We start from the raw sequence: 104,316 nt of genomic DNA, 5'->3' as shown, positions 1-104,316 counted from the left end.
CTAAGTACCCGGAGGAAAGGAAATCAACAGATACTCCCCTAGTAGCGGCGAGCGAACGGGGACCAGCCGAGCCATGAGAGTGACAAGAATATCCTGGAAAGGATAGCCAGAGTGGGTGACAGCCCCGTATTGGAAGCTCAATTGGACGTATTAAGTAGGGCGGGACACGTGAAATCCTGTCTGAACATCGGAGGACCACCTTCGAAGGCTAAGTACTCCTTACTGACCGATAGCGAACCAGTACCGTGAGGGAAAGGTGAAAAGCACCCCGACGAGGGGAGTGAAACAGTTCCTGAAACCGAACGCCTACAAGCAGTTGGAGGGTCCTTTATTGAGGCCTGACAGCGTACCTTTTGTATAATGGGTCATCGACTTGGTCTCACAAGCAAGCTTAAGCCGTTAGGTGTAGGCGCAGCGAAAGCGAGTCTTAATAGGGCGATTGAGTTTGTGGGATCAGACCCGAAACCGAGTGATCTAGGCATGTCCAGGATGAAGGTTAGGTAACACTAACTGGAGGTCCGAACCCACACCTGTTGAAAAAGGTCGGGATGAGGTGTGCCTAGGGGTGAAAGGCCAATCAAACTCGGAGATAGCTGGTTCTCTGCGAAATCTATTTAGGTAGAGCGTCGTCCGAATACCCTCGGGGGTAGAGCACTGGATGGGTAATGGGGCCTTACCGGCTTACTGATCCTAACCAAACTCCGAATACCGAGGAGTACTAGACGGCAGACACACATCGGGTGCTAACGTCCGGTGTGAAAAGGGAAACAACCCTGACCTACGACTAAGGCCCCTAATTCATGGCTAAGTGGGAAAGCAGGTGGGACGACCAAAACAACCAGGAGGTTGGCTTAGAAGCAGCCATCCTTTAAAGATAGCGTAACAGCTCACTGGTCTAAATAAGTTGTCCTGCGGCGAAGATGTAACGGGGCTCAAGCCATGAGCCGAAGTCTAGGGTGTATAGCAATATACGCGGTAGCAGAGCGTAGTGTGACATAGTTCCTTGTCTCTTTAGCAGTTTAGGCTGCTTTGGAGACGTGGAGCTTTCTGTGAAGCCCCCCTGTGAGGGATGGGGTGGAGAGATCACTAGTGAGAATGATGACATGAGTAGCGACAAAGGGAGTGAGAGACTCCCTCGCCGAAAGTCCAAGGGTTCCTGCTTAAAGCTAATCTGAGCAGGGTAAGCCGACCCCTAAGGCGAGGCCGAAAGGCGTAGTCGATGGGAACCAGGTTAATATTCCTGGGCCGTGGAGTGGTGACGGATCTGAGACGTAGTTCATCCTTATCGGATTGAATGGGCTGCTAACAGGTTCCTGGAAATAGCCCTCCTTTAAGATCGTACCCTAAACCGACACAGGTGGACTGGTAGAGAATACCAAGGCGCTTGAGAGAACCACATTTAAGGAACTCGGCAAAATACCTCCGTAAGTTCGCGAGAAGGAGGCCCGTTCAGAACGCAAGTTTTGGGCGGGGGCACAAACCAGGGGGTGGCGACTGTTTACTAAAAACACAGGGCTCTGCGAAGTCGTAAGACGACGTATAGGGTCTGACGCCTGCCCGGTGCCTGAAGGTTAAAAGGAGGAGTGCAAGCTCCGAATTGAAGCCCAGGTAAACGGCGGCCGTAACTATAACGGTCCTAAGGTAGCGAAATTCCTTGTCGGGTAAGTTCCGACCTGCACGAATGGCGTAACGACTTCCCCGCTGTCTCAAATGTGGACTCAGCGAAATTGAATTGCCTGTCAAGATGCAGGCTACCCGCGGTTAGACGGAAAGACCCCATGCACCTTTACTACAACTTTACATTGGCATCAGGTACAGCATGCGCAGGATAGGTGGTAGGCTTTGAAGCCGGGACTCTGGTCTCGGTGGAGCCTCCCTTGAGATACCACCCTTGCTCTGCTTGATGTCTAACCGCGGTCCGTTATCCGGATCCGGGACCCTGTATGGTGGGTAGTTTGACTGGGGCGGTCGCCTCCCAAATTGTAACGGAGGCGCGCGAAGGTTGGCTCAGAGCGGTCGGAAATCGCTCGTTGAGTGCAATGGCAGAAGCCAGCCTGACTGCAAGACTGACAAGTCGAGCAGAGACGAAAGTCGGCCATAGTGATCCGGTGGTCCCGAGTGGAAGGGCCATCGCTCAACGGATAAAAGGTACGCTGGGGATAACAGGCTGATGGTGCCCAAGAGTCCATATCGACGGCACCGTTTGGCACCTCGATGTCGGCTCATCTCATCCTGGGGCTGGAGCAGGTCCCAAGGGTACGGCTGTTCGCCGTTTAAAGAGGTACGTGAGCTGGGTTTAGAACGTCGTGAGACAGTTCGGTCCCTATCTTCCGTGGGTGTAGGATACTTGAGAGGAGTTGCCCCTAGTACGAGAGGACCGGGGTGAACGATCCACTGGTGGACCTGTTGTCGTGCCAACGGCAGTGCAGGGTAGCTATGATCGGACAGGATAACCGCTGAAGGCATCTAAGCGGGAAGCCCCCCTCAAAACAAGGTATCCCTGAGGACCGAGGTAGACCACCTCGTCGATAGGCCAGAGATGTAAGCGCAGCAATGTGTTCAGTTGACTGGTACTAATGGTCCAATAGGCTTGATTTGATCCAGTAGAAGCAAGACTTCCACTGACCAAATCAAAATACATACACACCACAACATCAGTTGTGCTGACTTGAACGACGGTTTGCGTGAAAACGCAGGCCGCTGATGTGAAAACGCGGGGGATAAAATCCCCCGCGGTCTGTGTTTTTTTGGTGTGGTGATCATAGCGTGAGCAAAACACCCGATCCCATCCCGAACTCGGCAGTTAAGTGCCACCGCGCTGATGGTACTGCGTCTTAAGACGTGGGAGAGTAAGTCATTGCCACACCTAATAAACACAGACACGTATCTCTCAACGATATAAAACAAACAAATACAGCGACATATGGACAAAAATAACGTCCAATAATGGCGCGGGATGGAGCAGCCCGGTAGCTCGTCAGGCTCATAACCTGAAGGTCGTAGGTTCAAATCCTACTCCCGCAACCACTGAGATCTTACTCAATCGCAAAATGGCCTCCCTCGGGAGGCCTTTTGCGTTTGGCACACCCCCTGCATGCAGAAAGCACTGGCTCGCTGAGCTGCGGATCTCCACCCGCAGCCCGTCCGGTGCGTCTTCGTCTGGCCAAACCGCGATTGTGTCCAGCATTGCCCGCAGCACTTCGTTAGCCTCAATCACGGCACCGGAGCCTGACAGCAGCGTCTCGAGATGCGCGACGTGTGCGTCGTAGCCTGCGATGAGGTCAGACGCAGTTGGAAGATCTTCTACCGGCAGCTCTTGTTCTGCTTCTGTAAGTGCCTGCTGCAAGCGGAGGCGATCTGCTTCCCGGCCCTTGAGGCGAGCCAAGAGCGAGGCGCTATCACTGGCGTCCTCGAGGAGATCCAAGAGCCGCCCGATGGCCTGATCGACTTTGGCGAGCTTGGTCTCCAAGTCGCTGCGGCTGGGGCCGCGTTCTGCCGCAGCACTCATCATCTGCCGCAGCACCTCTTGTGCGAAATGCGCCGCCAGATCCGGGTGGATTAGTCCCTTGCGCAAGCTGGCAAGAACGCGTGCCTCAAGCTTGTCGCGCTTGATTGTCTTCGTGTTTGCGCAGACGGCAAGTCCTTTGGACTTACGGTTGAAGCAACCGTAGCGATCACTGGCGACGAGCGTATAACCACCGCCGCAGCAGTCGCAAGTTAGCAAGCGCGACAGCAGATATTTGGCGCGGTGGCTGTCATTCAGCGGTGACGTCTTGCCAGCAAAGCTTGCGTGGGTCGCTTCGAGGCGTTCCTGCACTGTGTTCCATACGTCGTCGTCAAGGATCTGAAGAGAGGGAGCGGACGCGTCGATGATCTTATGGGCCTCAGCGGGCCGCGAGATGCGGTTCCCGGTATCTGGGTCGCGTCGAAAGGTGTTGCGGCCGTAGATGATCGTGCCGACGTAGGCTTCATTGCGCAGCAAGCCATCACGCTTCTTAGCATTGCCGCGGAGCGTGCTGTCACTCCATTTGGCTCCGGAGGGGGAGGGGACGCCTTCCTTATTCAGCTGCGCTGCAATCGCGCGCGGCGACACGCCTGCCGCATAGTCGGCGAAAATTCTACGCACGATGACGGCCTTTTCCTGATCGACCTCGCGGTTCAATCCCTGCGTATCGGACACGATGCGGTAGCCATATCCCAGACCCGCTGCGACACGTGACCGCTTCGTCGTGCCAATTTGGCCCCGGCGCGTTTTGTCCGCGATCTCACGTGATTGGAACTCGGCGATGGCACCGTAAAACGGGATCAGCTTCCAGTCCATTTTGCCGCCGTTTGCAGCGATAAGATCGACATCGCGGGCCTCGAACCATTCCGAGATGCCGGTGATGTCAGTTGCCCGGCGACCGATACGATCAACACCTTCGACAATCAGGCAAGTGATGTCGCCCTGCGCAACTCGCTCCTTCATCGCCATGACGCCAGGGCGTGTGTTCATGAGCGTGCGCCCTGAGATTGCCTCATCGCGAAACTCGCCGGCGACAATAAGGCCAAGCCGCTCCGCAGCTTCGCGTGCCTGCGCCAGCTGGTCTTCGCAGGACATGTCGCTTTGCATGTCGGAGCTATAGCGCGCGTAGATCACCGCCTTGGGTGGCTTGAACGAGGTGCCGACGGCGGGGGTTGCGGCTGCTGCGGCGCGGCGGGTCTTGACGGGCGTATCGCTCATTGCTGGCGCTCCTTCTTTGTCAGGGCAATTGCGTGGGCTTTCGCCATCACGGTCACGAACTGGATCAGCAGCGGATCGAGAGTCTGTGCGCCCCCTGGGTTATCGTTGGCAGCGGTCAGTTTGGATTGAGAGGCGGTCGCCATGGGTCGTGTCCTTGTTCAAGCCACCGATAGTGGTGGCAAAAAGAAGGTCGGTTCATGGCGAGGACAGCGGAAAAACTTTCTGATGGGGTTCAGATGAAAGCGGCGCGCCGACTGGAGCAGCAGAGAATGGATGTCGACGCGCCAGCTGCCGGGTGATCCGGCCCAGCAGCAGGGGCAATAAGCCCTCAAGAACGACGCGCGCAGGGCGCGCCGTTGGTTGTCATTGGTTCATGCCGTCCGGTGCAATCATCTGCATGCTCACACGCAACGCCTCCGTCAGATCGAGCGCTTGGCGCACGGCAGAGTGGAAGGCCACGATCTGGGGCAGGGCGGTGATAAGTGCTTCTGCCGCCTCACTGCGGACATGCTGGGTGTCGTATGCGAGTTTGCACCCGATCAGGCGTTCCGGTGGAATCTGAACCCGCTCCTGCCGCGTCCCTTCGATGATGGCAGCGCGGATCGTGTCGATCACCACACCGAGCTGTTCAGTCAGCTCCGAGTGCAGACCATCTTCGGTGTCGAGATATGTCGCAAGCTCCTGCACACACGTCAGGCCGTCGGTGCTGATGTGAGGGGCAACATAGCACAACAGGTGCTCCGGCATGCCGCGACGTAGGCCGATGGCAAATCGGACCAGACTAACCAGCTCTGTTCGCGGGGTGTTTTGCGAGTCGACGCTCATCCCTGGACCTCCGCTCCAATGGTGCGCTGCTCCGGACTGCAATGTTCGGCGCTGAAGTCTGTGCCGCGCACCGCAGAATGCGGGGGCGATGTGCTGAGGCTCCGACGGTCGCGACGCCGTTCGGCTGCGATATCGCGTTCGGCATGGATGCGGCCGCGCACCGCATTCAGCCGCTTCAAAGGCGCGCCGTCGAGGCTGCCTAGAACAGGGGTGCCGATGGCAGTGCAGATCACGAACCCACGGTGGGTCAGTGGCACAAGCACACGCCGACGGCCGACAAACTTCGTCGGCTCGTTGAGGCCCGCCGAGAGATACTCAGCGCGCTTACGGGCGTGCACCTCGTAGCCGACATTCGATGGACGGCGTGAGCTGGTGCCATACGCCAACAAGGCGTAGCGGCGATCGCCAATCTGCTGGATGTCGAGCACCAAGCACGGCCGTGCTTTAGGCCGATCTTCAGCACCTACTTCCGCAAGCGGAAAACGGAACGATACGATGTCGCCGTGCGCAATGTGGTCCCGCCATGCGGCGGTCATCTTCGGGTTAGTCTGGGTGAAATCGAGCATGTTAGCTCCTCGGTTTGTTGCGTGAACCGACCCGCCCGATCTCCTTCCCCTCTCTCAGCCGGGGTCTGTTCTCGTGCGCGTCAAAAAGCGCGTGCACGAGAACAGGCTACCGGCCTGCTCACCCCACTAACGTTCCTGCCTGCATCATTCGGGAGAGCGTCGAGAGGGTGCCCCTCTCGACTTCGCGCAAAAGGCGCGAACTGTTGTAAAGAAGATGGAGCGATGGGATATGAGGGCCACACGGCCTGCACTGGCTCGAAGAATTTAATTGGATACAACGATTGTCCGCGACGCAGTTAATGTAAGGACAACCTCGCGGCGAAAATGAGCCTTAGCCGTCGCTCAATTTACAGCAAATGCTGCAATCGATCATCCTAACTCAATTAATCGATGTGTCCTGGATTAGATAATTCAGCTTAACATCTGCGTTTGCCCTAAATTTGGCAGCAATTAATAGCTATGGAACGTATCTGGCAGTCTTTCCGAAACTTGCTGCTATTGTTTCCTCTGTCATGTCAGCAATTTTGTGAGATATCCACTCAGAGCCTTTGCAGTCCGGCATACAAAGAGCCTTAATCAGTTTCCTATCATATTTTCCGTTGAGAAGAAGATATCCTTCAAGCGCCAAGACATCCCTTGTTCCTAACGTTCCTTTTGACTTGTCTGATCTGATCCTGCGTGTGAAGTCAGATTGCCTCGCCGCGCCGTTGGCAATCTTTCGGTCTATGGGTGTATCCGTAACTTGCCTGAATAGTTCGGCGACTCGAGCATTGCCATTTTGAAGGGAGAAGATGAAGTCAACAGTGTGCTTCGGTATTACGGTCCAAAGGTTTCTCTGGTATGGCTCGCCTTGGAATATCCAAAGGATGTTCGAAAAGCCTTTTGGCGAAGACAACGTGCCTTTTCCGTCTTTGTTCTTCCCTTGTGTGAGGTTACCTGAATGCGCGAAGATCAGACCTACAAAGAATAGTGCTCTATTTTCATCTGCTGCAACGACAAGACAAGAGTGGCCGATTGCTTCGCTTGGTATCATCCAGTTGCTTGCAGTGGTGTTTTTAACATCGATATCCATACCGAGGATTTCGAGATCAAGTGTTAGTCCTCGTTGCAAGTCTAGAAAGTTACGTAGTTCGAGTTCCACGCGGGTTCCGAGATAAGTCTTCTCCGTATTCTCCAACTCGTCAATGAAGATCCTGCCGGTTGTTGGCGTGTCGATAATGCCATCAATATTTTCGCGAAGCATCGGACCAAACCATTCCCGGAGTTTTTTCATCCCGCCCGCTCGTCTAACAATCTCGTCTCTTAAGCGCGTCAGAAGGTTAAAGTCGAAATGCCCTTCTTGAAGCTTGCTTCTAGGTATTTTGACCTTCATCCAACTGCGTAAAGCCTCCGACGTTGCAGAAGTTCGGCAATCTTGGAGCTAACCGCCTTTGCGACAGGGGGCGGGAAGGCATTTCCAACCTGTTTGTAAGCGTGTGTCTTAGGACCGAAGAAGGACCAGTCATCTGGAAAGCCTTGGATCCTCGCCACCATACGGACAGTAAGGCGTGGCATTCCATTGTGAAATGGGTCGGGCGCTTCCACTGCGATGGTCCGACCCTCGACACCGAGTGAAGCCCATGCGCTTCTCGCTCTAGTCGGCCCCAAGTCGGGACCTCCATGTTTTTTTGATCCACCAACTATAGTCGGTGCAACCTCGTTTGCCTGATCCCTCCAAGCTTCGGCACCGCGCCATCCACGCTCGGACATGAGGTCGTACAAAAGCTCTCCGACACTTGGAGGATTCTTAGGATTTGGCGTCGGCCAATCGAAAAACTCCGCATCTTTATGTTGGACTGCGACGATCATCACGCGTGGTCGAAGCTGAGATACTCCATAATCCGATGCGTTGACCGGCCGTATCATGGTTTCGTAGCCAAGCTTTGTAAGCCTTGCCTTGATTGTCTCACGATACTCACGGAACGCGGGATGCATAAAACCCTTCACGTTTTCGAAAAGAACTGCCCTGGGCCGCATTGCATCAATTATATCGATGCCATCGTTGAAGAGGTTCCTTTCGTCCTTTTCTCCGAGCTTTTTCCCTGCCACAGAAAAAGGTGGGCAAGGCAAACCACCTGCAAGTAGGTCAATTCCACGATACTTGTGTGCGTCTTCTTTGAATTTGACGACGCACTGCTCTAGTACGTTCCATTCTGGCCGGTTGTTGCGGAGCGTCTGGCAGCAGTGCTTGTCGATCTCTACAAGCGCTTGGTGATCGAATTTCGCTTGCTCGAGCCCAAGTGCTTGGCCGCCGGCTCCGGCGCAAAGTTCAACTGACGTCAACATGTATGGTCTCCTGCTCTCAAGGCAGTCTGCATGTTGAATCTCAATATTCAATGCGATTCCGACTATCGGAAGTACATATAGTGAACATCAACGCAGCTAGTATCGAGGTGCACTACCTTCTAAAGCCGAAGATCTCAAGCGGCTTCGAAGGTGGAGTGTCTTTTGACCTGTCCGGCAACCGCATCCTGATTTCCTACATAGAAATTGCGAATAAGACCGCGCTTGGTTGGGTGGATCTAATGTGCGCTGGGTATTTGGCCGATTGCCATCAGGGGACCGATAGGCCCGGTGAAGATGTGTTTCAGCCCAATCGAACTAGCAACCGGTCGGGCCGGTATCTAAAAGTTACCTTACCTTAGTATTTGCTAGCCGCTATGTGAGCGACGCGCCCAATAGAGTTCCTGCTATACCCGAAGCTGCGCCTATGAAAGCTGTCAAAACGGGTAGCCACCAACGCCGATCTCTCGCTTGTTCCATAGCCCTAGAGTGGAGCTCAACTGCCGTTTGGATCAACGAGGCAATTTCACCTTGAGACAATGGGCTCCTAGAAATGCGCGCCTTCTGTGAGTCTTCCATTGCAAGAAATACAGTATTTTCGATCTGAATTCTTGCGTCAACATCGTAGTTCTTTGGATGCTGACGTCTCGCCACTAGTGATGCCTTTTCCCTAGCCGCATCCAATCGAAAGAACTCAGGATGGTCTACAAAGACCTGCCTCCAATGTTCGCCCTCCCCCGAGTGGCCAGAAATGCGGTCAGACCATCCAGCAAAGTCTAGCTTATAGAACTTATAGATACTCATAGCCTGAATTGCGGCGATAACTTCAGCCAAACGCGCATCATTTTTTAGATATGGGGAATTTGCCATTGGGCCACCTTAAACGTTAGTCTATTGAAATCTTGAAGTACCGAGTTTTCTTCGCGCCTTGCGAGAATATATCGGGATCGAACTTGTCAGGCCTTACGTACCAAACTTTGTTAACTGGATAACGAGAGCAAAAGGCGGCACTCGCAACTGTATCGAGCTTTCCACCTGTCAGCCCGATCTCAAAGTTCATACCGCTATCAAGGTACTTTTGGGAGTAAGATTGCTGGATTATTTTAAGAATATTTTGAGGATCCATGAGGTCGACCTCTATAATATCGCTCGATTCTGCTTCTCTCGCCGCCGCTTTAGCTAGCATCGCAGCGATTTTGGCGTGGGAACTATCAGCGGTACTAGTTATCAAGTCGGCATGATTGTAGCTGCTCTCCGAAACTAAATGGACTAGCCTTTCATGGGATGAACTTGAAAAAGCCAACAGTGCGCGACTGCGGGTAGCGTCTGACTCCATGCTGTCAACTTCGATCGAATGATACGGTGGAAACTCGCTGCCGACGATTTGACGCAGACTGTCGACAACTGAATCATGCTGTTCTTGAGCTTTCAGTATCTTGGCTAGCTCTTCGTCTTTAGGAGAGGTCACTTCTGGTTCAGTGAATGCCAAATATACGAACCCTTCCAACTGCAGGGCTTGTTTGACACTTCGGTAGATTATCGGTTTTGCTAGTCCGGAAATGTCGATCAGTCTTCGTATTTTCATGTCCCCTTTCTCAAAAAAAGACTGCGCCTCTGCTTTCTGGATTTTCACGTCATCCACTTTACCTAGCACGATGTCTTTGATGGCATCCGCTCGGCCTGAAAGACTATATTCAATTAACTTAGCTGTTTTCGGGCTCAGTTTTTCGAAACAATTAATTGCCGATTTCTCGCATGACTCTTCGAAGCCCAAGCCTAGCAAAATTTCATCCACTTGAAGCATTTCGACTTCTCTGTCTGACATCTCGTAAATTTTCGGGATATCAAGGTAATGTTTCTGTGCGGCTGCCTGCGACTTAATCGCTGGAACCGGAAGGTCGAACTCGGCTTGCTCCTTCTCAGGAGTTTTTGGATCTACAACATTTGCTTCACTTTCGTCCGCTTCATATTCTTCATCAATCTCGGAACCAAGATTTCTGTTTAGGAGATCTGACCCCTTTTGAGGATCTGAAAGCCACTCAGATAAGTCTTTACCTGTCAATTCAAACCGGTCTCTATCAGCCAAGGGGATGAAGTCTGCGAGGCCATAGATCTTTCGGAAGACAAGTTTGAATTGCTGCACTGGATCCGAGTGTTCAGTTTTGCTCCTAGGTGTTCCGCCATGAAAGACAAAAACACCTGCGTCAACCAATTCACGCAGCTTCTCATTCTGGTTACCTGCTTCCTCGGCCGAGGCGTTCACATAGATAGACGTGTACTGCCGAAGGCCTCTAGATTCGTCCTTTCGATAGGAATTTACCAGTGCGCGATGCGATGCAGCTGCAAAGGACTTTGCAGTATTTTTAAGATCGCTGCCTCTTCGGTCCAAAACATAGAGATGACGGGAGCAGTGATCCTGAAAAACCTGTGACTGGACTTCTGCTGATACGGGGTAGACAGTTTGGCCTTTATGCAAAATACTTTCGTAAATGGAAATGACGCTACCGATGTCGCCTACACAAACTGCCTTTAATGCAGATATCCCGGCATAGACCGACTTCCTACGGCCAGAGGCTGCAGAATTTGCGGCGATCTCATAAGCGAGTTCTTTTAACTTTTTATCGCCTAAAACAACTGAAGGGTGAGTCTTTGGGTGACTTGAAAAGTACTGGGACCTCTGCGAAAGAATTTCGCCAATGAATGCCTTTCCTCCCCTTCCTTTCAGTCGTGTGTATACTTCCGCTCCCAGATCGAACGTCTCAAAATCTCGCCAATGTGCTGCGTATTCAACTCCGCCTAATGACTTCAAAGATAAAAAAATGGTCTGAGTTTCCGACGTAAGTTTAAACGCACAATCTGCACCTTGGTCAGTGTTTTGGAAAAGTATTGCAGAAAATATTTCTTCAATTTTCTCAGGCTTGAGATATCTTGTGGATACATCATCAAGTAAAAATAGAATCCGAGCATCTGCCCAAATATTCGAGCATTGTGCGATCGCTTTGGCAAGCGCTGGGAAAGACTTTGACGGGTGGATATCCAAGGTGCATGAGTTGTCAGGCTTGCTTACCTCCAAAAGTTTCCGAACTAGAGCATGTTCAAAACGCTCGATGGAATTTCCTGGGACCTCGATTTGGAAGTCTGAAAGTAGGTCGGAAAGTACGTCAGATATGAGTTTGGGCGCTTGCGGAGATACGAGATCTGCTTTGATATCCTTGAGATGGGCAAGAGCTCTCGAAGCCTCAAGAGCATACGCAAGTAGTAACCTTGCAAATAGTTTGTTGTTGGGTGTTTCACCTGAGCTGCCGCGGTCCACTAAAATTTGGGCTGAGACAAACAAACCAACAAAGCGATCACTTTTCAATCTAGCGATCACCTGCTCTTCAGTTTCATCTCGCTTTTGCATGGCTCGAGCGTGAAACTGCAGCGATCTCAGCAACATAGTTTTTCCGCATCCCCGCATGCCGGTGACAATAAGAGGTCCCTTTGAGCTTGCACGCCTCTGCCAATCACCTTCTGGGTCCACCAATAACTGCGGAATGTGCCATGGTGCCAAGGTCTGGGCGTTGTAGGACTCGCCAAAGTTCTTGAATATCAGAGGAGCGCGCCATGGTCTCCAAGGCTCTCCTGATCGGTAATAAGCTTGCTCAATGGTTCTGACCATTTCCTCAGCAGGTGGCGTTCTTTGGGTTTCGACGGGTGCAGAAATCGATGCAACAACGTCTCTCAATGACAGCGCGACTCTTGCATCGAGATCGTCTATCTGACCGTCCGCAGTCTGAAGCAAATTATTTGAGAGGATATCGATGTGTTCTGCAACCCAATGCAGGTCACTCTTGTATCCATCTCCTGAACGGCGGTCCCCAGAAGTCGAGCCAAGATCAATTGCTACTGCACGGACTGAGGGCTCAAGAGCGGCGTCTCGGTATCGCTCACGAGTGAGTTCTTCGATCAATATGTTACCAGCATGAAAGTCGTTATGATTTTGACTTCTAGCTCGAAGCTCATGAACCACCTTGACCAGATCACATGCTATTTGAGCCACAAGGCCTGCGCTCAGTTGCGATTTCCCATCTAGATAACTCTGAAGTGGCTCGCCGTCCAAATATTCCAAGACCGCAACATGTACCTCAAGCTTGCAATCGCCGAATACCGCTTGGCCATCAAAAGCATCGACGATGTCCACAATGAAGTCTGCTCCATTGGCAGTTCTTGCGTGAGTTTCACACTCTTCCGAAAAGTCTTTTCCGAATTTTACGTAATTTTCTTTCGGGATTACTTTGAGGACGTACTTACGCGGAATAAGTCCCATACGCTCAGCAACAAATGTCGCTCCGTAAAATCCGCGGCCAAGGGCACGAACAATTCTGTAATTGCCAATTTTTTCAGGGGGGTTCTTAAGCTCAAAGTTGTAAGGCTGTCCGCAATCAGGGCATAATTCATCGATGGACTTGACACTAAAATCGGGCTTAGGACACCGGAAGCAGCAGAATTTTCCCTTACTAGACAATTAACGATCCTTTTCAATAAATAGATTTTTCGGCAGCGATTTTTCAGTTTAAGGCCGTTCAGTTTTAGAATCATCAGCTCGTTAGTCCAACCGCGACACTTAGTAGCTAGCTTGGCAGAGTTTGACTTGACTGCAACCGTGGCGGGTCAGAAACTTTAGATAGGTAGCAAACGATGCGGCTTTATCTGGCCTCTTTTTGCGACCATCATTTTGAAGGTGCAACTTTATTTCGATTCTGGTTCTTCGAGATCTGACGTAAATGCTGTGTCACCGTAGCGATAGTCCGCTTTCCAGCCTTGCGAGTAGTGCTGTGGAGAGCATTAAGAGGACCTTCCTTTCAACTCCACGTGGGAACGTGAGCAGCAGGGGGTTTGGGGGAAGAGTGCGGAACGACTTCTCCCGGGAGTAGGGGGTCTTGGGGGAGTGCGGAACGATGACCTAAGCCGTCGGAGACGCCAGGGGGTGCAGGGGGAGTGGCGAACGATGAACCTGCGAGCAGGGGATGCAAGGGGAGTGCGGAACGATGACCTTGCTGCTCACCGCCAAGGTGCTCCCGGCGGGCGGGGTTTGGGGCAGAGCCCCGACGAACGACAGCCTGTGCGACCGCCGTAGGCGATTGCGCGGGCTGTCTAGTGAGTAGAGGGCCCTGCGCAGCTATCGCTGCCGCCAAATATCAAGGACTTCACCGCTGGAGTCAGGAACGGCCGCTTCGTCGATCAGAGTTATTAATTATCCGTCGACCCAGCAGAGACGTCTAGAGTCGTTTGCTTCAATCCCTAGGGTTCGGAGCATCGCTTTCCAGTTGCTATGCCTGACGTAGTAAAGGGCGGAAAGGCGAAGTTTGCTGCAAGTGCAAAGCTACAACTGGCCTTAGTCGAAGGCCAAATCTCGACGGCCACGTTTAGGAAGCGTCCGCTCGATGGTTGACCTCGAAAAAGTCAGTGGTGCTGCCATCATATGTGGTTCTAAATCGGAGCGTCGTACAGGTTGCTACCTTGTTTCATATCTGACCTCAGTTCACGCATCTTAAGTTGTACACCTTCAGCTCCGAAGGTGAGCACGCAATACGTATTCCTCTCCTCACCAGGTCGCCGGTTCGAAGAAACACCCGCGCTTCCATTAGAAACTACAGTAATCGCCGGCATCACTTCGCCACCCATGAGAGGGACGCCTTGGTAACGCGCGAGGTGAGGCATATGTTGATGGCCATGAATGGCGATCTGAACCCCTGCCTTTTGAGCGGTTTCCAAGATTTTGGAGGCATCCAATGAGAGTGTTACACCCTTCTTGCTAGGGGCCTGAACATCATTGATCGGAAGTAGATGATGGTGGATAGCGATCATGCGATAGGTTTTCCTATCGCTGTGGTCTTCAGCAAGCCGTTCGATCACAGAAAACCCAAGCGGCCCTACATAGCCATACTCAGTCCACTCCGTTGCCAAGATCCGGCATGAGTTCAAGACGCCAATGCGCAAGTCGGCATGCTTAAATGGGACTATTTCGACGCTATCCAGCGGAGCTTTTACGTCCCGGTTCATTAATTCAGCTAAGAAAAAACGGAATCCTCTTTCGTGTTCGAAAGCGACTTGCTTTTCAACGGCCATCTTGGCGACATCGACAGCCTGCCCTTCTGGGTATCTTACCACGTCGTGGTTACCTGGAAGGGCAATCAAAGAGCTGATCTCTACCTCAAGCGTCTCGCTCATAGCTTTCATTTCAGCGACAATATTCCCCATGACCGCATCGCTCCAGACCCCATTTGAGGTAAAGTCACCAGTTACCAATATAGCACCTATGTCGTCTTCCAGCCCCAGCCTTTTCAAGTCCTCAAAGACGCAGTCGGTCAGGGTATTTTTCTCTCCACCAACCTGCGGAACTTCGCTTTGAAGCAAAAATTCGTAATCGGGTCCAAAATGAAGATCAGACAGAACTAAAAGGCTCGATTTCTGGGATCCAGTTCTCGCTTCGACATTGTCGACTGGTGGCAATCCTTGAGCAGCAACATCAAGCACAACTATGGTGCCGTCTCCAAAACTGTTACCAATGCCGACGTCATAGGGCGCTTCGTCAATCGATGAAATAAGGAACCAGCCAAAAACATTCTTTGCAGAATGTTGATAATATTCAGGCACCAACGCCAGATCAGGCATGTCATCGGATGCAATTATCCGTTGCGAAGAGTTGGCTCGGAACATTCGCGATGTGGATCGATCAACAATATATATCTCAATATTGGTCTCAGCGCCCTTCAAAAAATCAAGCGGAGCATCCTCAAAATCTTTTTTCCACCATCCCCACCAAACCGCACCAGCGTCATCAATTATTTTCTGATGTGCAGATATTGTATCTATACCTGCTGTGGTATCTCTGAATCGAAGCGCTATTGCGGGTGTGCCCATTCGGAAACCCTCCTATATGGTGGTCGCGGTATTTTCCAGTTGGCCAACAATGGAACGGCTGACAATGCCGTATCAAATGCTGCTTGGTCCTCGGCTAACGCAACTTGTCTTAGAATATCTGCCACCTTTGCTGAGCCGTTTACAACGGCCACTTCGTTTCGAGAGCTCCAGATATCAATGAGGTCGCGCCCGGGAGCACGACGGCTTACGTATGGCCACTTGCAGTTTTCTATTCCAGGTAATGGTACGATCGCCGGGCCAGTTGGATTGTCTTGGCGAAGCCGCAAAGCTAGTTGGTAATCGTCAAATACAAATCGGAGCCATTTTTCCTTTTTGTTTTTTAACGGCGGTACCTCAGGGAGGCTTTGGACATTTATTTTCAGTAAGCGACCAATCCTTGGACTGATTGAAAGATCTTGCTTCAGGCCTGCCTCTATTGACCCTCTCTCAAACAACGGGAGATCGTAACGTGGATGTTGATTATGAAGTGATACCGTCGACCAACCTTTCAACCAATCGATAACTTCTTCAAATTCGCTTTCTCCAGTAGGTCGGGTGTCAGGCGGCCAGATAGAAGCATAAATTTGTCCACCTACTCCAACACACCTTGCGGACCACGCAATCCAAGTCATTACGTGCTCTTGATACCAAGGAGGATCAACAACGGCTGTGCAAAAACCAGATATTTCTGGGGTATTCGAGTCAATTTCGATTTGTGAATGGTTACACACCAAATGAAAAGGTTGGCGATCTACGAGCACAACTTCGCGACCCAATTGACAAAAACGCCTTGCAATGGATGGAGTGCCAACAGCCAGCAGGCCCCTCTCTTTACCAATCAACGCAACAAATTCTTCGACAGTCTCTGGAGTGAAGCGCCAGTCAAAATCCAGTGGGTGAGGCTCGGGAAGTGAATTCAATGGATGTCCGTTCGTTAATGTGGAAACCGTCAAGTTTTTAAAGAAACGAATCAATTGCAGAAATATAGGAAGTCGCCTTTTTGACGATGACCTCCCGACTTGACCTTAAATACAATAGATGTCGTGATCAACACAAGCAACAGCCCTTTCCTGTTTACTGAGAACATTACGCCAAAATACTCTCTTTAAGAAAAACCTATCTTCAAGAGAGTATTTCGGGTCGCTCAATCTGTATACCAGTCATCGAAGGCAGAAAAGCGCTGCAAGGCTGGCCAATGTCTGCTTTGGGTGAGCTGCGCTTCAGCGTGGAGACCTTGATTAAATGTCCGCTATGGGCCGAAACTTCTTTTTTCAGGTGGCGACCGGTGTAAAAACTCGCCTGTTTCAGGAGGCTCGTTTCCGCCCTGTTGACGATGAACCGATGTCCCGACCTCCAGAGACGGAGGTTGGGAAATGTCGGAAGTCGGGCAGGAATATCCCGTGGTCATGCGGATGGCCGGGATGTGGCCGGGGAACATCGGCGGATACGAAAAGCATCGCGCACGCGCGGGAGGAGATGTTGGTCAAGTCGATCCGACGCGATCTCATCTGAACCAACGTTTGCTTGGCAAGGCGAACTGGGCGCAGGACGTTCACGATGAAATCTCTGAAATGCGGATGGAGAACTTTGCCGACGAGCTTGAGAAGCTTGGTAAGCGTCGGCGGCGCGGTGAGGCCGCGCGACGTCTTGCCGAGGGCCCCCGTGATCCTTGGCGCGCTACCCGCCACGGTCCACTTCGTGAGATCATTCTTACCGCGAATAAAAAATGGTTCGAGGATGACCTTACCGGGTTTCTGGGCGAAGGCGGCCCGAACCGCGAAGATCAGTTCCAAGCCCTCGCGGTGCAGTGGCTCGTTAATGAGTTCGGCGACGACTGCGTTCACGCACGAGCTGACCGAGATGAAGAAGCATACCACATTCATGCTGTGGTCGTGCCTCGGACCAAGCTGAAGGACGGTCGCCGAATGCTGCAACCTTCAAAGCATGACGTGATCCGGCAATACGAGGACGGGCAGGACAGCGTTGGAGCATGGTTCGCGGCGGCACAGATTGGGCTGACCCGGGGCGAACGGGGCAAACAGAAAATTCGTGATGCATTGGATCACAATGAAAAGGTGCGCGAAACTCAGAGGGCAACTGGTGAGGACTTGTTGGAGAACCTCGTGCCGGTTCCCAAACACCGGCGTCATGCGAGCCCGCGGAAGTGGCGCATGGCGCAGGAAAAGCTGCTGGCAGATTGGGACATCGCGTTAACAGAACGCGAGGCGGCCTTGGCGCTAGGCGAAGCCGGGCTCATCGATCGCACGAAGGTTGTCGACGAGAAAGAAGCAGAGGCGGACACAGTCCTCCAAGTGGCGCGTGATGTTGCGGAGGGGCGGTTCGACGTTCCGGTGCAGGACGAGGACGGTGCAGAAGATGCGCCCAGCAAAAAAACCAGTTCGCCAGACCGACTTCATCTTGCCCGCCGCCTATTTGGACGGGCCCTGCAAGTCTTGGGAAAGCGGGCGCAGGATGAGGCTAAGGCCGAGTTCTCTGAGGCGTTTGATCAAATTCGTGCTGCGGATGCTGAGATCGTAGCCGTCGCCCAGTTGCTACCAGAAAGTGCGCGGATGAGGGTCGCCAAAGCCCGAAGATCTCTGACTGCAAAGATTATGGCTCTCACTCGCACGGCGACGGGCTGGTGGGGGGCAGATCGGAACGACGAGCCGGAGAATTGAGAAAAAATGGAAATCATAACTTTTCTCTTCCGGCCCCGACAAACGGTCCAACCTACTGATTAGCCGTTGCGACTAACAATTTGGACCACCGCACGCGGCTGAAAATCGCAACTATTATTAGGGGACCAGATGATGGCCAAACCCAAGAAGGTGCCGCAGGGCCCAATTAACTTCAACCGTCTGACGGATGGTCAGCAGACGCAAATCCAGCGTATCGCCCAGACAGGCGCGCGCATTGGTATCGCGCAGCAACGCACACACCGGGCCATCCTTGATGCAATGCGGGATGAAATCGATGCATTGCTCGAGGCAAGCAATCCCGCGTTCGTGCAGTCTTTGTTCGAAGGCTTTGCCCAATCGGCAAAGGTTTCGAACTTGAAGCGCATCGCCAAGCACCCACTCTGTCCGCAAGAAGTGGTAACCGCAGTCAATCTTCACATCGAAGCGATGCGAGATCCGGCAAATGACGATATGTCGCCGAAGGTGTCGTCCGCAAAAATTGCGGGGCCCGATAACAAGGGGTGACACGTAATTGGATTTAGGCGAGGGGGCGTGACCGAAGGGTCGCGCCCTTTCTGCGTGCCAATACACCGCATGTATGGGCACCCTACTTCTCAAAAGCAAAGCATATACGATCAGGCCCACTTGCCCATGGGCAGGAGCTGGGATTGTATGGCGATAGCTTTCGGAAGGTCAGGATTTCTTATGCCAATCTATGAGTTTGCCTCCCATGAAATCCGTCCTTTGCTCAAGACGACGTTCAGTCTGATGCAGATGCAGGAACGGCGTGATCTTCAGCGGCTTCTACGTGCGAATGTCTCGGTAATCTCACCTGATACGCTGGTTATCGCGGAAGAGTTCGGAGACTGGGACGCATCGAAGCGGCGCATCGACCTTCTTTGCATTGACCGGAAGGCAAATCTTGTCGTCATTGAGCTCAAGCGAACGGAGGATGGCGGCCACATGGAGCTGCAAGCTATCCGTTACGCTGCGATGGTGTCGACCATGACCTTCGATCAGGCTGCGGACGTTTATGGTCGGTATCTGGTCCAAGTCGGCGACGCCGACACGGATGCGCGTGCCGAGTTGCTCGACTTCCTCGGGTGGGAGGAGCCCGATGAAGATGCGTTCGCGCAGGACGTTCGGATCGTCTTGGCGTCTGCCGAGTTCGCGCGCGAGGTGACAACGTCGGTTCTTTGGCTCATTGAGCGCGGGATCGACATCCGTTGTGTGCGTCTCCAGCCTTATGATCACGACGGCAAGGTCTTCGTGGATGTTCAGCAGATCATTCCGCTGCCGGAGATGGCAGAATACCAAGTCCGGGTCACCGAGAAGAAGCGCAAGGAGCGTGAGGCGCGTTCGGACACCCGAGACTGGACCAGCTTTGATGTCAGTCTCAATGGGCGCAAACAGTTTGGGCTGCGAAAGCGGCACGCCATTTATCAGACGTTTCGACATCTCGTGGAGCAGGGCGTCTCCCCTGAGAAAGCCGCTGAACACTGCGGACCGCGGGCCAACCGTGCTCTCGTATCAGTCGAGGGCAAAGTTGATGCCGAAAACTTCTATCGTCTCGCGAACGAGGCGCGGGCGAAAGAAGGCCGCAGCTTCGACCCCACCCGATACTTCTGTGCTGACGAAGAGCTCCTCCACTTCGGTGGCCGGACATACGCATTTTTGAACCAGTGGGGCGGAGCGGACTGGAAGCAGGCCATGGACAATTTGATCGAGGCGTTTCCGGACAATGGAATCGAGTTCGCGCCCGCCGAATAGCATCAGACCTCAACTTGCTATCGAAGTTGGCAAAAATGTGATTGTGGGTGCGATATGGGAAGACGCTATGTCCAAGACGGACATTCTTGCGCCCGCGGCGTTCACTTTGGCGGAGGATCGATGGTGACCTTTAGCGTATTGCCGCGCTCGGGGGCATCGTTTTGAATGCAACGCCGGGGTCGTAGAATGCGGCCATGTCGGAACACATAACCTTTGACGAAGTATGTAACGATTTAAAAATATTTAGTATTTTCGAAGTTTGAGCTAAAGCGGCCAATGTGAGTTTTGTTTTTAGCGACCAATAAGATTTCGGTGGATTCATGCTCCCGCAACCAACACTAATTCTCTAACAATATCAGACGCTTGAGAATCCGCTTCGGCGGATTTTTGCGTTCTGCAATATCCGTCGGCCCGCAGCGCCAGGATCATGAGGCCCGACAGGTCCCCTTCAAGTTCGACGCTCAAGCGACCTGTCTCTTTGTTCGGACGCAGCACGATGCGCTCGATCAGGCTACGCAAGGCGTCCTTGGCTTCATCCATGCCGTCAGGTTCAGATAAGCCCTTGATCAGCGTCGGGATACGCTCCCGGTAGTTAATAGCCATCTTCGGGTGGATGCGGATCAAATCTGGCGCAGGGGACGTCTGCAGTTTTGATTCAATTTCCGTACGACGTTTATCCAAGGCATTCATCCGGTCCTTGACCTGCTTGGGCGAGATGCCACCCAGGATGGCATCGATGAGCGTGCCGTGATCTTTCGTTACTTTTGCCAGCTCCCTCTCCAGTACGTCGCGACCCGCCGTGGACTCTGTGCGCAACCGGTTCAGCTCCTTAACGTATTCCTCACAGAAGATCTTGAGCGCTGCCTCGTCCATCAGCGTGTGCTGCATCGCATCCAGCACGAGATCCTCCAGTTCGCGCTGATGGATCGTCTGGGTGTTGCCGCAGATCGCATCGCCTTTGGCCCGGTTGGCTGTGCAGCCGAAGTGGTCACGCGAGATTTTGGAGTATCCGCCACCACAGCAGCCGCAGGCCATCATTCCTGAAAACAATGTCCGTGGTCTGCGGCGATCCCAGATTGGCACATCTGTGTTCTTCGTCTTCATCGCCCCCTGCCGGGCACGAACAGCGTCCCACAAATCTTGGTCGATGATCCGCAGATCCGGCACCTCGGTGATGACCCACGCGCTCTCAGGATTGAGGCGAGACACCTTCTTTCCGGTGTCCGGATTCTTCACGTAGGTCAAACGGTTCCAGATCTGGCGCCCGATGTAGAGCTCGTTGTTCAGAATGCCGGTGCCGCGTTCGCGGTTGCCGTGAAGTGTGGAAGCGCCCCAGCCCTTGCCGGAGGGGCCAGACCGGCCCTCGGCGTTCAGCATCCCGGCGATCTTCTTCGGCGAGACCCCGTTGGCATAGTCTGTGAAAATCCGCGTGACGACAGCAGCCTCGGCCTTGTCGATGTTGCGATCGCCGCGGATCAGTTCGCCGTCGGCATCGAACTTCCGCTCGGGCTTATAGCCGTAGGCCTTGCCGCCTGCGTTCTTGCCTGCGAGCGCGCGGCCTTTGAGGCCGCGGTGCGTCTTCGTTGCAAGATCCTTTAGGAAAAGAGCATTCATCGTGCCTTTGAGGCCGATGTGCATCTCGGAAATGCTTCCTTCCGACACGGTCTCGATCATGCGACCTTGGAACTGAAGTCGCTGGTATAGACCAGCAATATCGGCCTGATTGCGTGACAGCCTATCCAGCGCTTCCGCCAGGACCAGATCGAACGAACCCGAACTTGCATCGCGGAGCAGACTCTGGATGCCGCTGCGCATCAGGCTGGCACCCGAAGTGGCGCGGTCCGTATACGTGGCGACAATCTCGATGCCCTGACGCGATGCGTACTCCTCGCAGAGCCGGATCTGGTCGTCGATCGAAGCGTCGCGCTGCATGTCAGTCGAAAAACGTGCGTAGATGGCTGCCTTGAGTTTGATCATGGTGCTTCCCCCGGTTCCGTCAATCCGCGTCTCTGGCGTGGTCCTGACGGGCCAGTTCGCGAGCAAGCGCACGGATCAGATTATGGAATTGATCCCGAGATTGGGAACGTGCGGGGGATTTGGCAAGGGGTGTCGTGGAAGAAGTTGCCACACGCACGTCAGGAGCGCCCCCATCAGGGGCCTTATTCAGTGCGGCAACCTTCTTCCGTTCACGCGCCATGACGTGTTGCTCCGGTCGCCGCCGAAATCAAATCCGGGGCGCTCATTCATTCTGTTTCTAACGAAAGGCATCCAAGTGCCGCTTGACATGACCATAGAGAATTAGCCCGAAATAATCTGGTTGATTCGAATTGTGACATCAACGTTCTTGGGGATAAATCGTGCGTGAATTGTAAGGTTGAGTGCTTGCCTGAGGGTTGGTGAGCGATAATGCACAATACATCGTTTTATTGGTCGCCAGGATAGCGAGACTGGCCTGCCACCGGCGTTGGTCGGTCAGGGTCACATGGCGGTGGCAGGGACTTCCAGCGTTGGTTTTAACTTCCGTCCACGTGTTCCGATCCACCGCGTGCGCCGCCAGAGAGCCGGTGCGGTGCCGCGCCGTGATAGCTGGCGGCACGTGGAATGCCCATCTCCTCCAGCAGTGGAAGGGCACGGCCTTGGGCGTCATGGCGAGGTGTGTCCGTATCGACGCGGATCATCTTTGCGATCCCGTCACCCGCCGGCCAGATGGGATTAAGGCTGGCAGAGGTATCCTCAAAAAATCATGGCGGCTGCGCGCCCTCGCATTCGGCGCAGGACAGGGGGGGGCATCTTCAGCAAGTTCTTACCTAACACGGTGATCCGGCCCGCGACCTGAGTTCCGGATCAGCGCGGTCTCATTCCGACACCCTTTGCGGGTCGAAGGCGCGGCGCCACCCCTCACCCAGACAGTTGGAGACTATAACGGCGGCGACGATGGAAAGGCCGGGAAGGCCCGCAACCCACGTAGCGAGCGTTAGTACTTTGCGTCCGTTCGACAGCATCCTCTCCAGCGAAGGGGCGACGGCTATGTGCTGAGGCTGAGACAGCTGAGGCTTGCCTCGAGATGCTGTGCGAAAGCCGCAAGGAGCTATGCCTGCACGATGACCTAGCCAAGGGCAACCGGGGCCTCATGGATCAGGATCGTGCGCCAGCCACATGCTTGTTGCACGTCACCAACAGTGCCGCGGCGCGCATCACGCGGGCTGGGATCGGCAGGTAGATAATCGCGATCGCCAGTGTTGCCACGATCGACCTGGGCCCCAAGATGACGAGCAGCATGGACGGCAGCAGCATAGCCGGCATGACCAGCGCCATGTCGAGTGCGCACGAGCTGGTGCTGTCAGTCAAGCCGCCAACGTACCCGGCGGACAGGTCAAGCGGCACAACGATGACCCTCAATTTTGCAGGCGTCTGCGGCGGCACCGACCTTATGAGAGATGCTGAACAGCCACGCAGTGCCATGGTCGAAGACGCCTCCCCGGCGAGGGTGCAGCGACCGGAGGTGCCCAGCGGTGAGCGGCAGGGGGTCTGGGGGGCATCGTCAACTTATCGGCTCTTGCCTAAAAGGAGCCCCACACCCCTGGTTAAGCAGCCTTCAACTCACACGTGATGTCGTCCCAAATGCTGTGAGCGTCTGAGCGAGATTGTCGATAGGCAGGGGCGGATAGTTTGTGGCGGCGAGGACGAAATACGGTTTGGACTTGATCGTGAACAGACAAAAAGAGCTGTGCTTGGCCGGGTGATTTGAACCGGGCCATGATCTTTTCTCGGCGCCGCGTCGGTCGATGTGAGCCTTCAGATCTGTTGTTTAAGCCCTTATGCCTGCGGTGGTCGATGCTGGGCGCGAGGCTTTTCAAAGCTGCATTATAGCTGCCGAGCTTATCCGTGATCACAACGCGCGGCCGCCCGTATTGGCTGAATAGCTTGCGGAAAAAGCGTTTCGCTGCGCGAGTGTTGCGCTGAGATTGAACTAGAACATCAAGAACGTCACCATTGCTGTCGATCGCGCGCCAAAGCCAGAATTTGCGCCCGCGGATAGGAATGGCCACTTCATCAAGGTGCCATTTATCAGACGGCGCAGGTCGATCTCGCCGGATGGAAGCGGCATACTTTGTGCCAAATTTGCCAACCCACTTCCGGATCGTCTCATAGCTCACGATGATGCCGCGCGTCGCAAGTAGATCCTCGACATCGCGCAAGCTCAAGGAAAACCGAAAATAACACCAGACCGCATATGCAATAATCTCAGGCGGGAAACGGTGGCCATTGAAGGCGCCGGAATGTTTGGCTTTTGTCATGTCGGTTGGTACGATTTCCGATCAGGCCCCGCAAGTTGACGATGCCGTTAACACAGGGATATCTTGTGCGACGGAAACCACTTTAGGCGAAGTTCTAAATGGCTAAATGCGATCTGGAAGATAGGGAAGTACCAAATTTCGATACGCTCATCGCGCAAGCAGAGCGCCAATGATATCGGCGCGCATGACCGTATCGTTGCAGCGTTCTGGATTGGCCAGCGCGCGACATTCAGTATAGACGCCGCGCAGAGTGGCGGGCGTTGCCATACCATTCAGGTCCCCGTCGTAGAGGCCACTATCGCGCATGTTCTGCTGCAGGACGAAGAACGAGAAATTCGGATTGGCCGCGTAGATTTCCTCACCGAAAGCAACCGATTTCAGGTCGGGTTGGCTGTTGTAAGTCTGAGCCAAGGCTGCGAAATTTGAAACGACCTTTGTGGACGATGCGTCGATCGTGAAACTCAGTTGGCGGACCTCCGGCGGCGTCAATAACTTGGAAAACCTCTCTAAGTAGGCTCGAGCGGCATCCGGATTTTTACGGATGTTGAGGCTGTTTCCGTCACGCACAAGGCTGATCAGATAGTGAGCGGCGACGTCGTTGCCAGCATCCGCCGCGGCATCGAGGCCGGCAAGCGTTTTTGGGCCGCTGGCCCTCATGCTGATTCCCCACATCTGCCGCTGGGCGTCAAGGACGGCGATCTGCTTTTCTCCGGCCGCCGTCCCGCGTTCAGCGAAATCATCGTACTTCGATCGCGAGTTGCGCCCGAGATATCCATACATGGCCCCCGTCGCCAAAGTGGTCCAGGCAGACCCCACGCCCATCTCTCCGGCACGCCGTAAGTAGGCCTCGGCATCGGCAGGTCCTGCCTGGCTCCACATTAGTGCAGAGCCGTAGTCTGCCAGCCCCTTGACATCGCCGAAATCCGCGGCCCGTTCAAAGTAATCCAGAGCAAGGCGGGGGTCAGTAGAGGCGCGCGACCGGTTCAGATAGTAGTTCCCCAAGGAAACGAGCGCTTCCGGGTCACCTGCGTCGCCCGCTATATTTAGCAAAGCCATCCCGCGTTCGACATCTTGTTCGAATACCCAGCCGCCCAGAAGGTTCTGCCCCAATACGCGGACAGCGAGCAGATCGCCCCCTTTCGCGGCTTCTTCGAGGAGAGCATTAGCGCGGACGGGATCTTTTTCACGGTTCACGCCCCACAAAAGGGCCAGACCCAGAGTCGTTTGGGCTTCTACATTGCCGGCCTCGATGGCGTCGGCCAGAAGCTGCGTGCCGCGATCCGGGTCTGCGGGAACCAGGTAGCCTTCGAGCAGAAGTTTTCCGAGGCTCGCCTTGGCATCGATGTCGCCTGTATTCGATGTGGCTTCGAGCATCGCGAGGCCTTCTTCTGTGTTTTGCGGTGCGCCGTCTTTGCCGGATACCAATGCCTCACCGAGGGTGCGTTGTGCATTCAGATCCCCCGTTGCGGCGGCGGTGCGTAGATCTTCGTAGCTCTGTGACTGAGCGTAAAGCGCGCCAGAATTTCCCCAAAGCGCGAGGACCATACCGAATAGAGTTTTACGCATAGACCCCGAAATACTCATGTTCCATCCCCGTCGAAATCATCTACTCAAGCAGAATCAAGAATGTGGAAAAGCCTGAGGATTTTTATTAACTTCAAATTTAAAGGCTTGAATGAATGAAAAGTCAAGACGTTTGATGCAGAGTGGTGCTCGGCATGAAAGGGTGTAGCCATGGTGATTATTAGCCCTGCCTGAATTATTACATACGTTTTTAACGGCGCGTGCTTTTCCGGTTTGGCACACCAAATCCTTCAAGCGTTACCACTTTATGCCGCGCCCGGCGCGTGATTGGGGCAACTCTCAGGTCGCCGGTCGCGTCGATTCGCAATAAACCATATTTGCGATACCAACTTGCGGAGAGGCTTCTTATTTCGCAATTTCGAGCATAAAAACCCTGACGCAATATCAGTTGCATGATCGAAAGGCCTCTTAACGCAATCTCTCTTTGAAGCGGGAAGACAGGTCGGTCTTAGACTGAAGTAGCATTTGATCAACGCTGTCGGCTGCGCCCCAGTTACCGCCTAAGCGCTGCGGGGGCGGTCTCGGGAGGCAAAACGGCCAAGTCATGCGTTTTTCACCGCTGTTGCGGCCTGTCACCTGTTTTCGGAGGTCTCGTCCTCAGGCCATCATTTCGTCCTGCCGATTCGAAATATGTTGAACCCTGACAGCAGTTTCGGCAGTCAATGAACCGATTGGCAATTATTTTACACGCTAAGGATGTTCAGTCTGTGCAATTACCTTCTCTAGGTGGTTTTTCGTGGAGAGAATGTGTTCTAAATAAGGAAAAAGATTGACTTAATTTAGTTAATGCTGTGACGTAATTATTGTTAATAATAAATTTTCTAAAACTCGTATGAGCGTTTAAAAAGAGTAGTTTTGGAAGGTTAAACTTCCAGACATGCAGAAGGTGTTCTGTTTTTCTTTAGGATGCACCTCCGAATGCCGAGCAGGGCATGACTGACTTCGCTTTCCAGATGGGAGAAAAGAGTTGCGTAAAGTCGCGAAAGTAAATCGGCCGCGCGGATTAAGTTCTGCCGCTCAACATGCAGAATTGAAGCCGGGCCAGAAATCAATTCTGATTGCCGGGGGCGCGGGATTTCTTGGATCCCGACTCTGCGCGATTTATCTACAAAAAGGCTTTCAAGTTACCTGTATCGACAATCTTTCGACCGGACGCGTGAAGAATATTGAATCGTTTCTTGAACACCCGTGTTTCACATTTGCGGCGTATGACATCTGCGATCCGCTGACGCTGAATGGAAAGTTCGATTACATTTACAATATGGCCTGCCCGGCTTCGCCACCGAAGTATCAGGCTGACCCAATCCAGACCCTGAAAACCAACCTTTACGGCGCGTTCAACCTTTTGGACCTTGCAAGGCAGTCGAAGGCCCGGATCCTGCAATCTTCGACGTCGGAAGTATACGGTGATCCAAGCATCTCGCCGCAGCCAGAGAGCTACTGGGGCAATGTGAACACCGTCGGCCCGCGGTCCTGCTACGACGAAGGAAAACGCGCGGCAGAGACGATTTTCATGGAATACGCGCAGGTTCATCATGTCGACGTTCGGATCGCCCGGATCTTCAACGCCTATGGGCCGGACATGGACCCCAATGATGGCCGAGTTGTTTCAAACTTCATCACGCAAGCCTTGGAAGGGCGGCCGATTACAATATACGGCGACGGCAGTCAGACCCGCTCTTTCTGCTATCGGGATGACATGGTCGACGGGTTGATGGCGTTGATGCACGTGGACACCGTCGATCATGCGCCTGTCAACGTCGGCAATCCGACGGAATTCACGATGAAAGAGGTTGCAGAGCTAGTTTTGAGCAAAATCGATACGCGATCTGTCATTACTTTTGAACCGCTGCCGCGGGATGATCCCAGGCAACGCTGTCCTGACATTACGCGAGCCCGGACGCTGCTGGGCTGGTTGCCCAAGGTTGCTCTAAAAGATGGTCTCGATAACACCATCAGCTACTTTGCGGCTGAGCTCGCGGGCGCAGGCTCGCGGGTCGTGGCGGCTCAGTGATGGCGCTGCGGACTGTTATCGTAACGGGCGGCGCCGGGTTCATCGGCAGTCACGCCTGCCTGCAGCTATCGGCGGCCGGGTATCACCCTGTGACCGTTGACAACCTACGGACCGGCCACGCGGACGCCGTGAAATGGGGCCCGCTGGAGCAGGTGGATGTCTGCGATACCGATGCGTTTGCATCGGTCATTAAACGCCACGAGGCCGAAGCGGTGATGCATTTCGCCGCCGCCGCCTACGTAGGCGAAAGCGTGGAAAAGCCGGGCTTCTACTATGCGCAGAATGTGGGCGGCATGATCTCTGTCCTTGCCGCGATGGAACGGACCGGGCTGAAAAAACTCGTATTCTCGTCCAGCTGCGCGACTTACGGAGATCCGGATACCTCGCCGATCCGCGAAGACACGCCGCAACGCCCGATCAATCCTTATGGCCGGACCAAGCTGATCTGCGAGCAGATGATTCAGGACAATGCGAGGGCATGGGGCCTGCACTATGTGATGTTGCGCTATTTCAATGCCTCCGGCGCGGATCCCGCGGGCCAGCTTTCCGAACGGCATGATCCTGAAACCCATCTGCTGCCGCTGGCGCTGAAGGCCACGGCAGGGACACGGGCCGCCCTCAAGGTGTTCGGGACCGATTACGACACGTCCGACGGTACCTGTGTCCGGGACTATGTACATGTCTCGGACCTTGCCCGGGCGCATCAGCTGGCGATGCGCTATCTAGACGACGGGAAAGAGAGTGTGGCGCTGAACCTGGGCACCGGGCGCGGACATTCGATCCTTGAAATCATAACCGCGATCGAAGCGGTCACAGGGCAGCGCACCCCATGGGAGGCTGCCGATCGCAGGCCGGGCGATCCGCTGCGACTGGTTGCTGATACCGAAGCGGCAAGCCGTCTTCTGGGTTTCAAGGCGCGCTACACGGACCTCACGGACATCATGCGCCATGCGGCCCCTACATTCGGATTGAAGGTGCAGGATGTTCGCTGCGCTTGATCTGACGAACAGGGCAGGGCGGGCTAGCCCTTATCTTGCGCCGCTCTTCACCGGGTGGACCGCGCGTCGCTATGACCTGCTCATCGCCGTCTGGGCTATGACTGCGGTCTGGTTCTGGACTTGGTGGTTCCTGCCTGAACACATGACGACCGGTCCGCAATACTTGATTGCGTCGCTTGCCTTGGGGTGGCTGGCCTATCTTCAGGTATTCTTTATCGTCATTTTCCGGCAGGCCAAGATCCCAGCGGGAGAGGCACCGCATCCGGGTTCTGTCCGCGTGGCGATAATAGTGACGAAAACTCCGTCAGAGCCGTTTTCGGTCCTAAAAGTGACGTTGGAAGCGATGCTGGCCCAAACCTATCCCTGTGACGTCTGGCTTGCGGATGAAGACCCGCAGCCTGCCACGATTGCATGGTGCGAGGCCCGTGCCGTGCGCATCTCGACCCGTCACGGCTGCGCGGCCTATCATCAGGCTGTGTGGCCGCGACGGACCCGTTGCAAAGAGGGAAACCTTGCTTATTTTTACGACCACTTCGGTTATGATGAGTATGATTTCGTGTCGCAGCTCGATTCCGATCATGTGCCGGAGCCTGCCTATCTGGCTCATATTATGCGCGGCTTTGCGGATCCGAAGGTCGGCTATGTCAGCGCACCCAGCATTTGCTCGAGCAACGCCAAGCAGAGTTGGGCTGCCCGGACACGTCTGCATACGGAAGCGGCCTTTCATGGCATCTTTCAGGCGGGCTATACCTCTGCCTTGGCTCCGATGTGCATCGGGTCCCATTACGCAGTGCGGACGAAGGCGCTGAGGGCGGTTGGAGGGCTGGGCCCGGAACTGGCCGAAGATCACTCGACCACGATGGTCATGAATGCCGGCGGGTGGCGCGGAGTGCATGCCCTTGATGCGATTGCCGTGGGCGACGGACCTGCCAACGTATCGGACCTTTGCATTCAGGAATTCCAGTGGTCCCGCAGCCTTTTCACCTTGCTGCTTCAATACACCCACAGGTATTACCGCGACCTTCCTGCGCGCCTGAAGTTTCAGTTTCTGTTTTGCCAGATGCTTTATCCGCTCATGGCGTTTTTCATGCTGCTGCTCTATGCCCTGCCGATCGCAGCACTTCTGTTCGATGTGCGTTATGCTGAAGTGACCTATGCCGGTTTCGTCATTCACGCGGCACCGCAAATCATCGTTTTGACGCTGATTGCTTGGTTCATTCGCCGCGACGGGCATTTCCGCCCTTACGATGGCAAGATCATCAGCTGGGAAAGGATTCTCTTCGTCGGCATTCAATGGCCCTGGGTGGCCTGGGGCTGTATGATGGCCCTACGGGATCGTATCACGGGTGAGTTCGTCGATTTTCGCATCACGCCCAAAGGTGAAGCGGCTGAAGCCAGACTGCCGATGCGGCTTGTCCTTGTTTATGCGGCGCTGGCGATGGGATGTTTTCTTCCGATCCTGATCGTAAATCACGTCGAGAATGCGCAGGGATTCTATCTTTTGTCTGCGATCAATGGTATCTTTTATACAATGATCGTCGCCGTCATCGTGACGCAGCATTTCCGGGGCACCGGATTAATTCGGTCAGGACTTTCCGTGACGGATGTCATGAAGGTCTCTGTGCCGCTGATCCTCGTGGGGGCCGGGATGACGTCGGTCTCTGCGCGAGGTCTTGAGAGTATTGCATCACTTTCCGATGGGCTTCAGCCGTACCGCGTCGTCCGCGAAGTCTATTCAGTTTCAGGCGCGGGCATGGGGGGAGCAGACAATGTCGTATTTATCTTCGATCCGGGGTGGATTGTGGCCGAACGCAAAAACCCGAAGGATTAGGACCATGACACAGCAAGAAAACAAATTCAGCGCATTCGTCAAAGTCTGCGTGACGGCGGTGCCGCTGTTGGGCGCATCGGCTGCCTTCGCGGCACCGCCGGGTGATCTGCCGTTCGGTGTCTACGATCCCGAAGGTCGCTTTTCCGTAGATAAGGACGTGCAGATCGAACATTTGTTCCTGCCGTGGGAAGACCTCTTTCTGGAAAGCCTTCTGGAGGCCGATGATTATGCGGTCGAACGCGGACGTTCGGTGCTTGTCACGATTGAACCCTGGACATGGACGCGAGACGAACGGAATTCGCCGGAAACCCTGATCGCCGGCATTACAAGCGGCCGCTACGATGAAAACATGACCGCGATCTGCAACGTGCTAAGCCAGTTCAAGAGTCCGGTCACCATCCGCTGGGCTCAAGAGATGGAAGATTCATCTGGCCAGTTCATCTGGGCAAATTGGGAGCCTGAAACCTATGTCGATGCCTACAAGCATGTCGTTGATGTCTGTCGTGCGGTTACCGACGAGGTCGATGGCGTCGATTTCGATTACATGTGGTCGCCGCTTGGCTATGAAGACATGGGAGAGTATTTCCCTGGCGAAGACTATGTCGATGTCATCGGCCTCTCTGTATTCGGTTTGCAGGCTTGGGAACGCGACATCCTTGGGGAGGAGCAGTCGTTTCGCAGCATCCTGACCCCACGCTACGAACGTGCGCTGAAGTATGACCTGCCCATCGTCGTGGCCGAGCTGGGCTATGTCGGTGACGCGGCCTATGTGGAAAAATGGGATAATGACGTACGTCAGGACCTTGACGGGTTCCCTGAACTGAAGGCTGTGATCTACTTCAACCAGAAAGAGGTCTACCCGTGGCCGGATGGTTACGATCGCCCCGATTGGCGCATTCCGGAGAACATCCTCCCGATCCAATCCGCACAGGCGAATTAACGTCGCAAGGATCGGTGGGTTTCCGCTGACGGTGATCCGGTCCGATGCGCCGATCGACCTGAAATATAGATACTGATGAATATCAATATGTTAACGGGCCGCGATCCCTATCGCGGCCCGTTTTTTCATTGATCGAGAGCGTCTAATGCCCGCTAAATGGGCCACATCTCTGCCCAGATCACGCTAACACTATCTAAAGATTTTGCGATTATCATCTGTTTTTGCTAGTTCCGGAAGCACGAGCCGTGCTTCGAACCCATCCAATTGGGACGATACGGCGGGACACAGAGGCAGGACTTGATATGAACCTTTCGACAGCGACTGCGCATCTGCGCGGCAAAGTTTCCCTGTATGCATTCGCCATATTGATTGCGGCATCAGCCTGTTCGGCCGACACTCGGCCCTTGGCGCAGCAAGGCGACCAGCAGTCAGCCAGCAAAAACCAAGCCACACAGGTCGCGGCCAATGACCTGAACCTGCTGCGCGCCGCGACACCGCGCGCCGCAACAGCGCGACCGGTGCAGTCGCGGGTCGGATCCGGCAGCTATATGTGCAGCCCGGCCGGCTCCGGGAGGCTGTCGCGCTGCTATTCAAACTAGGTGCAGCGGTCCGTCGAAAGATAGCTAGCTCCCTGCAGCATTCCATCGCTTGAGGACGCCTTTGGACGTGCCCCGGTGATGACACATTTGGGCCATATCGGCACCAAAGTAGTCGTGGACAAAAGCCTCTCATGTTGGAGGTGGCGATGTTTAGAGCACTGATCTTTCTGATGGGACTTCTGGCCATGACCCAATCTGCATGGGCCCAACGTGCCGGTGTCGGCGCATGGGAAAACTCCGACAACACCATGCTCGAATGGATAGAAGGTCAGGACGGGCTGAAGTGGTACTACAACTGGCGTCCGGATCAGATGTGGCATCCCGGCGGACAGCGGCGCACTGTCGAATTCGTTCCCATGATCCACAGCGCCAAGGATGTGAACAAGCCGATCCAGTCCAGTCTGCGCCCCAAAGCCCTTTTGGCATTCAACGAGCCCGATGGAAGCACGGGCGAGCATCAGGCGAGCATCAGCGTCGCACAGGCCATTTCGCTTTGGCCAGCGCTCGAGGCGCGCGGTCTGCGGCTGAGCAGCCCAGTGACAACCCAGGGCGGGACCCTTGGCGCGAATTCCTGGCAAAGACAGTTCATGAATGAAGTGCAGGCCCGTGGCCTTCGCGTCGATTTCATGGCCGTTCATTACTATTCCACCAACGGGAATGTGAACGAGTTCCGAAATTGGCTCATTTCGGTCTATAACGAATATCGCCGCCCAATTTGGGTCACCGAATTTGCATACGTCGACTGGCGTCGCCCCCAGCACGTGACCTTCAAAGAAAACGCAGCCTTCGCGCGCGAGGCGATTGCTATGATTAACAGTCTCCAGTTCGTCGAACGACACGCGTGGTTCGCTGCAAATCCGTATCCATGGGGCGGTCAGTCACCTCAGATGAATCTCGTTGATGAAAATTTGCGCCCGACGCCAGTTGGCATCGCCTTCGATCAGACCTTGCGTGGTATTGGACCTCAACAGGTGGCCAGCCTCCAGTAAGTACGGCTTCGGCCATCGACACAATGCGGACCAAGTTGGGCTCAGTACTTCGGTAAAGGTGACCTTTCAGTCAAGCGATTTTTAACATGCGTATCCGGCCGCCTGTTTGCGGATTTGACAAGGGTTCTTTCACTGCCGTCCTTCTGCAACTGCAACTGCAACTGCAACTGCAACTGCAACTGCAACTCAGATCACCCGGGTACATGCTTCGGTCCGTGGTCAGCGCGAGGCTGCCAACATAATGCTGGTTCAATGCAGTTCCGATGTGCCCTTCTCACTGGCGTGCTCAATGTGGATCGGCAACAGTCCTGAGCACGGCATCATCGGAACCACGTCGTAACGGTGACTATTGTCAGGCAACAGTACCAATTGAATATGCAGGCTCATAACCTGAAGGTCGTAGGTTCAAATTCTACTCCGGCAACCAAATTTACTACATTATTACAACGCGCTACCAGCTACTCTCGAGTGGTTTTTTGGTGTGCCCCCATCGGGTGGTCCGGTTTGAATGTTAGTGCATAGTCGGTCTCTGGTCTATCGGGACGATGCTTTTGGGCACCGGCGGCCGGTAACCCAAAGCGCTGTGTGGCCTGACCGTATTGTAGTGACGCCGCCAGCGTTCGATCAGGATCTGGGCCTCGCGTAACGTGGTGAAGACCTCGCCGTTGAGCAGCTCATCCCGGAAACGAGCGTTGAAGCTCTCGCAGTAGCCGTTCTCCCACGGTGAGCCTGGGGTGATGAATGCGGTTTTCGCGCCCACGGCACCGATCCAGGCACGCACCTTCTTGGCAATAAATTCTGCGCCATTATCCGACCTGATGTATTCCGGCGGGCCGCGTAGGATGAACAAATCCGTCAAAGCATCGACCACATCCGTTGAATTGAGCCTGCGTTTGACCCGGATCACCAGCGCCTCCTTCGTGAACTCATCAATGATATTCAGCGTGCGGAAGATCCGCCCGTCGTGGGTCCGGTCCTGGACAAAGTCATAGGACCAGACATGGTTCGGGCGCTCCGGCCGCAGCCTCACGCATGACCCGTCATTGAGCCAGAGTCGGCCCTTCTTCGGCTGTTTTTGCGGGACTTTCAGCCCTTCCTGCCGCCAGATCCGTTCGACCCTTTTATGGTTCACATGCCAGCCGCTGTTGTTCAGCAGCCCGGTGATCATGCGATACCCATAGCGGCCGAACTCTTCGGCCAACGCGGTGATGTCCTCGGTCAGCCGGGCTTCGTCCGGCAGACCACAGGGCACCTTGCGCTGCGTCGAGCGATGCTGGCCCAATGTGCGGCAAACCCGGCGCTCCGATACGCTGAGGGTTTGCCGCACATGGTCGATGCACTGCCTGCGGCGGGAAGGGCTCAGTAGTTTCCCCGTGCAGCCTCGGCCAGGATCATCTTGTCCAACGTCAGATCCGACACGGCACGTCTGAGCCGGGTATTCTCAGCCTCCAGCTCTTTCAGCCGCTTGAGCTGATCGCGGCTCATGCCGCCATACTCCTTGCGCCACCGATAGTACGTCTGAACCGTGACACCGATCTGCCGCACGGCCTCCTGAACTGATTTGCCTTGCCCTTGTAGCACTTCAACTTGTCGCAGCTTCAGCACGATATCCTCGGGCTTCTCTCGCTTGCCAGCCATCTCGTCGTCCTCCTGAAAACGGGATAATTCTATCCCAAAAGGTGGACCACTTCAGTGGGGGCATTCCAAGTTTTATTGCTTTGATCGTTGATTGCCAGCATCAGCGCTTCGCAAATGGAAAGTACGGCCATACCGCAATATTTTCCCTGGCCTCTTCCAATATTGAACGAACGACAGGAAAAAATTGGTGCCCTGCCTTTGACTTCCAATGTCATGAACCGGTGTCGGTTGAACTGATCTGAATCAGTGTCGTTGACTTATCAGGTTGGAACTTCTGATGAGTGCCGGGGCAACACGTTCACGCCCGCGAAAACACCTCCATCAGGTTCAGGCGCTGTGAGGTGAAATGTCTCTACCTTGACGGACTGGTAAAACTGGCGGATTTTGATCCGGACCACCTTAATTAGACCAGCCCGCTGGGCCCCTGAAAGGCCTAAGCCAGCCATTGGAACCCGTGTAGGGAAATAGCGCTATGTTCGCACTGCCGCCATTCCGAGAACCAATTTGGAGCGCTGAGCACGCCGCTATTATGTCAGTTCGTCGGGACGCTGCGCTGTTCTGGGCGAGCGGCGACCGGCACCATGAGATGAACATAGGGCGTGCCAGTCCACATCACGTATGGGCCGTCCGTCTCGATAACTGTCGGCAGACCTGCAAATGCGGCTGGATCGGGTGTGATGACCATCATGTGCGGCCCTTCGACGACCCATTCATTATCGGTAGCCGGTTGGATGGCTGCGGGGTCGATGTTGCTGGCACCGCCATCTGGCCCGTCGCCCGCCAGCATGTAGGCAATGGCCACACGCTCAGCCGTAAACGGCTTGCCGCCCATCCACGCCGCCATCCAGCGCCGCCATTCGGCATCCATGCACATCGGTCCCGCAAGCCCATTTGGTGCGGGAAAGCAGGTGTAGTCGCTTGTTCCTTCGCGCAGGATATTGCCTTCCAGATCGGAAACGGTCGCCGTTGCAAGAATACCTGCCGGAGCCGCGCTGAGGGCTTCGGCAGTCATCGCAGTGGCTTCGGGAGATGATTGGGCGGCGGCAGCAGTAGCCAGTGCTGTGCAAGCAATAGCCATGCCCGCTACGCTGCGCAAATTTCTTATCATGCAGGAAGCAGAGCTGGCCTCATCAGGGCCATGAGAGCGGCGAGTTAAAATCATGTGAGAAAGCATATCGAAGCTCCTTTCAAGAGAGGTTCGCCTATCCTCGTCGGATGACGAAACTCCCCTGAGGGTGAGGCCGCGGGCCTTGGTCCGATAGTCCAAAAACTGGACCGGTTGGGCCTGCGGTGGTGCGGCGTCAGTGCACCAACTTCGACTGCGCCGCGAATGGGCTGAGACCAAGCCACGTCTGCATCGTTCGGGCAATCGCCGGATCGCCGTCGAGCTGGATTTTATCACTTACGTCCGAGACACTGTTCAGTCCCATCCAGATCGCGGTCATCGTGCGCAGGTCGGTCGTGACCCAAAGATCGACGTCGAAACCCGGATCGGTAGAGCAGATGTCGACCTCTGCCTCTGGGTCCACAACCAGCCACCAGTTGCGTCGGGCTTCGACCAGCTCAGGATACCTGAAATTGACCACAATCCGGCGCGCAGGCATTGGCGAAGGATCGAGATTGCGGCGCATGTCCCACATAAGCAGTGAGGGGTCCAAATTCTTCAGCGTGGCCTGCGTCTCTATCCACTTTTGCCCCCAAATTCCGAAGGCCTCGACAACAGTTTGCAGGTCTCGACCAGCTTCTGTGAGACGGTACTCCTGCACGGCTGGTTCGTCGGCGGCAGGCGTGCGGATGACGACACCGGCGGCCTCAAGCTCTTTTAACCGCTGCGAGAGCAGGCTTGGCGACATGCGCGGCACGCCACGCCGCAGGTCGTTGAATCGGGTCGAACCGGCCACCATTTCGCGCACCAGAACCATCGTCCAGCGCGTGCAGAGCATCTCGGCCGCCATCGCGACCGGACAGAATTGTCCGTAACTCCCAAGGGTCATTGTACTAATCCTTCGCGGCAATTTCGTCTTTGCCTGACGGTATCTTATCACATTCGGCCCAGATTCCTGCAGATAAAGGCCCGGTCCAGTTTCAGGACTGGCCGGGTTGCGCGTTAGGGCGCAGCCTTTGAGTGTACCGAAACTCAATTGGAGCAACCGCAATGGGCCAGATCCTGAAGACACTGAACGGCGATACCGGCGATGTCCCGAATGCCAAATTGACGAGACTTAAGGCCTCTCTTCGTGGCAGTCTGATCGACAAAAACGATACCGGATACGACGATGCCCGGGCGCTATGGAACGGCATGATCGATCGTCACCCCGGCCTGATTGTCTGTGCGATGGATACCAACGACGTCCAGATCACTGTGAACTTTGCGCGTGAAAACAGCCTTTTGCTGGCCGTCAAAAGTGGCGGGCACCAGATCGCGGGGCATGCAGTGGCCGACGGTGCCCTTTTGCTGAACCTCTCGCAGATGAAAGGCGTCCATGTGGATGTCGATAAGGCGACTGCAACAGTAGGGCCGGGCTGCATTTTGTCCGATGTGGATCAAGAAACCCAACTTTATGGCCTTGCAGTGCCGCTGGGAATTAATTCCACTACGGGCGTTGCCGGTCTGACGCTTGGCGGCGGTTTCGGCTGGATTACGGGCAAGCATGGCCTGACTATCGACAACCTGCTGTCTGCCGAAGTTGTATGTGCCGACGGTGATGTGCGCATTGCAAGCGCCACGCAAAACGCCGATCTGTTCTGGGCCATTCGTGGCGGTGGCGGTAATTTCGGCGTCATCACATCATTCGAATTTGCGCTGCATCCGGTCGGCCCGGAGGTGCTGTCCGGTCTGATCGTGCATCCTTTGTCCGACGCACGCAGTCTGTTGCAAAGCTACCGCGATATCTGCGCTCGCGCGCCCGACGAACTGACCATATGGGCCGTCATGCGGCAGGCACCGCCACTGCCCTTTATCCCTGAGGACTGGCACAGCAAGGAGGTTCTGATCTTCGCCGCCTGTTATGCGGGTGATATGAAAGAGGGGGAAAAGGCGCTGGAGGAGCTGCGTGATCTTGGCACGCCGATTGCCGATGTTATCGGCCCGCATCCCTACGCGGGGTGGCAGCAGGCCTTCGATCCGCTTCTGACGCCCGGCGCACGTAATTATTGGAAAAGTAATGACTTTCTGAAGCTCAACGATGAGGTAGTTGATAGCGCTCTCGCCGCCGTCGCAGCACTTCCTGACCCACAATCCGAGATTTTCATCGCTTATTTGGGTGGAGCCATGACCCGTGTCGACCCCGCAGCGACCCCCTTTCCTCAGCGCAAGCGGCACTTCGTGATGAACGTCCATACGCGGTGGTCGGAGGCTGCAAAGGACAAATGCTGTATTGGCTGGGCCCGGGACCTGTTTAACTGCACGGCACAGCACGCGGCCGGTAGTGTCTATGTCAACTTCATGCCATCAGACGATGATGGCCGGATGTCGGAAGCTTACGGCTCCAACATCGACAAGCTGCGCAGGATCAAGGCCAAATATGACCCGAGCAACCTGTTCCGCCTGAACCACAATATTGATGTCTCAGAAGGCGTGAGATTGACGTCCTGACGCCTTCGTTCAAGTCGATTGCGGCACATGCGCTGGTGGTGTCATTCGGAGCGCGATACCGGTTTTGCTTCGAAAATGGAGCGCAGATTCGGTATCGGGGGCTGCAATTTGGTCGCTGATACTTGCGCAGTATCAGAAAAGGGGACATTCGGCATGCTGGGGCGGACGGCAGAAAATTTCGCACAGCCGACCTCGACCTCCAGCCTCGGTACAGATCCTCTGCGCGGGCGCGTCGAAGGGCTGCTTCGAGCCCAAAGCGGGCCCATTGACGATGGAGCAGCTGGACCAATCACGTTTTAGATCAACTAACTAAGATAGAAGAGAAAGCCCCGCATTAGGCGGGGCCATCTGATTTTCTTGCTCTTGATTTTTAACCGCTAGCGAAGGTGGAGCCACGATGGACGCTTGACATTTTCATTGGAAGTTCTTGTGTGGCTTGACTGCGAATTTCATCGATGCGTGCTTGGGCAGCCTCTCCCGCTGCTGCGTCCGGATACTTCGATACCACAAGGAAACTTACATCGCCCGTTCTTACCATATCGACGCTCTCGGCCCCTAATCCTTTGATCATTGGCACATACTTGTCGCGAGCAATAGCTTCCATTTCATCGGTCCAGTCGGTCGTATCCCAATGTGAGACAGAATAGTAAGACATCAATCAATCCTCCCATTTCAGAAGTACCCTTTTTGGAAACTTCAGATGTCCAGTGTCGCACAGATCCATTTTTTCCCCTAGGTAAACCTCCGCGCTCATGCAAGGGTCAGCTTCGACCCGCTCTGCCGACCTTCACCCTTCGAAAATGCTGCGCCATGGATAAATGGCCGGTTTGCTGAAGCTGCACAGCAGCGCTCGGCCGTGAAGCGAACGGCAGGTGAGGGCCGGCACGCGCCATTCACATACTGTTCCGTCTAAATTGCCGCAATCTACCTGGCTTAGGTTCAATTTCAGACTTTAATCTTTTCGATGTCCTTCAAAACCGCATGCACGGCGAGGCCCGTCTCGGTCAGACCGTAAGTGACCTTTGGCGGTATGGAGTTCTCTTGTTCGCGCCAAACCAGCCCATCGGCTTCCAACTCGCGCAAGCGGGTTGTCAGCACCTTGGGGGAGATACCGGTGATCCTGCGGCGCAACACGCCGAAGCGACAAGCCTGCTGTTCGCCCAGCACGTAGATCACATGGGTTTTCCATTGGCCCCATAGCTTGCGCAGCAGCGTATCGGCCGCGCAGGGGATTTCAGGTTCGCCCCCGTCAGAGGAAACGAACGTTTTTTCTTGGGTGGTTTCCATTTGGTAACGACTTTCACTTGGTAACTTTTACCTTACAAAAGCCTCCAACCGATAGACACAATACACCGAGGGGCCCTGCGCGCCTTTTGGCATCGAAAGGAGAGCATCATGTCTCAAGGCACATCCCCGGCCATTCCCGGCCTGCACCACGTTACCGCGATCTCCGGCCCGCCCCAGGGCAACCTCGACTTCTGGGTGCGCATTCTCGGCCAGCGTCTGGTCAAGCGCACCGTGAACTTTGACGATCCCGGCACCTATCACCTCTACTATGGGGACCAGAATGCGGCGCCTGGGTCGATCATGACGTTCTTTCCTTTCGTGGATGCGGGCCCGGGCCGTGCGGGGGCCGGCATGGCGTCGGCGGTGGCCTATGCGATCCCCGATCTGGATCTGCGCATGGGAGACTTGGCAGAGGCTGCCATCGACTTCGAAGGGCCCTTTGAGCGCTTCGGCGAGCCCGCGATAGCTATGCGGGACCCCGACGGCCTGCGGGTCGAACTGATCGAAGGCGGGGCGCGGGATGGGGGGTTTCATAGCGTGACCCTCTGGCTCGAGGATGTCACTTCCACCGCCGCCGTGCTCGAAGCGATGGGATATGAGCGCGAAGCCGAGGAAGCCACCGCGACCGGCGGGACGGGCGGGACGGAAACCCACATCCGGTATCTCTCGACCGATCCCGAGCGTGGCTCGGCAGTTGACCTGATGACCTCGGATGCCCGCTCCATCGGGCGCTCAGGTGCCGGCACCATTCACCACGTTGCGTTCCGGGCACGTGACCGAGAGGAGCAACTGGAATGGCGCGCGCGGCTCTCGGCCGTCGGACAGCAAGTCACCCCGGTCATCGACCGGCAGTATTTCGATGCAATCTACTTCCGCACCCCCGGCGGGGTGCTGTTTGAGATTGCCACCGATACACCGGGATTTGCCGTGGACGAAGATCCGGCACATTTGGGCGAGGCGCTGAAGCTGCCCGAGAAATACGAGGCACATCGTAACCGTATCGAGCAGGTGCTGCCGCAGATCCGGGTGCCGTCGTGAGCGGTTTGGCGGCGACGACCCGCGGCACCGGTCCGCACGCGGGGCAACGGCTGGTCATTGCTGGCGCACCGCTGGAGCGCGCGCGCCTTGTGTTGGTGATGATCCACGGCCGGGGCGGCGCGCCCGAGGATATGATCGGCCTTGCCGACCACCTCTCGCTGCCTGACCTCGCCGTTCTTGCACCGCAGGCGGCCGGGCACTCATGGTGGCCGGACAGTTTTCTGGCACCGCTGGAGGCCAATGAACCGGGGCTCAGCAGCGGGTTGAGCGTCATCTCGACCCTGCTTGAGGACGTGTCGGAACAGGGCTTTGATCCGGAGCGGGTGGGTCTTGTGGGTTTCTCGCAAGGGGCTTGTCTTGCGGTGGAAGCGGCTGCGCGGCTTGCCCGTCCGTTCCGCGCGGTGGTCGCGCTCTCTGGCGGGCTGGTCGGCACGGGCGATGCGGACGGCGCACCGCGCGCCGATCTCTACGACCGCCCCGCCAAGACTTTTGCCTATGAGGGGCGGCTCCCAGATGTGCCGGTGCTGCTGGGCTGCCATGAGCGAGACCCCCACATCCCGCTGGCGCGGGTGTATGAAAGCGCTGAAATCATGCGGGGAATGGGTGCCAAGGTCGATACGCTGATCATTCCCGGCGCCGGACATAGTGTCGTCGAGCAAGAGGCCACGTGGCTGCGCGGGCAACTGAACATCGAGGGTTGAGAAGAGCTTCTATGGAAACTGACATCGAAATCACCCGCGAAGAGGGCGAAAGCAAGGGTCGCTACGTGGCAGTGGTCGAGGGCCATGAGGCCGAGACGACCTACTCCCGTCTCGGCGCAAGCACGATCATCATCGACCACACCGGCATGCCGGATGCCCTGCGGGACCGCGGGGTCGGTGTAGCTCTTGTGCGCCGCGGCGTAGGTGTTCGACGACCTATTGAAGTTTACCCGTGTGCTCCATGGCATAGCCCCCTTCTTCGTTGAGCTCACTTAATTTAAGCACAGCACCTAATGGCGCAAGAGGCCAATGAGCTATTTGGTGACGTGGTCAAAACGGTGTTTTGGACAGCAGTGTGTTGATTTCCAGGTCGAATTGGCCCATTTTTCATTTCGCGCTGACCCCTCTGGCTTATGATAACCTCATGGAAAGTCAGCGAAATTAATTCCAGTAAGTGGGTCACGTCGTTTCAGAAAACTGGGTCAATTTCTCGCACAATTCTACACCCTGACGATCCATCTGGCTGGCGGGAACTCAGTGCTTTTCGCAACTGTGTACTGGAACCGCTGTGTTGGGCTGGGTTACTTGTCGAAATCGAAGCAGAGCAGCAACGGCTGGGTGAGAGCCAGTACTTCAAGACACCACTTTGGAGCTCAGCTTTGAAACTGGACACCAACGATATGCTTGAGCATGCGCAACGGCACTGACCTCTGCCTTTATTCTGCTTAATGCAGACAGCGCTGGTGGTGGCCTACGCCTCTAAGCAGCCCGGCACAGCGAAGCAGTAATTCAGACATATTAGACAACTGAGGAATGCTACGAATACTAAAGGCGACGCACTAGGGAGGTAGTGCGCCGCCTGAACTCTGCGCTGATCCAAGGGAGGAGGTTTGGACCCGCGCTGGAGATAAACGTTGATCCAAGGGAGGAGGTTTGGACCTTCATTACATCCTAATTGAGCACGGTCACCAAGTTTTTCAACTGCCAACGCCGCATTGCAGCAATGCATTTTCTGCAAGGCAGCATTTGCCAGTTTTTTAAGCATAAATATTAGGCTTTGTATTCTATGAGAGCTCTTGTTAACCAAAACACCTGCAGTGTTTGACTTTAACATTGCCAGGCTCCGCAGTCTCCGTGATCTGGGAGGAGACCGTTGCAGACCGCGGAGCCATTTCCAACTTTGCGTTTGCTGTGCTATCGCCGCTGCGTTCATCTTTTACGGCATGTGCGTGGTAGGCCCGGCAGGACTTGAACCCGCAACCAAAGCGTTATGAGCGCTCTGCTCTAACCAATTGAGCTACAGGCCCACGCTGGATGGATTTAAAACCCTCAGGCAACCTTGTCGATGCTGAACTGACGTTCAGCGTTGACGATCCAATTTTTGACAGCGGGTTTCGCTCCAAAGCCCAAGCCAGCAATACTAAGGAAACACACTTCAAATAGGACGTCGTGTTCGTGATCTGGCCACGCTCCACCAGATTCCAAAACCAATCGACGCATCTCTGCAACGCGATCTGTAGCGGAGCGTAGGTGTTCGACGACCTGTTGAAGTTCACCCGTGTGCTCCATGGCATAGCCCCCTTCTTCGTTGAGCTCACTTGATTTAAGCACAGCACCTAATGGCGCAAGAGGCCAATGAGCTATTGGGCGACGTGGTCAAAACAGTGTTTTGGACAGCAGTGTGTTGATTTCCAGGTCGAATTGGCCCATTTCTCATTTCGCGTTGACCCCTCTGGCTTATGATAACCTGATGGAAAGTCAGCGGAATTAATGACAGCTTGTGGGTCACAACGTTTCGGAAAACTGGGTCAATTTCTCGCACAATTCAACACCCAGGCGGAAGGGTCTATCTTCCAATAGATCAATGGGTTCTACAATCCAAGACGGCGGCACTCATCCCTAGGCGGCAAAAGCCCCTCGGCCTTCGAACGAAAGGTTGCATAATTGAGTTGAGAGATCGGTACGTAAGCGTGACAAGACCACGGTCAATTTAGTCGTAGTTGGTTCCTAGTTTTTCACCACGATTTTGCGAGGGTTCTTGTCAGGCTTCGAACTTTGGTTCTTGTAAATCCAAACGGAAATAGCAGAAGAACTGGCCCTTGCTACATCGGTTATCACAACGCCTTGTTCCCGCGATATACGCTCGGCGAATGACAATTGCGCCGGACTTGGTGGCCGGGTTTCAGAACCGCTACCTTTATCCTCTCCAGCGCCTTCAGCTGTTTTGGAAGCGTGTTGCTCGAGGAACGTACGGCAGACCGATGCTGATTTGGTGTAGCCAGTTGGAGGCTTTATGCCCTTCTGACGCGCTATACTGTCGGCGAAACGCTTCATCTCAGGAGTTGGTGGCCGTCCACCGCCCCCGCCATCCAGTACAAAACCGGGCAAAGGCGACACACCGGCTGGCGAACCTTCGACGAGCTTTCCGATGATACGCTGGGCGACATCACAAACAGCATCGATGGCTCCAACCATTTCCTGTTTGCCGACAACAACATCGTCGAGCAGGCATTCGAGTTGCGCTGTCACACCCGGATCGACCAATGCTGGATCAGCTTGTAGGAGTACACCAAACAAACTCAATCCGGTATCGGTCGGTACAATGTTCTTCCCTTGAACAACCAGAAAACCCTGCCGTTTCAATCCCCCGATAATCTCGGCGCGGGTCGCGGGCGTACCGATGCCCTTAGCTTCCTTCAGCCTGTCGCGCAAAACCTCATCATCGATAAAGCGCCAAGCCTGCTGCATCGCTTCGATCAAAGTACCTTCATTATAGCGCGGCGGTGGCCGGGTTTCCTTGTCTTCGATGGCAGGGTTCCGCAATCGCGCGGCTTCGCCGTTTTGCATCTGAGGAAGCAGCTGCGCATCGTCACCTTTTTCATCGGCGGGTTGCCATTCCGGGAATGCCGCACGCCATCCAATATCAACGTGTTGGCGGCCTGTGGCCTTGAACGGAAATCCGCCCGGATCAAGCGTTGCGGTTGTCTGGCGGTAGCGGAAATCCGGCATGACGGTGGCCAAATATGCCCGTGCGATCACGTCAAACAGTTTTTTCTCGTCACTCGAAAGCCGCGGCCAGACGTCTCGCAATTTCTCAATCGTATTGACGTTGGGAATGACCGCGTGGTGGCTGGCCCCTTCCAGTCCCTTGTCATAAAAACTGCCGCTCTTGCCCTTTCGAATGACAGGCACCGCTGGCACAGGGATCGTGCTGAACGATCTTCCCGCTTGCAGTCCGGCTACGATCTTGGGCACGTCCCCGATCAAGGTCTCGGGCAGGTAACGCACTTCGGCACGCGGATAGGTAATAATCTTCTTACCCTGTCCGTCATAGAGTTCCTGAGCGATTTCCAGAGTCTTTGCCGCGGCCCAGCCGAAGCGCGAGGCACAGAGCTTCTGGAGTGACGGCAGATCATGCGGTTTCGGCGGTCCTTGACGCTTGCCCTCGACACGCACGCCGAGCGGCCCCTCAAAGTCGCGGATGGCCGCAACCACGGACTCAACAATCTCACGTTTTAGAATTCGTTCCCGTGGTGCATATCGCATCTTGAACTCACCGCCCTCAACCATGGCGGTGGCGACAACCTCGAAATAGGTCACGGGAACGAAATTGCGGATTTCCAATTCGCGTCTGCAGACGATCGCAAGGGTCGGCGTTTTCACACGCCCTACGCCGATGACACCTCGCGCGCCTCTGCCAAGGATGACAGTCGCTGTGCGGGTCAGTGACAAATTATATATCTGATCAGCTTGGCGGCGCGCAACAGCGGCGGCATAGAGCCGGGCGTAATCTGAGTTGGGTTTTGCCCGATCAAATGACTGACGGATGGTCTGAGTATCCTGGGCTGTAAACAGCACACGCATGACCTCGCCACGATACTTATAGTGTTCGAGGATCTCCTGGCCGATGAGCTGCCCCTCTCGGTCACAATCGGTGGCAAGCCAGACCCGCTTGGCTGTGCGCAGCGCCTCACGAATGGCTTTGAGCTTGGCTGCCTTGTTCCCGCCTTTTGCCGGTCGCGTGCCGTAAAGCTCTTGAGGACGCAGCAGGATTGGGGTCCAGCGCTTCCATCCGGGCACGACGTCCTGTGGTTCGAGCAAGTCGAACAAGTGCCCCTCGGCCGGTAAAACCACACCATACCGGGACCCAATGGCGGCGCGGACATCTTTCGCCTGGCTAGTTTTTTCGGTTATGACGATCTGATCAGCCATGACGAGCTCATTTGAAATAGTGCACAAAAAAGAACATAAGGTGAATTCGCAAAGCTGGCAAATGGGATTTTTAAGGAGCCACACAATTAGGCAACGCTTCCGAACTCATGTCTCGCTGCAATTCTTGCATTTTTGTCCGATCAAAGCTTGTAGAAGCATGGCGCTCTCCCTCGCAAACCACTTGATAACCCTTTCGAAGGTCAGGTTTGGGCCGACCGACGCAAAAGGCGCCGTTCGGCACGATAACTGTTGACCGATCAGCCGGGATGGCACGGTTTAGAAGAATTTGCGCAGCAGGAAGCCGCCCAATAATGTGACGCGCACCGTGATCTCTTCATAGTCGGTGGTCCGCCGGGCGGGCAAAGGCTTGAGGCTGGTGCGCTCAACGTCAATGCGCTTGGCATTGCGCGCATTGATCCGCCCCAAGACCTAATCGATGAAGCGGCGATAGGCAGTCAGGTCCGAGAAGCCGCGCGACCCACGCATGATCAGCGCATCAGTAATAGCCCGCTTCAGGTGTCGGTTTCGTCGAGGATGAGCTGAATGGTTTCCTCCGGCTGATCCCACATCGGGAAATGACCGCATTTCTCAAACCAGTGCAACCTGGCGGATGGAAATGCCTCCATTGCCCTGGCGGACTGCCGTGGCAGACACAGACGATCCTGGCGACCCCATCCGATGACGACGGGCCGGGACGTCTCCGCCGCAGGTCCCTCCTGTTCCGGCGCAGTGGCGAGGTCGCGCACAAGCGCATCGAAGGTCTCCGTCGCAGCAAAACTCTTCAGCTCGGTCGCGACGATCACGCCGTCCAGCTTCCACGGACGTGCGGAGAGCTGCGCCAAGAGCATGCTTCGAGACACGGCTAGCCCGGAGAGTGTTGGCAATGCCGACTCGAGACCGCGAACAAGCCGGATCGAAGCAAGAAGGGTGGAGCGGAAGTAAGTTCTCTCCCAGCCTTGCCAAAAGCCGCCGGGATCCAGAGCAATTGTCGCGCCGACTTTCCCACGCCGTGCCATCTCGAGTACGATCCTTGCACCGACCGAGCTGCCAACGATATCGATCCCATCAAAGCCTTGATCAACGATAAAGGCCTCGACGCTGTCAGCGAGCCCCTTGAACGTGTCACTGTCGGTAGCTGCTGGTGTTTTGCCGTGCCCGGGTAGGTCAACGGCCACGACATCGCGGGACTCAGAAAGCGCGGGAAGGATCGTGGTCCATGACCGCCACGACCCACCGAGGCCGTGCACGAGGAGAAGCGGCGGGCCCGCTCCTTGACGAATGAAATTCAGCATCCTTGCCCCTTCAGTAAGCGTTCGAAATCGAAAGGCGTGCCTTCAGCCAGCTCTTGCCTCACGGGGTCAACGCACGGAGTGGCTGAATGATCCTCACATCGTTCAGTTCACGCAGCCCGCGCCCTCTGGATCACGTACAGCATCGATCGCTTCCTGGGCGGGGTTCTTCCATTAAGGCGCCAGACAATGACGGCCAATCCGTATTCGTGCCGTCGATTTGCGGCGGCGCGACTGATGCAATGCTCCCAGCAGATACGCTGACGGCCAGATCCATGGCGTTCGCGGCCGCACCACCCGACACTAAGGGCGGATTGCGGACTTTCGCTGCACTTGCAAACTAAATTGGGCAAGCCGAAGAAAGCGGACGCTCAAGGCTGACATCCGCAGCGAAAGTCTGCAGTGAGCTCAATGCGTCGGCTTTCTGCAATGCAGCTAATGTCCGCTTCGATGTTTTGACAAAGCACCGGCCGTAAATTTTCTACGCCCGGAACTGATAATCTAGCGTCACTAACAATGTCATGGCCCAAAATAAAGTTTTAGATTTCCAGTACAGTACAGCCTGTTGTCTTGCGCGCCTCCAGCGCTTCATGAGCTTTTGCCACATCACTCAAGGCGAACCGCTGGCCAATGTTGATCTTCACATCTCCTCTCAGCACTTTTGCGGCAAGATTCTGCGCCATGGTCTGACAGGTTTCGTGATCGCCAATATGCGTGAACAGCGTTGGACGCGTTATTTTCAGCGACCCCTTTTTTCCCAAAATACCTACATCAAAAGGGGGGACCGGCCCCGAAGCATTTCCGAAAGATATCATCATGCCCAGCGGTTTCAGCGAATCGAGCGATCCGTCGAAGGTGTCTTTGCCCACAGCGTCCATCACCACGTCGACGCCTTTGCCGCCTGTCAGGCTGCGTACTTGCGCGACCCAATCACCACTGCGGTAGTTCAGGCAATGGGTTGCTCCATGATCCTGCGCGAGCTGGCATTTCTCATCTGTTCCTGCGGTTCCGATCAATGTGATCCCTTCCGAGCGCGCCCATTGGCAGGCCAAAAGGCCCACACCGCCTGCTGCCGCGTGAAACAGCACGGTATCACCCGACTTCAGAGGTGAGGTGCGGTGAAACAGATACTCCACCGTCATACCCTTGAGCATCATCGCGGCACCTTCCTCGAAGGAGATGCCATCAGGCAGTGGACAGACCTGAGCGGCAGACATTACACGTGCCTCGGAATAAGCGCCGGGCGGGTTCGAGGCATAGGCGGCACGATCACCGACTTTAAGATGCGTAACACCTTCGCCCACGGCCTCGATCACTCCTGCGGCTTCCATGCCCATCGCATGGGGCAATTGCATCGGGTAAAGTCCGGTGCGCTGGTACACATCAATGAAATTCAGGCCTACAGCTTTATGAGCAATGCGGACCTCGCCATTTCCCGGTTCACCGACATTCCGGTCAACCAATTTGAACTGCTCTGGTCCGCCATGCGCTTCGATTATTGCTGTTAGTGCCATTCCCAATCCTCCCATTTCGCCTTCACCAAGAGGGCATTTCTACCAAGATGTCCAATGCTTACTCGTAGCTGTTGTACAGCACATTCTTGATATGGTCGCTGGCTATGTTGATGATCCCTTTGTGTCTTTGGCTTTGGTATCGCCATCGCTGATAAACGGCCGACAGGAAATATTCGAACTTCTCGCAGCGAATTCTCGGTTTGTCCGCAGACCGACGTTTAAGCCGACAAAATGCTGCACGATGCACGAGTGGCCGCAAAGCGAGAGCTGCGGGGCAGCATCAAATCGACCGATATTCGGCCGCTAAGGGCCGTCCATATCGAACGGCCCAAACGCCTAGATTTCGATAGCTTCCGATATTGCCAGTGCATCTTCAAGTTCGACACCCAGGTATCTGACGGTGCTGTCCATTTTTGTATGCCCTAACAGAAGCTGAACAGCACGCAGGTTCCCTGTCTTCTTGTAGATCTGGGTGACCTTCGTGCGTCGCATTGAATGAGTGCCGTAGGCAGTGACTTCCAGCCCAATCGACGAAACCCAGTTCCGCACGATCCGTGCATACTGGCGCGTTGATATGTGGAGCCGCTCGTGGAAGCGGCCAGGCCACAGGTATTCGGACCCAACCATCAGTGGATCTTCCATCCACTTCATGACGGAAGTGCGGGTGCCTTCCGAAATCTCAAACCGGACTGGTTTTTGCGTTTTGCTTTGAAGGACGGACGCTCGTTCCTTGATCTGACCGGACGCCATGACATTGACGACCTTCATGCGGACAAGATCACAGCCGCGCAATTTGCTGTCGATCGCCATGTTGAACAGTGCGAGGTCGCGTTGGTTTTGGGCCAACTCAAGCCGCACGCGGATCGCCCAGACGTGTTTGGGTTTCAACGGTCGCTTCTGACCGACGATGCGGCCCTTGTTCCAAGCGGGCCGAAGCGCTCGAATGGCAGGTAAGTTTTGTGTTTGCATGAGAAATCCTCCGATCCACCATACCCTCCCACAGCGACAACCCGACGTTGACACAGCATCATATCATGAGATGCTGCGGTGAATCCGATGTCTGGTTCGAGCCCGTATTGTCAAATCTCGGCTGTGCAGCGAAGGCCTCCTCTGTAGTCTAATACATCTGGCCGGACGGTAGGAAATTGTCCTCCGCAGCATTCACCAGACCAAAGTCGGATAATCTCTCAGACGTATTGCACTAATCGTAGGACCATATGCCGATCCAGAGCGTCTTCAATGCGCATAAATTGGCCACATCATGCCCAGCAAGGGGGCCGCAACAGGAGAACGCACATGAAACTTTCCCACCTTCTTATAACCACCTCGCTTTGCGCTGTCGTCGCGATGCCAGCTGCAGCACAAGCGCGAACTTTTAGTGAAGTTGACAGTAGTGGTGATGGCCAGTTGTCGCAAAGCGAGCTTGAAGCCGCGTTCGGAGCGGCTGGCGCTAGCAGCTTCTTGAAGCAAAACGACCGTGATGGCAGTGGCACTGTCAGTGTCGCTGAAATTCAGATTTCGCAAAACGATGAGTCAGATGACGAAGAAGACGATGATCGTGATAGCGATGGGTCAGATGATGACAATGATCGTGACAGCAATGAATCAGATGATGACGATGATCGTGACAGCGATGAATCAGACGATGACGATGATCGTGACAGCGATGAATCAGACGATGACGATGATCGTGACAGCGATGAATCAGACGATGACGATGATCGTGACAGCGATGAATCAGATGATGACGATGACCGTGACAGCGATGAATCCGACGATGACTGATCTGTAGCGTTGTTCTAAACTGATATCTTTATAGTAGGCAGCTGAGAATCAAAGCAACTGCCTGCTAGACCCTAAGTCCAGAGAGTGTCCGGTTGGAGTGTCCCCATCCGGTGATCCTGTTTGAATGTTTGTGCATGTCGGTCTTAGGTTTATCGGGACGATGCTTTTTTGCGCTGGCAGCCGGTATCCCAAAGCGCTGTGTGGCCAGCCCAGATCCGCCCATGCCTGGAGAATTGATCCTGTTCCCAGCCTAACTTTTACATTGGGTGTATCCCTACGAAACATCACAGGACCGGGTTACGATTGCCTTTAATTCAACGTTCAAGAAGGCGCGGCAGAAGTCGAAGGATCAAGCTTAGACGTTTCCCCGCTTTATGGAACCGCGACAAATGGGAACCAGATGGAGCGCGTCATTCCGCGCGGCCCCAAAACTCATGCGCGATCAACGCGGCTTCAACTCGGTTGCGGGCGTGTAGTTTGCCCATAATCACCGTCATATAGTGCTTTACCGTCTTTTCCTGAAGGTCGAGCGCGATTGCGACTTCCTTGTTGCTTTGGCCTTTGGAAACCAGTCTCAAGATATCTTCTTCGCGCTTGGTCAAATCTTCGAGTGGAGAGGCGGGCGTGCTGGGATCTTCTCGTGACATGTAGGTCAACACCTTAGCTGCCAAGTTGGGCGACACATGCGCTTCGCCTTCCGCCACGCCCTTCAAAACCTTTCGTAGTTCGCTGGCTGAAACACCTTTCAAGATGTAGGCGATCGCCCCGAACTTAAGCGCATCGGAAACGTGCCCGTCTTCTTCAGAGACGGTTAGCATGGCAACGTATTTGGCGCTGCCTGCTGCTGAGATTGCCTTGACGGCCGTCAACCCACCACCGGGCATAGAAAGGTCGAGCAGGGCGATGTCGGGGTGTTTGACTTCGGCAAGGCGCGCGGCCTCTTGTGCTGAACTGGCCGTGCCAACGACACGAAATTCACCTGTTTCTTCCAAGCTTTTCACGACACCGTCGCGATAAATGGGGTGGTCGTCTGCGACGATGATGCGAATGGTCACGCGTTGTCCTCCCAAATTGGCAAACGGAGTCGGGCTTGGGTCCCATTTCCAGGATGAGACGCAATTACAAACGCGCCTCCTAATGTGGCGGCACGATCAGATAGACCAAGCAACCCTTGACCACCGTCGTCGCGAACGCCTAGCAGTTCGTCCGGCGCGAAACCGCGCCCGTTGTCTGAGACTAAGACGTCGATCCAATCATCCTCAACATTCAGTTCTACGGTGATACTTGATGCGATCGCATGACGTGCGGCGTTAGAAAGTGACTCTTGCAAGAACCGATAGACGCAAAGTTTTGTTGCGTCGTTGACGTGAACTGAACCGACCGATTGATCAACGAACTGCGCATTTGATTCATGAGCTTTGTTGTGTTCCGTCACCGCTTGCGCGGCACATTCACGTAAATCGAGTGTGGCGAGGTCCGGCAGCGACAATCCGCGTGAAATTTCACGCAACTCCTTCATTGCATTTTTTAAAGACTGCATGATGGTTTCTGCATCCTTAGAAGGGCCAAGCCCTGCGCCTTCTAAACGCAGACTGACTAATGATAAGTGCTGTGCCACTCCATCGTGTAAATCTTGGCCAATTCGCTGCATGATCTTTTCCGATTGCGCCGTTGACCTTTGCGCCGCCTGAGACACCCGCTTGCGCAGTGCGTCATTGTTCTTTGAAAGTTCATGGCTCTCGAGGAGTTGTGATCTTAGTTGTTCGCGTTGCCGCTCGATCAGACGGCTACCGGCATGGACGATCACGAATAGGAATGCGCCGCTCAGACCAAAAATGCGCGCGACCAACGTCCAGCTTTCGCGTCGGGCTTTGGCCAATTCTTCGGCCAATGGTTCTGCACGTTGATAAAACTCAACGACGGCCAAGACTTCTCCCGTATTGGCATCTCTGATCGGCACGTAAACTTCCAGCAAAGGGACGCCCACCGTTGCTTCCGGATGGTCAGCCTGCGCTTGCAAGGTTTGAAATCGGGACGCGACATCACCGGCCCAAGCCTGCAATAGCGCCTCTGAGGGCTCATATTGCAGCCCCCTTTGGTCTGGTCTGAAAGAGTCCAAAACCTCGCCGGTTTCGCTCCAGATAGTATAGGTGACGACCCGCTCGCTCAGGATGCCTTCTTGAAACGCTTGCCGCAGGACAAGCTGTGCGTCTTCAGAAACTGATGCACTGCCCTCTGCACCTCGCGTCTGGTTTGGCAGAAGGCTTTCGATATAGAGCGCTGCAGACGCCCCCGAATTCTGAACAACGCCGCGCTCGATGCGGTCCGTCACCCATGTGCCAACGGCATAAGCGCCGACCAAAAGGACGACCCCACCAGCCAAAAGAAACTGGACCGATAAGGAGCGCAAAATGCGCCCAATTCTGTGCGATTTTGCTGTCATCATAAGTTGATGCACCGACGCTGACGAAATTCCTATAGACTTAAGTCCGAATACCGTAATGTGTTCAGCTTACAACAATGGTCGTCAACGAAGCCGTCATTTGAAGAAGCCGAAGCGAATGGTAGCTTCGTCCGCAGACCTATCTTATAGCCGAGAAAATGCTGCGCGATGCACGAGTGTTTGCAATGACGGGCTGCGCTGCAGCATCTCGAAGAGGCGGTGAATGGCCGGTTTGGGCCGTCCCTGTTCAGGCTGGCAAGGTGTGCAATCACCGAGCCAGCCCTAACCGACACCTGAGCAGCATACCCAGGAATGGCTATGGCCCCGCTAACATGCAGTGTGCGGTTCGTGCAACTGCGCGTAGAGATCCGCTTGTCGATGGAAAATTAGAACACCAGTTAATGAACGCTTTCGGGAAGATACATCGCAGCGTCCCAAGTGCCGCCCAAGGTCCGCAATGGGGCCGGAAGTGACAGGGGGGGGCGGACTCCGCACTGCGCCCCAGCGATCGCGACCCGTCAGGGCGCATCGGCACGGGCCATGGGGACCGGGAGGATGGGCCGGGACGTTGCGGGCGAAAGCCAGTGTTCCGGCTAAAGGCTGAGAAGCGCGGTGACACGCCCAAAGGGCGAGGCAGGGGCCCTGACTAGTTGCTCCCGCCTTACCCCTGGCGGTTCATATATCCGCAAAATATCCGTGCGAGACCTTCACTAATTTTTAGGTGCCCCCGGCGCGATATTATTTCAAAGTAACGTATGTTCCAGGATCAAGCTGGGCACAACGAAATGCAACTTTGGAGCCCGTTGCCTCGTTGAGCATGCCTTGGATCGCCGCGCCTAAAGCCTCAAGGCTTTTCTGTGTGCGTTTTCCACCGGGCATAACGTGCATTTCTACATTTAATGCCGGCTCATCCTCAAGGCCCACAATTGACACAATTGCCAACTGACAGGCTGATTTTGGAACGTCTAGATGACCGATGATCATCTCACGAAGCGGTTCAAGCGCCGCGATCAGTTCTGGTTTGCGCACTGTGAGGACAGACTCATTTACGTAGATCTTGATGTTCGGCAATTTGCTTAGTCCTTAACCGGCGACCAGAGCGCTGAGGAATTGTTTCGGGTGACAGCCATGCCGTCAGGGTAACTTAAAAGTTCAAGCTGCATGCCCCACGGAGCACGGAAATAGACCCAACCCAAACCTTCGGAAGGTCCCTCAGTTATATGGGTCGGGTCGCCCTGTACCGTGACCCCATGCGCCTTGAGATGCGCCACGGCCAAGTCTATGTCAGCGACGACAAACCCAAGGTGGGCTGCGCCGACATCGCTGTTGGACGGCGCATCTTTTAGCGAACCTTTAACATCATATTCAAAGAGCTCGAAGGCTGGACCGTTTTTGCACCTGAGCATGCGCAGGTTTTTGATGACAGCGCGTGGATCAACTCCCAAATGCACAGCCATCCAGTCATCATCCGCAATGAATGGGCCGATTTCAAACGCCACTTCACAGCCTATGACATCGACAAAGAATGTTGTGGCCGCGTCAATATCGGGAACAGTAAAACCGACATGATCGCACCCGGCCAAGCCTGGTAGTCCACTGCTCATCGTGTGGACGCCGCATCGCTCACCATGGTCATCAAACGCAACTTCTGTAACTCAAACACCTTGCCTGCTACTTCGGCAAAGGTTTTCAGGTGCGGCATTTCCATATGCTTGTCCCATTCGGCTCGGTTAGTCCAGTTTTCGTAAAAGGTGAATTCTGCCGGATCTTCGTCGTCCTGATGCAGCCAGTATTCAATGCAGCCTAGCTCTTGGCGAGTTGGGTCTATCAGGCTGGTCAGAAACTCTTTTGTTTCTTCAATCTGACCGTCAAGGGCGCGTAGATGTGCGATCACCGTTAGTTGCGGGGTCATGATTTAGGTCTTCCTTTTTTAAGCGATAGTCCTGCATCGTTCAGTGCGGACAACGTGCGGTTGTCATTGACCTGATGACATTTCACGCAAGATTAGATTTTCTGCATCTCGAACAGCCTGACGTGGCGATTTCCCATTGAAAACAGCATCATGTATTTCTTGCCCAAGCGTGCGTTCAATCAGGTTGAAGGCTGGAACGGGTGGCCTGGACCACGTCACCAGTTCATTGCGGCGCGCCATCTGATCCACCATCCGCACGATGGGAGAGGAGGCCAACGCCTCCGGATCGGCGCAAACTGAGAACCTTGGGGCAACGGGAAAGCCATTCTTGACGTGGGCCTTCATAGCTTCTGGCGAAACCATCCAAGCGATCGCGTTTATAATCTGTCGCTGTCTGACGGCAGATACATTGGCTGGTATGGTCATCAGGAAGCCGCCAATCGGGGCTGCGATGCGGCCCAAGCGCCGAGCGGGTGGCGAAAGGTAAGCAACCCGCCGGGCGACGCGCGAACTGAGCTCGTGCTCGAAGCGTGCCGCGCGCATCGTCCAGCAATAGGCCATTCCGGCCTGACCCGACATGAAACAGGAAATGCGCTTTTCCCAATCCATGTTCGCGATGTCCGGCGGCGACACCTCCACCAGTTGCTTCATGTAATCGATGACCTCGAGAGAGGCATCGCTGTCGATCTGCAGCTTCAGCTTTTCAAACCGGTCGAACCGCCAAGTGTCTTGATTGTGCAATGGCATGTCGATTACGGTCTTCTGGCAGGCCGCCAGAAAGAACATGAAGGAATTGGCGATTGGCATACCGCGCTGGCCATTCCATGCAATCCCGTAGAATTCGTTGGCGGGGCGATGCAGGGCGCGCGCCGCGCGAATCGTCTCTTCGAAGGTCTTCGGATATGACAGGCCCTCCTCCTCGAACAGGTCGCGGCGGGCAGCAAGGATCTCTATCGTGCAATAGAGCGGGATGCCATATTGTGTGCCGTTCCAGTTGCCCGTGCCCCAGACCGAGGGGTGGAAATCCAGCGCATTGATCGCCGCGTCCGTCAACAGGTCGTCCAGCGGGGCGAGGCAGCCTTTTTCCGCAAATTCCCCCAGCCACGGCATGTTCAGCGACACAACGTCGTACTCAGGTACCGCGCTGCCGCCGGTGGCCAGGGCGGTCAAGTAAAGATCAGGCAGACGTTTAAGGTCGAAACTGCTTTTGCGGCCCAGATCATTACGAAAATCCGACCACATGTTGCGCATCGACGCGAAGTAGTTGTCGTCGTTCAGCAGGAAACGCATGTCGCTCGGCACCGTCCCGCCAATGTCTCCGGTCTGAATCGGAGAGATGATCTGTGACGCGAAATAGCTACCGCCGAAGTAGTATTCGTTCGCCTCTGCACCTTTACGCAGGCCGAAGGTCTTGGCTAGATGCGCCTTCACATGATTGGCGTAGTCCATAAACGCCGTTAGCAATTTCTCTGAGGGTTCTAAGAAATGGGTCTTCAACCCGCCACCGCGCGGGACCTGCCGGATCAGGTTATCGGCAACCATCTTTGTCACCATGCGGTTGCCAGTGCTGTAAGGAACGCGCGCCAAGGCAATCAGGCCGGATTTGTCGATCGGGCGTTCGCGCAGATGCGCGTCGACCAGTTCCAGCACGACATTCCAGAACACGTCGGGCTTAGCGTCCGGCAGGCCTTCGTCGAAGGGCGCGCGAAGTTTGCGCAGGAAATCGACGATCCGCGACAGTTCATGACTTGTCAGTTCGGCCTTCGGAGCCGGTTTGGCAGCCTGCAATTCCATGTCGTTCCTCTTAGACGTCGGATAGGCCCCCGCGCCATTTCACCAAAGCGAAGAAATCCTGGTCATTCAACCCTGCAGCGGCTGCGCCACGGTATTGCTCTAAAATCACTGCGGTGATGTGCTGTGGCACACCATGGGCGCGTGCGGCATCGTTGATCAGGCTGAAATCCTTAATCATCTGGTCCACCGAAAACGCTGGACTGTAATCGTCTGCGACGATGGTCTCGGTTTTGTATTTCAGCAAGGGGGACGCAACGGCGCTTTCGCCGACGACCTCCATGATCGCGGACCGGCTCAGCCCACCACTTTCGCCAAGGGCTAGGGCCTCGGCCATGATAGCGGCGGTTGCCCCTACAAGGGTGTTCAGGACAAGTTTCATGTAGCGCGCCTCCTCGCCCTCTCCCAGGTAGAATTGGCGGACCGACAGATGAGCGAGGTAAGGCTCAACAGTGTCCCAAGCAGTTTTCTCACCAGACGCCAGAATCGTCAGCGCCGCCTTTTCCGCCAACGCGGTGCTTCCCGACAAAGGTGCGCGAAGATATTTTATACCGTTATTTGAAAGAACTGTCGCAATCTCGGCCGAACATTCCGGCGAAACAGTGCTCATCTCGACAAAGATCGCACCGGGGCGCAAACTGGTCGCAAGGCCGGGCGTTGTTTCAGTCCCCACCACCACACTCCTAAGGACCGCGTCATTCGGCAGTGTCGAAAATACGATGCTTCTGTCGGCATGCGCAGCGGCATCTATGCCAAGCGTCGCCCCTTCCCGGACAAGTGCCTCCGTTACACCAGCGTCCGGGTCAGTCACGGTGATACCGATGCCCTGCGCCAGCAAGTTGCGGATCATCGGTGCGCCCATTTTGCCCGCCCCGATCCATCCCACAGATAGATGGTCTTGCGTGCCCTCGACGGTGTTCAGTTTGATCGCCACGTTTTTTCCTCCGGACCGGCCTCTACCGAAAGATATGCCGGAGGCAGTCATTAGTGGTGATGCAATTTCTCCGCTTAGGATAAATCAAAAAAATAATCTCCGAACCGGAGAGTTAAGATGTTTGTGTAGACAGCGGTGGGAGCAGTGCTGTCCTGCAGAGGATAGTGGATGTTGGTGGCCCCTGCAGAGTGGGGGCAGAGCGGCAAGCAGGAGGAACGACCCGATGAAAGCAGTGCGATTTCATGGCGCGAAGGACATTCGTGTCGAAGATGTGGCCGAGCCGTCGGGCGATCTGGCACACGACGATGTGCTGATTGCGCCCATTGTGACGGGCATCTGCGGCACGGATCTGCACGAGTATATCGCGGGACCGATCGTTACCCCGCAAGAGCCTCACATCTTTACTGGCGCGACAAACCCGCAGATTCTTGGTCACGAATTTTCCGCGAAGGTGCTGGCCGTAGGCTCTGGCGTCAGCCACGTCGAGGCAGGTGACCGAATTTCGGTTCAACCACTGCTTTCGCCGCGCAATGATTACTACGGCAAGCGGGGGCTGTTCCACCTGTCACCTTCGATGGGATGTGTCGGCCTCAGCTGGGCCTGGGGTGGCATGGCCGAGAAGGCTGTCATCAAGGATTACAATGCGCAGCCGGTGCCGGCCAATCTGTCCGACGAACAGGCAGCCATGATCGAACCCGCAGCGGTGGCGCTTTACGGTGTCGATCGGGGCGGCGTGACGGGTGGCAGCACGGTACTGGTATCCGGCGCGGGCCCGATCGGCGCGCTGACGGTGCTGGCCGCTCATGCGGCCGGGGCCGCGACGATCATCGTATCCGAACCCAACCCGAACCGCCGCCGCATCATCAAGGACATCGCGCCCTATGCCCATGTCATCGATCCGCGCAGCAGCGATTTGGCTGCGATTGTTGCTGACCTGACCGAAGAAGGCGTCGGCGTTGATGTCGCTCTTGAATGTGTCGGCATGGAAGCCTCGCTCAATGCATGTGTCCACGCCGTCCGCCGCCAAGGTAAGGTAGTTCAGGTTGGCCTGCACATGAAGCCCGCCAGTATCGACGCAATGCTCTGGGCGCTTAAGGATATATCGGTCGAGGCAACCTGGTGTTACCCGACGCAAATCTGGCCGCGCATCGCCCGGATGATCGCGGCAGGCACCTTCCCGGTCGAGAAAGTCATCACCGCCCGCATCGCCGCCGAAGATGTCGTCGCCAAGGGGTTCGAAGCCCTGCTTGATCCGGCAGGTGAGCACCTGAAGATCCTTGTGACGACCTGAAAACACTTTTGACCAAACCCAAGAAAGACCCAAGTCCATGACCGCAAACAACATTGCATTGATCGTCGGTGCCACCGGCCTGTCCGGCTCCTACATTGGACGCCACCTGAAGTCCGAAGGCTGGACGGTTGTGACCATGTCGCGCAGCGCCGTGGACCTTGATTGGTCCGACCGGCACATAGCGGCCGATCTGGAGGACGGAGCAGGGGCCAAGGCTGCCCTGACCGCGGCGCAGGATGTGACCCATGTGTTTTACTGCACATGGTCCCGGCAATCGTCCGAAGATGAAAACGTGCGCGTCAATGCGGCCATGATCCGCAACCTGTTCGACGGTATTGCAGAGGCACCCGTTCAGCACGCGGCACTGGTGACGGGATTGAAGCACTACCTTGGGTCGTTTGACGACTACGCCAAGGTTACGCCCTATACCCCGTTTCTGGAAAGCAGCCCGCGCCTGCCGGGGGCGAATTTCTATTACGCGCAAGAAGACGTGCTGTTCGAGAAGGCCAAGGAACAGGGGTTCACGTGGTCGGTGCACCGTCCGCACACCATGATTGGTTTTGTCGTCGGCAATGCCATGAATATGGCCGTGACGTTGGCGGTCTATGCGACGATCTGCAAGCAGACCGGGCGGCCCTTCGTCTATCCCGGCTCGCCAGAGCAATATAATGCCGTCACCGATGTTACCGACGCGCGCATTCTAGCCAAGCAGCTTCACTGGGCTGCGACAACGACAGAGGCCGCTGATACGCCATTCAACATCGTCAACGGCGACGTCTTCCGTTGGACATGGCTGTGGAAGCAGATCGCGGATTATTTCGACGTCCCAGTTGCGGCCTATCCTGGTCAAGTCACCCCGCTTGAAGAGACGATGTCCGATGCCGCCGAGGTTTGGGCCGACATCGTCGCCAAGCACGACCTGCAGGATATCCCGGTCGGCAAGCTGGCGTCCTGGTGGCACTCGGACGCTGATCTCAGCCGGACACTCGAATGTTTTACTGACATGACCAACAGCCGTGTGCTGGGCTTTGACGCCTATCAACCGACGCCTGCTAGCTTCTTTGACGTGTTTGATACGCTGCGCGCACAGCGCATCATCCCCTCCTGAAGGACGATACCGATGCATTATGTGATCCATTGCCTCGACCATGACGGTGCCGTTGAAAAGCGGCTGGCACATTACGAGGCGCACAAGGCTTATCTTGCTGCTGCACCCGTAAAGACATTGGTTTCTGGCCCATTGTTGGCTGATGACGAGGAAACGATGATCGGAAGTTGCTTCTTGCTAGAGGCGGACACCTTGGCCGAAGTCGAGGCGTTCAACAAGAACGATCCGTTCAACCATGCCGGTCTGTGGAAAACGATTTCGATCCGGCCCTTCGCCAAGCGTGTGGATAATCGCTGATGGCGGGCCCGGTTGGAATTGCACTGGTCGGTATGGGCTGGTGGGGGCAGAAAATGCTCAATGTGCTCCAAGCGGCACCAGGCGACATCCGCGTCGTGCGCGCCGTAGAGCCTAATGTCGAAAGCGTGCGCGATCTGTGCGCAGGTCAAGGCATCGCGCTGTCTGCTGATTACGCCGACGCGCTGAACGATCCGGCAGTCGAGGCGGTGGTGCTCGCGACGCCGCATTCCCTGCATACCGATCAGATCGCGCAGGCCGTTGCTGCTGGCAAGCACATCTTTTGCGAAAAGCCGCTGGCCCTGACCAAGGCCGAAGCCGAAGCCTCTGTCGCGCTGTGTGCGGGCGCTGGCCTTGTGCTGGGCATGGGCCACGAACGGCGGTGGGAGCCGCCCGTGGCTGAGATGTTGGCCAAGGCGGATGCCGGCGAATTGGGCCGCATACATCAGATCGAATCCAACTTCAGCCACGACAAGTTCCTGTCGCTAGATCGCGACAACTGGCGGCTCAAGGCTGACCAAGCCCCAGCTGGCGGCATGACGGCCACGGGCATCCACCTGCTGGATCTGTCCGTGCGGCTGCTGGGCCGCGCCGAAAGCGTACTGTGCATTTGCGAGCAGCTCTCGTCCGACCTGCCCCAAGGCGACACGGTCGCGGCCTATGTGAAATTCGCAGGCGGCGGCACGTCCTATGTCTCAGCTTCGCTCGCCAACCCGTTCATGTCCCGCTTCACGGTTTACGGATCAAAAGGCTGGATCGACATCCGCGACAAGGCGCACGTCGAAAGCCCTGATGGCTGGATCGTGACCTCTTCCATGGTTGGCGACCCGATCGAAACGGTGGAAGTCGGCAAGGCCGAACCGGTCAAGGATAACCTTGTCGCCTTTGCCCGCGCAGTGCGCGGCACAGCGACCTATCCGATTACCGCCGAACATCTGGTGAATAACATCGCCCTGCTGGAGGCCGTCTTTGCCTCTGCCATCAGCGGCAAGATCGAACGCGTGGCCTAAGCGCCGCCTAAGCGAGGAGACGACGATGAAGGCCCTGATATTCGACAAACCCAATGCGCCCGTGGTCATGGACGTGCAGTCGCCCAGCATTACCGAAAACGAGGTGATGATCCGCACATCCCGCGTTGGTATCTGCCATTCGGATTATGAACTGCTGTCCGGCAACTACATTATCCCGATTTCCTATCCTGTCACCCCCGGCCATGAATGGGTCGGAGAGGTTGTCGAGGTTGGACGCAACGTCCAGGGCCTGAAGGCCGGCGACCGGGTCGTTGGCGAATGCGTCATCAATACGCCAGAGCGTATTCACCACTTCGGCTTTTCCATGGACGGGGCGGATCGCGAATACTTTGCCGCCCGGCCCGAATGGCTGCACAAGCTGCCCGACGGCGTCGACGACGCAAAGGGTGCACTGATCGAACCCTTTACCTGCGGCTATTACGCCGTGCTGCGTCATGGCGGCGTCGACGCATCGCAAACCGTCGTCGTGTCCGGTGGCGGCACCATCGGTCTTGTGTCCGCAGCCGCCGCCATCGGCATGGGAGCGCGCGTCATCGTGGTTGATCCCGTGCCGCTGCGACGAGCGATTGCATTGAGTTTGGGGGCCGACGCCGTCGTTGACCCCACCGACGGCGATCCCGTCGCGGCGATTACGGAAATGACCAAGGGCGGTGCCGATTTGGTGGTCGAATGCGCCGGACATGCGGCGTCACTGGCCAATGTCTTTGACTACGCCCGACCCGAAGGTTTCGTGTCTATGGTAGGGATCAACATTGGTCAGAAATTCCCGGTCGAGTTGGGCAAGATTCAGATCAAGGACCTAACCGTGCGCGGTTGCATCGGCTCGCCCGGTGTCTGGCCAGGTGCGATCCGGTTCCTGGAACGCACCGGGATCGACCTGTCGCCGATCCAGACGCACAGCTTCGGTCTCGACGATGCGCTGGCCGCCTTCGAGCTGGGTAAGGACCCACAAAAGGCGGTTAAGGTCACATTGATCATAGGCTGACCAACGACGGCGCAACAGGGGAGGGATTTACAGACCATGGGACAGGCAGGCAACATGACCGCACCGATCGCAAAGGCTGGAAAGCTGACACAGATCCCGCTTGCCCGTGGTTTTGTTACTGTGGTCGCCTCCACCTTGGTCTTGCTGGTACTGTGCTTGATCTTTGCGCCCTCTGCCGTGTCTTACGGCGGCTTAGCGGGCAGCCTGCCTTTCGCGGCGGTGATTGCGATTGTCGGTCTGGGACAAATGCTCGTGGTCCAACAAGGAGGCTTTGATCTGTCGCTTTCGGGCGGCGTTTCACTGGCAGTCGTGTTGGTGACGCATTTGCCGTCTGGCGATAACGCGCAATTGCTGCCCGCCGTGATGATCGCGCTTGGCTGTGCAGTTGCGGCGGGCCTTGCCAATGGGTTTCTTGTCGGCGTCATGCGGCTGAACGCAATTGTCGCCACCATCGGAATGAACGCACTCTTGTATGGCGTTGTCTTCGCGGTATCGGGCGGAGTGCCGCGTACAACGACGCCGCTACTGGCAAAGATCGCTGGGGGCAAGACGCTTGGCATTCCTCATTCAGTGCTGTTTGTGTTGGCCATTCTGGCCGTCATCACCATCGTTATGAAAAAAACCGCGCAGGGGCGCCGCTTCGAGGTAATCGGGGCAAACCCGCTTGCCGCCCATGCAGCAGGCCTGCGGGTTCGGCTTTATCAGGCGATGGCCTATGTCATGGCGCAGCTGCACTATTGCATTGCCGGCATCATGATTGCCGGGATTACTCGTGAACCGACGGCGTTCCAGGGCGATGCGCTGCTGTTGCCTTCCGTAGCGGTGGTTGTGCTGGCCGGCACCTCGCTACTGGGGGGGCGTGGCTTTCCTGTGACCACGGTGATTGCCGCCTTCTTTCTTAATTTGCTCAGCCAGTTCGCGCTGTCGGTCGGTGTGCCTTTTTCGGCCCAGACCATCATTCAGGCTTTGGCGCTTATTTTCGGTATCGGAGTCTATTCGATCCAATGGCGCCGTCAAAAGACGACCACAGAACCGTCCAAAATGGGAGATACGGACAATGCTGAATAAAAAGATGACGATCGCAGTCTCGGCGCTTGCGCTGACACTGGGTGCGACCGGCGCGATGGCACAGGACACACCGTCCTGGTGCGGCCCGAACGAAGCGTCGCTGGCGCTAGTTGACGGCTTTGGCGGTAACAGCTGGAGGCTGGTGACGACGGCCTCCGGTGCAGAAGAAGTGGCGAAGTGCCCCAGCATCACTCAATTCGAATATGCGGACGGCCAAGGCGACACGCAAAAGGCGATCTCCGACATTAACTCGATGGTGGCGCGTGGTATCAAGGCGCTGGTGGTCTTCGGCGATGCAGGTCCCGCTGTGCTACCGGCGCTGACCAACGCCTACCGCGCTGGTGCGATCGTCGTACCATACCGCGTCAATGTCGGCGGCGAGGCGGGCACGAACTACACTAAGTTCATTGGCTCGTCCTTCAAGGAAGATGGCATCAGCTGGGGGAACTGGATCAAAGAGCAGTTGCCCGAAGGCGGTAACGTGCTGTTCATCAGCGGTCCTGCCGGCAACAGCCAGGGCGTTGACGAGCTGGAGGGGATGAAGTCGGTGTTGGATGACAAGTATGTCTTTATCAACCCCGAGCCCTTTGCCGTGACCAACTGGGACCCATCCCTGACGCAGCAGGTTCTGTCGGCTGAAATCGCCAAGAACGACAAGATCGACATGATCGTATCTGACTTCGGCCCGTCCTTGGTTGGTGCGCTGCCGGTTTTTGGCGAATTCAATCGCTCGATCCCGGCTATTGCCACATCGGACGGCAATTCTCTGTCTTGTTTCTGGGCCGACAACCAAGAAGCCAACCCTGACTTCAAACTGTTCACGGTTGCTACGGGCAACGACAACGTCCGTCTGGCCGTGCAGTGGGCCGTCGCAGAGGCGACGGGCGGCACGCCACCAACAGATGAAATCTTCAAGGCACCTGTCTTTGAAAACTCCGTCACCAGCGAGCCAAACGCCGTGGATTGCCGGCCGGAACTGCCGGGGTCGATCTATCTGTCGGCAGAAATGTCGGGCGAGGATCAGGCCAAGGCCGTCGGCCAGTAATCGCGCTAAAGAGTCCGGGCGCGCTCTGCGCCCGGACCCCCCGAACGTTCCGCCAGAGCAGGACAGGATATGACCATCGTCGAAGCGATCCCAAGAAGTAAAATGTCTCACCACTCCGCCGCTGCGCCGGCGTTGCGACTGACCGGCGTGACCAAGTATTTCGGCAACATTGCCGCTCTGGTCGATGTTTCAGTCGATATTTTCCCTGGCGAGGTTCATGCTGTTCTGGGTGAGAACGGTGCCGGTAAATCGACTTTGATGAATATCATCTCGGGCGTGTTGCAGCCGACAGCTGGTACGATCCACGTCGAGGGGAATGCTGTCTCTCCCATGACACCGGCAAAGTCGAAGGCGCTCGGCGTCTCGATTGCCTATCAACATCCAGCCGTCTTAAATGACTTGAACGTGCTTGAAAATTTGCGCGTGGCGCTGCCTGATCATGTCTTTGATGGTGGAAATACGGATAAAACTGCCCGAGCAATGCTGGATGCGGTTGGTCTGCATGTCCCACTGAAGGCGCGGGCCGCCGATCTGACAGTGCCGCAACGCCATCTGTTGGAAATCGCAAAAGCGCTGGCTGTCCAGCCGCGTATCCTGATCATGGATGAGCCTACAGCAGCTCTTGACCAGGATGCGACCGAGATGCTGTTCACACGCATCCGGGCTCTGGCCGCAGCTGGTACCGCCGTCATTTACATCACCCACCGCATGGCCGAACTGCGCCAGATCGCCGACCGGGTCACCGTGCTTCGCGACGGTCGTATGCGTGGCACAGCGTTGGCGCAGGATGTCAGTGATCAGGATTTGCTGGACATGATCGTGGGTCGATCACTGGTGTCAGCTTTTCCGCCCAAAGCCAGCGATACCGCCCCCGCGATTAACTTTGCGATCAACGGTTTGACGGGGCAGAATTTCACCGACGTCAGTTTTGAAGTGGGCCGGGGGCAAATTATTGGGATTGCCGGCGTCGACGGCAATGGGCAGGCAGAGCTGATGCGTGCCCTGGCTGGTTTAATGCCATTTTCGGGGCAGGTCATTCTGGATGGCGTGCGACTTAAAGCTGATACGCTGAGCCGCACTGCCGCCTACATGCCTGCAGACCGCCACAAAGAAGGCCTCGCCACTGATCTGACAGTGCGTGAAAATGCAACCTTCACCGCGCTCGACCGGTTTACCAGTAGTGGTGTCATGAACCGGAGCCGCGAACTGGCCGAGGTGGAGCACATATTTGGCCAACTGGCCGTCAAAACGCCAGGGCTGGACGCGAAGGTTCTGTCGCTGTCGGGTGGTAACCAGCAAAAGATCGTGATGGCACGGGCGCTGCTGTCTCAGCCCGGCTATATTATCTCCGACCAACCTACGCAGGGCGTCGACGTTGGTGCAAGGTTCGAGATTTACCGCATTCTGCGGGAGGTATCTGCTGCGGGCACGCCGGTCATCGTAAATTCGTCCGACGCAGCGGAACTCGAAGGTCTATGCGACACCGTCGTCGTCATGTCGCGCGGACGCGTGGCAGAAGTACTCGAGGGCGAAGCTATCACCGAGGAGCGGATCGTCAGCGCAGCAGTGCAGGCGGGGACTCATGCACCAAACGTCGGTGAGCCGACAGCAAAAGTTCATAAGACACACGGTGGCTGGCGGCACCTGGTGCAAAGCGACAACGCCACGGCAATCCCGCTTTCTGCTGTCATCTTGCTGCTAGGGCTTTATGTTTATGGTCAGAACGCAAACTATCTGTCTTTCTTTAACATCTCGAACATTTTGCTGTTAGCGACGGCCCTTGGGTTCATCGCCATGGGGCAAACCATTGCCCTGCTCATGGGCGGGATCGACTTGTCTGTCGGGCCACTGGCGGGATTTCTTGTTGTTGTCGGCTCGTTTTTCATTAACGACGGCCAGTCGGACGCTATGATTGCGCTGGGATTTGCTGCCATGTTCCTCTGTGCCGCCGTGGTTGGCACAATCAACGGCAGCCTGATGCGATATGCCAACTTCACGCCTATCGCGGCAACGCTGGCTATGTATATCGGCCTGCAGGGTATGAGCTTTGTACTGCGCGATGGGCCGGGCGGTTACATCAACTTTGGCGTCATGGACTGGCTGACGTGGAAGCTGGGGCCGATCCCGGTCGCATTTATCGCCCTGATCGCCTTTGCGCTGGTTGGCGAAGTTTTGCTACGCCGTGTGCGTGGTGGTTGGCAACTTCGCGCCGTCGGGTCAGAGGAGGGTGCCGCACGCCGACTTGGCGTGCGCGTGGACCGAGTTTTCATCCTTGGGTATGTCGGCGTGTCCTTACTTACCGCCTGCGGCGCGATCATGCTAATGGCGCAGATCGGTGTCGGCGATCCAGCGCAGGGGATCACTTATACCCTGTCCAGTATCACGGCGGTCGTGCTGGGCGGCACCAGCCTGCGCGGCGGGCGAGGGACGTTCATCGGGACGATCCTCGGTGCAGTGCTGCTGACGGAGGTGCTGAACGCAGTGTCGTTCCTCGGGTTGTCGCAAGCCTATCAATATTTCTTTCAAGGTGCGCTGATCGTCGTGGCTGCGCTGATCTATGCCACTGCCCGTAGCCGCGCCGAGGTGCCCGCGTGACCAATGATTTCATCTATCAATCTACGTCATCACGCGTGATTTTCGGGGACGGCACCCTGGCGCAGGTCGGCGCAGAGATTGAAAGGCTGGGTTGCAAACGCGCCTTTCTGCTGTCGACCTCGTTTCAAGCGGCGGACCTTGCCGCGCTGGCCGACCGTTTGGGGTCACTGGCGGCCGGCAACTTCACTGACGCCGCCATGCATACGCCAGTTGCGGTGACGCAAGCGGCAATGGCTGCCTATGACGCCTGCGGGGCGGACTGCATCGTGGCGATGGGCGGTGGGTCCACCATCGGCCTGGGCAAGGCGATCGCTTATCGCAACGACGCACCCCAACTTGTCATCGCCACAACCTATGCCGGGTCAGAAGTGACGGACATCCTTGGCCAGACCGAGAACGGGACCAAGATCACAATCCGCGATCCGAAGATCCGGCCAGAGGTCGTGATATACGACCCCGCGCTGACCACCGGCCTGCCTACCGCGATGAGCGTGGCGAGTGGGCTGAACGCCATGGCTCACGCAGTCGAGGGGCTGTATGCGCCGGACGCCAACCCGATCACGTCACTGTTGGCGGTCGAAGGCATCAGGGCGCTGAAGAACGCGTTGCAGCTGATCGTCAGTGATCCAGAGAACATAACAGCGCGCAGCCAAGCGCTTTATGGATCTTGGCTGTGTGGTGTGGTGCTTGGATCTGTGGCAATGTCGTTGCATCACAAGTTGTGTCACACCCTAGGTGGCACCTGCGATCTGCCACACGCGGAAACTCATGCAATCCTGTTGCCGCATACCGCCGCCTATAACGCGCCTGCCGCGGCGAAGGCGCTTGAGCCCGCTGCCGCCTTGTTCGGTGGCGATCTTGGCGGGGGACTTTACGATCTGGCGATGGACTTAGATGCGCCGTTGGCACTGAAGGACCTTGGCCTTGACCGTGGCATGCTCGATCATGTCGCCGATTTGGCGGTGAAAAACCCCTACAGCAACCCGCGCGACGTGACCCGCGACGGGGTTATGGGCCTGCTGACGCAGGCCTACGATGGCATCCGTCCGACCCCGTCCTGACCTGAAAGGTTCATTTTCCAATGACAGAAACGATTGCCTATTTTACTGAAGGTAAATCCGTCGGTGCCGTGACCGCACGTGTAAGCGAGGACACCGACCCGCGGCTGGCACACGTGATGAACGCGCTTGTCACGCATCTACATGCGTTCATCAAGGACGTGGAACTGACGCAGGCCGAATGGGCGATGGCAGTAGAGTTTCTTACGAAGACCGGCCAGATGTGCGACGACAACCGTCAGGAGTTCATTCTGCTGTCAGACGTGCTGGGCGTGTCGATGCTGGTCGATGCAATCAACAACCGCCGACCAGAGAAAGCAACCGAGAATACCGTCCTTGGCCCGTTCCACGTCGATGGCGTGCCTGAGTATGAGATGGGCACAAACATCAGCAAGGATGGCGGGACCGAGACCTGTTTGTTTCAGGGCGTCGTCACGGATCTGGACGGCAAGCCCTTAGAGGGTGCCCGCATTGATGTCTGGTCCGATAATGAAGACGGATTCTATGACGTCCAGCAACCCGACACCCAACCACACAACAACAACCGCGGCGTCTTTGTCACTGGGCCGGACGGACTGTACTGGTTTAAAGGGATCAAGCCCGTGTCCTATCCGATCCCCGACGATGGACCTGTGGGCCAACTTCTGGGAAATTTAGGCCGTCATCCTTACCGTCCCGCGCATATGCACTTCATCGTAAGCGCAACGGGGTTTGAGACAGTCATCACCCACACCTTCGTGGCCGGTGATGATTACCTAAAATCCGATGCGGTCTTTGGCGTCAAGAAGACGCTGATAGCGGAATATACTAAGACGCCAGACGGGAACACCCGCTGGCAGTCTACCTTCGATTTCATCATGACTCCCGATGCATAGGATATCGCTATGAAAGCCAATCCCCGTATCGCATTCCTGGGCACAGGGGCACAGGGTGCCTCCATAGCGGCGGACTTCGCGCTGGCCGGGCTTGACGTGACTTTCATTGACCAATGGCCTGCGCACGTCGAGGCGATGCGCGCCGAGGGCATAACCGTAAACATGCCGACCCGCACGATCCACACGCCCGTCAAGGCGCTGCATCTGTGCGAAATTGCCGAAATTAAGACACCATTCGATCTCGTGTTCCTCGTCGTGAAAGCCTACGATACCCGCTGGGCCTGCGAGATGATCAAGCCCGTGCTTGCATCCGACGGATTTGTCGTTGGTCTGCAGAACGGGATGACCCATGAGGATATCGCCCAGATCTTGGGACGCGAACGCACCATTGGTGCGGTGATCCAGATTGCATCGAATATGTGGACCCCGGGTGTCACGACGCGGCAGAATGATCACGATGAATCCTGGTTTGCCCTTGGTGCTCTCGATCCGGCCATGCAGCCGCAAGTCGAGGTCGTGGCTGACATTTTGCGCCATTCTGGGAGGGTTGAGGTGAACGATGATATCCGGTCAGCAAAATGGATGAAGCTGATTGTTAACGCTGCAGAACTGATCCCGTCCGCGATTATTGACTCTGCCCTAAACGATGCTTCGCGATTGCCAGGCATGCTCGATCTGATGCGCAAGGCTGGCTACGAGGCGATGGAGGCCGCCCTCGCCGACGGCGCCACCATTATGCCCATCATCGGGATGCCCCCGGTGATGAGCAATCATCCCGAGCGCTACGTGGACGAGATCTTTGAGGAGGTTCTGAAGACGTTCTCTCGCGAGGATACGCTGACCACATCGTTGCAGGATTGGCGCAAAGGTCGGCGTGCGGAAGTCGAAGAAGTGAACGGTTGGGTGGTCGATACGCTCGCCAAGCATGGCAAATCTGCACCGGTCAATAAGCGGGTCGTCGAGATCGCACTGGAGATCGAAGCAGGCGACTTACCGCTGACCAAAAACAACATTGACCTGTTGTTGCAGACAAGTTGATGGTCGCATTACCAAGCTGATGTGGCGGGCAGCAAAGATTTTCACCGCAGCAGGTCTAAACCAAGACCATCCGCAGAATCATGTCGCCGACGTGCTGGCGCAGGGTCGCCTGTCCGGCTTCATCGAACAATTCCCCGCCGAAAATGTGCGAAAACGTCGCCCGGTTCGACACGTTGAAATAGCTGAGCGCTGAAATGTGCCAGTGCAATTCGACCGCTGTCAGGCCGGGGCGAAAAATGCCCTGCGCCACACCGTTCGCATAGATGACGTCCAGCATGCTGATCGCAGAGGAGTTTTCGCCGGATATCTTCTCCGAATCGGGCATGTGGTGGGCTTCATGGATATTCTCGATCATCACGAGCCGGATGAAGTCCTGCGATCGACGGTGATTTTCAAAGGTGAACTCTGCCAGCTTGCGTAGGGCCATTTCGGGCGGAAGCCCCGTGAGCTCCAAGGCATCCTCAGCCTCGCGCGTCTGGCGGTATGCGTCGGCCAGCACTTCGCGGTACAGGCCCTCCTTGTCGACAAAATAGTAATAAATCATTCGCTTTGACGTCGAGGTGCGAGAGGCGATCTCGTCTATGCGGGTCCCGGACAGACCTTTTTGCGCAAAAATTTCCCGGGCGACCTGCAAGATGTTGCTGCGCACGCCGTCGGGGTCCTGCTTCCACTTACGACGCGGCAAATCAGTGTCTTCGTCAGAGTCTGTCGTCTGCGCCATTCCAGCCGTCTCCCTCGCAGGTCACGCGGTCTAAATAGTAAGGTTTTTGCCGGAAGTCCCGCCTTTCTTAGAATTCAGCATTCAAAATGTAACCTTTTGAACATTTCCTTGACATAATTAACCAAAATGAACAATGTTGCGAATATCCGGTTGAGGGCTGGATTGAAGGAGGATCGTTATCTTGACCGAAATATGGATGCCCCACCTGGACAGTCGCCCGCCATGTGGCGATCGTCGTGTGCTTGTCGGCTTGTTAGGGCACGGGATCAGTGCATCCCGCACGCCGCGTATGCATATGGCGGAAGGTGCCGCGAAGGGGATAGATTACGATTATCGTCTGATTGATCTTGCGGATTGCGATCCGGCCCCCACGATGGAAGCTATCCTAGCGCAGGTCGAGGCTGCGGGCTTCGGCGGATTGAACGTCACGTTCCCCTACAAGCAGGCAATTATCCCGCATCTGTCCGAGCTTTCCGAAAATGCTCGCAACGTGGGCGCGGTGAACACGGTCGTTTTGCGTGATGGGCAACGACTGGGGCACAACACAGATTACTGGGGATTCGCCGAAAGCTTTCGCCTTGGGTTGCCCGATGCAAAGCGAGATGCCGTGCTGATGATCGGTGCCGGCGGGGCAGGTAGCGCTGTGTCCGCAGCCCTTCTGGGCAGCGGTGTGGGCCGCATTATGATCAACGACACGCATGCGGATGCCGCCGCCCGGCTTGTGCAGACGCTATGCAAACGCTTTGGCAAAGATTGTGCTGTTGTCGTGACCGATCTGGACGCGGCTGCTCAGCAGGTTGATGGTATCGTTAACGCCTCTCCCGTCGGCATGGTCAAACTGCCGGGCCTGCCACTGGCCGAGGCGCTGATCACCCCGCGCCATTGGGTTGCCGATATTGTCTATTTTCCGTTAGAAACCGCTCTGCTTTCTACTGCTCGCGCTAAGGGCTGCGCGGTTCTGTCGGGTGGCGGCATGGCCTTATTTCAAGCCGTGCGCGCGTTCGAATTGTTCACAGGTCAGCCCGCAGACGCTGCGAGGATGCAGGCGACCTTTGATGCCTTTTCCAGCGGGGCCCTGACATGAAGACATCCATCGCCACAGTTTGCCTTGCGGGCGATCTGCGCGAAAAACTGGCCGCAATCGCTGCCGCTGGGTTCGACGGGATCGAAATCTTCGAGCAGGATTTCATTGCTTTTGACGGTGGTCCGCGCGAAGTGGGTGCCATGGTGCGCGACCACGGGCTGGAGATCACGCTGTTCCAGCCTTTTCGCGACTTTGAAGGCCTACCAGAGCCTCTGCGTGCCCGCGCCTTTGACCGGATTGAGCGTAAATTTGATTTAATGCAGGAACTTGGGACCGATCTGGTTCTGGTGTGTTCATCGGTACATCCGGAGGCGCTAGGCGGCATCGACCGGATGGCCGCTGACTTCGCGGAACTGGGTGAGCGGGCAGCATCCCGCGATCTGCGTGTGGGGTTCGAGGCGCTGGCCTGGGGCCGGCACGTTTGTGATCATCGTGACGCGTGGGAAGTTGTTCGCCGCGCGGATCATAAGAATGTCGGTCTGATCCTCGACAGCTTTCACACGCTGGCGCGCAAGATCGCGCCTGACACGATACGGAGCATTCCCGGCGACAAGATATTCTTCGTCCAGTTGGCCGACGCGCCGCAGATCGAGATGGACCTGCTATATTGGTCGCGCCACTTCCGCAACATGCCCGGCGAAGGCGATCTGGACGTACAGGGCTTCATGCGGGCTGTGGCCGCGACGGGCTATGACGGACCGCTGAGCCTTGAGGTGTTCAACGACCAGTTCCGCGGTGGCAGTCCGCGTACGATCGCCGTGGACGGGCACCGTTCGCTGGTGTTCCTAATGGATCAGGTGGCGCGGCACGAGCCGGGGATCAGGCTGACTTCGCTACCGATGCCGGACCGGATCCACAGTGATGGGGTTGCCTTCGTCGAATTCGCAGCAAGCGAAAGTGAAGCGACGGCCGTTGCCCGCGTGTTGCACAGTATGGGATTTAGCCGCGTGGGTCGGCATATTTCCAAGGCGGTGGAGTTGTGGCAACAGGGCGATATCCGCATCGTCATCAATACCGAAGCTGAAGGTTTTGCCCAGTCCGCCCATATCGCCCACGGGCTGAATATCTGCGACGTGGGGCTATCGGTGGACGACGCGGACGCAACTGTGGCGCGGGCTAAGGCTCTAGGGGCCAGCACCTTTTCGCAGCCTGTCGGACCGGGAGAACACGACATCCCGGCAATCCGCGGCGTGGGTGGCGGTATTTTGCATTTCATCGACCGCAAAAGCGCGCTGTCCGACCTGTGGCAGACGGAGTTCTTGCCAATTGCTGACGACGCCGCACCGAGCCCGGCGGGCCTGAGCCGGATTGACCATATCGCCCAGACGATGAACTACGAAGAGATGCTAACATGGTCGCTGTTCTATGTGTCCCTGTTCGACGTCGAAAAGCAGCCGGTGGTGGATGTTGTGGACCCGCACGGACTGGTGCGGTCGCAAGCCATCGAGGGGCCTGACGGTGCGTTGCGCCTGACGTTGAACGGGGCGGAAACGCACCGGACCTTTGCCGGGCGATTCATCGCGGACAGCTTTGGGTCGTCGGTGCAGCACGTCGCCTTCGAGACGCACGATATCGTGGCTGCGGCCCATGCGCTGGCGGCAAACGGCTTTGCCGCGCTGCAAATCCCCGGCAACTACTATGACGACGTTGCCGCCCGTTTCGGTCTGGGTGCCGACGAGGTCTCAGAACTGCGGGCGCTGAACCTGTTGTATGACCGGGTCGGCGACACCAGCTTTTTACAGCTATATTCCAAGCCCTTCGGCGACGGTATCTTTTTCGAGATCGTCGAGCGCCGGGACGGCTACACCGGCTATGGCGGCCCCAATGCCCCCTACCGCGTCGCGGCGCAGGCGCGGCTGATGCGGTCGGCGGATATGCCGCGCACCTGAATTTACGGATCATCAAGGAGGAGACAATGATGAAGACGACACGCAGAACCGCCCTCGGGCTTTTAACGGCAAGCGCCGTGGCGCTGACCGCAGGACTGCCCGCATGGGCGCAAGACAAGCCGAAGCTGCGCTTTTCGGCGGTGTTTTCCGAGCAAGACATCCGCGCAGAAATGATGCAGCAGTTTCAGACCGCCGTCGGCGACATCGCTGAAGTCGAGATGTTTTACGGTGGCAACCTGTTCAAGCAAGGGACTGAGATCATCTCGATTCAGCGCGGCAACCTAGAGATGGGTAATGTCGCCCCGCAGGATATTGCCAACCAGATTCCGGCATTCTCGATCCTGACTTCGGCCTACCTGTTCCGTGACGCCGCTCACCTTCAGACGTTCTTCGAGAGCGACGCAGGTGCCGAAATGAAGAAGCTGGCAGAAGATCAGTTGGGCATCCATATCCTTGGGCCAACTTATTTTGGCACACGTCAGGTCGGTCTGCGCATCGACAAAGAGATCAACACCCCCGCGGACATGGACGGCATCAAATTACGGATGCCCGGGGGCGATTCCTGGCAATTCTTAGGCGAGGCGCTGGGGGCGAACCCGACGCCGATGGCCTATGCAGAAGTCTATACCGGTTTGCAGACAGGTGCCATCGACGGGCAGGACAATCCCTATCCGAACATCGAGAACATGAAGTTCTATGAAGTAATGACCCAGATTGTGCGCACGTCGCATCTGGTTGGCTACGATCTACTGGTGATCTCGAAGGCAGCCTATGACGCGATGACCGAAGAGCAGCGCACCGCTTTCGACGCAGCCGCAGACGAGGCGATCGCCTGGAGCACAGAACAGCATCTTGCCCGCGAGGAGGAGCTTGGTGCGTTTTTTGAAGAACAAGGGCTGAAGATCTCAACACCTGACGTCGACGCCTTCCGGGCCAATGCGCAGCAGTTGTATCTTGACTCTGACATTTCGAACGACTGGCCAGCAGGTATGCTTGAACGCATCAATGCGCTGTAAAAGCACGCTGTAAAAACGTTCTGCCATGTCCGGTCAAACAGCACTGGGCATGGCGCACATTAAGACGGGGGAATGCGGGCATGGAACGGCTGAGGACGGTTGGTGGCTGGTTGCACCGGCGCGCTGACGATATTGCATCCATAATGTTGGCGGTGATGTTCATCGCATTTATCTGTCAGGTGGTGTTCCGTTATCTGCTGAACTGGCCCGTCGGTTGGGCATCGGAACTGTCTATCGTCATGTGGTTGTGGGTTGTCTTGTGGGGCGCCGCATTCGTGGTGACAGAGAAGGACGAAATCCGGTTTGACATCCTGTATTCCTCTGTTCGCCCCGGCGTGCGGCGGATCATGGTAATCGTTTCATCATTGGCCCTGTTATTGCTTTACGGATATTCGCTGCCCGCGACGTGGGATTTTGTTACCTTTATGAAAGTGACGAAAACGTCATACCTCGACATCCGCTATGACCATTTGTTTGCCATCTTCGTGGTGTTCGTCGTCGCCGTCCTGGTCCGCTACACCTATTTGCTGGTGCAAGCGATCCGGGGTCGTGTTCCGGACACTGCAGTCCACTTGGAAGAAAACTGATGTTCGATCCTTTTACACTTTGCGTCGTATCCATCGTCATGCTGGCCCTACTGGGATTGCCCATCGGGCACGCGATGATCGCATCGTCCATCCTGTATCTGCTGCTGGCAGGGCAGGACATGGGCATCGCGGCAGAGCAGATCCTGAACGGTTTATACACCAGTTACATCCTGCTGGCGGTGCCGCTGTTCATTCTGGCGGCAGAGCTTATGAACTCCGGTTCCATGACGCTGCGGCTGCTGGCTTTCTGCAACGCCTTTGTCGGGCGGTTCCGAGGTGGGCTGGCGCTGGTCAACGTCGTGCAGTCAGTGATCTTTGCCGGCATGTCCGGTTCCGCCATCGCTGATGCCGCAGGCACCGGCAAGATGATGCAGAAGATGATGACCGAAGGCGGCAAATACCCGCCCGCCTTTGCGGCCGCCCTGACCGCCAGTTCCGCTGTCATCGGGCCGATCATTCCGCCGTCGATTCCGGTCGTCGTTTATGCGCTTGTTTCGGACGCCTCTATAGGGTTTTTGTTCCTTGCCGGTGTGGTGCCCGGCTTGCTGATGGGGCTGGCACAGGCCGGCATAATTGTTGGCACGGCGCGCAGGCGGAATTTCCCGGTCGAGCCCCCAGTGCCGCTGCGCGACCTGCCTGGCGTTACGTTCCGCGCCTTGCCCGCGCTGATGATGCCGGTCGTCCTGCTCGGCGGTATCTATGGCGGTGCAACCACGCCGACCGAGGCGGCCGCGGTTGCGGCCCTTTACGCACTGCTGGTGTCGGCTTTTCTGTATCGCAGCGTGACGTTTGCATCGCTGCGGGAATCGCTGTCGGGGTCCGCCCGCACCACCGCCTCTATCGGTATGCTGATCGCGGGCGCGCTGGTTTTCAACTACGTCGTTACGGTCGAAAATATACCCGCCAGCCTCAGCACCTTCCTCGCAGGGTTTAACATGACTCCCGTGCAGTTTTTGTTGATGGTCAACGTGATCCTGCTGACCCTTGGCTGCCTGCTTGAAGGTACGACCATCCTACTAGTGGTTGTGCCGGTGTTCATCCCGACGGCCAATGCGCTGGGGATTGACCTTGTGCATTTTGGGATCGTCTGCGTCGTCAACATCATGCTGGGCCTGATTACGCCGCCCTACGGGTTGTTGCTGTTCGTGATGACGACGATTTCGGGCCAGCCATTGGGTCGCATCGTGCGCGAGGTGATGCCGTTCCTGTTGGTGCTGATCGCGGCGCTTGCGCTGATTACACTGGTGCCGGGCATATCGCTTTGGCTGCCGCGCCTCTTTGGTTACACCGGATGACCGCTATGAAACCGATCTATGTCCTGAACGGACCGAACCTGAACCGCCTCGGCCAACGCGAGCCTGAGATATACGGCCATACGACACTGGCCGAGGTCGAGGCGATCTGCCGCGCGGCCGCGGGCGACTGGCCTCTGGAATTCCGGCAAAGCAATTCGGAATCAGAGTTGATCGACTGGATTCACGAGGCGACGGACAATGGTGCGGGGATCATCATTAACCCGGCCGCCTTCACCTTCTATTCGATGGCGATCATGGATGCGCTCAAGATGTTTCCCGGCCCGCTGATCGAGTTTCATATCTCTAATATTCACAAGCGGGAAGAAATGTACCACCACTCGCTCATTTCTGGCGTCGCCACCGCCGTCATGGCCGGACTGGGTGCACAAGGCTATCGCGTAGCGGTGCAGGAACTGATCCGGTTAATTGAGACCAAAACGTAGAGCTGTCGTTTCGTTGCGACAGGCATGAGGAAACCCCCGCGAGGTGTCGACGTCGCGGGGGGCATTTTAATGAAGGCAATCAGCTGCGTTCCAGCGCGATGGCGATGCCTTGCCCCACGCCGATACACATCGTCGCAAGGGCACGCTTGCCACCATTGAGTGCAAGCTCCATTGCCGCTGTGCCAGTGATCCGGGCACCTGACATGCCCAGCGGATGACCCAGCGCAATCGCGCCGCCATTGGGATTCACGCGAAGGTCGTCGTCGGCGATGCCAAGGCCGCGCAGAACGGCGAGGCCCTGGGACGCGAAGGCTTCGTTTAGTTCGAACACGTCAAAGTCGGCCTCGGTTAGTCCAAGGCGCGCCATCAACTTTTGCGACGCAGGCAGGGGGCCCATGCCCATGATGCGCGGCGGCACGCCCGCGGTTGCACCGCCCATGATGCGGGCGATCGGGGTTAGGCCGTGCTGTTTGACGGCATCGGCAGAGGCGATCAGAAGCGCCGCCGCCCCATCGTTCACGCCGCTGGCGTTACCAGCAGTGACGGTGCCATCCTTGCGGAAGGGGGTCGGTAGCTTGGCCAGTTGTTCGGCTGTCGTTGTGGGGCGCGGGTGTTCGTCGGTGTCCACGACGATGGGATCGCCCTTGCGCTGCGGGATGCTGACCGGCGTGATTTCACGGGCCAGGCGCCCGCTTTCCATCGCCGCACCTGCCTTGGCTTGCGAGCGCGCGGCAAAGGCGTCCTGATCAGCGCGGCTGATGCTGTAATCTTCAGCGACGTTCTCACCTGTTTCAGGCATGGACTCGACTTCGTATTGAGATTTCATCAGTGGATTGACGAAGCGCCATCCGATGGTGGTGTCAAAGATTTCGGCGCTGCGGGAAAAGGCGCTCGTGGCTTTGGGCATCACGAAGGGCGCGCGGGACATAGATTCCACGCCGCCTGCGATGACCAAATCCATCTCTCCGGCCATAATGGCGCGGGCGGCGGTAATGATGGCGTCCATGCCCGATCCGCAAAGGCGGTTCATCGTTGTGCCGGGCACAGTTTCGGGCAGGCCCGCCAGCAGGGCGGACATGCGGGCAACGTTGCGGTTGTCTTCGCCCGCTTGGTTCGCGCAGCCAAAGATAACCTCGTCTACGGCTGCCCAATCCAGATCGTGCGCACCGATCAAGGCGCGGATTGGGACAGCGCCCAGATCGTCGGCGCGGACAGAGCTGAGTGCGCCGCCAAAGCGGCCAATAGGGGTGCGGGTGTAGGCGCAGATATAAGCGTCGGTCATGTCAAATCCTTTGGGCAGATCAGGTCGGCCACGGGGCCGTCGGTGTGCAGGGGTGCTCCGGTGACGGCTTGGAGGGCGTCGAACGACAGGCCCGGTACCTTTTCGCGCAACACGAAGTGGCCGTCCACAATGTCGACGACGGCAAGTGAGGTATAGACGCGGGTCACACAGGCGAGCCCGGTCAGGGGCAGGGTGCAGGCCTCGACTAGTTTTGGCGCGCCTTTCTTGGTCACATGGTCCGTTACAACTGCGACGCGTTTGGCGCTTTGGACCAGATCCATCGCGCCGCCCACGGCCGGTACGCCGCCGCGCCCTGTGGACCAGTTCGCCAAATCGCCGTTCTGCGCGACCTCGTAGGCCCCCAGAATGGCGACGTCCAGATGACCGCCGCGCACCATGGCAAAGCTGTCTGCATGGTCGAAGAAGGCTGTGCCGGGCTTAATCGTGATCGCCTTTTTACCGGCGTTGATGCAGTCCCAGTCCTCTGCGCCGAGGGCAGGGGCTTTGCCAAAGTCCAACACGCCGTTTTCGGTGTGAAAGATCGCCTGCCGTCCCTCGGGCTGGAAACGAGCGACCATTTCGGGAAAGCCGATGCCAAGGTTCACATAGGCCCCGTCGGTGATGTCCTGCGCAGCGCGCCACGCGATTTGGGCGTTGGTCAGGCTGTGGGTGTCGATGTCGATCATGGGTAAACGGCCTCCGCCCGGTTCAGCATTTCTTCTTGTGCAGGGTCAGCCACGGCGACGATGCGGTCGACAAAGATACCAGGTGTGATGACGTGTTCGGGGTCGATGCCGCCCAGCGGTACAATTTTGCTGGCCTGCGCGATGGTCACCGTCGCGGCCATCGCCATGACCGGGTTGAAGTTCCGCGCCGCCATCCGGTAGGTCAGATTGCCGTGCGGGTCGGCCAGTTCCGCTTTGATCAGCGCGAAGTCGGCTTTCAGCCAGCGTTCCTGCACATATAACCGCCCGTCAAAAGTATCTTGCTGCTTGCCATTGGCCAGCTCGGTGCCTGCGCCGGTGGGGGTATAAAACGCCGGGATGCCCGCGCCGCCTGCACGAATGCGCTCTGCCAGTGTGCCTTGCGGCACGAGTTCAAGCTCGATTTTGCCGGCCAGGTAGCGTTCCGAGAATACGCGCGGGTCGGCAGAGCGCGGGAAGGAGCAGATCAGCTTGTCGACCTGACCCTGTTCGATCAGTGCAGCAAGGCCGACATGACCGTTGCCTGCGTTATTGTTTACCACCGTCAAGTGTTTCGCGCCGTGGTCGATCAAAGCGTGGATCAGCTCGATCGGGGCACCCGATCCGCCAAAGCCGCCGATCATGACCGTTGCACCGTCAGGGATCGCGCTGACCGCCTCTGACAGCGTTGCTATCGTCTTGTCCATTTCGCCCTCCGCTTATCTTGCGAAAGGGGTAAGTCCGGACGGAAGAGATGCATAGCCATTGCGTGCGCATCTTGACATTTGTTCGGCTTGTGACCGATGTTGTGCGCATTGTGAACAAGCGGACAGATCATATTGCGGCCTTTGCAAAGGGGCTAAAGGTTATTGCCTGCTTTGGCGCGGATCGGTCACGGCTGTCGATTGCAGAGGTGGCCACCCTGACTGGCCTTGATCGGGCCACGGCGCGGCGTTGCCTGCTGACCCTGCACAACGAAGGCTATGCCGACTATGATGGCAAATTCTTTAAGCTGACGCCGCGGGTGCTGCGGCTGGGTCTGGGCGCGCTTGCTGCGATGCCGCTGGCGCAGATCGTGCAGCCTTGGTTGGATCAGCTGTCAGATCAGGTGGGCCAGTCCAGCAGCGTGTCCATTCTTGACGAGACAGAGATTGTCTACCTTGCCCGCGCGGCGCAGCGGCGTGTGATGTCCATCGGTTTGATGCCCGGCTCGCGGCTGCCGTGTCATTGCACCAGCATGGGCCGCGTGCTTTTGGCCGCACTGCCTGAGGCAGAGGCGAGAGCTTTATTGGACCGGTCCGATCTGACACCGCGCACCGTCCACAGCCTGACTGACCCGGCCGCCATCATGGAGGCAATCGCCGAGGTGCGCGCGCAGGGGCATTGCGTCATCGATCAAGAAATTGAAATTGGCCTGCGGTCTATCGCGGTGCCGGTGATGAGTGTCCGGGGGCAGGTTGTCGCCGCTTTGAACATAGGCGCGGCGGCGGTGCAGTCGGAACCGGCAGATCTGGTGCGTCTGTATCTGCCCCAGATGATGAAGATGCAGGCCGGATTGCGGCGGGTACTTGGACAGGGGTGAGTAAATAGCTCAGATGTCTGGGAATCATGATTGAAGGCGGCGACTCGTAAACGTGCGTTTGATAGACAATCGCCGGGCCGGTCCAAAAACGCCGATACGATGAGTATCTGGACAACCAGATTTATGGACAGGTTTACGGACGCCGGGCAGGCCCTAGCTCAGAAGCACTATACCGGCACTGTCTGTTGAATTGTGCGAGAAATTGACTCAGTTTTTCGAAGCGTCGTCACCCACCAGCTGTCATTAATCCCGCCAACTTTCCATGAGGTTATCATAACCCAGAGGGGTCAACGCGAAATGAAAAAACGCGTCAATTCGCCTTGGAATTCAACAGCCTTTCGCTGCGCCGTCCATGAAGGTCCGGTTTGGGTCGGAAGTGGCAACTTGGCTTCATCGCCGCACCGTAACGTGGGTGATTGGTCGCAAACAGTGTTCAAATCGCCCTCCCGCAACCAAATATACCCAGCAGTATCTCACTAGCCACCTACGGGTGGCCGTTTGCGTTGGGACTTCTGGTGTTGAAGCACGCAGCGTCAATGCGCAGCTATGGCGAACCGGATCCGAAGTTCGGTGGTTCCCGAAAACTGAACACTGACGTAAGCTCTGACTCGCTGTCTGCTGATCTTCACCACGATGGAGATCAAGGATTTCGAAATGAAAGCATCATGTACCAGAGTTCGAAGCGAAGGTGGTGCTTGAGGCGCTGAAAGGCGAGTAGGCCGTGGCTGAACTGGCGAGCAGGTTCGGGCGTGCATGCGGCGATGGTCAGGCAATCGAAACTTACGCGGCGTCCGGTACTTTTGAACGCGTTAGCCGCAAGATGTCGGTCAGGCGTCCACTTCTTAATGGACGGCAAGGGTCGATACTTGGGCTACATATTCATTGAATGGCTTGCCCTTGTCCGCCATTTTTCTATGGAAAATGGGCGAGCAGCGCACCCTGAAATAAGAGTGCGCCTATCTGCATGCTTGTGAGACCGGTTCTCAGGCTCGCGCGGGTGCCCAGAATTGTATGAAATTCTACAACCACCGCCGCCCACACAAGGCACTTGGCGGCCGAACGCCAGCGGTGGTCAACTCACTGAGTAGTCGAAATCCCAACCCGATCGGCAGGAGCAGATCGGAGCTAACAAGACGCCGAAACCTGTCCAGGGAATAGGGATCACCTCAACTTGATTTCAAAAATACCAAACATAGCGTCTACAAATCTAGGGGCACCTCGCATGCCATACTCACGGCAAAGCTCAGGCACGCCGCCTTCAGCTTGGGGCAGGAACGCAAGGATCTGGGGTTTGCTAAATCTTGTCAGATTCATCAGATTTTCCCCGGTTATTTTGCTAAGAAAACTCAGCATCTGGATCCCCATAGTTTTGGGGAAGATTACCCAGCGAAGTCATCATCCTATAAGACTATGGAATGCTCGATTTCGACTAATCCAATGCAGCTCCGATGAAATCTCCTACTGCCACAATAACCGCTGGTCACCGCCAAGCTTTGAGTTGGACAGATTTTCCGTCTTTTGCGCGCGATCAACCAAAGGGGAATTTGGAAACAGCGACACATAAGCTCCCAGAAACGCAAGCTCGTGGTCTTCTAGGGTCTCGGTCCCGTCAAAGTAGCTTTGGCGCGCACCGCTATATTCTTGTGTCAGTGCACCTTCTTGTTCGAAGTCGTTGAAGGCATAGTCCACAACGCGGGGCAAAGCATTGTTGCAACTGGTGGTCATGGGCAGACCGGCACGGTCAAGGCGCGCCGCGATGGTGACAAGCGGGGACAGGGCATGGAACTGGTAGTGCAGCCCATATGATCCGCGCTTTGTCTCCTGCGGTAGGCTGCCATCCTCGCGGGCTGTACATAGAATGCGCACGGCAGACGCGCTTGCCCACCAGACGAACGTGTCGGTGTTTGTCACTTCGCCGATATTAAGCAGTGCGAGCGCGGCCCAGGCGCGAAGGTTTCCCGTCCTTGCCCCTGATGTTGCTTCTTTTTCCCAAAACTCTAACTGTTCTTGCGCCCGCTGGATCAGCCATTGGTCCACGTCCGCGACCGCCTTTATGTCTGTGACAAGCGGCCGGACTTGGCGATACGCCTCGGCAATTGCACCAATGCGTGCGCCCATCGACAGGCGTGCTGTGAAACTATCCAGATCCGAAAGCGCGTCCGCACGCGCCCAAGTCGCAATTTGTGCAAGCACGCAGTCGGCTGCACCACTGGCAGCGGTTGGGTCGCTTTCGTTCAACACGCCATTGGAGCGGGCAACAAGGTCGCGGATAAAGTCGTCGACGGGGCGCAATGCCGCGTTAACCACTTCATTACTGTCGACGTCCAGCGTTGATCGCGTGTCGTCATCGTCGGTGTAGCGGCTTCCGTAATTTAGACTTATTACGGGCTCTGGCGCTGCGGCGCATTCGGCGTCAACCGCGAAGGCCGGGGTCGCAGTCATCGTGCCAGCGCTGCCAAGCATGACGCCAAGCGCGAGTGCGGGCAGTCCACTGGGCGTGCGTGTTCTTGAAAACTTCTGTGCCATGGCGTTAGCCTCCTCGGCTTAGTCGGATCAGACGCGTGATTTCGCCCGCTTTATGGCTTCCGCCGTCAGAGGCGCGCTCTAACCAGACGGTTGCCTGTACTGGATCTGCTGGAACCCCGATCCCAAAGGCGAGCGCTTCACCGTAGTCCGCCATCGCGGTAGCGTCGCCCCATTCGGCCGCTTGGCGTAGCCAGTCTGTGGCCGATGTCAGATCGGCCGGTCCCGTTGCATTGGCCATCAAATACTGACCGTAACTGCGCATGGAATACACGTCCCCGCCGCTTGCGGCGACGCGGTAAAGTTCAGGGATGTCGAGCGTTTTAGCGATCGCACTTTGCGTTGCATCATCGGCCTTGCGATAGCGTCCAAGATAGCCCGCCAAAAGCGGAATCCGTTCGGTGACCACTGCATCTGCTATAAGATCGACAGCCTTGTCAGGTGAAAAGGTTGCCAGTTCGGGGGACACACGCAGTTCGAATAGCTCTCGTCCGGCGGTATCGTCGCCCAAAGCATAGGAGCGTTCGAACATGTCAGCAGCAAGCGTGGCGCCGGAGGGACCTTCGAGATCGTAACGTGCCTTTGCAAGGTCAGTGATTGCCCATGTGTTATCTTCCATCAATGTCTGTGCGACATCGAGCCAGTGTCCCGTGCCGTCGCGGTCCCCGACTTGGCGGGTTACGCCTGCCATCAGCATGGCGTTCTTATAGTCGCATGGCATGATGCCGCGCGCTCTTTGCATCATGCGCTCTCGGTCTGGGCCGGTGACGTAGGGAATAGCGAACAATAGCGCTGAAAAATCGCCATCGACTTCGATGATATCCCGGTAAGTATCAAAGACAGCGCGGCGACCGTCATCGTCTTTTGCGAAGCCTGCGATAAGCTGGATGGCTTTACCGTAGCCCAGTTTTGCGATTTCGGTCAGCAAGGTCACCGCTTCGCCCTGCGCCTGCGCGGCCGCTGTGGGGTCGATTTGTGTGCGGCTATCAAGCAGTGCCTCTGCCAGAGTAAGCGCAGCGGAAGGACCAGACCGCTTGTATTCTTCGCGCAGAAGGCCAAATGCCGCGAGGCGTTGTTCTCGGTTTTCGGCAAGCTCGAATTCCAGCTTTGCAAGCGCGTTCAGCACGAGAGAGTAGCGGTCGGAATAGTCTGTCCAGAAGTCTTGCATTTCAGCATCGGCGAAGCCCGCGTATTCCAGCAGCTTTAGCCAACTCGCCAAAGCTGACGGGCGTCCATACAAGGCATGGGACTGCAAAGCAGCCAGGGTCAGGGGATCGTTGTCTGGCGACAGCGCGATGACCTCATGTGCCGATAGGTCGATGTTGGCTGTGGCAGTCGCTTGTTCAAGGGCCTGCCAATGCTGCGCCTCGGCAAGGCGGGGCGCGTCAACTGCACGGCAGGTGTAAGCCGAAAAGAGTGTCTTCAACGGGCTTATTCCACCGTTTACCGACACAGCTTTTGCAAGCAGGTTCACAGCCTGGTCAAAATCGGATGGGTCTGATGCCTGTGCGAGGATTAGATTTGCCAAACTGATCGTTCCATCCAGATCGCCAAGTTCCACCGCACGCTCTAGCAACTGACGGGCATGTTCTGTGCCGGCCCAGCGGCCTTCGGTTTCCAGCACCAGTTCTGACAGCCGGGTGAATGCCCATCCCGGTGGGTCCTGAAGTTTGGTCAGCGCGTCGAGCGCATCGACACGCCGGGACTGCTCGCTCGGATACTCAAGCGCGTAGCGTTCAAGGAAAAGCGCAACGCGTGTGAGGCCGGGCCGTTCGCCGTTGCTTGCCGCTTGTTCGTAAAGTGAAAGGGCTTTGTCGAGGTCTGGCTCAACGAGTGCACCGACCTCGTAAAGACGGCCAAGCTCTATCTGCGCATAAGGAAGACCGGCATCAGAGGCCATGTTGAGGTATTTCAGCAAGGTCGCATTGTCCCGCGCGAAGCCTTCGGCTTCGAGGTGGTATTCCACGACTTTCCATGCGGAATAGGCATCCCCTAAATCGGCTGTAAAGCGGAACCAATCATGCGCTAGTTGTGGGTCTTTTTGGACAATTTCGCCCGAGTGATACTCTCGTGCAATGCGTGCAGTGCGATCGCAGATGGTCGGGTTCAATTCACCGACAAGCGAGCCGAATGCCATGCTGACCGCAAGTTCCAATGGCACGTCCCATTCTTGGGGTGCAGTGCCGTTCAAAACCATCCCCGACAGCGTCAGCAACGCGTCTGCATTCCCTGCGTAGCCCGCAGAAATCAGCAGCGTATCGGACCGGGCTTCATCGCGGGGCACACCGATGCCATCGCGGTAATAGCGGGCCAACGCGGTGCGGGCGCGCGGGGAAAGTGCATCCCCGTAGGCGGCAAGTTCGGGCACAAGCTGTGCCTTCGTGAGCGTTTCAAAACGCCCCGCCACTTCCATCGCGGCAATGCGCGACATCAAGGCATTCTGGCCACCAAACGATGGATTGCGTGCCTCTAGTCGATCAATCATTTGCATTGATTTTTCGTACCATCGCACGCCATCAAGATGCATAAGACGATTGATGTCCCGTCTAATCAGGGTGCTATCCATATCGGGCAGCGCGCCGCCGTCCCATGCGCCCCATAAGCGGATCGTGTCTTCATCCGGGGGCCGCGCTGTGCAGATCGGTTCGATCTGGATGTTTGGCGGCTCAAAGCGAAAGTCGAGCCTAGCCCCATCCTGCGCAGCCAACGGATTGACGGCTGCCAAACTCAACGCCAGACCGCAGGGAACAGATAGAGTTAGTCTTTTAACATAATGACAGATCATGGCTGCGGCTCCCGAATTTTTAGCTTTATTTAAAATACGTGTTGGGGACGGCTGATGCTGAGAAACTACCGCCTTCTTCGCTTAGAACGATTGTGACACCCCCTTTGCGTTTCAAATCGACCGCATCGACGTTTGCGAGTTCCTCTTCGCCACTGCGCAGGTCGAAATCGAGCGTCAAAGGTGCCTTAAGCGCGACGGATTTCGTATGCGCTGCATCAACGCTTTCGATCGCAACGGCGTTGGCCAGCGGCACATACAAGTCGATGCCCGAGACTTCGGTGAGGTTGTAAACACTGACATCTGCTTTTGCGGGGCTCAAGGCGAGCATGTCCTCGATGACGTCTGGATCGGTGCCGTTTAGGCTGACGATCGTATAGTGTTTGGACGGCGCGACAGGGATTTCGATGCTCTGCCCAGACAGCATAACGGCCACTGTGCCCGGCATCACGTTGACATAGTCGGACAGGCCGGCGTGAAAATCCCGTACCGTTTTGCCGTCGATTGTTGCAAAGGCTTCGGCGGGCGCAAGCACGCGAATAAAGCTAGAATTAGGATCGTAGACATCCTCATAAAGCGCATCGTCGGCTGATCGTGCGGTACCGGGCACACTTGCGATAAGGGCGGCCGCGGCGGGCAGGGCTATTGCCATGAATACAGATCTAAAGCTCATCATGATTTTTCCTCTTGATGTGGCAACGGGTGACAGACGTAGAGTCGCGCGTCGGCGCCAAAGGGCGCGGACAGATCAATGCGCACCTGCTGCGCGCCATCGGGCCAAAGTCCGGTCATCGGCATATAAAACCGACCGGTCCGGCGCAGGCGTTCCCCGCGGCGCAGTGCCTTAAGGCGTTCGCCGCCGTTGGCAGAGACGAAGGTGTAATCCACTTCGAGGGCCGTACTGCCACCCGTATCAAGGAAGAGTGTGTCCGATGCGTCCAGCCCGCTGACATCTGCGGTGACTGACAGGCGGTCCTTTGCAATCGCAACAGGACGCTCTGCCGCGCAGTTGTTTGCGGCTGCCGCAATCAATTCGCGCAAGGGTTGGTCGCCGTATTGCGCCAGATTGTTGTAGATTGGGTTTTCCCAAACCAAGAATGCCGGCGGCGCCTCTTGGAATTCAGCCGATGTCATATAGGACGTAATCGCTCCGTACTGGTTGCCCCCGGTAATCGCAAAATTCACGACCTCTAGGCTGGTATGCTGTGCAATCCAGTTCGGGAAATTGTTGATGGGGCTGTCAGAGAATGATGTGCCCACGAGCACGATTGGAATAGTATCGGCGGTCTGCCCGAAAATATCGGGGTCGGCGTCAGCACTGTCGCCGACCCCGATATCGAGGCCACTGTCATTGCCAACAGGCTGGGTGTTCCACGTCATCGTGATGGGCTCTGGCAAGGTATCGGTGCAACGTGTCTGCAAAACGCGCCGCATGCCGGAAAATGCCGTCTCTTCGGCCACCGGTTCGGTTGTGAACTGGGTGACAGGAAGCGTTTCGTAAAACGGATGCGCCTTGATCACATCAGCAATCGCAGCGGCACCGAGGTTGGCACCATAGGCGGACCAGTGAAAATCAGAGTTGAAAAACGGCAATTTGCCCGGCTCTGCTTTTAGCAGCGCTTGCCGGATATCGACGGTCAGAACGCCCGCAGCGGTAAGGCGGTCCAACACATCGTCATGAACGGCGCTCGCGACATTCAGGTCGAACCCATACAGACGCGCCTGCTCAGACAGGTCGCCGGGCATCGAGACGCTTTTTGTTGGGATCGGCGCAAAGACAAGCGTTGTTCCGCGACTTTCCAGCGCGCGAGACAACTCAGCTAAGTGATCAACAATTGCTGCAGAAAACGGATGATTCATCCTGATATCGGTATTGATGCGATAGAAAACGCCGTGCTTTCCTTCAATCGCAGGAAGCTCTCGGTTGTCTTCAAGGCCAGAACAGCCAAACGCGCTTTGTGCATGAAGGCTGGTCGCTGTGAAAACGCTACACATTGCTATCGTGGCGCAAGTCAGTCTCATCTGGTGTCTCACGGTGTGATCTCCCCTAGTGTGTTGACTTGAAGTGCAAAGCTTTGATCGGGTCGCAGCGCCGCGACCCGCGCTTCGACGAGTGGCAGCAAATTTTGCGAGATGAGCCGTGTGCGAAGGCTGTCCGAGTCTTCGGCGCGCAGAAGATATTGGCGGGCTTTTTGTAGCTCGGCAGGCGTCGGGCTATCTGAATGTAATATTTCTGATGCCAGCTGCAGGGCCACGGCATGTGCAGCTGGCCCATCGGTTTCAACTAGGATCCGGTCCAGCTCTGCGCGCATATCTGTGAATGGGGTGTTTCGAGCGTGGTAGCGAAGTACCGCCTCTAACGCTGGCGCACTGCCTGCGTTCGCATATGTGACAAGAATATTCCGTAAGTTAGCCAGCCGTCCGGGCGTGGTCGTCGCCGGGTCAAGCGCGTCTAATGCTTTGATGAAGCCATAAATCGCGCCGCCACGGCCGGTCGCGGCCGCGATCCCGTAATAGTGCGCTGCATGTGCCGCCAGCCCTGGTTTGGCCACGAAATCCAGCCGTTTGGCGTACTGAAACGCGGCGTTGCCATCCATCAGGTCAGCAAGATCGCGCAGGGTGGAATCCCGCAAGGCGACGTTGGCGGATAATGCCTTGCGTGCTTGCACAAGCCTCGGCGGCAATTGGTCAGACCGCGTGATGCCCGTTACCATAACAACCGAAACCTGCGGCGCATCCTGATCAACAGCCGTGAAGCCAGTAAGCAGAGCGCCCGGTTCGCAAAGTGCGGGGGCGGCAGACAGGAAAACCAAGCCGAAGGCCACGGCACCCAATCCACTACAGTGACGACCGTTCATACCCGATCCTCCGCCCCGGTTGTCAGCATGGCCGGATCGGTCAGGTACCGCACTGGGATTTCCCAGATCACCTGCGCCGCGCCATCTAATGGGTCGCGCTTGGTCATGTAACTTTGCATCGGCGCAAATGGGCCTTTGCCCTCTTCGGCGTAGTTGATGACGTCCCGATGCAACGCCAGTTTCAAGGCTTCGGCAAAGCTCCAGTTTGGATTTGCGCTGTATGACGTGCCAACAAGATCAACCTTTTCAGAGCCTTCCGCGCTGTTGCCAAAAATATCCACGACGCCGCCATCCGTCGCCTGAACTATGGCGCGGTATGGCGTCACCTGCTCTGGCGCGAGGCCAATGCGCGGCGCAAGAGCGTCGGATGTGACGTAAGTCACTAAGTCGCCCGCAAATTTCGTCGTCGCGTCTGTCTGGGTCGAAAATTGTTCGGTCCCGCCTGTCAGCGTTTCGCTGCTGGCAATCAGTTGGGCCACGGCAGATGCCCCTTCTGGGGTCCAGTGTGTGTCTGTTATCAAAAACGGCTGGGACAGCGGCAAAAGTGCAGGGCGTGTGTCGATCGCCTGAATACCAAGTTCATTCAGATCCTGCAGAAATGCGCTGTAGAAAAGTTCGAGGCGGCGGGATTCGTCCGCGTCGGGGCTTTGCGCCCGCAACAGATCGACCTTGGCGGGCAGGGGGGCTACCAGCAACTCAACGCCCTGTGCCTGCAGATCATTGGCGACCGCTGCAATTTCAAGCAACGCCTTCTTATACGTCAATGGATCGGGGGCGCGGAACTCTTCTGACGTGAAAAGCGTGCCGCCCCGCCCGACAACAACGCCGGGTCGGCCTTCGTCCAACAGCACATAGCGGGCGGCACCGATCAGCCCGACAGCTGGCACCTTATGTGGAAGGCTATCGCGATAAAGGGTGTCGATGTCATGTGTGATCTTGCCGTCGAACACGCCTTCAAGGACCGGCATCGGTGTGTCGGGCATATTGAAAAGTGTAAGGTTGGCCGCAATGGCATAGCCAAAGAAGGCGGCGGGGACTGTGGCTTTCAGGGCAAGCGAAAGTGTCATGTCTAACCTCAGAATTGGAAATAGAGGAAGGGTGAGAAGTTCTGCTCGGCAAGCTTCAGGACCGTCAGCATTCCGACGGCAAGAACGAAAGAGGACAGCGCCAATTGCGACGTCGTGCTGATCGCCGCGGGCCCGCTGCCGCGTTGCATCAGGCTTGCCTGAGGCGCATCTGCAAGAAAGCCCGCGATATGCGGTTCTGCCCAGGCGACAATGATGGCGATTACCATCAGAGCAACGCTTTCGCGGGTGACATCCAGCCACAGCGCCTGATCGCCGGCCCATCCATTTGCGCCAAGCATCGCGGCATAAATTTCAAAACCCTGCCCTACGTCGATGGCGCGGAACATCACCCAGCCAATCAGAACACACAGCAGCGTCCAAGGGAGCGACCAGGTCAATCCAGAGGCGCGGCGATCGTATCCCGTCGCACGTTCAAGCGCGAGAAATCCGCCATGCCAAAGGCCCCATAAAACAAAGGTCCAGTTGGCACCGTGCCACAAACCGCCAAGCACCATCACAAGCATGAGGTTCAGGTAGGTGCGGGCGCTTCCCTTGCGGTTGCCGCCGAGCGAAATGTAAAGGTAATCGCGCAGCCAGTTTGATAGGGAAATATGCCAGCGGCGCCAGAATTCGGTGATTGATCTGGATATATAAGGGTAGCGAAAGTTTTCGGCGAAAGTGAAGCCCATCATCTTGCCAAGGCCAATTGCCATATCGGAATAGCCGGAAAAGTCGAAGTAAAGCTGAAGCATGTAGGCCATCGCGCCAAGCCAAGCGAGCGTCACCCCCACATCCGCGGAATTGTCGAAGGCCAAGTTTGCCAGTGGCGCGACGGCGTCGGCTAGCAAAACCTTTTTCGCAAGTCCGATCAGAAACCGCGCCATCCCGTCAGAGAACATTTCTAGTGAATGCGAACGCTCTTTGAATTGGTCCTCTAGATCCTTGTAGCGCAGGATTGGTCCTGCAATCAGTTGCGGGAATAGGGCGATAAATGCTGCAAAATCTATAAAGCGCGCATCGGCACGCGCATCGCCCCGCCAGACATCAATCAAAAAGCTTAACGCCTGAAACACGTAAAATGAGATGCCGATTGGCAGCAGAAGTCGCCAATGAACCCCAAGACCCGCAGCGTCCGTCCCGACCAGCGCTGCAAAGCTGTCGATGAAGAAGTTGAGGTATTTGAAAACGCCAAGCACACCAAGGCATCCAGCGACCCCTAAGGCCAACCATGCTTTGCCGCGCGCGGTGCCGCGGTTTGCTGCGATGCGTTGACCGACAAGGTAAGCAAACCCTGTCGTCAGGAACAGCAAGCCCAAGAAGTCGACCCGCCACCATGCGTAGAAAATATAAGACCCGACGAGGATGGTATAGGATTTCGCCTTCCAAGGCGTCAGGTAATAGGCCGCCAGAAACACAGGCAGAAACAGAAACAGAAAGGACTCTGACGAGAAAACCATGGTCTCAGCTCTCCTCTGCTTGGGTGCAGGTGATGGGTGGCACGAGGTTCGGATCGGTTCCGCCGGCTTGCAAAACGAGCGGGGCGGAGCCTGTAAGGTTGGCAGTGAGGGTCGCGATGCTGCCTGATAGATCGCCTTTCAGGAAACGCGGAAACTGCTGGGAAAAGTCATTGGCGTCCAAATGGATTTCGGCAGGGGCTGCAGTTGAAATGCCCACGCGGTTTCCGGCGATGCGGTTTCGCGCAAGTGTCAGAACTGTCCCGTCGGGCTGTTCTGCTACGAATAGGCCGGCGTTGCGCGATCCCAGGACGCTGCTGTCCGTCAATTGGGTTGCGCGTGTGCGCCGCAGGGAAACGCCTTTTTGACCGGGGAACAGGACTGACACGTGACTAATTGCGACGCAATCGGACCGATCTACGGACAGACCGATCTTAGCCGCATTCCAAATCGTTACGTCATTTAGGCGGGTCGCATGGCTAGAGATATTAACGCGGATGCCGTTTAATCCGGCTTCATAGATTTCAATGTCGTTGACGTGCGTTCCGACAGAACCGTGCGTAATACGCAAAGCATCGCCGCCGGAATTGATAAACAGATTTTGCGAAACCTGTGCAGTTTGTGTCTGGCGTAGTTCAAGGGCATTGCCACTGCTATGGTCAAAAATTGAACCGACAATCTTAGGCGACTGCAGCCCGTCGAATTGGGTCGACATAACATCGCGCAGCAACGTGTCTTGGATCGATGACACGTCTTCGGGGCGATACAGCCCCGCTTCGATTGCAGCAAATCCGGAAAAGGCTGGCGCGCTGCCAAACCCTAACGATTGGATGACGGCGCCCCGAACGTCGAAGCTCCCGGTGCCGAGCGTGGTGAAAAAGGGACGAAATTCAGGGATGTTCGCGTTTTCCGTCCCCGTCCCAATAATGCTGCCGCCGATGACTTCCATGCGGCCGAAATTAATCAAAAAAGCTCCGCTGGCGCGGTCGAGCATGAGCGTATCTGCGATCGTCAAACGGGCACCGGCTTGAATGACCAATGGAATGGTCAAACCATCCGCGCCATAGAACCCCATATCGGTGGCCGTCTTGATGACAGTCGGTAAGTCTGCATCACCTTTTTGGATTGAGAGAGCCTTGAGGCGCCCTTGCGGTTGCGCGCGCAGGACCGACAGCTGGTCGTTTGTCCCGGTGGCGCGGGCCATTTCGATCAGAATAAATCGAAGGTCGATTAAGTCGAATTCTGCCGAAGGGGCTGATGCCTGCGGGGGGGGTGCTGTCAGCGCGTGCCCCGCACGCGCCAGCATTTGTTCCGGCGAGACAATGCCAGCAACTTGTATTGCGTGATCTTCATAGTCGGCCTGCGCTTGGGACAGGATCTGCTCAACGGGTTCGGCCAAGATCCCGCTTGGGGCCAAGCAAGCCGAAGCCAGTAACAGACTAGCCCTAAATGCCGATGAAGACCGCAAATCACGAGACATGTGTCGGTACCTGGGCAAAGGACTTGGCTGGGCCCGCCATGATTGACGAATTCATCGTCATCAGCAGAACCTCAGCGGTTTTGTCGCTGAAGTTTGTCACTCTGCTAAGCACCTGAGTGTCCAATGTGGCGTGTTCGCCGGGCGACAGTTTGCGCCGCTGCAATCCATCGAACATGTCGACGTTGCCTTCCACCATGATCAGGCGGCGGCCCGGAAGCGGGTCGATTTCCAGCGTGTTTCCGGCGTACAGGCGAAGAATGGACATGTCGAAGGCACCGGACCGCATCAAATTGCTCGACTGACCCCACGCATGTTCGCGGCGCCGGTGGCGGCTTGCCTCGACGCGTTCCTCTTTGCGCAAGGTTTCGACAATTTTTTTGACATCTTGGCACCGGCCGCGCTGCGTCACCAGAAGGGCGTCAGGTGTGTCGATGACGATGACGCCAGGAACACCGACGAGCGCGACAAGGCGATCTTGCGAGTGGACAAGTGCGCCTTCGGTATCTGTCGCGATGACATCCCCATGAAAGACGTTTCCTTGGGCGTCAGGTCTGCCGATACCGTGGATCGAGGTCCATGATCCGACGTCATTCCAGACCAAATATGCGGGACATAGGACGACGCGTTCAGAGTTCTCGAAGACGATGCGCTCGGTGGGCTCGCTGCGGGCACGGCGCAATGCGTCCGTGTTCAAATGCAGCTCTCCGGTGCGCTTTTCCCCTTTTTCGCAGGATGTCACGACGGCGTCATAGGTCTTGCGATCACATCGGCGCATTTCACTGATAATCGTTTCGGCAGCGAACAGCGAAATGCCTGATGCCCAAAAGGCATCGCCCGTTGCGACCAACGCAGTCGCCTGTTTGAGGGGTGGTTTTTCGACAAAGTGTGCAACCCGCCGAAGGCCCGGATGGGTCGCAAAAGCGCCGCCATCGACGATATATCCATAACCCGTTTCGGGGTAGGTGGGGGTAATGCCGAAAAGAACGATGCGGCCGTCGTGGGCTGCCTGCACCGGCCCAGAAATCACGCCGTCCATATCACCAGAAATGACGTGGTCGGACGGCAGGACAAGCATCAACGATTTTGAATCAGTTTGTGCGATTTTTAACGCTGCAGCCAAAACGGCTGGGCCTGTGTTGCGGGCCACGGGTTCTGCGATGATCGTTGCAGAACACTGCAATTCTGCAAGCTGGCGGCGCACGGTTGTCAGATGGGTGACGGATGTGACGACGATCGGCGCGTCGTATATTCCAGAGCGGTGCCGTTGAACTGTTGTTTGAAAGAAGCTGAGCGAACCGGGTCCGTCAACGGGGTGAAATTGCTTTGGGCTTTGGCTGCGGGACATGGGCCAGAGGCGCGTTCCGCTGCCTCCGCAAAGAATGACTGGGACGATCTTAGACATCTCGATCTCCAAATATCGGCGCCATCAAGACGCGGGAGGTTTAGGTGAAGGATCACTTGAAAATTCAGGCGGTCTTAAATGTGGTTCCGTGCTTAATGCGTGTCGGTGTTTGCTAAAGTTGAAATTGGTCCGGCAGCAGCTGACGCTGAAACCGCAGGCGCGCGGGGGTTCCTGGTGCGACTGAAATGTCTTCAGGAAGGACGACTGTTACCGGCTGCATGTCAGAGTTGGCATTTTCGACCGGTAACAATTCAAGTGTGACGGGGACCACGCGCCCATCCGTCAGGACCAGTTCCGCGTGATCGCCATTAAGAAGACGCGCGGTGCCCTCGAATGTAATTTCCGTAGTGGCGGTGACGCGGGTGTCATCGGTCGTCAGCTGAACAAGCGCTGCGCCCGGCAGGACGGTGGCGCCGATGACAAAAGCGTCGCTTGGCGTGACATCGCAGTCGCAAGGCATTCGGACGCTTAATAGATCGCCGGAATTAGCTAGGATCGAGTAGACGACGTCGCCTTCGGCAGCTTGAGCGTCCACATATGAAATTTGGCCGGCCGCTGTCGCGCGCAAAAGCTGCCCTTTTTGGACGACCTGAACCGGACGCGGCTCGTACGCGTAAATGACGCGTTCGCTGATTACTCCGGCGGCCAGAAATACCAGACCAGCGGTCAGGGCCAGAACAACTGCCTTGCGCCCAATGCGGCCGAGCCGTTGGATAGCGCCGGGCTGCCCCTCTGTACTGGCGGCCTTCATCTTTATCGGGCCGGTGTAGGATAGCATCCCAGCGATCGACACGACGTCACCAGCGATAAAGCTGTTCAGAAGATAGCGCATGGCAGGAAGGTGCTGCCCGGTCGGGTTCGCAAAAACGAAAATGACCTCGGCGTCCTCGGAACGGTCGGCCACGCCGACGACAACATCCACCGGAAAGCTGACTGTGAACCCTTCAAGGTCAAACCGTAGGGTTGCTATGACTTGGTGACCATCAAGGTTTGGATTCACAAGGCCGGTCGCAACAGCGCGGGTCACTGACAGGCTTTCGCCCTTTAATTTGCGCCCTTCTAGGATGATCGCGAACGGAAGACGGACTTGAGGATGTTCGCCTTCGTATGCAAAATTTGGCGGCAGCTCTGGAACGTTGGTCTGAGCGTCGGACATCGTGATGCTCCTTTTGAAAAATGGGGCGTAATTGGGTTTTAAGAAAAAGATCGGATCTTTGACGAATAGGGGCGGATCAGAACATCCCGGCGAACCAGAATAGCCCAAGTGTCAGCCAACCAATTGTGAGGGCGTGCATGTGCAACGAACCGGCGGCACTTACGCGCTGCGCAAAACTAGGGCGGGGGCCGCTGCTGCTGGATTGACGCGTCCAACGCTGGCGGTCGAGCCGGAAACAAACGTAGCTTTTAACCAATGCGCCAAACAATTGACCGAAATAGAGCAGGAAGGGGTAAGTGATTGGAAACCCTGCACGACCGCGAAATAGTGTGATCGCCCAGACGAAGAAGTAGCGCGTCAGCATGACCCATGCGATGTAGGCGGGCAAAACGGACAGGTCGAAGATCAGGGCAGCGGTCAAGGCGAGGATTGGACCAGAGAGAGTCGTCCAGATCGACACGCGCTGATCAAGGATTGACCACCAAGTGAAATAGCCGATGCGCGATGGCGGCAGTTGCAGCGCGCGGCCGTTGGTCCGCATCATATTTCCGAACCAGCGCACCATGAGCACTGAAGCGCTGTCGAAAAACCCTGGCTTGGGCTGCGTTTCGGCGGACAATGACTGCACGTCGGGCAGGTAAATCATCTGGTAGCCCTCACGCATCAACCAAAACCATGTCGATTTGTCGTCGCCTGTTAGAAAGTTGACCCTGCCAAGGCGCCAGTGCTCGATGAAATCGGATTGGACCATAGATATAAAGTCGGGGTCCGTCGCCAGGCTGGCCCGAAAGACGGACATGCGCCCTGTCAGAGTGAGAACTCTTTTGGACAGCCCCATAGAGCACATCATGACCTGCCGTTGGTCAAAGCGAAGGCTGAACCAGTCACGAAACAAGCCTGGCTTGGGGATGTCTACAGCTTCATCAGTCGTCAAAGCGCCAACCTTGGGATCGGTAAAGACTGGCGCGGCCCGTGCCACCAAATCCTGAGGTACGCAGCTGTCACCATCGACGAAGATGACAATATCATGCGCCGTCGGGGCCTGCCGCGCTATCAACTGAAGGCTTCGGGCAAGGGCGTCCCGTTTCCCGGTGCCGGGAATGCGGTCTAGGATCAGTTCGACATCCGCGTCTGGATTGCAAATGCGGCTGGCTGCGAAAAGCTGGCGAATGAGCCTTTCGTCTGACCCATCAACAACAGAGGCCACGATCGTTGCGCCGTCCCGTGCGATTTCAGCGGCCTCAAATACCGATCGGTAGACCGGCATCGTGACCTCGGGTTCGATCTTGTATGACGTCACAAGAAAGAACGCGCGCGACGGTGTGCCTGCTTTGGCGAACCGCTGTTCCGCACGGGCGCGCCGCCGCGGGTGGGCGACGCGCCGAAACCAGATGGCGCGCGTGTAGTTGATCGCCGCCCAGCTATAGCGCCACAGGCCAAGAGCACCGACCACCATTGCCGCCTCTTTGGCCTGACCAAGCATGTTTGACGATGCCATGGATGCCAAAATGATGATCGTCGAAAGGTAGGCGAGATGTCCCAGCACGTGACCGGCCCCTTACCAGCAGATGCCGGCGTAGCTGCCGCCGGACACCTTTGTCCGGTCCAGCCGGGCAAGGTCGATGATCGGGGTGGTCAGCGCAGCTTCGTTCAGTTCGGGCAGGGTTTCCTTGTAGATGTTTCCGACAATGATCGCATCGGAACTTGCGATCAGCGTGTCGAGGTCACCAACCAGACGGCTCTGCAAATCGGGAACAGCATCGTTGCCGCGGCCAGCGGTAGAGTTCGCTTCCGAATAAGCCTCGAACACGAATGGATCGTAAATCTCTACACCGATACCGGAGCTGATAAGCCGACCGGCCAACTCGGCGAGTGGGCTTTCCCGCATGTCGTCGGTGCCGGGCTTAAAGCTGACACCGATCATGCCGACCTTGCGCGCCTGAGAGTGTTCGACCATCGTCTCTGCACGCGTGATCTGCGCTGAATTTGCCTCTAGCACTGCGTTTAGAACCTGTGCCTCGACGCCATTTTCCTTGGCAAGGTGACGCAGGGCGCGGACATCTTTGGGCAGGCAGGAACCGCCAAACGCAAATCCGGGGCGCATAAAGTAAGGCGATATGTTAACCTTTAGGTCAGAACACAGGATTTCCATCACTGTTTGACCATCAAGTCCGCAGGACTTTGCAATGTTGCCGATTTCGTTGGCAAAGGTCACCTTGACCGCGCGCCATGTGTTTGACGTGTACTTTACCATCTCGGCGGTCCGCAAATCCACCGAATGGATTTTGCAATCCAACGATACATTCAGTTCTGTCAGAATGGATTCGGTGGGGCGGTCCATCGATCCGAAAACAATCAGACCGGGATCATAGTAGTCTTCGATGGCCGTCGATTCCCGCAGGAACTCGGGGTAGTAACCAACGCCGAAGCCTTGGCCCGCGACCTTGCCTGACGCCGCCTCGAGCGTCGGAATGCAGGTGCCTTCGCAAGAACCCGGTACAATTGTCGATCGGATGATCACCGAATGGAAAGCGTCTTTTTTGGCCAGCGCCGCGCCGATGGCTTCGCACACGGACGTTACATAGACGAGCCCGACTGAGCCGTCTTCGGCAGAGGGGGTGCCAACGCAGACGAACGACGCCTCGGTGTTGTTGATGGCCCATTCAACGTCTGATGTTGCACAAAGTTTGCCTGCCTCGACGACCTTTTTGACAAGAGGGCCAAGCCCCTTTTCGACGATCGGAGACTTCGCGGCGTTAATCGCGTCAATCTTGCCCTGATCCACATCGACGGCGATTACGTCATGCCCGTCTTGTGCAAGACAAGCGGCCGCAACGACCCCGACGTAGCCAATACCAAATATGCTAATGCGCGCCATGATAATCCCTCTCGTTTCAATATTTGAACTTCTGAGGTCAGCGTGCCGCGCTGCAGAAAAAACAGGTAGTCGGAAACATCCTTACACGTGTAAGGTAAATTACTATTGGCCGTATTTTGTTTTTTATTACAGGCGTTTAAAAATTAAAAAGCGGCGCTGAAGCTATTCGCTGCAGCGCCAAAATTTTATAACAATGCAGATGGATTTAGGCGAGCCAGCCTTGTGAAAGTGCATGATCGAGCAGTTCTGCACGGTTGCTTAGACCCAGCTTGTTCAGCGCCCTGCCTTTGTAGGTTTCGACTGTCTTTGCGCTGATTTGCAATTCCTGCGCAATCTGCTTTGCGGGCTGCCCTTTGGCGGTCAAAATAATAACCGCGCGCTCCCGCTTGCTTAGCAAATCGTTGCTACCCAAGCTATCTTGCGCGACGACCTCATGAAGCAGGTTTCCATACCCAGGATCGAAATACATGCCGCCTGATTGGACAGCCATCAATCCAATTTCCAACTGCTGGAGGTCCGACTGCTTGCCGACACAGCCAACAAATTGTGCGCCGATAACGCCGCGCAATACGGCATCGTCCATCCTGGCCGTATATCCAAAAAGCATTGTCCGGGCCGAGATGATTCGTACGCTTCGCCTGAAGTCCTGCAAGTCGTGCTGAGGGCTAAGAGTTAGCTCTGCGGGGTCCAAGATAAGTATTTTTGGTTGGTACCTCGCCAAAGTCTCTAAGATTGGCGAATCGCCGTGCGCGCACGAAATGCAGCGCAGTTTGAAAAGCTCTGATAGATGACGGGCGAGCACGGCACACATACCAGAGCTGTTATCCAGTATCAGAATGTCAACGCGGTCGCGTTTTGCTTCATCGTTGGTTTCGCTAGTATTTTTAATCGACCCTGCGATTCCAATGCGCGTGCTGCCCGCTGTAAAAGCAGATTTCTCGCCGGTATTCCTCATGTGAGTTCTCCCGAAGCTGCGCAATTTCTATCCGCCTAAATAGGCGCTAGAGCATTCGCAGATATGAATTAATACTTAGAAGTAGGCGTCTCACGACAGCCAATGATAAAATAAAAATGTTTGGCTACAGAAAAAACAGAGCCGTTATGAATATGGCTTTTAGTATTGAGCGCCCTTGCCATCCGTCAACCTTAACCTTCTGTTAACGAAATTTTTTTGGACCTCTGCTCATGATGACACCTGAAAAGATGTTAAAATAAGCAGATTATTAAAGCGTTTTTGAGCTTTCGCAGTGCGATACTGGCCGCTTCTTAGGCCTTGTGACCTGCTCCTCTGAAAAGCCTGCGACTTGGTGCTCATCTTCAGGCAGACGTGTTTCGCGGCCGCTGTCGACACGTCGCTATCTGTCATCCGCGTGGTCCGTAAGGTGGACCAGATCGCCAAGATAAGGGACTATCCCTGCATGGTGGTCAGCGACAACGGCACAGAGCTGACAAGCAATGCGATCCTAAAGTGGCAGGAGGACCGGAAGGTTGAGTGTCACAACATCGTCCTATGCAAACCTAAGCAGACCGGCTTCGTTGAAAGCGTTAACAGTCGTATGTGTTATGAACGCCTCAACGAGCACCTCTGCGATAACTTGCGCCATGCCCGCAAACTAGTGGCGGCATGGTGCGATGACTGCAACCACCACCGCCTGCTTTCCAGCCTGGCTGGTCTGACGCCGCGGGAAGATGCTTAACGATCAAAAGTGGATCAGAGCTAACTCATAAACGAGGACTCTTAGGGAGCAGGCTAGTGGGATAAGGACCAAGGTTCAGTTTTAGGGATCAACAGCCCTTGGACAAAACTGCTCAAATTTCCACTTCGTGCGAATGATGCCCGAAGCTGTCTTATTGGAGTTAACTGTGGCGATGGAACAAGTTCTTCGTTCTATGCGCCAAACAACTTAGGCGACATGGAAACTCCTTATTTAAGCCGTTTTGTTGCGGTCATCTCCCGAGGACGACCAACGGAGAGACACAGGCTATGGACTATACTGCCATCTTTATTCTGGCCTGCATCTTCATTCCATTGGAGCGTTTGTTGCCGTTGCACCCAGAACAACGGACCCTGCGACGCGACTGGATGAACGATGTAGTCTACGTGCTGGTTAATGGCATTGTTGTTCGCGCAGGGTTCACCGTCGTGGCGGGGGCCCTCATGCTGGGGGTAGTTCAGCTTGTTGGGCCGAATCCGATCCAATGGACAGGGGCCATGCCTCTTTGGGCGCAGGTGCTGATGGCCATCGTGGTGGCCGATATCGGTTATTATGCCGCCCACCGTATCTGCCATTCCGTGCCCGCCCTGTGGAAGTTCCACGCTGTCCACCACAGCATTGAGGAGATGGACTGGCTGGCCACGCACCGGGTGCACCCGGTCGACCAGATCTTTTCCAGCACGCTGTCTCTCTTGCCGGTCTGGTGCATGGGATTCACACTGGAGGCGCTGGTGATTCACCAAGCGATCTATCAGGCCCATGCCCTGTTGTTGCATTCGAACGTCCGCATCAAGTTCGGTCCGCTGAAATGGCTGGTCGCTTCGCCGGAATATCACCACTGGCATCATGCGAATGAACGCGATGCCTATGATCGCAACTTTGCCGCACAGCTGTCGATCATCGATGTGATTGCTCGAACGATGTTTATGCCGGTCCGGCGCGCGCCGAAATCTTATGGCGTGAACGAGGACATCCCGCGGTCCTACCCCATGCAGCTCATTCACCCTTTCCGCAGCCTTGTCTCTTCATGGGCGCTAAAAGCCCCACCAACACGATTGGAAACCCCCATGCCGACCGCCGCGAAAACCCGCACGACCGAAGATAAATTGGGCAAGCTGGCCATGCTGATCATCTTTGGCTATTTTGGCTACAAACAGATTACGGCGCTCATCTCTCTGGTTGCGAACCGAGACCTAATCCCGCTTTGGGGGCTAGCCTTCTTCTCGGTGATTGCCGGCGCGACCTTTTTGGGCCTTATCTTATATTACACAATTACCCGCCTGCCGCCCCGCGACAGCACCGCTGGGATCATGCCGCGCGTCGTAGCCGTTGTGGGCACGTTCATCATGTCGCTGCTGATCGTGTTTCCGCCGCAGGCGATTTCCGCCGAAATGCGTATCATTTCTACGCTTATAATATCCGTTGGCACAGTCATGTCGATATTATGCCTGCGACAGCTTGGGCGGTCATTCTCGATCATGGCCACCTCGCGCGCGCTCAAGACCCAAGGGGCCTACAGCATCGTCAGGCACCCGCTTTATGCTGCCGAAGTGCTGATGATCGTGGGGGTCATCGTAGGGCACGGTACGGTGGGCGCTTTAGGTCTGGGCGCTATCTGGCTGGTCCTGCAGGTCCGCCGCGCGCAGCATGAGGAGTCGGTCTTGCGCCATACCTTCCCGGAGTATGAGGATTACGCCGCCCGCGTTCCCATGCTGATCCCCGGTCTGCGGCTTTGGTGGCTGGAAGCACCCGTAAAGCCCGCGCCCGAAGCCGTTTGACCTCGAAGATATGTCTAGAGGGGGGGGCTTTGGTTCCCCCTCCGCCCGGCACGCAGGACGCGGCGGCCGTGATCCGCGGCAGAGGCTCACTGCCCTCTGGCCCCGCGCGATCAATGATCTCTGATCAATTCAACGGCGCTTACATCCTGCAATAACGCCCGAAACCAGCGATGCACCGGGTGATTGCCTAGCTTGGTGTGCCAAACCATATGGATGCTTTGCATCTTATCGGGCGGCTTTAGGGGGCAATCGATCACACTCAATCCGCCATATTCATAGCAGACCTTTGCCACGCTGGCAGGACAGGTCAGCACAAAATCTGTGGTCCCCAAAATCATGGGAGCCATCCCGTATGCTGGCATGGTATAGGCAATATGCCGGGTGCGCGCATGGCGCGCCAAGGCATCATCGACCCAGTTGCGTCTGTCCCCCTGCGGACTAACAAGCAGGTGATTCACCGCACTGAACTGATCGAGTGATAAGGTGCCCGTGGCCAAAGGATGGTCCTGCCGCATCACGCAAACCCAATCCTCTTGGAAAAGCATCTGCGATGAAAAACGCTCTGGCGGATTTGGCCAGTTTAGCAGTGCCATGTCAGCACGTTGCGTATCCAGGTATTCGCCCCAGTGCTGGCTGGGCGTGATCGTTTGCAACACGATACCGGGGGCCTGATCTTGTAAGGCGACAATCAGTTTCGGGAAAAGCGTCATCGCGGCGTAGTCGGGTGTGGCAACCGTAATACGGTGGGCAGAGGTGCGGGGATCGAAATGCGCACCATTCAGTGCCGTCTGGATATCGTGCAATGCCGCACTGATCGGGCCACTTAGCTCTATCGCCCAGGCTGTCGGCTTCATCCCGTCCGGGGTGCGAATGAACAGCTCATCCCCCAAGCGCGCCCGAAGCCGCGTTAACGCATTCGAAAAGGCCGGTTGCGATAGGCCGATTGCAGCGGCGGCTCGGGTGACGTGCCGTTCGCGCATCAGGGCATCAAAGACGACGAGCAGGTTAAGGTCGAGTGTGCGTAAATTCATAAAGTGAATATGGCGCATTCAGTTATTCAATTTCAACATATTGCGGAACGCACCATATCTTAAGTCAATCAAAACGAGGCGCGTCCTGCGGCGACATTGGTTTTCGGTCGCCCCCGCGCCCACCTAAAAGGAAAGATGAAATTATGGACCATATCAAAAGCGGAATGATTGCAGGATTTGCAGCCACGTTCGTGCTCTCTGTCATGATGATCATGAAGACAGCTGTCGGCATCATGCCTGAGCTGGACGTCATCCACATGATTGCCGGGATGCTGGGCGCTTCGGTTTTTGTCGGATGGGTTGCCCATTTTGTGCTGGGGACAGTTGTTTGGGGCGGCGGATTTGCCGTGTTGAATGATGCCATTCCCGGTCAAGGTCAGATTGCGAAGGGAATTGCATTCGGCGTCGCCGCTTGGTTGCTGATGATGATCGCCGTTATGCCAATGGCTGGGGCCGGTTTTTTTGGCCTGAATATGGGTATCGCGGCCCCTGTCATGACCCTGATGCTGCACATTGTATTCGGTGCGGTGCTTGGGTGGGTCTATATGAAACAGACGCAAAAGTCGGCACTGGCCTGATCATGTGCACTGCCTTTGGTCTACGACGAAGGGCCACGCCATGAGGCTAAGGTCATCATTCACTTAGGCTGTCTGCCGCCGCACTCTGCGCATGTTACCCTTCCTGACAACAGGTGGCGCGGACGGCGGCGGCAGCGTAACAACAGGGCGACCAACGCCGGTACTTGCATGTGCCGGCGTGGTCACCTTTGAGTGCCGTCGGTGAAAGTAGCCCGGCTAGGCTGAAGAATTGTCAGATCGGGTTCGACATCATGTAGGCCAGCAGGCCCATGGCGTCGCGCAACTGGCTGCGTGTGATTTGGCCGCCAAGGCAAACACGCATGGATTCTGTCGGCTCGTCCGTGACAGTGAACGCGTCCGAAGGCATGATCCCGATCCCCGTACCCGCCATTCGCCCGATAATGTCGGCGCGGCTCACGCCCAAGACGCCATCATCGAATTTCGCCTTGGCATTCTGGGATGCTAACTGGATGACCGCTGCGCGAAGATGTTTCTATCGCTGCAATCAAATCATGAGAGGCAAGCGCCTCTCTGCCGGTGACCAAAGGCTTGCGCTCATGCCGGACCGCATCGACGAAATCTTCGATCATGGCCTGATGCCATTCGTGCTTGCCCCCCAGCAAAGGGTTTACTTTTTGCGGGGCTTTATCCTTTGCCTCAACCGCGACGCGCCCGTCGCGCCAGCTGATTTTAAGGGCATTTTTGTCCAGCTTTAGGCTCGCATGTTCAAAGTGTAGCCGGATGACTTCTGTACGGTGCGGGAACATCGCCGTGCTTGCGACAAAGGACCCGGACGCGCCGCATTTAAATTGCAATCCGGCAATTGCGAAATCCTCTGCTTCCATCCGGTGCAGAGGCGTCGTGGCCGTCATGGCCTGAACCCGGCTGACGGGGCCGGTCAAGCTAAGGGCAAGGTTGATCGAATGAATGGCATTTGTAATCATGACACCCCCGCCGTCCCGCGCATAGGTGCCGCGGCCAAGTTCGTCGTAGTATGATTGGTCGCGCCATAGCGGCACAGCGATTTCCACCAATCCCAACCGCCCAAGCGCACCGCTGGCGACATGGCGGGCCGCTGCAATCGCAGGGGGCCGCACGCGATGTTGGAACAGGATGCCCAGCTTTACGCCTGCGCGCTCGCAAATTTCGACGACTTCGCGCGCTTCCTGAGGGTTTCTTCCTAACGGCTTCTCTAGCAGGATATGCGTGCCGGCTTGCGCCAATGTGGTGATGACCTCTTTGCGCACGCTTGGCGGCGTGGCCACGATGGCAATTGGAATATCGGGGTTGGCCGCAACCGCCATCAAATCAGACGAGAAGTCGGGTATAGGCCCATGATAGAAGTCCGAGAGGTAGCGCGCCTTATCGGGATGGCGCGACACGATGCTGCAAAGCGCGACCACATCCTGCGCATCTGACAACGCCGCGACGTGCGTTTTCGCAATCATGCCAGCACCAATGA

General features: G+C 56.3%; 86 protein-coding genes, 2 tRNA genes, 2 rRNA genes and 2 pseudogenes (2 of these 92 only partly in view). 39 read left to right on the top strand and 53 right to left on the bottom strand.

Annotation, left to right across the window (positions count from 1 at the left end; translation table 11 throughout):
* From KBW81_RS18460 to KBW81_RS18450, 3 genes are all read left to right on the top strand, one after another.
* Nucleotides 1-2,598 (top strand): 23S ribosomal RNA (locus KBW81_RS18460); it begins 243 nt to the left of the window's first position.
* A 153-nt stretch (nt 2,599-2,751) separates the two neighbouring features.
* Nucleotides 2,752-2,866 (top strand): 5S ribosomal RNA (gene rrf, locus KBW81_RS18455).
* Nucleotides 2,867-2,950: 84 nt separating this feature from the next.
* Nucleotides 2,951-3,027, top strand: a tRNA-Met gene (locus KBW81_RS18450).
* Here KBW81_RS18450 and KBW81_RS18820 read toward each other — a convergent pair.
* From KBW81_RS18820 to KBW81_RS18400, 10 genes are all read right to left on the bottom strand, one after another.
* The gene (locus KBW81_RS18820) at nt 2,984-4,600 is read right to left on the bottom strand and encodes a recombinase family protein (RefSeq protein WP_367305344.1); all 1,617 of its coding nucleotides are present in this window, start codon (nt 4,598-4,600) and stop codon (nt 2,984-2,986) included. The genes KBW81_RS18450 and KBW81_RS18820 overlap by 44 nt on opposite strands.
* Before the next feature lie 119 nt (nt 4,601-4,719).
* On the bottom strand, nt 4,720-4,866 hold the full coding sequence (locus KBW81_RS18440; protein ID WP_254249222.1) for a hypothetical protein: 147 nt from the start codon (nt 4,864-4,866) through the stop codon (nt 4,720-4,722).
* Between the two features lie 220 nt (nt 4,867-5,086).
* The gene (locus KBW81_RS18435; protein WP_254249221.1) at nt 5,087-5,548 is read right to left on the bottom strand and encodes a hypothetical protein; all 462 of its coding nucleotides are present in this window, start codon (nt 5,546-5,548) and stop codon (nt 5,087-5,089) included.
* A complete protein-coding gene (locus KBW81_RS18430) occupies nt 5,545-6,114 on the bottom strand; it encodes a hypothetical protein (RefSeq protein ID WP_254249220.1) in 570 nt (189 codons plus the stop codon). The genes KBW81_RS18435 and KBW81_RS18430 overlap by 4 nt, the downstream gene beginning before the upstream one ends.
* Nucleotides 6,115-6,571: 457 nt before the next feature.
* Nucleotides 6,572-7,486 (bottom strand): NaeI family type II restriction endonuclease, encoded by a 915-nt coding sequence (locus tag KBW81_RS18425; RefSeq protein WP_254249219.1) that lies wholly within the window; start codon nt 7,484-7,486, stop codon nt 6,572-6,574.
* Nucleotides 7,483-8,439 carry a DNA cytosine methyltransferase gene (locus KBW81_RS18420; RefSeq protein ID WP_254249218.1) on the bottom strand — a complete coding sequence of 319 codons (957 nt, stop codon included), beginning with the start codon at nt 8,437-8,439 and terminating at the stop codon, nt 7,483-7,485. Before KBW81_RS18420 ends, KBW81_RS18425 begins: the two co-directional genes overlap by 4 nt.
* Nucleotides 8,440-8,811: 372 nt before the next feature.
* Nucleotides 8,812-9,306: a hypothetical protein gene (locus tag KBW81_RS18415; protein ID WP_254249217.1), complete on the bottom strand. Its 495-nt coding sequence runs from the start codon at nt 9,304-9,306 to the stop codon at nt 8,812-8,814.
* 16 nt (nt 9,307-9,322) lie between these two features.
* Nucleotides 9,323-12,943, bottom strand: coding sequence for an ORC-CDC6 family AAA ATPase (locus tag KBW81_RS18410; protein WP_254249216.1), 3,621 nt, complete (start codon nt 12,941-12,943; stop codon nt 9,323-9,325).
* Nucleotides 12,944-13,908: 965 nt separating this feature from the next.
* Nucleotides 13,909-15,342, bottom strand: a complete 1,434-nt coding sequence (locus KBW81_RS18405) for a metallophosphoesterase family protein (protein ID WP_254249215.1) — start codon at nt 15,340-15,342, stop codon at nt 13,909-13,911.
* Entirely contained in the window at nt 15,324-16,262 is a 939-nt protein-coding gene (locus tag KBW81_RS18400) for a hypothetical protein (protein WP_254249214.1), read from the bottom strand. Before KBW81_RS18400 ends, KBW81_RS18405 begins: the two co-directional genes overlap by 19 nt.
* Nucleotides 16,263-16,715: 453 nt before the next feature.
* On the opposite strand from KBW81_RS18400, the gene KBW81_RS18395 reads away from it, so the two are divergent.
* The 3 genes from KBW81_RS18395 to KBW81_RS18385 all read left to right on the top strand — a co-directional run bounded on the left by KBW81_RS18395 (nt 16,716) and on the right by KBW81_RS18385 (nt 19,790).
* Nucleotides 16,716-18,020: a plasmid recombination protein gene (locus KBW81_RS18395; RefSeq protein ID WP_254249213.1), complete on the top strand. Its 1,305-nt coding sequence runs from the start codon at nt 16,716-16,718 to the stop codon at nt 18,018-18,020.
* A 129-nt stretch (nt 18,021-18,149) separates the two neighbouring features.
* Entirely contained in the window at nt 18,150-18,545 is a 396-nt protein-coding gene (locus KBW81_RS18390) for a hypothetical protein (protein ID WP_254249212.1), read from the top strand.
* Nucleotides 18,546-18,725: 180 nt separating this feature from the next.
* Nucleotides 18,726-19,790, top strand: a complete 1,065-nt coding sequence (locus tag KBW81_RS18385; protein WP_254249211.1) for a PDDEXK family nuclease — start codon at nt 18,726-18,728, stop codon at nt 19,788-19,790.
* 318 nt (nt 19,791-20,108) lie between these two features.
* Here the strand turns inward: KBW81_RS18385 and KBW81_RS18380 are convergent, their stop codons facing one another.
* The 5 genes from KBW81_RS18380 to KBW81_RS18360 all read right to left on the bottom strand — a co-directional run bounded on the left by KBW81_RS18380 (nt 20,109) and on the right by KBW81_RS18360 (nt 25,654).
* On the bottom strand, nt 20,109-21,767 hold the full coding sequence (locus KBW81_RS18380; RefSeq protein WP_254249210.1) for a recombinase family protein: 1,659 nt from the start codon (nt 21,765-21,767) through the stop codon (nt 20,109-20,111).
* 536 nt (nt 21,768-22,303) lie between these two features.
* Nucleotides 22,304-22,468 (bottom strand): hypothetical protein, encoded by a 165-nt coding sequence (locus KBW81_RS18375; RefSeq protein WP_254249209.1) that lies wholly within the window; start codon nt 22,466-22,468, stop codon nt 22,304-22,306.
* Between the two features lie 457 nt (nt 22,469-22,925).
* A complete protein-coding gene (locus KBW81_RS18370; RefSeq protein ID WP_254249208.1) occupies nt 22,926-23,252 on the bottom strand; it encodes an ABC transporter permease family protein in 327 nt (108 codons plus the stop codon).
* A gap of 122 nt (nt 23,253-23,374) precedes the next feature.
* Nucleotides 23,375-24,088 carry an IS6 family transposase gene (locus KBW81_RS18365; protein WP_254249207.1) on the bottom strand — a complete coding sequence of 238 codons (714 nt, stop codon included), beginning with the start codon at nt 24,086-24,088 and terminating at the stop codon, nt 23,375-23,377.
* A gap of 147 nt (nt 24,089-24,235) precedes the next feature.
* Entirely contained in the window at nt 24,236-25,654 is a 1,419-nt protein-coding gene (locus KBW81_RS18360; RefSeq protein WP_254249206.1) for a tetratricopeptide repeat protein, read from the bottom strand.
* 985 nt (nt 25,655-26,639) lie between these two features.
* Here KBW81_RS18360 and KBW81_RS18355 point away from each other — a divergent pair.
* The 6 genes from KBW81_RS18355 to KBW81_RS18330 all read left to right on the top strand — a co-directional run bounded on the left by KBW81_RS18355 (nt 26,640) and on the right by KBW81_RS18330 (nt 33,043).
* Nucleotides 26,640-27,686: a UDP-glucuronic acid decarboxylase family protein gene (locus KBW81_RS18355; protein WP_367305339.1), complete on the top strand. Its 1,047-nt coding sequence runs from the start codon at nt 26,640-26,642 to the stop codon at nt 27,684-27,686.
* Nucleotides 27,686-28,684 carry a UDP-glucose 4-epimerase GalE gene (gene galE, locus KBW81_RS18350; protein ID WP_254249205.1) on the top strand — a complete coding sequence of 333 codons (999 nt, stop codon included), beginning with the start codon at nt 27,686-27,688 and terminating at the stop codon, nt 28,682-28,684. The genes KBW81_RS18355 and galE overlap by 1 nt, the downstream gene beginning before the upstream one ends.
* Nucleotides 28,685-29,012: 328 nt before the next feature.
* The gene (locus tag KBW81_RS18345; protein ID WP_367305343.1) at nt 29,013-30,515 is read left to right on the top strand and encodes a glycosyltransferase family 2 protein; all 1,503 of its coding nucleotides are present in this window, start codon (nt 29,013-29,015) and stop codon (nt 30,513-30,515) included.
* A gap of 4 nt (nt 30,516-30,519) precedes the next feature.
* Nucleotides 30,520-31,455 (top strand): glycoside hydrolase family 26 protein, encoded by a 936-nt coding sequence (locus tag KBW81_RS18340; RefSeq protein WP_254249203.1) that lies wholly within the window; start codon nt 30,520-30,522, stop codon nt 31,453-31,455.
* A gap of 302 nt (nt 31,456-31,757) precedes the next feature.
* Nucleotides 31,758-32,054, top strand: coding sequence for a hypothetical protein (locus KBW81_RS18335; protein WP_254249202.1), 297 nt, complete (start codon nt 31,758-31,760; stop codon nt 32,052-32,054).
* 185 nt (nt 32,055-32,239) lie between these two features.
* On the top strand, nt 32,240-33,043 hold the full coding sequence (locus KBW81_RS18330) for a glycosyl hydrolase (protein ID WP_254249201.1): 804 nt from the start codon (nt 32,240-32,242) through the stop codon (nt 33,041-33,043).
* Between the two features lie 511 nt (nt 33,044-33,554).
* Here KBW81_RS18330 and KBW81_RS18325 read toward each other — a convergent pair.
* From KBW81_RS18325 to KBW81_RS18315, 3 genes are all read right to left on the bottom strand, one after another.
* Nucleotides 33,555-34,681, bottom strand: a protein-coding gene (locus tag KBW81_RS18325) for an IS3 family transposase (RefSeq protein ID WP_254249200.1) whose coding sequence is annotated in 2 segments (ribosomal slippage) — nt 33,555-34,417 and nt 34,417-34,681 — 1,128 coding nt in all. Because the reading frame shifts where the segments join, the coding sequence is not laid out codon by codon here.
* A gap of 532 nt (nt 34,682-35,213) precedes the next feature.
* Nucleotides 35,214-35,693, bottom strand: coding sequence for a hypothetical protein (locus tag KBW81_RS18320; protein WP_254249199.1), 480 nt, complete (start codon nt 35,691-35,693; stop codon nt 35,214-35,216).
* Nucleotides 35,694-35,982: 289 nt separating this feature from the next.
* Nucleotides 35,983-36,675 (bottom strand): winged helix-turn-helix transcriptional regulator, encoded by a 693-nt coding sequence (locus tag KBW81_RS18315; RefSeq protein ID WP_254249198.1) that lies wholly within the window; start codon nt 36,673-36,675, stop codon nt 35,983-35,985.
* Nucleotides 36,676-36,836: 161 nt separating this feature from the next.
* On the opposite strand from KBW81_RS18315, the gene KBW81_RS18310 reads away from it, so the two are divergent.
* Complete coding sequence (locus KBW81_RS18310; RefSeq protein ID WP_254249197.1) at nt 36,837-38,276, top strand: FAD-binding oxidoreductase; 1,440 nt, start codon at nt 36,837-36,839, stop codon at nt 38,274-38,276.
* Nucleotides 38,277-38,646: 370 nt separating this feature from the next.
* Here the strand turns inward: KBW81_RS18310 and KBW81_RS18305 are convergent, their stop codons facing one another.
* Together KBW81_RS18305 and KBW81_RS18300 are read right to left on the bottom strand one after the other, a co-directional pair.
* Entirely contained in the window at nt 38,647-38,931 is a 285-nt protein-coding gene (locus KBW81_RS18305) for a hypothetical protein (RefSeq protein ID WP_254249196.1), read from the bottom strand.
* Nucleotides 38,932-39,221: 290 nt separating this feature from the next.
* Nucleotides 39,222-39,563, bottom strand: a complete 342-nt coding sequence (locus KBW81_RS18300) for a winged helix-turn-helix transcriptional regulator (RefSeq protein WP_090191768.1) — start codon at nt 39,561-39,563, stop codon at nt 39,222-39,224.
* A 108-nt stretch (nt 39,564-39,671) separates the two neighbouring features.
* Between KBW81_RS18300 and KBW81_RS18295 the strand changes: the two genes are divergently transcribed.
* From KBW81_RS18295 to KBW81_RS18285, 3 genes are read left to right on the top strand one after another with little or no spacing between them, the layout of a single operon-like run.
* Nucleotides 39,672-40,601, top strand: coding sequence for a ring-cleaving dioxygenase (locus KBW81_RS18295; RefSeq protein WP_254249195.1), 930 nt, complete (start codon nt 39,672-39,674; stop codon nt 40,599-40,601).
* A complete protein-coding gene (locus KBW81_RS18290) occupies nt 40,598-41,302 on the top strand; it encodes an alpha/beta hydrolase (protein ID WP_254249194.1) in 705 nt (234 codons plus the stop codon). The genes KBW81_RS18295 and KBW81_RS18290 overlap by 4 nt, the downstream gene beginning before the upstream one ends.
* An 11-nt stretch (nt 41,303-41,313) precedes the next feature.
* Nucleotides 41,314-41,568: a GNAT family N-acetyltransferase gene (locus KBW81_RS18285; protein ID WP_254249193.1), complete on the top strand. Its 255-nt coding sequence runs from the start codon at nt 41,314-41,316 to the stop codon at nt 41,566-41,568.
* A gap of 964 nt (nt 41,569-42,532) precedes the next feature.
* Here the strand turns inward: KBW81_RS18285 and KBW81_RS18280 are convergent.
* The 6 genes and pseudogenes from KBW81_RS18280 to KBW81_RS18255 all read right to left on the bottom strand — a co-directional run bounded on the left by KBW81_RS18280 (nt 42,533) and on the right by KBW81_RS18255 (nt 49,286).
* Nucleotides 42,533-42,609 (bottom strand) — tRNA-Ile (locus tag KBW81_RS18280).
* A gap of 700 nt (nt 42,610-43,309) precedes the next feature.
* Nucleotides 43,310-45,514, bottom strand: coding sequence for a type IA DNA topoisomerase (locus tag KBW81_RS18275; RefSeq protein ID WP_254249192.1), 2,205 nt, complete (start codon nt 45,512-45,514; stop codon nt 43,310-43,312).
* A 279-nt stretch (nt 45,515-45,793) separates the two neighbouring features.
* Nucleotides 45,794-46,033: pseudogene (locus tag KBW81_RS18270) on the bottom strand (IS21 family transposase); the annotation flags it as partial.
* Entirely contained in the window at nt 46,027-46,806 is a 780-nt protein-coding gene (locus tag KBW81_RS18265; protein ID WP_254249191.1) for an alpha/beta fold hydrolase, read from the bottom strand. The pseudogene KBW81_RS18270 and the gene KBW81_RS18265, both read right to left, overlap by 7 nt.
* Nucleotides 46,807-47,342: 536 nt before the next feature.
* A complete protein-coding gene (locus tag KBW81_RS18260; RefSeq protein ID WP_254249190.1) occupies nt 47,343-48,317 on the bottom strand; it encodes a quinone oxidoreductase family protein in 975 nt (324 codons plus the stop codon).
* A gap of 336 nt (nt 48,318-48,653) precedes the next feature.
* A complete protein-coding gene (locus tag KBW81_RS18255; RefSeq protein WP_254249189.1) occupies nt 48,654-49,286 on the bottom strand; it encodes a tyrosine-type recombinase/integrase in 633 nt (210 codons plus the stop codon).
* A gap of 327 nt (nt 49,287-49,613) precedes the next feature.
* On the opposite strand from KBW81_RS18255, the gene KBW81_RS18250 reads away from it, so the two are divergent.
* Nucleotides 49,614-50,102 carry an EF-hand domain-containing protein gene (locus KBW81_RS18250; RefSeq protein WP_254249188.1) on the top strand — a complete coding sequence of 163 codons (489 nt, stop codon included), beginning with the start codon at nt 49,614-49,616 and terminating at the stop codon, nt 50,100-50,102.
* Between the two features lie 410 nt (nt 50,103-50,512).
* On the opposite strand, the gene KBW81_RS18245 is transcribed toward KBW81_RS18250, so the two are convergent.
* The 7 genes from KBW81_RS18245 to KBW81_RS18215 form a co-directional block, all read right to left on the bottom strand.
* Nucleotides 50,513-51,157, bottom strand: coding sequence for a response regulator (locus KBW81_RS18245; RefSeq protein ID WP_254249187.1), 645 nt, complete (start codon nt 51,155-51,157; stop codon nt 50,513-50,515).
* Nucleotides 51,154-52,548, bottom strand: a complete 1,395-nt coding sequence (locus KBW81_RS18240) for a sensor histidine kinase (protein WP_254249186.1) — start codon at nt 52,546-52,548, stop codon at nt 51,154-51,156. Before KBW81_RS18240 ends, KBW81_RS18245 begins: the two co-directional genes overlap by 4 nt.
* A gap of 735 nt (nt 52,549-53,283) precedes the next feature.
* The gene (locus tag KBW81_RS18235; RefSeq protein WP_254249185.1) at nt 53,284-53,616 is read right to left on the bottom strand and encodes a hypothetical protein; all 333 of its coding nucleotides are present in this window, start codon (nt 53,614-53,616) and stop codon (nt 53,284-53,286) included.
* A gap of 5 nt (nt 53,617-53,621) precedes the next feature.
* The gene (locus KBW81_RS18230) at nt 53,622-54,149 is read right to left on the bottom strand and encodes a VOC family protein (RefSeq protein ID WP_254249184.1); all 528 of its coding nucleotides are present in this window, start codon (nt 54,147-54,149) and stop codon (nt 53,622-53,624) included.
* Nucleotides 54,146-54,457 (bottom strand): putative quinol monooxygenase, encoded by a 312-nt coding sequence (locus tag KBW81_RS18225; RefSeq protein ID WP_254249183.1) that lies wholly within the window; start codon nt 54,455-54,457, stop codon nt 54,146-54,148. Before KBW81_RS18225 ends, KBW81_RS18230 begins: the two co-directional genes overlap by 4 nt.
* A 63-nt stretch (nt 54,458-54,520) precedes the next feature.
* Nucleotides 54,521-56,251: an extracellular solute-binding protein gene (locus KBW81_RS18220; RefSeq protein WP_254249182.1), complete on the bottom strand. Its 1,731-nt coding sequence runs from the start codon at nt 56,249-56,251 to the stop codon at nt 54,521-54,523.
* A 10-nt stretch (nt 56,252-56,261) separates the two neighbouring features.
* Nucleotides 56,262-57,182, bottom strand: coding sequence for an NAD(P)-dependent oxidoreductase (locus KBW81_RS18215; RefSeq protein ID WP_254249181.1), 921 nt, complete (start codon nt 57,180-57,182; stop codon nt 56,262-56,264).
* Nucleotides 57,183-57,405: 223 nt separating this feature from the next.
* Here KBW81_RS18215 and KBW81_RS18210 point away from each other — a divergent pair, with 223 nt between their 5' ends.
* From KBW81_RS18210 to KBW81_RS18160, 11 genes are all read left to right on the top strand, one after another.
* Nucleotides 57,406-58,473: a 2,3-butanediol dehydrogenase gene (locus tag KBW81_RS18210; protein WP_254249180.1), complete on the top strand. Its 1,068-nt coding sequence runs from the start codon at nt 57,406-57,408 to the stop codon at nt 58,471-58,473.
* A 37-nt stretch (nt 58,474-58,510) separates the two neighbouring features.
* The gene (locus KBW81_RS18205) at nt 58,511-59,581 is read left to right on the top strand and encodes an SDR family oxidoreductase (protein WP_254249179.1); all 1,071 of its coding nucleotides are present in this window, start codon (nt 58,511-58,513) and stop codon (nt 59,579-59,581) included.
* 12 nt (nt 59,582-59,593) lie between these two features.
* A complete protein-coding gene (locus KBW81_RS18200) occupies nt 59,594-59,878 on the top strand; it encodes a YciI family protein (RefSeq protein WP_254249178.1) in 285 nt (94 codons plus the stop codon).
* A complete protein-coding gene (locus KBW81_RS18195; RefSeq protein ID WP_254249177.1) occupies nt 59,878-60,885 on the top strand; it encodes a Gfo/Idh/MocA family protein in 1,008 nt (335 codons plus the stop codon). The genes KBW81_RS18200 and KBW81_RS18195 overlap by 1 nt, the downstream gene beginning before the upstream one ends.
* 25 nt (nt 60,886-60,910) lie before the next feature.
* Nucleotides 60,911-61,891, top strand: coding sequence for a zinc-dependent alcohol dehydrogenase (locus KBW81_RS18190; RefSeq protein WP_254249176.1), 981 nt, complete (start codon nt 60,911-60,913; stop codon nt 61,889-61,891).
* A gap of 54 nt (nt 61,892-61,945) precedes the next feature.
* Nucleotides 61,946-62,959, top strand: a complete 1,014-nt coding sequence (locus tag KBW81_RS18185; RefSeq protein ID WP_254249175.1) for an ABC transporter permease — start codon at nt 61,946-61,948, stop codon at nt 62,957-62,959.
* Nucleotides 62,949-64,004 (top strand): substrate-binding domain-containing protein, encoded by a 1,056-nt coding sequence (locus KBW81_RS18180; protein WP_254249174.1) that lies wholly within the window; start codon nt 62,949-62,951, stop codon nt 64,002-64,004. Before KBW81_RS18185 ends, KBW81_RS18180 begins: the two co-directional genes overlap by 11 nt.
* A gap of 69 nt (nt 64,005-64,073) precedes the next feature.
* Nucleotides 64,074-66,599, top strand: coding sequence for an ATP-binding cassette domain-containing protein (locus KBW81_RS18175; protein ID WP_254249173.1), 2,526 nt, complete (start codon nt 64,074-64,076; stop codon nt 66,597-66,599).
* Nucleotides 66,596-67,660, top strand: a complete 1,065-nt coding sequence (locus KBW81_RS18170; protein ID WP_254249172.1) for a maleylacetate reductase — start codon at nt 66,596-66,598, stop codon at nt 67,658-67,660. Before KBW81_RS18175 ends, KBW81_RS18170 begins: the two co-directional genes overlap by 4 nt.
* Before the next feature lie 20 nt (nt 67,661-67,680).
* On the top strand, nt 67,681-68,532 hold the full coding sequence (locus tag KBW81_RS18165; protein ID WP_254249171.1) for a dioxygenase family protein: 852 nt from the start codon (nt 67,681-67,683) through the stop codon (nt 68,530-68,532).
* Between the two features lie 9 nt (nt 68,533-68,541).
* Nucleotides 68,542-69,570, top strand: coding sequence for a ketopantoate reductase family protein (locus tag KBW81_RS18160; protein WP_254249170.1), 1,029 nt, complete (start codon nt 68,542-68,544; stop codon nt 69,568-69,570).
* A gap of 55 nt (nt 69,571-69,625) precedes the next feature.
* On the opposite strand, the gene KBW81_RS18155 is transcribed toward KBW81_RS18160, so the two are convergent.
* Complete coding sequence (locus KBW81_RS18155) at nt 69,626-70,291, bottom strand: TetR/AcrR family transcriptional regulator (RefSeq protein ID WP_254249169.1); 666 nt, start codon at nt 70,289-70,291, stop codon at nt 69,626-69,628.
* Nucleotides 70,292-70,487: 196 nt separating this feature from the next.
* Between KBW81_RS18155 and KBW81_RS18150 the strand changes: the two genes are divergently transcribed.
* The 6 genes from KBW81_RS18150 (at nt 70,488) to KBW81_RS18125 (ending at nt 76,605) form a co-directional block, all read left to right on the top strand.
* A complete protein-coding gene (locus KBW81_RS18150) occupies nt 70,488-71,375 on the top strand; it encodes a shikimate dehydrogenase (protein ID WP_254249429.1) in 888 nt (295 codons plus the stop codon).
* The gene (locus KBW81_RS18145; RefSeq protein WP_254249168.1) at nt 71,372-73,264 is read left to right on the top strand and encodes a bifunctional sugar phosphate isomerase/epimerase/4-hydroxyphenylpyruvate dioxygenase family protein; all 1,893 of its coding nucleotides are present in this window, start codon (nt 71,372-71,374) and stop codon (nt 73,262-73,264) included. The genes KBW81_RS18150 and KBW81_RS18145 overlap by 4 nt, the downstream gene beginning before the upstream one ends.
* A 26-nt stretch (nt 73,265-73,290) precedes the next feature.
* The gene (dctP, locus tag KBW81_RS18140) at nt 73,291-74,280 is read left to right on the top strand and encodes a TRAP transporter substrate-binding protein DctP (RefSeq protein WP_254249167.1); all 990 of its coding nucleotides are present in this window, start codon (nt 73,291-73,293) and stop codon (nt 74,278-74,280) included.
* Between the two features lie 80 nt (nt 74,281-74,360).
* Complete coding sequence (locus KBW81_RS18135) at nt 74,361-74,867, top strand: TRAP transporter small permease (RefSeq protein WP_254249166.1); 507 nt, start codon at nt 74,361-74,363, stop codon at nt 74,865-74,867.
* Nucleotides 74,867-76,162, top strand: coding sequence for a TRAP transporter large permease (locus KBW81_RS18130; RefSeq protein WP_254249165.1), 1,296 nt, complete (start codon nt 74,867-74,869; stop codon nt 76,160-76,162). Before KBW81_RS18135 ends, KBW81_RS18130 begins: the two co-directional genes overlap by 1 nt.
* Before the next feature lie 5 nt (nt 76,163-76,167).
* Complete coding sequence (locus tag KBW81_RS18125) at nt 76,168-76,605, top strand: type II 3-dehydroquinate dehydratase (protein ID WP_254249164.1); 438 nt, start codon at nt 76,168-76,170, stop codon at nt 76,603-76,605.
* Between the two features lie 79 nt (nt 76,606-76,684).
* On the opposite strand, the gene pcaF is transcribed toward KBW81_RS18125, so the two are convergent.
* Genes pcaF through KBW81_RS18110 form a run of 3 tightly spaced genes read right to left on the bottom strand, consistent with a single transcriptional unit; the run spans nt 76,685 to nt 79,277 of the window.
* Nucleotides 76,685-77,887 carry a 3-oxoadipyl-CoA thiolase gene (pcaF, locus tag KBW81_RS18120; RefSeq protein WP_254249163.1) on the bottom strand — a complete coding sequence of 401 codons (1,203 nt, stop codon included), beginning with the start codon at nt 77,885-77,887 and terminating at the stop codon, nt 76,685-76,687.
* Entirely contained in the window at nt 77,884-78,573 is a 690-nt protein-coding gene (locus KBW81_RS18115) for a 3-oxoacid CoA-transferase subunit B (RefSeq protein WP_302059392.1), read from the bottom strand. The genes pcaF and KBW81_RS18115 overlap by 4 nt, the downstream gene beginning before the upstream one ends.
* A complete protein-coding gene (locus KBW81_RS18110) occupies nt 78,570-79,277 on the bottom strand; it encodes a 3-oxoacid CoA-transferase subunit A (RefSeq protein WP_254249162.1) in 708 nt (235 codons plus the stop codon). The genes KBW81_RS18115 and KBW81_RS18110 overlap by 4 nt, the downstream gene beginning before the upstream one ends.
* A 107-nt stretch (nt 79,278-79,384) precedes the next feature.
* Between KBW81_RS18110 and KBW81_RS18105 the strand changes: the two genes are divergently transcribed.
* The gene (locus tag KBW81_RS18105; RefSeq protein ID WP_254249427.1) at nt 79,385-80,152 is read left to right on the top strand and encodes an IclR family transcriptional regulator domain-containing protein; all 768 of its coding nucleotides are present in this window, start codon (nt 79,385-79,387) and stop codon (nt 80,150-80,152) included.
* Between the two features lie 960 nt (nt 80,153-81,112).
* Nucleotides 81,113-81,310 (top strand): integrase core domain-containing protein, encoded by a 198-nt coding sequence (locus tag KBW81_RS18100; RefSeq protein WP_411914393.1) that lies wholly within the window; start codon nt 81,113-81,115, stop codon nt 81,308-81,310.
* Nucleotides 81,311-81,610: 300 nt separating this feature from the next.
* Here the strand turns inward: KBW81_RS18100 and KBW81_RS18095 are convergent, their stop codons facing one another.
* From KBW81_RS18095 to KBW81_RS18035, 13 genes are all read right to left on the bottom strand, one after another.
* Nucleotides 81,611-82,678 carry an alginate lyase family protein gene (locus KBW81_RS18095; RefSeq protein ID WP_254249161.1) on the bottom strand — a complete coding sequence of 356 codons (1,068 nt, stop codon included), beginning with the start codon at nt 82,676-82,678 and terminating at the stop codon, nt 81,611-81,613.
* A gap of 4 nt (nt 82,679-82,682) precedes the next feature.
* Nucleotides 82,683-85,400 carry a tetratricopeptide repeat protein gene (locus KBW81_RS18090; RefSeq protein WP_254249160.1) on the bottom strand — a complete coding sequence of 906 codons (2,718 nt, stop codon included), beginning with the start codon at nt 85,398-85,400 and terminating at the stop codon, nt 82,683-82,685.
* A gap of 85 nt (nt 85,401-85,485) precedes the next feature.
* Nucleotides 85,486-86,133: an alginate O-acetyltransferase AlgF gene (locus KBW81_RS18085; RefSeq protein ID WP_254249159.1), complete on the bottom strand. Its 648-nt coding sequence runs from the start codon at nt 86,131-86,133 to the stop codon at nt 85,486-85,488.
* Complete coding sequence (locus tag KBW81_RS18080; protein WP_254249158.1) at nt 86,130-87,317, bottom strand: alginate O-acetyltransferase AlgX-related protein; 1,188 nt, start codon at nt 87,315-87,317, stop codon at nt 86,130-86,132. The genes KBW81_RS18085 and KBW81_RS18080 overlap by 4 nt, the downstream gene beginning before the upstream one ends.
* A 170-nt stretch (nt 87,318-87,487) precedes the next feature.
* On the bottom strand, nt 87,488-88,315 hold the full coding sequence (locus KBW81_RS18075) for a hypothetical protein (RefSeq protein ID WP_254249157.1): 828 nt from the start codon (nt 88,313-88,315) through the stop codon (nt 87,488-87,490).
* Nucleotides 88,312-89,382, bottom strand: coding sequence for an alginate O-acetyltransferase AlgX-related protein (locus KBW81_RS18070; protein WP_254249156.1), 1,071 nt, complete (start codon nt 89,380-89,382; stop codon nt 88,312-88,314). Before KBW81_RS18070 ends, KBW81_RS18075 begins: the two co-directional genes overlap by 4 nt.
* A gap of 8 nt (nt 89,383-89,390) precedes the next feature.
* Nucleotides 89,391-90,839 (bottom strand): MBOAT family O-acyltransferase, encoded by a 1,449-nt coding sequence (locus KBW81_RS18065; RefSeq protein ID WP_254249155.1) that lies wholly within the window; start codon nt 90,837-90,839, stop codon nt 89,391-89,393.
* A 4-nt stretch (nt 90,840-90,843) separates the two neighbouring features.
* Complete coding sequence (locus tag KBW81_RS18060) at nt 90,844-92,316, bottom strand: right-handed parallel beta-helix repeat-containing protein (protein WP_254249154.1); 1,473 nt, start codon at nt 92,314-92,316, stop codon at nt 90,844-90,846.
* Nucleotides 92,306-93,661, bottom strand: a complete 1,356-nt coding sequence (locus KBW81_RS18055) for a mannose-1-phosphate guanylyltransferase (protein WP_254249153.1) — start codon at nt 93,659-93,661, stop codon at nt 92,306-92,308. The genes KBW81_RS18060 and KBW81_RS18055 overlap by 11 nt, the downstream gene beginning before the upstream one ends.
* A gap of 169 nt (nt 93,662-93,830) precedes the next feature.
* Nucleotides 93,831-94,874, bottom strand: coding sequence for a hypothetical protein (locus KBW81_RS18050; RefSeq protein ID WP_254249152.1), 1,044 nt, complete (start codon nt 94,872-94,874; stop codon nt 93,831-93,833).
* Nucleotides 94,875-94,950: 76 nt separating this feature from the next.
* Nucleotides 94,951-96,420 carry a glycosyltransferase gene (locus KBW81_RS18045; protein ID WP_254249151.1) on the bottom strand — a complete coding sequence of 490 codons (1,470 nt, stop codon included), beginning with the start codon at nt 96,418-96,420 and terminating at the stop codon, nt 94,951-94,953.
* Nucleotides 96,421-96,432: 12 nt separating this feature from the next.
* A complete protein-coding gene (locus KBW81_RS18040; protein ID WP_254249150.1) occupies nt 96,433-97,752 on the bottom strand; it encodes a nucleotide sugar dehydrogenase in 1,320 nt (439 codons plus the stop codon).
* Between the two features lie 205 nt (nt 97,753-97,957).
* Nucleotides 97,958-98,707: a response regulator transcription factor gene (locus KBW81_RS18035; RefSeq protein WP_254249149.1), complete on the bottom strand. Its 750-nt coding sequence runs from the start codon at nt 98,705-98,707 to the stop codon at nt 97,958-97,960.
* A gap of 361 nt (nt 98,708-99,068) precedes the next feature.
* Between KBW81_RS18035 and KBW81_RS18030 the strand changes: the two are divergent.
* Both KBW81_RS18030 and KBW81_RS18025 read left to right on the top strand, forming a co-directional pair.
* Nucleotides 99,069-99,449, top strand: a pseudogene (locus tag KBW81_RS18030) (integrase core domain-containing protein); the annotation flags it as partial.
* 287 nt (nt 99,450-99,736) lie between these two features.
* The gene (locus KBW81_RS18025) at nt 99,737-101,245 is read left to right on the top strand and encodes a sterol desaturase family protein (protein WP_254249148.1); all 1,509 of its coding nucleotides are present in this window, start codon (nt 99,737-99,739) and stop codon (nt 101,243-101,245) included.
* Nucleotides 101,246-101,355: 110 nt separating this feature from the next.
* Here the strand turns inward: KBW81_RS18025 and KBW81_RS18020 are convergent, their stop codons facing one another.
* Nucleotides 101,356-102,294, bottom strand: coding sequence for a LysR family transcriptional regulator (locus KBW81_RS18020; RefSeq protein WP_254249147.1), 939 nt, complete (start codon nt 102,292-102,294; stop codon nt 101,356-101,358).
* A 125-nt stretch (nt 102,295-102,419) separates the two neighbouring features.
* Here KBW81_RS18020 and KBW81_RS18015 point away from each other — a divergent pair, with 125 nt between their 5' ends.
* Nucleotides 102,420-102,854, top strand: coding sequence for a DUF6789 family protein (locus tag KBW81_RS18015; RefSeq protein WP_254249146.1), 435 nt, complete (start codon nt 102,420-102,422; stop codon nt 102,852-102,854).
* Nucleotides 102,855-103,086: 232 nt separating this feature from the next.
* Here KBW81_RS18015 and KBW81_RS18010 read toward each other — a convergent pair whose 3' ends face one another.
* A complete protein-coding gene (locus KBW81_RS18010; RefSeq protein ID WP_245754308.1) occupies nt 103,087-103,272 on the bottom strand; it encodes a Rap1a family protein in 186 nt (61 codons plus the stop codon).
* A gap of 13 nt (nt 103,273-103,285) precedes the next feature.
* On the bottom strand, nt 103,286-104,316 hold the 3' portion of the coding sequence (locus KBW81_RS18005; RefSeq protein ID WP_254249145.1) for a Gfo/Idh/MocA family protein. Its footprint extends 40 nt past the window's final position; the window shows 1,031 of its 1,071 coding nt (coding positions 41-1,071); its start codon lies beyond the right edge, outside the window; its stop codon occupies nt 103,286-103,288.

Origin of the sequence: Loktanella salsilacus (assembly GCF_024206795.1) — a bacterium.
Classification (GTDB): domain Bacteria; phylum Pseudomonadota; class Alphaproteobacteria; order Rhodobacterales; family Rhodobacteraceae; genus Loktanella; species Loktanella salsilacus.
This window is presented reverse-complemented; position numbering and strand designations above follow the sequence as displayed.

What these genes read in the sequence shown, in the direction of transcription:
- KBW81_RS18260 (WP_254249190.1), bottom strand. Translation starts at nt 48,317, where the DNA reads ATGGCACTAACAGCAATAATCGAAGCGCATGGCGGACCAGAGCAGTTC.
- KBW81_RS18435 (WP_254249221.1), bottom strand. Translation starts at nt 5,548, where the DNA reads ATGAGCGTCGACTCGCAAAACACCCCGCGAACAGAGCTGGTTAGTCTG.
- KBW81_RS18295 (WP_254249195.1), top strand. Translation starts at nt 39,672, where the DNA reads ATGTCTCAAGGCACATCCCCGGCCATTCCCGGCCTGCACCACGTTACC.
- KBW81_RS18200 (WP_254249178.1), top strand. Translation starts at nt 59,594, where the DNA reads ATGCATTATGTGATCCATTGCCTCGACCATGACGGTGCCGTTGAAAAG.
- KBW81_RS18390 (WP_254249212.1), top strand. Translation starts at nt 18,150, where the DNA reads ATGATGGCCAAACCCAAGAAGGTGCCGCAGGGCCCAATTAACTTCAAC.
- KBW81_RS18150 (WP_254249429.1), top strand. Translation starts at nt 70,488, where the DNA reads ATGCCCCACCTGGACAGTCGCCCGCCATGTGGCGATCGTCGTGTGCTT.
- KBW81_RS18380 (WP_254249210.1), bottom strand. Translation starts at nt 21,767, where the DNA reads ATGATCAAACTCAAGGCAGCCATCTACGCACGTTTTTCGACTGACATG.
- KBW81_RS18115 (WP_302059392.1), bottom strand. Translation starts at nt 78,573, where the DNA reads ATGATCGACATCGACACCCACAGCCTGACCAACGCCCAAATCGCGTGG.
- KBW81_RS18025 (WP_254249148.1), top strand. Translation starts at nt 99,737, where the DNA reads ATGGACTATACTGCCATCTTTATTCTGGCCTGCATCTTCATTCCATTG.
- KBW81_RS18320 (WP_254249199.1), bottom strand. Translation starts at nt 35,693, where the DNA reads ATGACTGCCGAAGCCCTCAGCGCGGCTCCGGCAGGTATTCTTGCAACG.
- KBW81_RS18360 (WP_254249206.1), bottom strand. Translation starts at nt 25,654, where the DNA reads ATGCGTAAAACTCTATTCGGTATGGTCCTCGCGCTTTGGGGAAATTCT.
- KBW81_RS18440 (WP_254249222.1), bottom strand. Translation starts at nt 4,866, where the DNA reads ATGGCGACCGCCTCTCAATCCAAACTGACCGCTGCCAACGATAACCCA.
- KBW81_RS18265 (WP_254249191.1), bottom strand. Translation starts at nt 46,806, where the DNA reads ATGCTGAATTTCATTCGTCAAGGAGCGGGCCCGCCGCTTCTCCTCGTG.
- KBW81_RS18275 (WP_254249192.1), bottom strand. Translation starts at nt 45,514, where the DNA reads ATGGCTGATCAGATCGTCATAACCGAAAAAACTAGCCAGGCGAAAGAT.
- KBW81_RS18080 (WP_254249158.1), bottom strand. Translation starts at nt 87,317, where the DNA reads ATGAATCATCCGTTTTCTGCAGCAATTGTTGATCACTTAGCTGAGTTG.
- KBW81_RS18425 (WP_254249219.1), bottom strand. Translation starts at nt 7,486, where the DNA reads ATGAAGGTCAAAATACCTAGAAGCAAGCTTCAAGAAGGGCATTTCGAC.
- KBW81_RS18085 (WP_254249159.1), bottom strand. Translation starts at nt 86,133, where the DNA reads ATGATGAGCTTTAGATCTGTATTCATGGCAATAGCCCTGCCCGCCGCG.
- KBW81_RS18070 (WP_254249156.1), bottom strand. Translation starts at nt 89,382, where the DNA reads ATGACACTTTCGCTTGCCCTGAAAGCCACAGTCCCCGCCGCCTTCTTT.
- KBW81_RS18035 (WP_254249149.1), bottom strand. Translation starts at nt 98,707, where the DNA reads ATGAGGAATACCGGCGAGAAATCTGCTTTTACAGCGGGCAGCACGCGC.
- KBW81_RS18285 (WP_254249193.1), top strand. Translation starts at nt 41,314, where the DNA reads ATGGAAACTGACATCGAAATCACCCGCGAAGAGGGCGAAAGCAAGGGT.
- KBW81_RS18015 (WP_254249146.1), top strand. Translation starts at nt 102,420, where the DNA reads ATGGACCATATCAAAAGCGGAATGATTGCAGGATTTGCAGCCACGTTC.
- KBW81_RS18110 (WP_254249162.1), bottom strand. Translation starts at nt 79,277, where the DNA reads ATGGACAAGACGATAGCAACGCTGTCAGAGGCGGTCAGCGCGATCCCT.
- KBW81_RS18040 (WP_254249150.1), bottom strand. Translation starts at nt 97,752, where the DNA reads ATGGCGCGCATTAGCATATTTGGTATTGGCTACGTCGGGGTCGTTGCG.
- KBW81_RS18195 (WP_254249177.1), top strand. Translation starts at nt 59,878, where the DNA reads ATGGCGGGCCCGGTTGGAATTGCACTGGTCGGTATGGGCTGGTGGGGG.
- KBW81_RS18065 (WP_254249155.1), bottom strand. Translation starts at nt 90,839, where the DNA reads ATGGTTTTCTCGTCAGAGTCCTTTCTGTTTCTGTTTCTGCCTGTGTTT.
- KBW81_RS18315 (WP_254249198.1), bottom strand. Translation starts at nt 36,675, where the DNA reads ATGACCCTTGGGAGTTACGGACAATTCTGTCCGGTCGCGATGGCGGCC.
- galE (WP_254249205.1), top strand. Translation starts at nt 27,686, where the DNA reads ATGGCGCTGCGGACTGTTATCGTAACGGGCGGCGCCGGGTTCATCGGC.
- KBW81_RS18365 (WP_254249207.1), bottom strand. Translation starts at nt 24,088, where the DNA reads ATGACAAAAGCCAAACATTCCGGCGCCTTCAATGGCCACCGTTTCCCG.
- KBW81_RS18095 (WP_254249161.1), bottom strand. Translation starts at nt 82,678, where the DNA reads ATGGCACAGAAGTTTTCAAGAACACGCACGCCCAGTGGACTGCCCGCA.
- KBW81_RS18050 (WP_254249152.1), bottom strand. Translation starts at nt 94,874, where the DNA reads ATGTCCGACGCTCAGACCAACGTTCCAGAGCTGCCGCCAAATTTTGCA.
- KBW81_RS18250 (WP_254249188.1), top strand. Translation starts at nt 49,614, where the DNA reads ATGAAACTTTCCCACCTTCTTATAACCACCTCGCTTTGCGCTGTCGTC.
- KBW81_RS18160 (WP_254249170.1), top strand. Translation starts at nt 68,542, where the DNA reads ATGAAAGCCAATCCCCGTATCGCATTCCTGGGCACAGGGGCACAGGGT.
- KBW81_RS18225 (WP_254249183.1), bottom strand. Translation starts at nt 54,457, where the DNA reads ATGACCCCGCAACTAACGGTGATCGCACATCTACGCGCCCTTGACGGT.
- KBW81_RS18020 (WP_254249147.1), bottom strand. Translation starts at nt 102,294, where the DNA reads ATGCGCCATATTCACTTTATGAATTTACGCACACTCGACCTTAACCTG.
- KBW81_RS18820 (WP_367305344.1), bottom strand. Translation starts at nt 4,600, where the DNA reads ATGTCCTGCGAAGACCAGCTGGCGCAGGCACGCGAAGCTGCGGAGCGG.
- KBW81_RS18310 (WP_254249197.1), top strand. Translation starts at nt 36,837, where the DNA reads ATGGGCCAGATCCTGAAGACACTGAACGGCGATACCGGCGATGTCCCG.
- KBW81_RS18060 (WP_254249154.1), bottom strand. Translation starts at nt 92,316, where the DNA reads ATGTCTCGTGATTTGCGGTCTTCATCGGCATTTAGGGCTAGTCTGTTA.
- KBW81_RS18130 (WP_254249165.1), top strand. Translation starts at nt 74,867, where the DNA reads ATGTTCGATCCTTTTACACTTTGCGTCGTATCCATCGTCATGCTGGCC.
- KBW81_RS18395 (WP_254249213.1), top strand. Translation starts at nt 16,716, where the DNA reads ATGTCGGAAGTCGGGCAGGAATATCCCGTGGTCATGCGGATGGCCGGG.
- KBW81_RS18155 (WP_254249169.1), bottom strand. Translation starts at nt 70,291, where the DNA reads ATGGCGCAGACGACAGACTCTGACGAAGACACTGATTTGCCGCGTCGT.
- KBW81_RS18175 (WP_254249173.1), top strand. Translation starts at nt 64,074, where the DNA reads ATGACCATCGTCGAAGCGATCCCAAGAAGTAAAATGTCTCACCACTCC.
- KBW81_RS18220 (WP_254249182.1), bottom strand. Translation starts at nt 56,251, where the DNA reads ATGGAATTGCAGGCTGCCAAACCGGCTCCGAAGGCCGAACTGACAAGT.
- KBW81_RS18185 (WP_254249175.1), top strand. Translation starts at nt 61,946, where the DNA reads ATGACCGCACCGATCGCAAAGGCTGGAAAGCTGACACAGATCCCGCTT.
- KBW81_RS18330 (WP_254249201.1), top strand. Translation starts at nt 32,240, where the DNA reads ATGACCCAATCTGCATGGGCCCAACGTGCCGGTGTCGGCGCATGGGAA.
- KBW81_RS18255 (WP_254249189.1), bottom strand. Translation starts at nt 49,286, where the DNA reads ATGCAAACACAAAACTTACCTGCCATTCGAGCGCTTCGGCCCGCTTGG.
- pcaF (WP_254249163.1), bottom strand. Translation starts at nt 77,887, where the DNA reads ATGACCGACGCTTATATCTGCGCCTACACCCGCACCCCTATTGGCCGC.
- KBW81_RS18415 (WP_254249217.1), bottom strand. Translation starts at nt 9,306, where the DNA reads ATGGCAAATTCCCCATATCTAAAAAATGATGCGCGTTTGGCTGAAGTT.
- KBW81_RS18300 (WP_090191768.1), bottom strand. Translation starts at nt 39,563, where the DNA reads ATGGAAACCACCCAAGAAAAAACGTTCGTTTCCTCTGACGGGGGCGAA.
- KBW81_RS18125 (WP_254249164.1), top strand. Translation starts at nt 76,168, where the DNA reads ATGAAACCGATCTATGTCCTGAACGGACCGAACCTGAACCGCCTCGGC.
- KBW81_RS18075 (WP_254249157.1), bottom strand. Translation starts at nt 88,315, where the DNA reads ATGAACGGTCGTCACTGTAGTGGATTGGGTGCCGTGGCCTTCGGCTTG.
- KBW81_RS18230 (WP_254249184.1), bottom strand. Translation starts at nt 54,149, where the DNA reads ATGAGCAGTGGACTACCAGGCTTGGCCGGGTGCGATCATGTCGGTTTT.
- KBW81_RS18405 (WP_254249215.1), bottom strand. Translation starts at nt 15,342, where the DNA reads ATGGGCACACCCGCAATAGCGCTTCGATTCAGAGATACCACAGCAGGT.
- KBW81_RS18385 (WP_254249211.1), top strand. Translation starts at nt 18,726, where the DNA reads ATGCCAATCTATGAGTTTGCCTCCCATGAAATCCGTCCTTTGCTCAAG.
- KBW81_RS18190 (WP_254249176.1), top strand. Translation starts at nt 60,911, where the DNA reads ATGAAGGCCCTGATATTCGACAAACCCAATGCGCCCGTGGTCATGGAC.
- dctP (WP_254249167.1), top strand. Translation starts at nt 73,291, where the DNA reads ATGATGAAGACGACACGCAGAACCGCCCTCGGGCTTTTAACGGCAAGC.
- KBW81_RS18430 (WP_254249220.1), bottom strand. Translation starts at nt 6,114, where the DNA reads ATGCTCGATTTCACCCAGACTAACCCGAAGATGACCGCCGCATGGCGG.
- KBW81_RS18135 (WP_254249166.1), top strand. Translation starts at nt 74,361, where the DNA reads ATGGAACGGCTGAGGACGGTTGGTGGCTGGTTGCACCGGCGCGCTGAC.
- KBW81_RS18375 (WP_254249209.1), bottom strand. Translation starts at nt 22,468, where the DNA reads ATGATCCGCGTCGATACGGACACACCTCGCCATGACGCCCAAGGCCGT.
- KBW81_RS18335 (WP_254249202.1), top strand. Translation starts at nt 31,758, where the DNA reads ATGAACCTTTCGACAGCGACTGCGCATCTGCGCGGCAAAGTTTCCCTG.
- KBW81_RS18180 (WP_254249174.1), top strand. Translation starts at nt 62,949, where the DNA reads ATGCTGAATAAAAAGATGACGATCGCAGTCTCGGCGCTTGCGCTGACA.
- KBW81_RS18165 (WP_254249171.1), top strand. Translation starts at nt 67,681, where the DNA reads ATGACAGAAACGATTGCCTATTTTACTGAAGGTAAATCCGTCGGTGCC.
- KBW81_RS18210 (WP_254249180.1), top strand. Translation starts at nt 57,406, where the DNA reads ATGAAAGCAGTGCGATTTCATGGCGCGAAGGACATTCGTGTCGAAGAT.
- KBW81_RS18055 (WP_254249153.1), bottom strand. Translation starts at nt 93,661, where the DNA reads ATGTCCCGCAGCCAAAGCCCAAAGCAATTTCACCCCGTTGACGGACCC.
- KBW81_RS18240 (WP_254249186.1), bottom strand. Translation starts at nt 52,548, where the DNA reads ATGATGACAGCAAAATCGCACAGAATTGGGCGCATTTTGCGCTCCTTA.
- KBW81_RS18340 (WP_254249203.1), top strand. Translation starts at nt 30,520, where the DNA reads ATGACACAGCAAGAAAACAAATTCAGCGCATTCGTCAAAGTCTGCGTG.
- KBW81_RS18145 (WP_254249168.1), top strand. Translation starts at nt 71,372, where the DNA reads ATGAAGACATCCATCGCCACAGTTTGCCTTGCGGGCGATCTGCGCGAA.
- KBW81_RS18370 (WP_254249208.1), bottom strand. Translation starts at nt 23,252, where the DNA reads ATGGCACTGCGTGGCTGTTCAGCATCTCTCATAAGGTCGGTGCCGCCG.
- KBW81_RS18305 (WP_254249196.1), bottom strand. Translation starts at nt 38,931, where the DNA reads ATGTCTTACTATTCTGTCTCACATTGGGATACGACCGACTGGACCGAT.
- KBW81_RS18205 (WP_254249179.1), top strand. Translation starts at nt 58,511, where the DNA reads ATGACCGCAAACAACATTGCATTGATCGTCGGTGCCACCGGCCTGTCC.
- KBW81_RS18420 (WP_254249218.1), bottom strand. Translation starts at nt 8,439, where the DNA reads ATGTTGACGTCAGTTGAACTTTGCGCCGGAGCCGGCGGCCAAGCACTT.